The following is a 115,343-nucleotide window of genomic DNA, read 5'->3' as shown; positions in this document are numbered from 1 at the left end:
TCCCCCTGCCCACCGCGGCAGCACGCGCCGCCACCACCACCGGCGCCGCACTCGCCCTCATCGGCACCTTCCTCGCCTGGACCTACACCGACACCTTCCCCGGCGACCTCACCGTCACCGGATACCCCGGCGGACTCCAGGTCCTCACACTCATCAGCGCAGCACTCACCCTCCTCTTCGTCCTCTCCGGATACGGCATCAAGGGCCTGCGCTGGCTCACCCCCGGCGGCACCAACAGCCCCACCAGGCTCCTCGCCCTCGGCACCCTCCTCACCACCGCCTACACCGTCATCGCCGTCATCGTCACCAAGGACGACAACGGAAACGTCCTCGGACTGATCGAACTCGAACCCGGAGCCTGGGTCAGCCTCGCCGGCGCCATCATCGCCACCGTCGCCGCCCTCGGCCTCCCCCACGACCAGCCCTTCGACGACCCCACACCCAGCGCCCTCAACCGCTTCCTCCACAGCCTCCGCGCACCGGCACCCGCCCGCGCCAAGGCACTCCCCGCCTGGGCCGAAATCCTCATCATCGCCGTCGCCTTCGGCGTCGCCCTCGAAGTCTTCACCTACGGCATCGACACCGAATACGCCGAACTCTTCATCGGCTACGTCATCGCCGTCGGCTTCGGATTCACCGCACTCACCCGATCCGGACTCATCGCCCGCATCACCGCGCTGACCTCCAAGCACCGCAACGTCACCCTGTGCGCCGCACTCGTCGCAGCCTTCTGCTTCCCCTTCACCCAGCAGAACGAGGAATACGCCCTCATCGGCGCCAACATCCTCATCTTCGCGACCGTCGCACTCGGCCTCAACGTCGTCGTCGGCCTCGCCGGCCTCCTCGACCTCGGATACGTCGCCTTCCTCGGCGTCGGCGCCTACGCCGCAGCACTCGTCTCCGGCAGCCCCCTCTCCCCCGTCGGCGTCCAGTTCCCCTTCTGGGCCGCCGTCCTCACCGGAGCCGCGGTCTCACTCATCTTCGGCGTCGTCATCGGCGCCCCGACACTCCGCCTCCGCGGCGACTACCTCGCCATCGTCACCCTCGGATTCGGAGAGATCTTCCGCCTCACCGTCAACGCCCTCAACGGCGTCAGCGGCCCCGACCTCACCAACGGCTCCCAGGGCATCCCCAGCATCCCCGACCTCAACCTCTTCGGCTTCGACTTCGGACTCAGCCACGACGTCGGCGGCTTCACCCTCGGCAGGTCCGCCAACTACTACCTGCTGATGCTCCTCTTCACCGCCGTCGTCGTCCTCGTCTTCCGACGCTCCGGAGAATCCCGCATCGGCCGCGCCTGGGTCGCCATCCGCGAGGACGAAACCGCGGCCACCGCCATGGGCATCAACGCCTTCCGGCTCAAACTGCTCGCCTTCGCCCTCGGCGCCACCCTCGCCGGCCTCGCCGGAACCGTGCAGGCACACGTCTCCTACACGGTCACCCCCGAGCAGTACCAGTTCGCCGGATCCGTCCCCCCCAACTCCGTGTTCCTCCTCGCCGCCGTCGTCCTCGGCGGCATGGGAACCCTCAGCGGACCCCTCGTCGGCGCCGCACTGCTCTACCTCATCCCGGCCAAACTGCAATTCATGCAGGACTACCAGCTCTTCCTCTTCGGACTCGCACTCATCCTCCTGATGCGCTTCCGCCCCGAAGGGCTCGTCGCCGACCGCAGGAAGCAGCTCGAATTCCACGAGACCGGCCAACTCGACGTACCACCGGACACACCACTCACCGACACAGCCGCCGGCACCACGAAGGCGGGGGCGTGACCACCATGACCAAGACAGACGCACCCACCGGCACCACCGTCCTCGACGCCAGCGGCGTCACCATGCGCTTCGGCGGCCTCACCGCCGTACGAGGCGTCGACCTCACCGTCAACACAGGTGAGATCGTCGGACTCATCGGACCCAACGGCGCCGGCAAGACCACCTTCTTCAACTGCCTCACCGGCCTCTACGTCCCCACCGAGGGCAAGGTCAGCTACAAGGGCACCGTCCTGCCGCCCAAGCCCCACCTCGTCACCCAGGCAGGCATCGCCCGCACCTTCCAGAACATCCGCCTCTTCGCCAACATGACCGTCCTGGAAAACGTCCTCGTCGGACGCCACACCAGGACCAACGAAGGCCTCTGGTCCGCCCTCCTGCGCCTCCCCGGCTACAAGAAGGCCGAGAACGCCAGCCGCGAACGCTGCATGGAACTCCTCGAGTTCATCGGCCTCGCCGACAAGGCCGACCACCTCGCGCGCAACCTCCCCTACGGAGACCAGCGCAAGCTGGAAATCGCCCGCGCCCTCGCCAGCGACCCCGGCCTCCTCCTCCTGGACGAGCCCACCGCCGGCATGAACCCCCAGGAAACCCGGGTCACCGAAGAACTCATCTTCGCCATCCGGGACCAGGGCATCGCCGTACTCGTCATCGAGCACGACATGCGGTTCATCTTCAACCTCTGCGACCGCGTCGCCGTCCTCGTCCAGGGCGAAAAACTCGTCGAGGGCACCGCCCCCGTCGTCCAGGGCGACGAACGCGTCGTCGCCGCCTACCTCGGCACCCCCTTCGAAGGCGCCCCCGGCGCCGAAGAAGCCGCCGAGGTCGCCGCCGCCGAAGCCACGGCAGCCGGCACAGCCAAGCCCGCCACCACCACCGAGGAGGAGGACACCCGATGACCGCACTGCTCGAGGTCGAAGACCTCCGCGTCGCCTACGGCAAGATCGAAGCCGTCAAGGGGATCTCCTTCACCGTCGAAGCCGGCCAGGTCGTCACCCTCATCGGCACCAACGGCGCGGGCAAGACCACCACCCTGCGCACCCTCTCCGGACTCCTCAAGCCCTCCGGCGGCCGCATCCTCTTCGAGGGCAAGCCCCTGACAGGCGTCCCGGCACACAAGATCGTCTCCCTGGGCATCGCCCACTCCCCCGAGGGACGCCACATCTTCCCCCGGCTGACGATCGCCGAGAACCTCCTCCTCGGCGCCTACCTCCGCAACGACAAGGCAGGCATCGAGAAGGACGTCCAGCGCGCCTACGACCTCTTCCCCATCCTCGGGGAACGACGGAAACAGGCCGCCGGAACACTCTCCGGAGGCGAGCAGCAGATGCTCGCCATGGGACGCGCACTCATGTCCCAGCCCAAACTGCTCATGCTCGACGAACCCTCCATGGGCCTCTCCCCGATCATGATGCAGAAGATCATGGAGACCATCGTCGAACTCAAGGCGTCGGGCACCACGATCCTGCTCGTCGAGCAGAACGCCCAGGCCGCGCTCTCCCTCGCTGACCACGGCCACGTCATGGAGGTCGGCAAGGTCGTCCTCTCCGGCACCGGCGCCGACCTCCTCCACGACGAGTCGGTCCGCAAGGCCTACCTCGGCGAGGATTGAACACCCCCGCACACAGAAAGGGCCCGCCCCCGGATCATCCGGAGGCGGGCCCTTCCCGTTCGTACGTGTACGCCGCTACTCGGCCGACTTCTTCTTCTCCTCGGCGTCCTCGATCAGCGCCTCCGCCAGCTGCTGCATCGACATCCGGCGGTCCATCGACGTCTTCTGGATCCAGCGGAACGCCGCCGGCTCGGAGAGCCCGTAATCCGTCTGCAGAATGCTCTTCGCCCGGTCCACCAGCTTCCGGGTCTCCAGCCGCTGCGAGAGGTCCGCGATCTCGCTCTCCAGCGCCTTCAGCTCCGCGAACCGGGACACGGCCATCTCGATGGCCGGGACCACGTCGCTCTTGCTGAACGGCTTCACCAGATACGCCATCGCACCGGCGTCCCGGGCCCGCTCGACCAGGTCGCGCTGCGAGAACGCCGTCAGCATCAGGACCGGGGCGATGGACTCCTCGGTGATCTTCTCGGCGGCCGAGATCCCGTCGAGGACCGGCATCTTCACATCGAGGATCACGAGGTCCGGGCGGTGCTCCCGGGCCAGCTCGACGGCCTGCTGCCCGTCCCCGGCCTCGCCGACGACCGAGTAGCCCTCTTCCTCCAGCATCTCTTTGAGGTCGAGGCGGATGAGGGCCTCGTCCTCGGCGATGACGACGCGGGTCGTCAGCGGCGGGACGTGCGACTTGTCGTCGTCGACGGCGTCTACGGGCTGGGGCGACTCGGGGGTGGTCACGGGGGCTCCTTGTTCCAGGACAGGACTGCTGCTCCCCGAGCCTACCTAGCTGTAGCAATCAGCAGTGACCCGGTACACTCTGACCAGCATGACCTGCCCGGTTGGAGGAATTGGTCATACTCGCGGTGCTCAAACCACCGTGCCTTCGGGCATGTGGGTTCGAATCCCACACCGGGCACAACAGGAAGCGGATGTTCACCTTCGCGTGAACGTCCGCTTTTTATTGCACGGAGTCGCGAACCGTAACCCATCGTGTTCGTATGAACTTGCACGGACCCGACGTGAGGCAGCAAGCCCTCACTCTCCTCCGGAACGGCGCCAGGAACGCGGATGTTGCTCGGAAACTGAACGTGCCGGCGGGCACGATCAGCTACTGGAAACACACGGACCGCGCCAAGCGCGGCGAATGCCCCGGAGCCCATCGCTCCTTCTGCTCACGGTGCGAGGGAGAACTGGACGGCTCTGCGTACGCCTATCTTCTCGGCCTGTACCTGGGCGATGGGCACATAGTCCAGAACAAGACCATGCGCACGCCCAGCCTTTCTGTCGCCTGCGCGGACTCGTGGCCCGGCCTCATGGCCCTGTGCGAGAGTGCCATGCGTGCTGTGTTTCCTGAGAACTCCGTATGCAGGGTCCGCAGGAAGGGATGTCACCAAGTGAAGGTCTACTCAAAGCACCTTCATTGCCTCTTTCCTCAGCACGGCCCCGGAAAGAAACACGACCGCAAGATCACCCTCGAAGCATGGCAACAACAGATCGTGGACGCCCACCCCTGGGAGTTCATCCGTGGCCTCATCCACTCCGACGGCTGCCGGATCATCAACTGGACCACTCGGCTTGTCGGCGGGGAGCGTAAGCGCTACGAGTACCCCCGGTACTTCTTCAGCAACAAGTCGGACGACATCCGCAAGCTGTTCAGCGACACCCTCACCACCGTAGGCGTCGAGTGGACCACCCTCGCCCGTGGCAGCGACCCGTTCAACATCTCCGTAGCCCGACGGGCGTCCGTCGCCCTCATGGACGCTCACGTCGGGCCGAAGTACTGACGACCGTTACTGCTCCGGGCTGTCGTCCTCGCCGATGTGGTGCACCCGTACCAGGTTCGTGGAGCCCGCGACTCCCGGCGGGGACCCGGCCGTGATGACCACGATGTCGCCCTTCTGGCAGCGGCCGATCCGCAGCAGTTCCTCGTCCACCTGCGCCACCATCGCGTCCGTCGACTCCACGTGCGGCCCGAGGAACGTCTCGACGCCCCACGTCAGGTTCAACTGCGCGCGCGTCGCCTCGTCCGGGGTGAAGGCGAGGAGCGGGATCGGGGAGCGGTAGCGGGAGAGGCGCTTGACCGTGTCGCCGCTCTGCGTGAAGGCCACCAGGAACTTGGCGCCGAGGAAGTCGCCCATCTCTGCTGCCGCGCGGGCGACCGCGCCGCCCTGGGTGCGGGGCTTGTTCCGGTCGGTGAGGGGCGGGAGGCCCTTGGCGAGGATGTCCTCCTCGGCCGCCTCGACGATGCGGGCCATGGTGCGGACGGTCTCGACGGGGTACTTGCCGACGCTGGTCTCGCCGGAGAGCATCACGGCGTCCGTGCCGTCGATGACGGCGTTGGCGACGTCGGAGGCTTCGGCGCGGGTGGGGCGGGAGTTGTCGATCATCGAGTCGAGCATCTGGGTGGCGACGATGACCGGTTTGGCATTGCGCTTGGCGAGTTTGACGGCGCGCTTCTGGACGATCGGGACCTGTTCCAGGGGCATTTCGACGCCGAGGTCGCCGCGGGCGACCATGATGCCGTCGAAGGCGGCGACGATGTCGTCGATGTTGTCGACGGCTTGGGGCTTCTCGACCTTGGCGATGACGGGGAGGCGGCGGTCCTCCTCGTCCATGATGCGGTGGACGTCGTCGATGTCGCGTCCGCTGCGTACGAAGGAGAGGGCGATGACGTCGGCGCCGGTGCGGAGGGCCCAGCGGAGGTCTTCGATGTCCTTTTCGCTGAGTGCGGGGACGGAGACGGCGACGCCGGGGAGGTTGAGTCCCTTGTGGTCGGAGACCATGCCGCCTTCGATGACGGTGGTGTGGACGCGGGGTCCGTCGACTTCGGTGACTTCGAGGGTGACGCGGCCGTCGTCGATGAGGATGCGTTCGCCGGCGGTGACGTCGGAGGCGAGGCCGTCGTAGGTGGTGCCGCAGGTGGTGCGGTCGCCTTCCATGGGTTCGACGGTGATGGTGAAGTCGTCGCCGCGTTCAAGGAGTACGGGGCCTTCGGCGAAGCGGCCGAGGCGGATCTTCGGGCCTTGAAGGTCGGCGAGGATTCCTACGCTGCGGCCGGTTTCTTCGGAGGCTTTGCGTACGTGGTGGTAGCGCTCTTCGTGTTCGGTGTAGCTGCCGTGGCTGAGGTTGAGGCGGGCGATGTCCATTCCCGCTTCGACAAGTGCCTTGATCTGCTCGTATGTGTCGGTTGCTGGTCCCAGGGTGCAAACGATTTTGGCTCGGCGCATGGTTCGAGACTAGACCTTACCTGCGGGTAGGTAATTGTCTCTGCATGACTGTCCAACAGCCTTTCGGTGAAGGGTTATTGACAAGTGTTGAATTGTGCGGCGGGGTGCTCTGATGAGCGTCTGCGGGTGTGTGCCGAGGGGGTGGCGGGCATGGGGGCGGGGTCGCTGGTCACCAGATCGAAACCTGTTGGGGGTGTTGCGGAGCGTGGTGCCTGGGCCAGAATCTACGCGCGTTGTTCGCTCGAACGAGGAGTCAAGGATGCCGTTGAACCGTAGGACGTTTCTGGGCCGTTCGGCTGTCGCCGGTGCGGGTGTGGCGCTGGCGGGAGGGGTCGGCGCGGGGTCTGCGGCGGCCTCGGAGTCGAGGGGGCACGGTCACGGGCGTCCGCCGAAGCGGTACTCGTTCACGGTGATGGGGACGACGGACCTGCACGGGAACGTCTTCAACTGGGACTACTTCACGGACAAGGAGTTCGACGACTCGGCGCACAACGATGTCGGTCTGGCGAAGATCTCGACGTTGGTGGATCAGATCCGTGAGGAGCGGGGCCGTCGGAACACCCTGTTGATCGATGCGGGTGACACGATCCAGGGCACGCAGTTGTCGTACTACTACGCGAAGATCGATCCGATCACGGCGAAGCGTGGTCCGGTGCATCCGATGGCGCAGGCGATGAACAAGATCGGTTATGACGCGGCTGCGCTCGGGAATCATGAGTTCAACTACGGCATTCCGGTGTTGCGGAAGTTCGAGCAGCAGTGTGATTTCCCGCTGTTGGGTGCGAATGCGCTGGATGCGAAGACGTTGCGGCCGGCGTTCGCTCCGTATGTGATCAAGCGGGTGCGTACGCCGCATGGTCGTGATGTGCGGGTGGCGGTTCTGGGGTTGACGAATCCTGGTATCGCGATCTGGGACAAGGCGAATGTGGGCGGGAAGATGGTGTTCCCGGGTCTTGAGGAGCAGGCGGCGAAGTGGGTGCCGAAGCTTCGTTCGATGGGTGCGGACGTGGTGATCGTTTCGGCGCATTCGGGTTCGTCGGGTACGTCGTCGTACGGGGATCAGTTGCCGTATGTGGAGAACGCGGCGGGTCTGGTGGCGGAGCAGGTGCCGGGGATCGATGCGATTCTGGTGGGTCACGCGCACTCGGAGATTCCTGAGTATTTCGTGACGAACAAGGAGACGGGGAAGCAGGTTGTTCTCTCGGAGCCGTTGAAGTGGGGGCAGCGGTTGACGCTGTTCGATTTCGATCTGGTGTGGGAGAAGGGTCGTTGGGTGGTCGAGAAGGTCGGTGCTTCGGTGCTGAACTCGAACACGGTGGAGGAGGATCCGCGGATCACGTCGTTGCTCGGTGATGAGCACACGAAGGTGGTGGCGTATGTGAACCAGGTGATCGGTACGTCGGTGGCGGCGATGTCGACGGCGGAGGCGCCGTGGAAGGACGAGCCGGTCATCGATCTGATCAATCTGGTGCAGGCGGAGACGGTGAAGGGGGCGCTGGCAGGGGGTGAGTACGCGGCGTTGCCGGTGTTGTCGCAGGCGGCGTGCTTCTCGCGTACGGCGTCGATCCCTGCGGGTGAGGTGACGATCAAGGATGCTGCGGGGTTGTATCCGTTCGAGAACACGCTGGAGGCGCGGCTGCTGACGGGTGCGCAGTTGAAGGATTATCTGGAGTTCTCGGCGAGGTATTACGTGCAGACGGCTGCGGGGGCGCCGGTGGACACGTCGAAGCTGACGAATGCGGAGAACATTCCGGATTACAACTACGACGTGGTGTCGGGTGTGACGTACGACGTCGATATCGCGAAGCCGGTGGGTTCGCGGATCGTGGGGTTGTCGTTCGAGGGGGCGCCGGTGGATCCGGCGGCGCAGTTCGTGTTCGCGGTGAACAACTACCGGGCGAGTGGTGGGGGTAATTTCCCGCATGTGCCGGGTGCGAAGCAGTTGTGGGCGAATTCGGATGAGATCCGGAACACGATCATCGGGTGGGTGCAGGCGAAGGGTTCGGTGGATCCGGCGGAGTTCGCGTCGGTGGACTGGCGTCTGACGCGTGATGGTGTGCCGGTGTTCTAGCTGGCGGTGGGTGTGTGGGGCGGCCGTTCTCCTTGGGGAGGGCGGCCGCTTTCGTGTGGTCAGTGGTCCTGGGTGAGGGGGATGAGTGTGGTGCCTTGTCCGGGGACGGTGGGGGCGGGGTGGGGGGCGAGGCCGAAGGTGGTGAAGGCGGTGCGTTGTGGGAGGGGGTAGGGGGTGGTGCCGGTGAGGTTGTTGAGGATGGTGGCGCTGCGCCAGGCGGCGAGTCCGAGGTCGGGGGCGCCGACTCCGTGGGTGTGGCGTTCGGCGTTCTGTACGTAGATGTTGCCGGTGATGGTGGGGTGGAGGTCGAGGCGGAAGTCGGTGTGGATGCGGGGGCGTCCTTGGGTGTCGCGGTGGATGTGGGGGGCGATGCCGGTGAGGAGGGTGTCGAGGGGGCGTTCGCGGTAGCCGGTGGCGAGGACTACGGCGTCGGTGGTGAGGCGGCTCCGGGTGGTTTGTTGGGTGTGTTCGAGGTGGAGTTCGATGCGGTTGCCGCTGCCGGAGAGGCGGCCTGCGGTGCGGACGCTGACGCCGGGGGTGAGGGTGGCGTCGGGCCAGCCGCCGTGGAGGGTGCGGCGGTAGAGCTCGTCGTGGATGGCGGCGATGGTGTCGGTGTCGATGCCTTTGTGGAGTTGCCATTGCTGGGGGACGAGGGCGTCGCGTACGTGTTCGGGGAGTGCGTGGAAGTAGTGGGTGTAGTCGGGGGTGAAGTGTTCGAGGCCGAGTTTTGAGTACTCCATGGGGGCGAAGGCCTGGGTGCGGGCGAGCCAGTGGATCCTTTCGATGCCGCGGGGGCGGGCGCGGAGGAGGTCGAGGAAGATTTCGGCGCCTGACTGGCCTGAGCCGATGACGGTGATGTGGTCGGCGCGGAGGAGTTCTTCGCGGTGGTGGAGGTAGTCGGCGGAGTGGATGACGGGGGTGCCGGGGGCTTCTGCGAGGGGGCGTAGGGGTTCGGGGATGAAGGGGGCGGTGCCGACGCCCAGGGCGATGTGGCGGGTGTGGGTGCGGCCGGGTGCGTGGGCTTCGCCGTCGGGGCCGAGTGGGGTGTAGTCGACGTCGAAGTGGGCGTGGTCGGGGTTCCAGCGGATGGTGTCGACCTGGTGGTTGAAGTGGATGGTGGGGAGTTGTTCGCTGACCCAGCGGCAGTAGGCGTCGTATTCGGCGCGGTGGATGTGGAATTGCTCGGCGAAGTAGAAGGGGTAGAGGCGGTCGCGGGTGCGGAGGTAGTTGAGGAAGGTCCAGGGGCTGGTGGGGTCGGCGAGGGTGGTGAGGTCGGCGAGGAAGGGGACTTGGAGGGTGGCTCCGTCGATGAGGAGGCCGGGGTGCCAGTGGAAGGCGGGGCGTTGTTCGTAGAAGGCGGTGGTGAGGGGGGTGTGGCCGGGGGTGGTGGGGATGCCGTCGGCGAGGGCGGCGAGGGAGAGGTTGAAGGGGCCGAGGCCGATGCCGAGGAGGTCGTAGGCCCGGTCGCCCGCGCGTGTGGTCCGGTCGGTCATCGGGGGGTGCTGCCTTCCGTGGCGGTGCGGGTGTGGGCGTGGGTGACGAGGGTGAGGAGTTGTCGGAGGTCGTCGGGGGTGGTGTGGGGGTTGAGGAGGGTGGCTTTGAGCCAGAGGCGGTCGTCGGTGCGGGCGCGGCCGAGTACGGCGTGGCCTTGGTTGAGGAGGGTGCGGCGGATGGTGGCGACGGTGGTGTCGTCGGTGTGGGTGGGGCGGAAGAGGACGGTGCTGATGGTGGGGCGGGCGTAGAGCTCGAGTGCCGGGTCCTGGTCGATGAGGTCGGCGAGGTGGTGGGCGGTGGCGATGGTGCGGTCGATGAGGTCGGCGAGTCCGTCGCGGCCGAGTGCCTGGAGGGTGACGGCGATTTTGAGGGCGTCGGGCCGGCGGGTGGTGCGCAGGGAGCGGCCGAGGAGGTCGGGGAGGCCTGCGTCGGTGTCGTCGTCCGCGTTGAGGTAGGGGGCGTGGTGGTGGAGGGCGTCCAGGTCGTGGCGGTGGGGGACGGCGAGGATGCCGGCTGATGCGGGTTGCCAGCCGAGTTTGTGCAGGTCGAGGGTGACGCTGTGGGCGCGGTGGAGGCTGCGGAGGGTGTGGCGGTGGGTGGGGCTGAAGAGGAGGGGGCCGCCGTAGGCGGCGTCGATGTGGAGTTCGGCGTTGTGGGTGGTGGTGAGGTCGGCGATGTCGGTGAGGGGGTCGATCTGGCCGGTGTCGGTGGTGCCTGCGGTGGCGGTGACGAGGAGGGGGCCGTCGTTGTGGAGGAGGGCGGCGCGGAGTGCGGTGAGGTCCATGACGCCGTTGGGGGCGGGGATGACGACGGGTTGGGGGAGGCCGAGGAGCCAGGCGGCGCGGGTGATGCTGTGGTGGGCGTTGGCGGCGCAGATGGTCTGTACGGGGCCGTGGCGTTCGCGGGCGAGGAGGAGGGCGAGTTGGTTGGCTTCGGTGCCGCCGGTGGTGACGAGGGCGTCGGGGTCGGGGGTGTGGGGGTAGATCTCGGCGGCGAGTGCGGTGGTGAGGGCGGTTTCGAGGGCGGAGGCGGCGGGGGCCTGGTCCCAGGAGTCCATGGAGGGGTTGAGGGCTGATGCGGCGAGGTCGGCTGCTGCGGCGAGGGCGAGGGGTGGGGTGTGGAGGTGGGCGGCGCAGTGGGGGTGTGCGGGGTCGGCGGCGCCTTCGGTGAGGGCGGTGACGAGGGTGCGGAGGGCGTGGTGGGCGCCGGTGCCGTGGTCGGGGATGAGGGGGCCGGTGGTGTGGTGGAGGTGTGCTGCGACGGTGTCGGGGCCGCCGGCGGGGAGGGGGCCGTTGCGGCGGGTGGCGCCGTCGTGGAGTGCGGTGAGGACGGTGTCGATGAGGGGGCGCAGGTGGTGGGGGCCTGCGGTGCCTCCGGCGAGGGGCGGGGTGGGCATGGGTGGTGTGGTCCTTCGGGTACGCGGGGGCGGTCGTGCCAGCTTGTCCGGATTGCGGAGGAGGCGGCCGAAGAGCCCAACGATCTCAACCCGAAAGGGGTACTGGGGTGCGGTGGGGGGGTGTTGGGGTCCGTTGGACTGGTATAGGCGTTCGTTGTTCGCATGACTGTGCCCGGCTCCTTCGGTGAGGGGCCGGGCACGGTGGTTGGCGGGTGGTGCGCGTGGGGCGTGGGGCGTGGGTCAGTGGGTGTTGCGTACGGCGAGGGCGCGGCGGAGGTCGTCGAGCTGGTCGGTGATCTTGCGGCGGAGTGCGGGGGTGAGTGCGGGGTCGGTGAGGGCCTGGTCGCCGAGGTGGATGCTGTGGGGGTCGACGGCGTAGGCGGGGAAGGCGTGGCGTCCGGCGGCTTCGGCGATGGCGGGGCCGCGGCGGGCGGCGAGTGCGACGGCGTCGGGGTAGTAGCGGGCGGTGTAGGGGTGGGTGAGTTCGTTCTGTTCGGGCTGCCAGAAGCCTTGGGCGGTGGCGGTGAAGAGGTAGTTGGACAGGTTGTCGTCGGTGAACATGGCCTGCCAGGCGGCTGCTTTGGCTTCGGGGGTGGGGAGGGCGGCGCGGCAGCGGGCGGCGCCTTCCTGTCCGGTGGCGCTGGGGTCCTTGGCGAGTTCGTGTGCGATGGCGGTCTCGTCGGTGGCGCCGAGGACGGCGAGGCGGGTGAGGATGCGCCAGCGGAGTTCGGGGTCGAGTTCGGGTCCGCCGGGGACGGTGCCTTCGCGGAGCCAGTCCTGGATGGCGTCGGGCTGGGTGGCGGCGTCGATGAAGTGGCGTACGGCGGTGAGGCGGAGGCCGGGGTCGGGGCTGCCGGGTGTGGTGGTGCCGGGGGTCCGGTCCCAGTCCTTGGCGGTGAGGCCTTCGGTGCGGCGGAGGAGGTCGCGGCAGAGGGAGGTGAGGGTGGCGAGGGCGGTGGGCCGGTCCTCGGGTGCGAGGTAGCGGTCGGCGATGTGGGTGGCGGCGAAGCCGAGGACGCCGTGGACGAGGGCGAGGTCGGTTTCGTAGGGGAGGTGGGTGCGGGCGGCGGTGAGGTGGACGGTGGGGTGGAGTGCGCCGTCGCGGACCATGTCGCGGGCGGTGTTCCAGATGACGGCGCGGGTGAGGGGGTCGGGGATGCCGGAGAGGTGGGTGAGGGCGGTGTTCCAGGAGTCGGGGTCGAGGCGGATCTTGGCGTAGGTGAGGTCGTGGTCGTTGAGGACGACGAGGTCGGGGCGGTGGCCGGGCTGGGTGGTGGGGGTGCCGTCCTGGGGGATGTCGAGTTCGAAGCGGTTGCGCAGGGTGAGCTGGTCGGTGCCGGTCTGGGTGTCGAGGCTGTGGTCGTAGGTGCCGACGGTGATGCGGTGGGGACGGGTGCCGGCCCGGTCGACGGTGAGGTTCCAGCTGTTGCCGGTGGTTTCGGTGTGGGCGGTGAGGGTGTCGATGCCGGTGGTGCGGAGCCAGGTGGCTGCCCAGGCGTGGACGTCGCGGTCGGTGGCGGTGGCGAGGTTGTCGATGAAGTCGGCGAGGGTGGCGTTGGCGAATTTATGGCGGGCGAAGTGGGTGTTGATTCCGGCGAGGAAGTCTTTTTCGCCGAGCCAGGCGACGAGTTGGCGGAGTGCGGAGGCGCCCTTGGCGTAGGAGATGCCGTCGAAGTTGAGGAGGGCGGAGTCGGTGTCGGGGACGGCGTCGGGGTCGGGGGCGACGGGGTGGGTGGTGGGGCGCTGGTCGGCGTCGTAGCCCCAGCCCTTGCGGGAGACACCGAATTCGACCCAGGTGTCGGGGAATGGGGTCTTCCCTGCTCGATCGGAGTTGAGAGCTCGGGGAAGGGTGACTTCGGTGAGGGTCTGGTAGCCCATGTATTCGGCGAAGGACTCGTTGAGCCAGATGTCGTCCCACCAGGTGAGGGTGACGAGGTCGCCGAACCACATGTGGGCCATTTCGTGGGCGATGACCATGGCGCGGGTCTGGCGTTCGGTGTCGGTGACGGCGGAGCGGTAGACGAATTCGTCGCGGAAGGTGACGAGTCCGGGGTTCTCCATGGCGCCGGCGTTGAATTCGGGGACGAAGGCCTGGTCGTAGGAGTCGAAGGGGTAGGGCTCGTCGAACTTCTCGTGGTAGCGGTCGTAGCAGGCGCGGGTGATGTCGAGGATCTCGTCGGCGTCGGCGTCGAGGTGGGGGGCGAGGGAGCGGCGGCAGTGGATGCCGAAGGGGAGGCCGGCGTGGTGGGTGGTGACCGAGTGCCAGGGGCCTGCGGCGACGGCGACGAGGTAGGTGGAGATGGGTGGGGTGGGGGCGATGGTCCAGCGCTCTTCGCCTGCCCGGGTCGCGGTGCCGTTGCCGAGGACGGTCCAGCCGGCGGGTGCGGTGACCGTGAGGTCGAACACGGATTTGAGGTCGGGCTGGTCGAAGGCGGCGAAGACGCGTTGGACGTCTTCCATGAAGAGCTGGGTGTAGACGTAGGTTTCGCCGTCGGCGGGGTCGGTGAAGCGGTGCATGCCTTCGCCGGTGCGGGAGTAGCGCATGGTGGCGTCGACGGTGAGTTCGTGGGGGCCGGCGGTGAGACCGTCCAGGGGGTAGCGGTTCCGGTCGAGGCGCTCGGGGTCCAGGGGCTGTCCGTCGAGGCTGAGTGAGCGCAGGGTTGCCGGCTTGATCTCGACGAAGGTGTCTCCGGCCGTGTGGGCGGTGAACCGGATGGCGGTGCGGGAGCCGAAGGTCTCCTCGCCCGTGGTGAGGTCGAGGTCGACCGTGTACCGGTGTACGTCGAGGAGCTGGGCGCGGGTCTGCGCTTCGTTGCGCGTCAGTGCGGACATGGCGCCCATGCTGCCGTACGGGTGAGGGGCCGCGCAGCGGGGTTCACGCAGGGCTGACGGCGCGTGGTGGTGGGCTCCCGGGAGGCCCGCGCCGGCCTGGGGCGGCGCGGGGCCCGGGTGCGGCGTGGGACCCGGGGGTGGCCTGTGCGGGCCGGCGGTGGGGTCAGGTGGTGGGGCCCGCGGATTCCTCGGCGATGCGCTCGTGGTGGCGGATGACCTCGGCCACGATGAAGTTCAGCAGCTTCTCGGCGAAGGCGGGGTCCAGCCTGGCGCTCTCGGCGAGTTGCCGCAGCCGGGCGATCTGGCGCGCCTCGCGGGCGGGGTCGGCGGGCGGCAGGTGGTGTTCGGCCTTGAGGTGGCCGACCTGCTGGGTGGCCTTGAAGCGCTCGGCGAGCATGTGGACGACCGCGGCGTCGATGTTGTCGATGCTCTCGCGCAGGCGGTTCAGTTCGGTGGTGACGTACTCGTCGGTGTCGCTCGTGGTCATGGTCAGCGAGCTTAGACCGTCCGGCACATGGAGGGCGGCTTCGTGGTGCCGGGCCCGGGGGCTCCCGTCGCGGCGGGTGCCCCCGGGGTGGTGCGTGGCTGCCGGTGTCAGAGGGTCGCGGCGGCTGTGGCGATGGCGGAGGCGAACGTGGAGACCTGGGTGTAGACGCCGGGGTAGCCCGGCCGTGCGCAGCCCTCGCCCCAGCTGACGATGCCGACCTGGGTCCAGGCTCCGGCGTTGTCCTTGCGGAACATGGGGCCGCCGGAGTCGCCCTGGCAGGTGTCGATGCCGCCGGTGCTGACGTATCCGGCGCAGATCTCCTCGCCGGCGACGAGGTCGCTGCCGTAGGCCTGACGGCAGGTGGTGTCGGAGACGTAGGGGACGGTGGCCTTGAGGAGGTAGCGCTGCTGGCCGCCGCCCTCGGTCGCGGCGCCCCAGCCGGCGATGGTGAAGGTGCCGGTGTCGTAGGCGGTGGTGGTGGCGATCTTCAGGGTGGGCTGGTTGATGGGCTTGGCGAGTTTGATCAGTGCCCAGTCCTTGCCGACGCCGTTGTAGCCGGGTGCCTGGAGAACCTTGGTGGAGCGGACCTTGACGGCGGAGGACGACTTGAGGTCGACGGCTCCCGCGGTGGCGGTGATGGAGGTGTTGTTGCCGGATCCGTCGACGCAGTGGGCGGCGGTGAGCACGACGGTCTGGCTGTAGAGGGCGCCGCCGCAGCCCATGGAGAGCCGGACCATGAAGGGGAATTCGCCCTGTGCGGCGCGGGTGCCGCCGACGACGGGTGCGGGGGCGGCGGAGGCGTTCGACGGCTGGAGGCTGATGGTGGCGAGGGCCACCGCGGCTATGACGGAGCATCTCTTGAGGGCGCGCAGGAGCTGTTTCACGGGAGTGCCTGCTTTCGTGTGGGGGGTGACGGTGGGGGGTGCTGGGTGCAGGCGTGCGGGCGTGCGTGTCCTGGTCAGGGGCATGGAACGAGCATTTCTCGACATGCTCGCGACAAGAACGATCCGATTATCGGGAAGCGGTCACCGCTGCCACAAGGCAGGGATTCCGGCCAAGATCATCCGCCGTCCCCGGCCGGTTCCCGTCGGACCGGCCTACAGTGAGGGTGCGTCGAGTGCCGGTGCGCGGGTCCGTCGAGCGCCAGGCGCGGGTCCGTTGGGCGCCATTGATGGGGGTTCGGTCGTGAGCGACGGCAGTATCGGCAGCGGCGGCGGTCCGGTCGTCCACGGGTTCCCGCATCTCGACGCCGTCCGGTCCGCGATCACCGCGCTCTACCGGCGGGTCTCCCCCGACGGTGTTCGCGCCTACGCCACGAGCCTGGCCCCCGCCGACGCCGCCTTCTCCGATGTGGACGACCTGTATCCGGGCGCCCAGCGGGTGGCCGGTGCCCTGGTGCAGCACCTGCGTCTCCCGCAGGCCCGCATCGTCGTCGGCTTCCGGCGGATGGAGCACGCCGCGAGCGTCGAACTCACCGCCGGCCCCGAGTACTTCATCGAGCTCAACGACCGTTTCCGTACGCACCGCAGGGACATCGGGGCCGCACTGGCACACGAGATCACCCATGTGCTGCTGCACCGGCTGGGTCTTGAGCTCCCCGGCACCCGCGACAACGAGATCCTCACGGACACGGTGACGGCCTACCTCGGCGCGGGATGGCTCCTGCTGGACGCCTTCCGCCAGGACGCGGTCTCCAGCCAGAAGCTCGGCTATCTCACGCCCGAGGAGTTCGGGTACGTACTCGCGAAGCGCGCGCTGGCCTTCGACGAGGACCCGTCCGTCTGGTTCACCAGCCCGCAGGCGTACACGGCGTACACCAAGGGGCGGGCCGAGGCCCTGCGCGACCTGCAGCGGCCCCCGCTGGCGGCCGCGGGGTGGGCGGGCAGGCGCCGTTACGCGAAGGACCGCCGGCACGCCGGGGACCACCCGGGAGCCGGCCCCGACCCGTCCGTCCCGTACGCGTTCGAGAACGGCGCGGACGGGCTCCGGGTGTCGTTCGCCTGCCCCACCTGCCACCAGCGGGTCCGGGTCCCGGTCAGGGGCCGGACGCGCGCCCGGTGCGGCCTGTGCCGCACGGTCCTGGAGTGCGACACCTGAGAAACCGCCCAGGTCCGGGGTGGTCGTAGGGTCGGTGTATGACGAATGGTCCGGTTGGGGGTGCCAGCAGCCTCTTCGAGGCGTTGTACGCCGATGAGGACGCCGTCGTACGGGCGCTCCGTGCGGGCGTGTCCGCCGAGTCGTGCGACGAGGAGGGGACGACCGCCCTGTATCTGGCGTCCGTGCAGGACCTGCCCGGCGCGGTCCGGCTGCTCCTGGCGGCGGGCGCGGACCCGAACCGGGCGAGCGGCCCCGACGCCGGAGATCTGCCGCTCTGCGGGGCGGCGTGCGGGGGGCACTCGGAGGTCGTGGCGGCGCTCCTGTCGGCCGGGGCGGAGCCGGACCTGACCGAGGAGTTCGGCTTCACGGCGCTGCGCTGGGCTGCCGGCCTCGGTCACGCCCGGGTCGCTGAGACGCTCCTCGCCCATGGCGCAGACCCGGATCTGCCCGGTCCGCAGGGTGAGACGCCGCTGGTGGTGGCGGCCCGGCGGGGGTCGGCGCACACCGTGCGGACCCTTCTCCGGCACGGCGCCCGCGACCTGTCCCCCGCGCTGGAGGAGGCCAGGAGCATGCTCACCCTGGACGTGGAGCGGGAGCTGCGCGACGCGCTGCGGCGTATGTACGGGGACGAGGCCCACGAGAGCGTGGTGCGCCACACACCGGTGGACGGCGGGGTGACCGTCACGGTCGGACTGCTGCGGGGCGGGGAGTTGTTCGCGTCCCAGGACCTGCAGACGGGGCACGGGGCGATCGCGACGCTCCTGGAGGGCGAGCTGGGCCTGCGGGCCCCGTTCGAGGAGCTCGCCGTCCGGGCGCTGCGGGAGGGTGACCCGGGGCTGGACAACTGGCTGGTGGCCGTAGGGGCGTTGGGGCGGCGCGGCGACGAGGAGACGTTCCAGGTGGCGACGGCGTGGACGGCGAGCGAGGACCCGCTGCGGCAGTTGTTCGGTGTGGACGTACTGGCACGGCTCGGATTCGGTGACGGCGGCAAGCCGTTCGCCGACCGGGCGGTGCCGCTGCTGCGGGGGCTGGCCCGGACAGCGGCCCCGGCTGCGGCCGAGGCGGCGGCGCGGGCGCTCGACGGGTACGAGGGTGGGCCCGGGGAGCTGAGGCCCGGGCGCTGAGGCCGGGCGTTGAGGCCGGGCGCTCGATGGTGCGGGGCGCACCCGGAAGTGAGGGCGCGCGACGGGCGCGGTGGCCGGAGGAACCGGTCACCGCGCCCTGTGATCACGCTGCCCTGCGGCCACGGCCGGGAGCGCTGCCGCGCCCGGTGGAGCCGGCCCGGCCGGCACCGGCGCCGCGCGCGGAACCGCCCGCGCCGCCGGAACCACCACGGGCCGCACCGCCGCCGGAGCCACCACGGGCCGCGCCACCGCGGGCCGCGCCGCCGGAGCCGCCCTGTGCGGCGCCCGAGGCCGCGCCCGTTCCGCCGCGCCGGCCGCGTCCGCGGCTGCCCGAGCGGAACGATCCGCCGGCCGCCGCGCCCGAACCCGAACCGGAGCCTCGCGTACGCGGCTTGGGCTGGGTCGGCTGCGGCACCTCGATGACGATCGCGACGCCGGAGGGCTCACGGGCACCCGTGATCCGGCTGAGCTCGTCGTCGCTGGACTTGATCCGGGTGGTGTGCGGCGCGATGCCCGCGTCCTGCATCAGCCGGGTCATCTCCCGCTTCTCCTCGGGCAGCACGAGCGTGACGACGCTGCCGGACTCCCCGGCACGCGCGGTGCGCCCGCCTCGGTGGAGGTAGTCCTTGTGGTCGGTCGGCGGGTCCACGTTGACGACCAGGTCGAGGTCGTCGATGTGGATGCCACGGGCCGCCACGTTCGTCGCGACGAGCGCGGTGACCTGCCCGTTCTTGAACTGGTCCAGCGTCCGGTTGCGCTGCGGCTGGGACCGGCCGCCGTGCAGGGCCGCGGCCCGCACGCCGCTGGCGAGCAGCCGCTTGGCGAAGCGGTCGGCGGCACGCTTGGTGTCGACGAACATGATCACGCGGCCGTCACGGGCGGCGATCTTCGTCGCGACCGCCTTCTTGTCCGTCTCGTCCAGGACGTGGAGCACGTGGTGCTCCATCGTGGTGACCGCGCCGGCGGACGGGTCCACGGAGTGCACGACCGGGTCGGTGAGGAACATCTTGACCAGCCGGTCGATGTTCTTGTCGAGGGTCGCGGAGAACAGCATCCGCTGGCCGTCCGGCTCGACCTGCTTGAGCAGCGCGACGACCTGCGGCATGAAGCCCATGTCGGCCATCTGGTCGGCCTCGTCGAGGACGGTGATCGCGACCTCGTCGAGCCGGCAGTCGCCACGCTCGATGAGGTCCTTCAGCCGCCCCGGGGTGGCGACGAGCACCTCGGCGCCGCGGCGCAGCGCGCCGGACTGCCGGCTGATCGACATGCCGCCGACGACGGTGGCGACGCGCAGGTTGACGGAGGTGGCGTACGGGGTCAGCGCGTCGGTGACCTGCTGGGCGAGCTCGCGGGTGGGGACGAGGACGAGTGCCAGCGGTGCGTGCGGCTCGGAGCGGCGTCCGGCGGTGCGGGCGAGCAGTGCCAGGCCGAAGGCCAGGGTCTTGCCCGAGCCGGTGCGGCCGCGGCCGAGGATGTCCCGGCCGGCCAGCGAGTTCGGCAGGGTGGCGCCCTGGATCGGGAAGGGGTCGGTCACGCCCTGTGCGGCGAGCGTCTTCAGCAGCGCGGCGGGCATGTCCAGGTCGGCGAAGGCGTCGACGGCCGGCAGCGCGGGGGTCAGCGTCTCCGGCAGGGCGAATTCGCCGCCCTGTGCGGGCGCGGTCCTGCGGCGGGCCGGTGCCTTGCCGGATCCTCGGGTGTTCGCCTGCGGCCGGTCCGTGCCGCGGCCCTTTATCGGGCGGTTGCGGGTGGGTCGGTCCTGGCGTTCGGAGCGGGTCATACGGAATTGCCCTCCTGGGGGATTCCTGGGGTTACTGCCGACTGCTGTGGACTGCTTGATGTGCGCCCCAGGATGCAAGCACAGAGCAGGTGTCCCGGTTGCGGAACCGAACCGGGAAAGGATGAGTCGGAAACAGCACAAACCGGGGCCCGCACCTTCACGGTGCGGGCCCCGGTCGCGAGGTACGCGTCCGGCAATTAGGCCGGGACGATGTTCTCCGCCTGCGGGCCCTTCTGGCCCTGCGTGACGTCGAAGGAGACCTTCTGGCCCTCCTGGAGCTCACGGAAGCCCTGGGTGGCGATGTTCGAGTAGTGGGCGAAGACGTCGGCGCCGCCGCCGTCCTGCTCGATGAAGCCGAAGCCCTTTTCCGAGTTGAACCACTTCACGGTTCCAGTAGCCATGTCATTCTCCTAAAAGAGGTGCAGTGCCGGAAATCCGCACTTTACGAATTCCAAGTCGCCGCATTGAGCCCCATCCGGAGAAAGCCGGAAAACAATAAAGCGCCTGAGGAGGGTTCCCGTCAGGCGCACATAAAGTTCATGGGTACCAAAACTGCAACTCGGCAACCGTAGCACGTTCCGTCGGCGGGCGGCAGATCACTCGGCCCTCGGCGCGCCGGAGGGCGTGCTGACCAGCGGGGTAAGGGTGGCCGTTCATGACCGGTTCCGGAATCGTTCCCGGATGCTTCCCGCCCTGTTCCCCCTAGGGCCGGGCGCCCTACGGCGGGCGGCGGAGGACGACGTTCCGCCGCGCGGTCCATGAGGGCCGGACCTCCCCGTCCTGGAGGCGGATTCACCTGGATGCCGTAGCGGCGCGCTCCCCGGCCACGAGCCGGCCGGCGGTCGAATCCGGGGCCAGGGGTTACGCCGTACAGGTGAGCCGCCCCAGGACCGCCCAGGACCGCCCAGAGCCGCCGCGGAGACGCCCCTGCGTCAGCCTTCCCGTACCGGACTGTCGTCGTTGCCCCTGCGCAGGGTGCGCAGCGGGTGGCCGGGTCGCCAGACCTGTACGACGAGGTCGTCGCCGTCGATCGCCGTGCGGACCACCTCGGTGGGTTCGGCGCGAAAGAGGAGGAAGGGCTCCGGCGGGGCCGCCTCGTCGACGAAACGAGCCAGCACGGCGGTGTCGGTGATCTCCACCGCCCGTCCGGAGACGCGTACGTCCCCGTCGGCCATCTCCGCGTCCGGCCCGGGATTGGCGTGGACGGCGAAGCGCGGGTCACGCCGCAGGTCCAGTGCCTTGCGGGAGCCGGGCATCATGCCCAGCCACAGAGCGTCCATGCGGAAGTCCACCTCCAGGCCGGTGACCCGGGGCGAGCCGTCGGAGCGCAGGGTCGCGAGGACGTGGTGCTTGTACAGCTGGAACCGCTTCCGCACGGTGTCGGCGAAGTCCGGTTCCGCCGTGCGGAAGTCCTGCCAGGAAGCGGGTGTCACGTGCGGTGTCATAGGTGCCATCGAACCCCGTAAACCAGACATCTTCTGTCGTGTTTCTTTCCGTGTCACCGGATCGGACGCCGCCGGGCCCGGCTCAGCGCCCACGGGGCGTTGGTTTCCGGGCGCGGTCCCCCGGCCCCAGGTGTGCTCCGCCTCACCCGCGTTCGCTATCTTGAGCGCCGCCGCCCCCGCGGCCCTCCGTCCACGACTGAAGGAGCCGGCCATGACGGCCGCCGCCACCGCGTGTTATCGCCACCCGTCGTACGAGACGTATGTGCGCTGCACGCGCTGCGACCGGTACATCTGCCCCGACTGCATGCGTGAGGCGTCCGTGGGGCACCACTGCGTGGAGTGCGTGCAGGAGGGGCAGCGCTCGGTCCGGCAGGCCCGCTCGCTGTTCGGCGGCGCGGTGCCGGGCGCCGCCACGCCGGTCGTGACGTACGCGCTGATGGCGCTGAACATCGTGGCGTACGTCGTCGAGGTCGTCCGGGCCGGGACGGTGGACCGGTTCGGGATGCTCGGGGCGGTGCTGGTCGACTCCTCGGGCGAGCAGTACTACTACAAGGGCGAGACCTACCCCGGTTTCGAGCTGAGCGGGGTGGCGGACGGTGAGTGGTACCGGCTGCTGACGGGCACCTTCCTGCATCTGCCGCCGGACGCGTCGTTCGGTGTGATGCACCTCCTCTTCAACATGCTGGCGTTGTGGAACATCGGCAGGGCCGTCGAGGGACAGCTGGGCCGGGCGCGGTATCTGGCGCTGTATCTGCTGTCCGCGGTGGGCGGTTCGGTGCTCGTGTACGTGGTCTCGCCGGAGACGACGGCGGTCGGCGCCTCGGGGGCGGTCTTCGGTCTGGCGGCGTCCTTCTACGTCATCAACCGGCGGCTGGGCCGGGACATGCGGGCGGTCAACCGCTTCATGGCGGGCTTCCTGCTCTGGATGGTGATCTCCGCCGCGTTCACCTCGTGGGAGGGCCACCTGGGCGGGCTGCTGACCGGTGGGCTGGTGACCTACGGGCTCGCGTACGCGCCGGCGAAGCTGCGGACGTCCGCGACGCAGCTGGCGGGCGGGGCGGTCCTGGTGGTGCTGCTGGCGGCGGTGGTCGCCGTCCGGACGGCGGCTCTGACGGGCGCGGTCTGACGGGAACCCGCCGGTCACGGAGGTGAGTCCACTTTCTGGGACCATCGTCCCATGGTGAGAGAGAGGCCGGAGGCAGAGCCCGGTCGTGGGGGTGAGGACGCGGGCGGACGGGTCCGGCGGCTGCACCCGCTCGACCGGCTCGCCGGGGGGCTGCTGGTCCTGGGGCTGCTCGCGGTGGTGACGGGGCTGTTGCCCCCGGGGCCCGCCGCGCAGGAGATGCGGCGCGTCGGGCCGCTGCTGGCGTTCCTGGGCACCGTGATCGTGATGGCCGAGCTGACGGGCCGGGCGCAGGTCTTCGATGTGGTGGCGGCCTGGTTGGCCCGGGCGGGGCGGGGGCGTTATCCGCTGCTCTTCGGGCTGTGTGTGGCGTTCGCCTCGCTCACCACGATCGCGCTGAACCTGGACACCACGGCGGTGCTGCTCACCCCGGTCATGCTGGCGCTGGCCGCCCGGGTGGGGATCGCGCCGGTGCCGCTGGCGATGACGACGGTGTGGCTGGCCAACACGGCGAGTCTGCTGCTGCCGGTCTCGAACCTGACGAATCTGCTGGCGGCGGACCGGGTGGCGCTCTCGGCGTCCGGTCTCGCCGCGGTCATGTGGCTGCCCCAGCTCGCGTCGATCGCCGCGACGGCGGCCTGTCTGTGGATCTTCTACTGGCGGCCCGGCCGGCGCGGCGAGGGCCGGGCCCGGTACACCCCGCCACCGGTGCCGGTGGCCGCGGATCCCGTCCTGCTGCGGATCTGCGCGGTGGCCTGTGGGGGGTTCCTGCTGGCGATCCTGGTGGCGGACGTTCCGCTCTGGTCGGTGTCGCTGACGGGGATGGTGGTCGTCGTGGTGGCGTTCGCCGTACGGCGCAGGCAGGAGCTGCGGCTGTCGCTGGTGCCGTGGCGGCTGCTGGTGCTGGTCCCGGGGATGTTCCTGGTGGTGGAGACGGTCGACGCGCACGGCCTGCACGAGTTGCTGGAGTCGGCGCTGGGTTCCGGCGACGGCCTCCTGGGGTTGCTGCGGTCGGCGGCGGTGGGGGCGGGTCTGTCGAACGTACTGAACAACCTGCCCGCCTATCTGGCGGGTGAGGCGGTCGTCCCGGCGGAGAACCACCAGCAGTTGCTGGCTCTGCTGATCGGGGTCAATGTGGGGCCGCTCGTCACCCCGTGGGCGTCCCTGGCGACGCTGCTGTGGTTCGAGCGGTGCCGCCGGCACGGGACGCGGATCGCCCTGGGCCGTTTCATGGGGACCGGACTGCTGCTGTCGGTGGCGGGCACCCTGGCAGCCGTGTCCGCGCTGGCGCTGGTGAGCTGATCCCGCGGGGTCCCGGACGCGTCGCGGCGCCCGCCCTTGTCCGGTCGGGGACGGGGGCGGGCGCCGCGTTCAGTTCCGTACGCCGTTGTACGGGACGTCTGTGTGCCGTGGTCAGACCGTCAGGGAACGGTCCGTCGGGCGGATCGGGGCGTGCAGGGCACTGGTCCCGGTCAGGAAGCGGTCCACGCCGCGCGCCGCGGAGCGGCCCTCGGCGATGGCCCAGACGATGAGGGACTGGCCGCGGCCCGCGTCACCGGCGACGTAGACGCCGTCGACGTTGGTCGCGTAGTTCTCGTCGCGTGCGATGTTGCCGCGCTCGTCGAGGTCGAGGCCGAACTGCTGGACGAGGCCGTTGGCCTGGTCGGTGCCGGTGAAGCCCATGGCCAGGGTGACGAGCTGGGCGGGGATGACGCGCTCGGTGCCGGCCTTCTGCTCCAGCTTGCCGTCCTTGAACTCCACCTCGATGAGGTGCAGGGACTGGACGTTGCCGTCCTCGTCGCCCTCGAAGTGGGTGGTGGAGACGGAGTAGATCCGCTCGCCGCCCTCCTCGTGCGCGGAGGTGACCTTGTAGAGCATGGGGAAGGTCGGCCAGGGCTGGTTGGCGTTACGCTCCGCACCCGGCTGCGGCATGATCTCCAGCTGGGTGACGGAGGCTGCGCCCTGCCGGTGGGCGGTGCCGACGCAGTCGGCGCCGGTGTCGCCGCCGCCGATGACGACGACGTGCTTGCCCTCGGCGGTGATCGGGGAGACGGTGAGGTCGCCCTCCTGCACCTTGTTGGCGAGCGGGAGGTACTCCATCGCGAAGTGCACGCCGCGCAGGTCGCGGCCCGGGACGGGCAGGTCGCGGGAGACGGTGGCACCGGCGGCGATGACGACCGCGTCGTAGCGGCGGCGGAGCTTCGCGGCGTCGATGTCCTTGCCGATCTCCACCTCCGTGCGGAACTTGGTGCCTTCCGCGCGCATCTGCTCGATGCGGCGGTTGATGTGCGACTTCTCCATCTTGAACTCGGGGATGCCGTAGCGGAGGAGTCCTCCGATGCGGTCCGCGCGCTCGAAGACGGCGACGGTGTGGCCGGCGCGGGTCAGCTGCTGGGCCGCGGCGAGTCCCGCCGGGCCGGAGCCGATGACCGCGACGGTCTTGCCCGAGAGGCGCTCGGGCGGCTGCGGGGTGACGTCGCCGCTGTCCCACGCCTTGTCGATGATGGAGACTTCGACGTTCTTGATGGTGACGGCCGGCTGGTTGATGCCGAGGACGCACGCCGACTCGCACGGGGCGGGGCACAGGCGGCCCGTGAATTCCGGGAAGTTGTTCGTGGCGTGCAGGCGCTCGGACGCCGCCGACCAGTCCTCGCGGTAGGCGTAGTCGTTCCACTCGGGGATGAGGTTTCCGAGCGGACAGCCGTTGTGGCAGAACGGGATGCCGCAGTCCATGCAGCGGCCGGCCTGCTTGCTGATGATCGGGAGCAGCGATCCCGGAACGTAGACCTCGTTCCAGTCCTTGACACGCTCGCCGACGGGGCGGGTCTCGGCGACCTCGCGTCCGGTGGTCAGGAAGCCCTTGGGGTCAGCCATTGGTCGCCGCCTCCATCATCTTCTCGGTGGTCTCCTGCTCGGAGAGACCGGCGAGCTCAGCGGCGTCCTTGGCGGCGAGCACTGCCTTGTAGGTGGACGGGATGATCTTGCTGAAGCGGCTGACCGCGGTGTCCCAGTCGGCCAGCAGCTTCTCGGCGACCGTGGAGCCGGTCTCCTCCTGGTGGCGGCGCACGACGTCGTGCAGCCACTGCTTGTCGGTGTCGTCGAGGAGCTCGACGGCGCCGATGTTGCCGGTGTTGACGTTGTCGAGGTCGAGGTCGATGACGTACGCGATGCCGCCGGACATGCCTGCGGCGAAGTTGCGTCCGGTCTCGCCGAGGACCACGGCGTGGCCGCCGGTCATGTATTCGCAGCCGTGGTCGCCCACGCCTTCCGAGACGACCGTGGCACCCGAGTTGCGGACGCAGAAGCGCTCGCCGGTCCGGCCGCGGAGGAAGAGCTCGCCGCCGGTCGCACCGTAGCCGATGGTGTTGCCGGCGATGGTGGAGTACTCGGCGAGGTGGTCGGCGCCGCGGTCCGGGCGGACGATGACGCGGCCGCCGGAGAGGCCCTTGCCGACGTAGTCGTTGGCGTCGCCCTCCAGGCGCAGCGTCACACCGCGCGGTACGAACGCGCCGAAGGACTGGCCGGCGGACCCGGTGAAGGTGATGTCGATGGTGTCGTCGGGCAGGCCCGCACCGCCGAACTTCTTGGTCACCTCGTGGCCGAGCATGGTGCCGACGGTCCGGTTGATGTTGCGGATCGCGATCTGTGCCCTGACGGGCTGGGCGGCCTCGGCGCTGTCGGCGTCCAGTGCGTCGGCGGCGAGCTTGATCAGCTCGTTGTCGAGGGCCTTGGCCAGTCCGTGGTCCTGCTCGGCGATCTGGTGGCGCACCGCGCCCTCGGGGAGCTCGGGCACGTAGAAGAGGGGCTCGAGGTCGAGGCCCTGTGCCTTCCAGTGGGTGACGGCCCGCTCGGTGTCGAGGAGTTCGGCGTGGCCGACGGCTTCCTCGATCGTGCGGAAGCCGAGCTCGGCGAGGATCTCGCGGACCTCTTCGGCGATGAACTCGAAGAAGTTGACGATGTACTCGGCCTTGCCGGAGAACCGCTCGCGCAGGACGGGGTTCTGGGTCGCGATGCCGACCGGGCAGGTGTCGAGGTGGCAGACGCGCATCATGACGCAGCCGGAGACGACGAGCGGCGCGGTCGCGAAACCGAACTCCTCGGCGCCCAGCAGTGCGGCGATGACGACGTCGCGGCCGGTCTTGAGCTGGCCGTCGGTCTGGACGACGATGCGGTCGCGCAGGCCGTTGAGCAGCAGGGTCTGCTGGGTCTCGGCGAGGCCGAGCTCCCAGGGGCCGCCCGCGTGCTTGAGGGAGGTGAGCGGGGAGGCGCCCGTGCCGCCGTCGTGGCCGGAGATGAGGACGACGTCCGCGTGGGCCTTGGAGACACCCGCGGCGACCGTGCCGACACCGACCTCGGAGACCAGCTTCACGTGGACGCGGGCCGCCGGGTTGGCGTTCTTGAGGTCGTGGATCAGCTGAGCCAGGTCCTCGATGGAGTAGATGTCGTGGTGCGGCGGGGGCGAGATCAGGCCGACGCCCGGGGTGGAGTGCCGGGTCTTGGCGACCCACGGGTAGACCTTGTGGCCGGGCAGCTGGCCGCCCTCGCCGGGCTTGGCGCCCTGCGCCATCTTGATCTGGATGTCGTCCGCGTTGACCAGGTACTCGCTGGTGACACCGAAGCGGCCGGAGGCGACCTGCTTGATGGACGAGCGGCGTGCCGGGTCGTAGAGGCGCTCGGCGTCCTCGCCGCCCTCGCCGGTGTTGGACTTGCCGCCCAGCTGGTTCATGGCGACGGCGAGCGTCTCGTGCGCCTCCTGGGAGATGGAGCCGTACGACATGGCGCCGGTGGAGAAGCGCTTGACGATGTCGGAGGCGGACTCGACCTCGTCGATGGAGATCGGCTCGCGGCCGCTCTTGAAGCCGAAGAGCCCGCGGAGCGTCATGAGGCGCTCGGACTGCTCGTTGACCCGGCCGGTGTACTTCTTGAAGATGTCGTACCGGCGGTTGCGGGTGGCGTGCTGGAGGCGGAAGACCGTCTCCGGGTCGAACAGGTGCGGCTCGCCCTCGCGGCGCCACTGGTACTCGCCGCCGATCTCCAGCGCGCGGTGCGACGCGGAGATGCCGGAGGCGGGGTACGCCTTGGTGTGCCGGGCGGCGACCTCCTTGGCGACGACGTCGAGTCCGGCGCCGCCGATCTTGGTGGCGGTGCCGTTGAAGTACTGGGCGACGAATGCCTCGTCGAGGCCGACGGCCTCGAAGACCTGGGCGCCTCGGTAGGAGGCGACGGTCGAGATGCCCATCTTGGACATGACCTTCAGGACGCCCTTGCCGAGGGCGTAGATCAGGTTGCGGATGGCCAGCTCGGGTTCGATGCCCTCGATGAACGTACCGGCGCGGACGAGGTCCTCGACGGACTCCATCGCGAGGTACGGGTTGACGGCGGCGGCGCCGTAACCGATGAGCAGCGCGACGTGGTGGACCTCGCGGACGTCGCCGGCCTCGACCAGCAGGCCCACCTGGGTGCGCTGCTTGGTGCGGATGAGGTGGTGGTGGACGGCCGAGGTGAGCAGCAGCGAGGGGATCGGTGCGTGCTCGGCGTCGGAGTGCCGGTCGGAGAGGACGATGAGGCGAGCGCCGTCCTCTATGGCGGCGTCGACCTCGGTGGTGATCTGCTCGATCCGGGCGGCGAGTGCCTCGCCGCCGCCGCTGACGCGGTAGAGGCCGGAGAGGGTCGCGGCCTTCATTCCCGGCATGTCGCCGTCGGCGTTGATGTGTATGAGCTTGGCCAGCTCGTCGTTGTCGATCACCGGGAAGGGCAGCGTGACGGCGCGGCAGGCGGCTGCGGTCGGCTCCAGGATGTTGCCCTGGGGGCCGAGCGTGGAGCGCAGCGAGGTGACGAGCTCCTCGCGGATGGCGTCCAGCGGCGGGTTGGTGACCTGGGCGAAGAGCTGGGTGAAGTAGTCGAAGAGCAGCCGGGGACGCTCGGAGAGCGCGGCGATCGGCGAGTCGGTGCCCATGGAGCCGAGGGGTTCGCCGGCGGTGCGGGCCATCGGGGCGAGGAGGACGCGGAGCTCCTCCTCGGTGTAGCCGAAGGTCTGCTGGCGGCGGGTGACCGAGGCGTGGGTGTGGACGATGTGCTCGCGCTCGGGGAGGTCCTCGAGCTCGATCTCGCCGGTTTCCAGCCACTCCTCGTACGGGTTCTCGGCGGCCAGGGACGCCTTGATCTCGTCGTCCTCGACGATGCGGTGCTCGGCGGTGTCGACGAGGAACATCCTGCCGGGCTGCAGGCGGCCCTTGCGGACGACCTTGGCCGGGTCGATGTCCAGGACGCCGACCTCGGAGGAGAGGACGACGAGGCCGTCGTCGGTGACCCAGTAGCGGCCGGGGCGCAGGCCGTTGCGGTCGAGGACCGCGCCGACCTGGGTGCCGTCGGTGAAGGTGACGCAGGCCGGGCCGTCCCAGGGCTCCATCATCGTGGAGTGGTACTGGTAGAAGGCGCGGCGGGCCGGGTCCATGGAGGCGTGGTTCTCCCATGCCTCGGGGACCATCATCAGCACCGAGTGGGGCAGGGAGCGGCCGCCGAGGTGGAGCAGCTCCAGGACCTCGTCGAAGGAGGCGGAGTCGGAGGCGTCCGGGGTGCAGACGGGGAAGATCCGGTCGAGCTTCGCCTCGCCGAAGAGGCTGGAGGCGAGCTGGGACTCGCGGGCCTTCATCCAGTTGCGGTTGCCCTTGACCGTGTTGATCTCGCCGTTGTGGGCGACGAAGCGGTACGGGTGGGCGAGCGGCCAGCTGGGGAAGGTGTTGGTGGAGAAGCGGGAGTGGACCAGCGCGACCGCGGTGGCGAAGCGGCGGTCGGAGAGGTCCGGGAAGAACGGCTCCAGCTGCCCGGTGGTGAGCATGCCCTTGTAGACGATCGTGCGTGCGGAGAGCGAGGGGAAGTACACCCCGGCCTCACGCTCGGCGCGCTTGCGCAGGACGAACGCCTTGCGGTCCAGGACGATGCCGGTGCTCTCGCCGTCGGCGACGACGAGCTGGCGGAATTCGGGCATCGTGGCGCGGGCGCCCTTGCCGAGGATGTCCGGGGTGACCGGGACCTCGCGCCAGCCGAGGACGTCGAGGCCCTCTTCGGCGGCGATCTTCTCGATCTTCTTGACGGAGTCCGTGGAGTCGTCCGCGGGGAGGAACGCGATGCCGACGGCGTAGGAGCCGGCCTCGGGCAGCTCGAACGCCGCCTCTTCGCGGAGGAAGGCGTCCGGGACCTGAAGGAGAATGCCGGCGCCGTCACCCGAGTCGGGTTCGGATCCGGTGGCGCCGCGGTGTTCGAGGTTGCGCAGTACGGTCAGCGCCTGCTCGACCAGCTCATGGCTGGCCACACCGGTCAGAGTGGCCACGAACCCGACACCACAGGCGTCGTGCTCGTTACGGGGGTCGTACATCCCCTGCTGGACAGGGCGACCGTCCATGGGCGACCAGGCGTCGGAACGCATTGGCTCTCCCGTCGTCGTCGTGGCATGTGCTGTGCCGAGGGACGACGCTGGCCCTCTGCGAAATTTCGTGCAGGTTACATGATGGAACGCTTCTCAAAAAGCGAATAGCCCGTTCCAACATGCGGACACCACGGAGCCGTGGTGCCGATGGGTCACGATCGGAAGGATCATGGTGGATCACTGTCCGGGGATACCGCAGAGAGCAGGCGTCGTTGCCCGCAGGTGTCTACGGCTATTGCCCAGCGGTCATGGAATCGAAACCGCCGAGTAACGGCTACTTATGTGTAGCGCTGCATAGTGTCTCATTTTACGGGGCGCTCACCCGATCCGCCCAGTGACGTGCGTCAAGAGGTACGTCACACCGGTGCGACAACGCAAGGGTGCCCGGGAAATCCCGTCCGGCGGGCGGGCTCCCGGGCACTGTCCGGCCACCTCAGCCGACGGCCACACCGAAGAGCGTGCCCAGGCCGTACGTGACCGCAGCGGCGGCCCCGCCGAGCACGAGCTGACGCAGTCCGCTGAACCACCAGGTCCGTGCCGTCACCCTGGCCACGACGGCGCCGCAGCCGAAGAGGCCGGCCAGGGCGAGGAGCACGGCGGGCCACATCTCGGTGGCGCCCAGCAGGAAGGGCAGCACGGGCAGCAGGGCACCCAGGGCGAAGGCACCGAAGGAGGACAGGGCGGCGACGAGGGGCGAGGGCAGGTCACCCGGGTCGATGCCCAGCTCCTCGCGGGCGTGTATCTCGAGCGCCTGCTCCGGGTCCCTGGAGAGCTGGCGCGCGACCTCCTGGGCGAGGGCGGGCTCGACCCCGCGGGACTCGTAGAGCGCGGCGAGCTCCCGCATCTCGTCCTTGGGGTGCTTGCGCAGCTCGCGCCGCTCGACGGCGAGCTCGGCCTCGACGAGTTCGCGCTGCGAGGCGACGGAGGTGTACTCCCCCGCGGCCATCGAGAACGCGCCTGCGGCGAGCCCGGCCAGGCCGGTGATGACGATGGTCTGCTGGGAGACCGCCCCTCCGGCCACGCCCGTCATCAGGGCGAGGTTGGAGACGAGGCCGTCCATGGCGCCGAACACCGCGGGCCGCAGCCAGCCGCCGTTGACGTCACGGTGCGTGTGGTTGTCGCGGTGGGCCTCGTGCAGTACGGCGTCGGTCTCGATGATGGACACAGCTCTCCCCTTCTCCGGGAGCGGTCCCCAAGGTGCTCTTCCCGCTCCACACCGTCGAAAGTACGCACGAAAAAGGCCTCCCGCCAGCAAGGAAGGCCGAACTTACCTGCCTGGCGGGCGTCACCCGGGCGGCCGATTTATACGAAATACGAGCCTCTCTTCGGTCGATCGGGGAAACCTCTCGTATCCGGTTGTTCCGGGCGCGAGTGAAGGGTCGACACGATGGAGCTCATGGCGGACGGTCCGGCGGCGGGCACGGGTGACCGGGCGCGGGGGGCGCTGCTGGGACTCGCGGTGGGGGACGCGCTCGGAGCGCCGGCGGAGAACATGCGCCCGTCCGAGATCCGCCGCCGCTGGGGCCGCATCGAGGGCTTCGTCAGTGACGATCCGGCGGGGACCGACGACACCGAGTACGCGATCTTCTCCGGGCTGCTGCTGGCCAGGCACGGATCGGCGCTCACCGTCTCGCACGTCGAACGGGCCTGGCACCACTGGATCGCGGATCTGGACGAGGGTCCGTTCCGGGGAGCCGGATTCAGCGAGCGCGGGACGCTGGAGAATCTGCGGCGCGGGCTGGCCGCCCCGATCTCCGCGCAGCACCGGCACGCCTGGAGCGACGGTCTGGCGATGCGGGCGGCGCCGTTCGGGGTGTTCGCGGCGGGCCGTCCCGCCGAGGCCGCGCGCCTGGTGGCGGTGGACGGCCGGGTCAGCCATGAAGGGGAGGGCATCTACGGCGGGCAGGCCGTCGCCGCGGGGGTGGCGGCCGCGATGGTGGGGGCGGGGCTGGCCTCGGTGATCGCGGCAGCGCTCTCGGTCGTGCCGATGGACTCCTGGACGGCCCGTTCGCTGCGCCGCGCGGTGACGGCCGCGCAGCGCTCGTACCCGGACCGGCTGGCCGGGGAGCGCGCGGTGCGGTCCGCGGTGGTGATCGGCGGCTATCCGTGGACGGATCTGGCGCCGGAGGCGGTGGGTCTGGCCTTCGGCGCCCTCACGGCGGCGCGCGGTGATTTCCGTACGGCGGTGCTCACGGCGGTGAACATGGGCCGGGACGCCGACACCACGGCCGCCGTGGCGGGCGCGCTGGCCGGCGCCCTGCACGGGGCGTCGGCGATTCCCCGCGACTGGGCGGCGGCGATCGGCCCGGTGCGGGGCAGCTGCCTGCCGTCCATGCGGGGCTACCACGTGCTGGACATCGCGGATCTGCTGACCCCGGACGACGGGGAGGGCCCGCCGGATCCGGACCGGGGGCACGCCGCCACTTCCGTATCCCCGCGGGTACGACCGCCGGGCGCCCCGTGGCACACCCCCGTACGCACCGCCCCGGCCGCTCCGGCCTCGGGTGTCCGGCAGGACGCCCGGTGAGCGCCGCCCGCGGCCCCCGGCGGGACGCCCCCGCCACGCCGGGAGCCGCCCCGCGTGCGGCCGGACGGGACGCGCCTGCCGAACCGGCCGGATCCGCCCCGCACGTGGCCATCACGATCACCCCGGGGCCGGGGGCCGAGGGCGGCGCCAGGGGCCGGGGCTCACCGGACAGACGGGCCAGGATCGAGGGTCTGCTGCTCGGACTGGCCGCCGGCGACGCGGCCGGGTGGCCCGCCGCGCGGCACCGTGCCGCGCGGATGCCGGAGTGGACGAGGCGGCTCACCAGGGAGCTGGACACCTTCGCGGAGCAGAACGCGACGACGACCCTCCCCGTGCCCATCGCCCTCAACCAGCCGCCCGAGCCGCTGCGGCTCGGTCCGTCCGACGACGCCGAGTGGGCCGCGTTCTCCGCGCGGACCGTGCTGGCCGCCGCGGCCGACCACGCGCCGGACCTCTCCCCCGGCCACCGGATGCGGGACGCGGTCGACCGTTCGTGGAACGCGCTGGCGGCGAAGGTGGCCGCCGCGAGCGCCCGGGCGCCCGAGGTCGAGTCGGCCGTCCTTCCGCTGCGGGCGCGGATCTCCGTACGGGCCGGGCTCGGCAATCTGGCCGCCGGGCTGCGTCCGCCCGCCACCGGCCACGACAATCCGCACTACTTCGACGACGCGGCCTGTGTGCGGGCCGCCGTGCTCGCGGTCGTGCACCCCGGCGATCCTGTGGCGGCGGCCGGGCTCGCCGAGTTCGACGCCCGGTACACGCAGGACGGCGACGGGGTGCACGGCGCCCGCGCGATCGCCGCCGCGATCGCCGAGGCCCTGGCCGGGGCGGACGTCGACACGGTGGTGAACGCCGCGCTCGGCCAGCTTCCCGAGGGCACCGAGATCGCGCGCAACGCCGTCCACGCGGTGCGGCTGGCCCGGGAGTTCGCGGGCGAGGCGGCGGGCGCCTTCGCGCTCGTCCCCGTGCTGGAACACCAGATCGTGGACCACGTCTACAGCTACGGCATCGCCGCCGCCGAGACCGTGCCGGTCGCCCTGGCCCTGACGACCGCCGCCCGGGGCGACTTCGCCCAGGCCGTGCCCGCGGCGGCCTGCCTGTCCCGGGTCGCCGATTCGGCGCCGGCGCTGGCCGGGGCCCTGACCGGGGCGCTGGGCGGGACGGCGACCGTGCCGGCGGGCTGGCGGGAGGCCTGCCGGACGCTGGCCGGGTGCGCGCTGCCCCGGCTCGCCGGCACGGACCTCATCGAACTCGCCGGGCTGCTGGCAGCCACAGAACCAGCCACCCCGGGTGGACAATCCCGACATGGCACACAAAACATCCGCACCGCGCGAGGCCGGCACGACCATCACGACACTCACCCTGGATGAACGCGTCACCGGAGCCCTCGTCGGCGCGGCCGTGGGGGACGCGCTCGGCGGACCCGTCGAGGGCTGGACACCCGAGCAGATCGCCGAGCGGCACGGCGGCCGGGTGACCGGCGTCGTCGGGCCCTGGTACGGCGACGACTGGCGCACGGCGCGCCCCATCGCCCCGTACCACAAGGGCGACGGGCACGTCACCGACGACACCCTGATGACCCATGCCCTGGTCCGGGTGTACGAGAGGGTGCGCGGCCACCTCGACGCGTACTCCGTCGCCGACCACCTCGTCCCCGACCTGATGTCCCGGCCCCGCTGGATCCCGGAACTGGAGGCCGAGGCGCTCCCCTTGCAGCGGATCTTCCTCGCCGAGAAGTGGATCGTCACCCGGCTGCACTACGGGCACGCCGACCCCCGCGAGGCGGGCTCCGGGAACATCGTCAACTGCGGGGCGGCGATGTACATGGCCCCGGTCGGCCTGGTGAACGCGGCCGACCCGGAGGCCGCGTACGCGGAGGCGCTGGATGTCGCGGGCGCCCACCAGTCCTCGTACGGCCGAGAGGCGGCCGGGGTCCTGGCCGCGGCCGTCGCCGCCGCGTGCGTCCCCGGCGCGACCCCCGCCTCGGTCGTCGCGACCGCTCTGCGGCTGGCCAAGGACGGCACCCGGTCGGCGATCGAAGCGGTGTGCGAAGTGGCCGCCGGTCACTCGGACTTCGAGTCGGCGCTGGTGCCGCTGCGCGCGGCGGTCGCCCCGTTCGACACGGTGGGGCCGCACTACCGCGACCCCTCGCTGGGCGCCCGGCGGCCCTCCCGGCTGCACTCCGTCGAGGAGCTGCCGATCGCGCTCGGCATGCTGCTCGTCGGCGGCGGCGACTACCGGCGCTCGGTGCTCGGCTCGGTCAACTACGGCCGGGACTGCGACTCGATCGCCACGATGAGCGGCGCGCTCGCGGGTGCGCTCCACGGCGAGCAGGGCATCCCCGCGGCCTGGGTGAAGACGGTCGCCGAGGCCAGCCGCCTCGATCTGCACGCCCCCGCGCGCGCCCTCGCGGAGGTGGCCCGGGAGGTCTTCGCCCGGGACACGGCCAGGCGTCGCGCGCACGAGGCGGCGTTCGCCGTGCTGACGGGCGACGGCCGGTGACCGTACGCCTGACATGGGTCCAGCCCGAGGACCTGGTGGGCCACGAGCTGCGCCAGGCCGCGCAGGACGGCCGGGACGCCGGGGACGTCGAGCGGCGCTGGTATGCGGCGGGCGGTACCCCCGCCCCGGAGCGCGCGGGGGCCTCCGAGCTCGCCGCGCCGCGTCGGCTGCGTGCGCTCGCCGGGGAGCTCCTGGACGAACTCGCCCTGATGGACTGCCCGTCGGCCGAGGACGAGCCGACCGGCCTGGCCGGGATCCGGGCCGCGTGCCCGCGCTGGCCCGCCCCGCGCGCCCGCCCGCTGTCCTTCGGGCCCGACCGTCTGCATGCCGCCTGGCTGGGGCGGGCCGCCGGCTGTCTGCTGGGCAAGCCGGTCGAGAAGCTGCCCCTGGCCGGCATCCGCGCCCTGGCCCGCGCCACCGGCAACTGGCCGCTCACCACCTGGTTCACCGCCCGGGGGCTGCCCGCGGAGCTGGCCGCCGCCCACCCGTGGAACCGCCGCTCCGCACCCACCTCCCTCGCCGAGAACATCGACGGGATGCCGGAGGACGACGACCTCAACTTCCCCTTGCTGACCGTGCTGCTGCTCCAGCGGTACGGTCACGGGTTCAGCACCTCCGACCTGGCCCGGCTGTGGCTGGACGAGCTCCCGGCGGGCCGTGTCTTCACCGCTGAGCGGATCGCGTACCGCAACCTGCTCGACGGGATCGAGCCGCCGGACACCGCACGCCACCGCAACCCGTTCCGGGAGTGGATCGGCGCCCGGATCCGGGCCGATGTGCACGGCTGGACGCATCCCGGGGACCCGGGGGCCGCCGCGGAACAGGCCCACCGGGACGCGATCCTCACCCATACGGCGAACGGGGTGTACGGCGCGATGTTCACCGCCGCCGCCCTCGCCGAGGCCGCCGGCGGCGAGACGGACGTGCACGGCTGCCTGGCGGCCGGGCTGCGGGTGGTGCCGCCCCGGTCCCGGTACGCGCGCGCGGTACGCCTCGGTGTCCGGGCCGCCCGCGACGAACCCGACTTCGACACGGTCGTGGACCGCCTCCACGACGCGTACGGCTCCACCCACCACTGGGTGCACGTCCTGCCCAACGCGGCACTGCTCGCCGCCGCCCTCACCCACGCGGACGGGGACTTCGGCCGCTCGGTCTGCTGTGCGGTCTCCGGCGGCTGGGACACCGACTCGAACGGTGCGACGGCCGGTTCGCTCGCCGGCCTGCTGGCCGGGCGGGCCTCCGCCCTGCCCGACCGGTGGACCGCACCGCTCAAGAACCGTCTCGCCACATCCGTCGCCGGCTTCGGCTCCGTCGGCTTCGACACCCTCGCGGAACTGACCCATCAGGAGGTATGCCGCCCATGACAGCCATCGCTGTGCTCGGCAGCACCAATATGGACCTGGTCGCCTACGTCGCCCGGGCCCCCGGGCGCGGGGAGACCGTCACCGGGCGGGAGTTCCGGACCGTGCCCGGCGGCAAGGGGGCCAACCAGGCCGTCGCCGCGGCCCGCGCGGGGGGCGAGGTGGTGATGATCGGGGCGGTCGGGACCGATGAGTACGGCTCGTCGCTCCGGACGAACCTGGAGCACGCCGGTGTGGACACCGACCTGCTGCACACCGTCGCCGGGCCCAGCGGCACCGCGCACATCGTCGTCGACGACGAGGGGTCCAACGCGATCGTGGTGATCCCCGGTGCGAACGGCACCGTGACCGCGCTGGGCCCCGGGGAGAGAGCCGCCGTCGCGGCGGCCGCCCTGCTCCTCCTCCAGCTGGAACTCCCGCTCTCCGTCGTGGCGGAGGGAGCACGGACCGCGAAGTCCCGGGGTGTACGGACGATCCTCACCCCCTCCCCCGTACAGCCTCTGCCGTCCGGGCTCCTGGACGACGTCGACCTGCTGATCCCCAACGAGCACGAGGCCGCGGCGCTCACCGGGTGCGTGGAACCGCACGCCGCGGCCCAGATCCTGCTGCGACAGGTCCCCGAGGTCGTGATCACGCTCGGGAGGAGGGGGTGCCTGTACGCGGCCCGCGGGGGCGAGCGGGTCCTCTTCCCCGCCCCCGAGGTCACCGCCGTCGACACGACCGGAGCCGGGGACACCTTCGTCGGCACGCTCGCCGTGGCGCTCGGCGAGGGCCGGTCCGTACCGGAGGCGCTGGCCTGGGCGTCCTGTGCCGCCGCGCTCTGTGTGCAGAGACCGGGTGCCTCCACGTCCATGCCGTACAGAAGCGAGATCGATGCCCTGTGAGTACGACGACCGCTCCCCTCTCCGGCCTGCGGGTCCTGGACCTCGCCACCCTCTTCGCCGGGCCCCTGGCGGCCACCATGCTCGGGGACTTCGGGGCCGAGGTCATCAAGGTCGAGCATCCCCGCAAGCCCGATCCCTCACGCGGTCACGGTCCCGCGAAGGACGGGATCGGCCTGTGGTGGAAGCTGCTCGGCCGGAACAAGCGCACGCTGACCCTCGACCTGTCCGCCCCGGGCGGCCGGGACGTGCTGCTGAGGCTGGCCGCGGACACCGACGTGATCGTCGAGAACTTCCGGCCCGGGACCCTGGAGCGCTGGGGTCTGGGCTGGGAGGAGCTCCGTGCCGTCAACCCCCGTCTGGTCCTGGCCAGGGTCACGGGCTTCGGCCAGACCGGCCCGTACGCCCACCGGCCCGGCTTCGGCACGCTCGCCGAGGCGATGAGCGGCTTCGCCGCCGTCACCGGGGAGCCGGACGGGCCGCCGACCCTGCCACCGTTCGGCCTGGCCGATTCGATCGCGGCGATCGCCACGGCGTACGCGGTGATGACGGCGCTGTCCGGGCGCGACCTCACCGGGCGGGGACAGGTGGTGGACATGGCGATCATCGAGCCGATCCTCACCGTGCTGGGACCGCAGCCGCTCTGGTACGACCAGCTCGGGTACGTCCAGCCGCGGACCGGGAACCGCTCCCGCAACAACGCCCCGCGCAACACCTACCGCACCTCCGACGGCCACTGGGTCGCCGTCTCGACCTCGGCCCAGTCGGTCGCGGAACGCGTGATGCGCCTGGTGGGGCGCCCGGAGCTGATCGAGGAACCGTGGTTCTCCGCCGGGACCACCCGTGCCGAGCACGCCGACGAGCTCGACGAGGCGGTGGGCCACTGGATCGCCCGGCGCACCAGGGAGGAGGCGGTGGACGCCTTCGAGAAGGCCGAGGCGGCGATCGCACCGATCCAGGACGTACGGGATGTGATGGAGGACCCCCAGTACCGGGCGCTGGGCACGATCACCGAGGTCGACGACCCCGAGCTGGGGCCGCTGCGGATGCAGAACGTGCTGTTCCGGCTCTCGGAGACGCCGGGGGCGGTCCGCTGGGCCGGCCGGCCGCACGGAGCGGACACGGACGAGATCCTGGCCGAGCTCGGCCTCGGCGCCCCCGAGGTCGCGGCGCTGCGGGACGAGGGGGCGCTGTGAGCTGCGCTGCGGTGGCTCTGACGTGGCTGTACGTTCCCGGGGACCGGCCCGAGGTGGTCCGCAAGGCGCTCGGCTCGGGCGCGGACGTGGTGATCATCGACCTGGAGGACGCCGTCGCGCCGGACCGCAAGGAGTACGCGCGGTCGGCGACGGCGGAACTCCTCTCCGATCCGGTCACGGCGGACCCGATGGCGGTGCCGGTCCATGTCCGGGTCCACGGCGAGGACGACGTTAAGGCGCTGGTGGGGCTGGCGGGGCTCTCCGGGATGCGGCTCCCGAAGATCACCCATGCGGCGTCCGTGCACCATGTCGCGGCCCTGGCCCCGGGTGTGCCGCTGTACCCGCTGCTGGAGTCGGCGCTGGCGATCGAGCACGCGTACTCGATCGCGGGGGCGCATCACTCCGTACGGGGTGTCGCGCTGGGCGAGGCGGATCTCCGGGCGGATCTTGGGGTACGGGACGACGCCGGTCTCGACTGGCCGCGCAGCCGTGTGGTGGTCGCCGCCCGGGCGGCGGGGCTGGACCCGCCCGTGATGTCGGTGTACACGGATGTCCGGGACCTTTCGGGGCTGCGGTCGTCCTGTGCGCACGGGAGGGATCTCGGGCTGCTCGGCCGGGCGGCGATCCATCCCCGGCAGCTGCCGGTGATCGAGCGGGCGTTCCGGCCGACGGCGCGGGAGGTGGAGGCGGCGGAGCAGATCGTGGGGGCCTCCCGGGCCGAGGCGGGGGCGCAGGCCCTGCCGGACGGGCGGTTCGTCGACGCGGCGGTGGTCGCGACCGCGGAACGCACCCTCGCGTTGGCGCGCTCGCACCGATGAGGCCGTACATGGGGAAGGGGCCGCCGGACCGTGGTGGTCCGGCGGCCCCTTCGCACTCGGTGCGGGGCGGGAGCGTCAGCTCCGGTCGGCCTTCTGCGGGGTCCCGTCGGCCTCGGGGGTCTGCGAGCCGGTCTCCTCGGTGGCGCCGGGGGCCGGCGTGCCGGACTCCTCCGCGGCGGTCTCCGGGGCGGTCTCCTCGGAGCCGTTCTCCCCCGGGGCGTCGGCGGCCTTCTCGTCATCCTCGGTCAGGCTCACCGCGGCGGGCTCGACGATCTCCTCGCGGCCGGGGCGCAGCTTCGCCGAGATCACGATGTAGACGACGGCGAGCACGAACACGATGATCGCGGTCCACACGTTGAGCCGCAGGCCCAGCACGTGGTGCGCCTCGTCGACGCGCATGTACTCGATCCATCCGCGGCCCGCGCAGTAGGCCGCGACGTACAGCGCGAAGGCCCGGCCGTGTCCGAGCTTGAAGCGGCGGTCCGCCCAGATGACCAGGAGCGCGACACCGACGCACCACAGGGACTCGTACAGGAACGTCGGGTGGTAGGTGCCCTCGACCCGGTTCGTGCCCTCGCTGATCTTCAGCGCCCAGGGGACGTCGGTCGGCTTGCCGTACAGCTCCTGGTTGAACCAGTTGCCCCAGCGGCCGATCGCCTGGGCGAAGGCGATACCGGGGGCCAGGGCGTCCGCCCAGGCCGGGAGCGGGATCCCGCGGCGGCGGCAGCCGATCCAGGCACCGACCGCGCCGAGCGCGATCGCGCCCCAGATACCGAGGCCGCCCTCCCAGATCTTGAAGGCGTCCACCCAGTTCTCACCGTCGCTGAAGTACAGCTGGTAGTCGGTGATCACGTGGTAGAGCCTGCCGCCGACCAGGCCGAAGGGCACGGCCCAGACGGCGATGTCGGCGACGGTGCCGGCTTTGCCGCCTCTGGCGACCCAGCGCTTGTTGCCGAACCAGACGGCGACGAAGACACCGATGATGATGCAGAACGCGTAGCCGCGGAGCGGGATCGGGCCTAGCTCGATCACGCCGGTCGACGGGCTGGGAATGAAGGCAAGGTTCATGACGGGGTCGACGCTACCTTGCCGGACGGGACCTACGGCAAGCCGTCCGGCAACTTCTGGGTAACGGGGCCCCGGCGGAGCACTCCCGGAGCCCGGCTCAGGGGGTGGCCCCGACCGTGCCCGGCTTCTTGCCCTTGTTGGCCTCGGCGACCCACTTCTTGATGTTGGCGTCGGAGATCTGTTCGTCCCCCTTCTTCGGGAAGATCGACTCGCCGTTGAGCAGGGCGGTGGGGGTGCCCTCGAAGCCGCCTTCGGTGAACGCCTTGTTGGACTTCTCGACCCAGCTGTCGTGCGTGCCGTCCTCCACACAGCTGCGGAAGGCGGGCGTGTCCAGGCCCTTCACCTTGCCGGCCAGCTCGATCAGCTTGCTGTTCTCACCGAAGGCGTCGTCGGTCTCGGCGGGCTGATTGCGGAAGAGGGTGTCGTGGTACGGGGCGAACTTGCCTGCGTCCTGGGCACAGGCGGCCGCGTTGGCCGCGCGCAGCGAACCGCTGCCGCCGAGGTTGCCGTCGATGATCGTGGCCAGGTGGTACTCCACCTTGAGCCGGCCGCTGTCGGTGAGCTCCGTGATCGTGTCGCGGAAGGTGTTCTCGAACTGGGCGCAGACCGGGCAGCGGAAGTCCTCCCAGACCGTGAGCGTGGACGGCGCGTCGTCGGCCCCGACCTGGAGGGCGAGGCCGTCCTTGCCCATCGCCCCGGACGGGGTGACGGCGGGCCCGGCCTCGCTGTCCTTGTCGTTCTTGCCGGCGTTGGCCGCGATCACGCCGATCACGGCTGCCAGCGCCAGCACCCCCACCACGGCGGTCGAGACGATCAGCGTGCGGCGGCGGCGGTCCCGCGCCCGGTCCTGCTCACGCTGCTGGGCCAGCCGGTCGCGTGCGGCTCTTCTACGGTCTTGGTTCTCGCTCACACCGCGCAAACGAACCGGGGAGGCACGTCAGCGCCTCCCCGGTCCCAGGTCCACCCGTACGGATGACGCCCGCTGTCAGCGCTTTCGAACGCCCTCGGCCAGTTCGGCCGCCAGCGCGCGGACCGCGGCGAGACCCGCTGCCTCGTCCGGGGCGTCCAGCATCCGCTTGACGAACGCCGAGCCGACGATCACACCGTCGGCGAAGCCGGCGACCCGCTGGGCGTGCTCGCCGGTGGACACGCCGATACCCACGCAGACGGGCAGGTCCGTGGTGGCACGGGTGCGCCGCACCAGGTCCTGGGCCTGCTCGCCGACCGATTCGCGGGTGCCGGTGACGCCCATCAGCGAGGAGGCGTACACGAATCCGGAGCCCGCGGCCGTGATGGTGGCGAGGCGCTCGTCCTTGCTGCTCGGGGCGACGACGAAGACGGTGGCGAGACCGTGCTTCTCGGCGTGCTCCCGCCACAGCGCGGACTCCTGAACGGGGAGGTCGGGCAGGATGCACCCGGCGCCGCCCGCCTCGGCCAGCTCGGCGGTGAAGCGTTCCACGCCGTAGCGGTCGATCGGGTTCCAGTACGTCATGACGAGGATCGGTGCGCCCGTGGCCTCGTGCGTCTCACGGACGGTACGCATGATGTCGGCGATCTTGAGGCCGCCGCGCAGCGCGATGTCGTCGGCGGTCTGGATGACCGGCCCGTCGAGCACCGGGTCGCTGTGCGGGAGGCCCACCTCGATGATGTCGGCGCCGCCCGCGACGGCGGCCTTGACGGCGGCGATGCCGCCGTCGACGGTCGGGAAGCCGCCGGGCAGGTAGGCGATGAGCGCCGCCCGGTCCTCGGACGCCGCCCCGGCCAGCGTCGATTCGAGAAGCTCTCGGTTGCCGCTCACTTGGTGACCTCTTCCTCTCCGTCGGCCACATCGGCCTCGACGACCGCGTCGGCGCCGTCGTACAGCCCGAAGTACCTCGCTGCCGTGTCCATGTCCTTGTCGCCGCGGCCGGACAGGTTGATCAGGATCAGTCCGTCCGGGCCGAGCTCCCGTCCGACCTCCAGGGCCCCGGCCAGCGCGTGAGCGCTCTCGATGGCCGGGATGATCCCCTCGGTGCGGGAGAGGAGGCGCAGCGCCTGCATGGCGTCGTCGTCGGTGACGGCGCGGTACTCGCCGCGGCCGACGTCCTTGAGGTAGGCGTGCTCGGGGCCGATGCCCGGGTAGTCGAGTCCGGCCGAGATCGAGTAGGGCTCGGTGATCTGCCCTTCCTCGTCCTGGAGGACGTAACTGCGGGAGCCGTGCAGGATGCCGGGCTCGCCTGCGGTCAGGGTCGCCGCGTGCTCGCCGGTCTCCACGCCGTGTCCGGCGGGTTCGCAGCCGATCAGCCGGACACCCGCGTCCGGGATGAAGGCGTGGAAGAGACCGATGGCGTTGGAGCCTCCGCCTACGCAGGCGACCGCGGCGTCCGGCAGCCGGCCGGCGCGCTCCAGGATCTGGCGGCGGGCCTCGACGCCGATGACCCGGTGGAAGTCGCGGACCATGGCCGGGAAGGGGTGCGGTCCGGCGACCGTGCCGAAGAGGTAGTGCGTGCGGTCCACGTTGGCGACCCAGTCGCGGAACGCCTCGTTGATGGCGTCCTTGAGGGTCCTGGAGCCGGACTTCACGGCGACGACCTCGGCGCCGAGCATCCGCATGCGCGCCACGTTCAGCGCCTGCCGCTCGGTGTCGATCTCGCCCATGTAGATGGTGCACTCGAGCCCGAAGAGGGCGCAGGCGGTCGCGGTGGCGACGCCGTGCTGTCCCGCTCCGGTCTCCGCGATGACGCGGGTCTTGCCCATGCGCTTGGTGAGCAGGGCCTGGCCGAGCACGTTGTTGATCTTGTGCGAGCCGGTGTGGTTGAGGTCCTCACGCTTGAGGAAGACGCGGGCGCCGCCGGCGTGCTCCGCGAAGCGGGAGACCTCGGTCAGCGCGCTGGGCCGGCCCGTGTAGTCGACCATGAGCTGGTTGAGCTCGGCCGCGAAGGCGGGGTCCGCCTTGGCCTTGTCGTATTCGACGGCCACCTCGTCCACGGCGGCGACCAGCGCCTCCGGGATGAACTTGCCACCGAACGCGCCGAAGTACCCCTCGGCGCTGGGGATCAGACCCTCGGGGTCCGGGATGAAGAAGTCGGACGACATGCGACGTGCTCCTCGAATCGCAACGGGTGATGTCACCGTATGCGCCGTGGGCGGAGCGCCACGCCGACCGGTCGACGGTCGGTGCGGTGGGGCGTGCGGGTCCCCCTGTACGGGGGGACGGGCGACGGCCGGGGCTCGCTACGGCGCGGACCCCGTGCGCCATCGCATCCCGTTGACCTGGCCCGGCTCGTCACCGATCACGTACCTCACGCGCCGGCCGTGCACGCGCCGGGCGGGGGCGCGGCAGCCGCGGGGCCGGCAGCCGCGCGCCAGGGGCGCGTGCGGGTCCCGGGCGCTCGCGCCGGCGGGGCGCAGGCCCGGCCGGATGCGGGCGACGGGACGGTCGGCGGGCACGGGTGGGTCAGCTCCGTCCGTGCCGGAGCGCCGGGTGGGCGCCTGCGGCGACCAGGTCGGCGACGGCGGCCCGGGGGTCGCGGCCGGTGACCAGGGACTCGCCGACGAGCACCGCGTCCGCGCCGGCGTTGGCGTAGGCGATGAGGTCGTGCGGGCCGCGGACGCCGGACTCGGCGACCTTGACGATGTGGTCGGGGATCTCGGGGGCGACGCGCTCGAAGGTGGAGCGGTCGACCTTGAGGTCCTTGAGGTTGCGCGCGTTGACGCCGATGATCTTCGCTCCGGCGTCCACGGCGCGCTCCGCCTCCTCCTCGTCGTGGGCCTCGACGAGCGGCGTCAGGCCGATCGACTCGGCCCGCTCGATCAGCGAGACGAGGGCCTCCTGGTCGAGTGCGGCGACGATCAGCAGGGCGAGGTCGGCGCCGTGCGCCCGGGCCTCCCACAGCTGGTACGAGGTGACGATGAAGTCCTTGCGCAGGACCGGGATGTCGACCTTGGCGCGGACGGCCTCCAGGTCGGCGAGTGATCCGCCGAAGCGGCGCTCCTCGGTGAGGACCGAGATGACGGACGCGCCGCCGGCCTCGTAGTCCGCTGCGAGCGCGGCCGGGTCGGCGATGGCGGCCAGGGCCCCCTTGGAGGGGCTGGAGCGCTTGACCTCGCAGATGACGGTCACGCCCTCGCCGCGCAGGGCGGCGACTCCGTCCTTGGCCTGGGGAGCGCGCGCGGCGCGTTCCTTGAGCTCGTCGAGGCTGACACGCGCCTGCCGCTCCGCGAGGTCGGCGCGAACGCCGTCAATGATCTCGTCGAGCACACTCACGCGAGCGGCCCCCTTCCGAAGCGGTGATGGGTACAGGATCAGCCATCTCGATGGTATCCGCAGGACGGCTCAGGGCCCGCATCCGGCGGCCTTACGTCCCACTACCTGGTCATTTCAGGGTGCCAGCCCGGAGCCGAAGGGCAGATTCCTGACCACGGAGAACACGAGCAGCACCGCCCCGATGCCCCACCAGTAGCCGGGGGCGAGCCCGATCCGCAGGGCCCGGCCCCGGCTCGCGCGGACCACCCAGACCAGCCAGACCGCGGCGAAGACCGCGTAGCCGACGACGGCCAGGGCGTTGGCGCCGAGGGCGGCGGCCAGGTCTCCGTGGGCGAACGCGTGGGCGCTGCGCAGCCCGCCGCAGCCGGGGCAGAACACGCCGGTGAAGCGGAGCATGGGGCAGACCGGGTAGTGGCCGGGCTCGTTGGGGTCGACGGTGGCGACGTAGGCGAAGGCCCCGACGACGGCGGCCATGGCCCCGGCGGGCATGGCGAGCCGGCGGAGCCGGGAGACCGGGGCGGGGGCGGGCAGGCCGGGGCCCGTCGCCGGGGGCCGGCCGGGGGCGTCGGGTGCGGGAGAGGCTGAGGCGTCCACGGGGCGATTGTCCACGCTCATGACGCGAGGCGCAGCCCGGTCGGGGCTGCGCCTCGCGTCGTGTCGCCGGTGCTCGTGACCGGTCAGGCCGTGATCTGTGCCCGGGCGGCGCGGGCCCTGGCGGCCGCCATCTCGGCGGACTCCTTCGGCATGCCGAGGCCCGCCATCTTCATGGCGAGACCGACGACCCCGCCGAGGAGGGTGACCGCGATACCGGCCCAGAAGCCGAGCGCGTTCGCCGCGACCATGAAGAGGCCGGCGATGCAGAAGCCGATGAAGGAGATGATGACACCGGTCCAGGCGGCCGGGGTGTGTCCGTGGCTGCTGCCCGCCATGAGTTGCTCCTAGTTGGTGTTGCGCTGAAGGTGTCGCGCTTACGAAAGCTTGCTGCCATTGTCCCGTACGTGCCGGTGGACGTGAGGCTGGGGGTCATGCCTCGCGCGTCGGGTCCTCGCCGCGGTCCAGGGCCTTCCACAGTTCCTCGGGCCGGTCGGGGTCCGGGGCGGTGCGGGGGGCCTTGCGGGGGCGGGGGGTGCCGTCCCTTTCGTACCGTCCCGACATGGCCGGCCAGCGGCTGCCGTAGCGCAGGGCGAGCAGTCCGGCGAGCAGGATGAGCAGTCCGCCCGCCGCGGTGACGTAGGGCCAGGCGGTGTGGCTGAGGGCGTCGACGGTGGCCGAGGTGTTGCCCGTGGTCTGCGCGGCCCGCTCGTTCAGTGCCGCGCTGTCCGAGGCTCCGGACCAGGCGCTCAGTCCGGCGCCGAGGCCGCTGAGGGCCAGCAGTCCGGCGACGAGCATCCGGCCGGCGCGGCGTACGGCGAAGACGGCGACGAGGGCGGCCAGGCCGACGACGGCCAGGGCCGCGGGGAGGCCGGTGACGTCCTGGCCGTCGGCGCTGAGCGGAAGGGAGCCGCCGCCGACGGCGGCCTCGCCCTCGGCCCAGGTCTGCCCGGAGGCGAGGAGGACGACGGTGGCGCCGGCCGCCCCGAGGAGCAGGCCGGCGGCCAGGCTCCGGCGGCTTCCCGCGCTGTCGGGCGCGGAGGCGGCTCGGGCACGGGGCTGGGGTACGGGGACAGCACTCACGTACTCCACTATCCCCTACCGGCTCACTCCGCCCCGAGGCGGTTCGCCGTATGCACGGCTCGCAGGACCGCGGCGGCCTTGTTCCGGCACTCCGTGTCCTCGGCGACCGGGTCGGAGTCCGCGACGATGCCCGCGCCCGCCTGGACGTACGCGGTGCCGTCGCGGAGCAGGGCGGTCCGGATGGCGATGGCGGTGTCGGAGTCCCCGGCGAAGTCGAGGTAGCCGACGCAGCCGCCGTACAGGCCCCGGCGGCTGGGTTCGAGCTCCTCGATGATCTGCAGGGCGCGGGGCTTGGGCGCGCCGGAGAGGGTGCCCGCGGGGAAGCACGCGGTCAGGACGTCGAAGGCGCTGCGGCCCTCGGCGACGCGTCCGGTGACGGTGGACACGATGTGCATCACGTGCGAGTACCGCTCGACGGACATGAAGTCGACGACCTCGACGCTGCCGGGTTCGCAGACGCGTCCCAGGTCGTTGCGGCCGAGGTCGACGAGCATCAGGTGCTCGGCGCGTTCCTTCGGGTCGGCGAGGAGCTCGTCGGCGAGCGCCTGGTCCTCCTGCGGGGTGGCGCCGCGGTGCCTGGTACCGGCGATCGGGTGAACCATCGCCCGGCCGTCCTCGACCTTGACGAGCGCCTCGGGGCTGGAGCCGACGACGTCGAAGCCGTCGAAACGGAAGAGGTACATGTAGGGCGACGGGTTGGTGGCGCGCAGGACCCGGTAGACGTCCAGGGCGCTCGCCGTGCACGGCGTCTCGAAGCGCTGGGAGGGGACGACCTGGAAGGCCTCGCCCGCCCTGATGCGCTCCTTGACGTCCTCCACGGCGTCCATGAACGCCTGGCCGCCCCAGAGCGCGGTGTACGGCGGGAGCTCGGAGGGCGGCAGCGCGGCCGGTGTGTTCTCCACGGGCCTGGAGAGGTCGCGCTCCATGGCGTCGAGCCGGGCGACCGCGTCCTGGTAGGCCTCGTCGACCCCGGTGTCCAGGTCGTTGTGGTTGATCGCGTTGGCGATCAGCAGGACGGTGCCGTTCCCGTGGTCGAGCACCGCGAGGTCCGAGGTGAGCAGCATGGTGAGCTCGGGCAGCTTCAGGTCGTCGCCGCCGTGCTCGGTGATCCGCTCCAGCCGGCGTACGACGTCGTAGCCGAGGTAGCCGACCATGCCGCCGGTGAACGGCGGCAGGCCCTCGTCGCCGACCAGGTCGCGGGGGGTGTGCAGGGTCTCGACGGTGGCCCGGAGCGCCTGCAGGGGATCGCCTTCGACGGGTACGCCGACGGGCGGGGTGCCCAGCCAGTGGGCGGCTCCGTCGAGGGAGGTCAGGGTGGCGGCGCTGCGCACCCCGATGAAGGAGTAGCGGGACCAGGTGCGGCCGTTCTCCGCGGATTCGAGGAGGAACGTGCCGGTGCGCTCGGCCGCGAGCTTGCGGTAGAGCCCGACCGGGGTGTCACCGTCCGCGAGGAGCCGGCGGCTGACGGGGATGACGCGCCGGTCGACGGCGAGCTTGCGGAAGGTCTCGAGATCCATGGCGGCTGACCTTATCGGGGCGCGGTGAGCGGAAGGACGTCCTTGTCGAAGCAGGTGCGGTCGCCGGTGTGGCAGGCGGCACCCGTCTGGTCGACCTTCACCAGGACGGTGTCGGCGTCGCAGTCGAGGGCGACGGACCTGACCTGCTGGGTGTGGCCGGAGGTGTCGCCCTTGACCCAGTACTCCTGGCGGCTGCGGGACCAGTAGGTGCAGCGGCCCGTGGTGAGGGTGCGGTGCAGCGCCTCGTCGTCCATCCACCCGAGCATGAGCACCTCGCCGGTGTCGTACTGCTGGGCGATGGCCGGGAACAGTCCGTCGGGGCCGCGCTTGAGGCGGGCGGCGACGGCCGGGTCGAGATTGCTGGCGGGCGTGGAGCCGGGCGTGCTGGTCATGCGCCCATTGTGCCGCGCCGGGCGGGGCCGTCCGGCCGTGCGTCCACTGGGCGGACCGCGGGCGTCGGTCGTACGCTGGCGGGCATGTCGACCCATGCGAAGCGTGAACGTCTTCTGCTCGCCGACCTGTTGGAAGCGGCGGGTCCCGAGGCCCGGACCCTGTGCAACGGCTGGAAGACCCGTGACCTGGCCGCCCATGTCGTGGTTCGTGAACGCCGCGCCGACGCGGCGGGCGGGATCATGCTGGGGGCCCTGAAGAACCGGCTGGAGCGGGTCCAGGCCGAGTTCGCCGCCAAGCCGTACGAGGAGCTGATCCAGCTCATCCGTACGGGGCCGCCGCGCTTCTCGCCCTTCGGTCTGAAGCAGCTGGACGAGGCGGCCAACACCGTCGAGTTCTACATCCATGCGGAGGACGTGCGCAGGGCCCAGCCGGACTGGTCGCAGCGGGACCTCGACCCGGTCTTCGCCGATGTGCTGTGGTCGCGTACGGAGAAGACGGCACGGATGCTGGGCCGCCGTGCCCCCGTGGGGCTGGTGCTGCGCCGCCCGGACGGCCAGACGGCGGTGGCCCACAAGGGCACTCCGGTGGTGACGGTCACCGGGGAGCCGGGCGAGCTGCTGCTGTTCGCCGCCGGGCGGCAGGACGCGGCGCGGGTGGAGCTGGAGGGCGACAAGGACGCGCTGGCCCGGCTGCACACGGCCGAGCTCGGCCTGTAGCCCCTTGACGGGGACGCGCTCAGGCGCCGCCCCGGGCGCGGGCGGGTGCCCGGGGGGTCCGGTGGCGGTGCCGCTCGTCGGGCGCTGTGCCGGGTTCCTGTCCGGATCCCAGCAGGCCGAGGAGGAATCCCGCCGGGATCGTGACCAGGCCCGGGGTCTGGAGCGGGAAGACGTCGAAGTCCCACTCCGGGAAGAGCGCGATCGGTGTGCCCGAGAACGCCGGTGACAGGACCATCAGGACGCCGATCAGCGGAAGCGTCCCGTACACGGTCCACCGCACCCCGCGGGCGTTGAAGCGCGGCCGGAACAGGGCGTACAGCAGGACGGGCGGCAGGACCGAGGCCGCCGCCGCGAACGACAGGGAGAGCAGCACCTGGGGGTTGCGGTCGTGGGTGTACGCCGAGAGGAGGACGGCGAGCGCCCCGATGCCGACGACGGCCAAGCGGGCGCGCCGGATCTCCCTGGCGGACGCCTTGCCCTCGCCCTGCGCGCCCGACTTCGCCCTGAAGTCGCGGGCCAGGGACGAGGCGGCGGCCAGGGTGATCCCGGCGACGGCGGCGAGGGTGGTGGCGAACGCGGCGCAGGCCACGAGCGCGAACAGGGGGCTGTCGCGTGGTCCGGCCGCCCCCGGGTCGAGGGCGCTGGTCACCATCAGCAGGGAGGTGCCGCCGGCCGGGTCGGCGGCGTGCAGCAGTTCCCGGCCCACCAGCGCGGAGGCTCCGAGCCCGACGATGACGATGCCGACGCAGAGCAGGGCGACGGGGCTGACGGCCCAGATGCCGGCCCGGCGGGCGGTCCGGGCGTCGCGGACGGGGTGGAGCCGCATCATGATGTGCGGCATGCAGGCGGCGCCGAGCAGGAGGGTGATCTGGAAGCCGACCAGGTCGAGCCCGCCCGCGAGTCCGTGGCCGAACTGCAGGCCGGGGCGCGCGTAGTCGCCGCCCGCCCCGCTGCCCGCCCGGGCGGCGTCGAAGAGGGCGAAGGGGGACCAGTCGAAGCGCGCGAGGACGAGGCCCGCGAGCAGGGTGACCGCTCCCAGGACGACGGCCACCTTGAGGATCTGGATGTAGCCGGTGCCCCGCATCCCGCCGAACGCCGAGTAACAGACCATCAGCGCGCCGCTGGCGACGGTGCAGCCGGTGAGGGCGCCGTCGGGCAGCCCGAACATGGAGGTCATGACGCGGCCGGCGGTGGTGAGCTGTACGAGCAGCAGCGGGGCCAGCACGACGAGGGTGGCCACGCCGAGCGCACGGCGTACGGACCCGTCACCGAGCCGGTCGGCGAGGAAGTCGCCCATGGTGAACACGCCTCTGCGCCGCAGGCGTTCGGCGAAGAGGCGCATGACGAGGGCCAGCGAGGCGACCGTCGCCAGGGCGAACAGCAGGCCGTCGAATCCGGCGAGCGCGACGGATCCGGTGGTGGAGAGCAGCGTGGCGGCGGAGACGTAGTCCCCGGCGATGGCGAGTCCGGCGCCGACGGGACCGAGGGTGGCGCCGCCCGCGTAGAAGTGCTCCGGGTCGTCCTGGTCGGCGGCGGCGAGTCCGCACAGCAGCAGGGACACGGCGACGAAGGCGAGGAAGATCACCACGGCGAGGGACCGGGCGTCGATCGCGCCGCTCACCGGGTCCGCTCCGCCGGTACGGCTGTGCAAGGGGCAGCTGAAGACATGCGCGTCATGGCATCAGCCGGGGCGGGTGCGGCACAGGGGGCCGGGACGGGGCGCGGCGGGGGTACAGCCCGCCGGGGGAAGGACTGTGCCGCCGCACAGTCGGCGAGGGCCCCGGTCCGGGAAGGGGCCGCCCCGAAGGCCGGGTTCCCGGAGGCGCCGGCCCCGCGCCCCGTCACCCCCGGGGCCGGGCCGGGCTCCCCCGCGGCCGGGTGTCCCTGCGTCCTCCTGCCCGTCGTGGCAGCCGCCCTCAGCGCGGCGGCAGCAGCCGCCGTGCCGCCAGTGCCAGGGACACCTCGACGGCGTCGGACGGCCGTGTCAGACAGCGGCCCGTCAGCTGCTCGAACCGCCGCAACCGGTTCAGCACCGTGTTGCGGTGGCAGTACAGCTTCGCTCCGGCCCGCTGGGCCGAGCCGTCCGAGTCGAGCCACGCGGTCAGCGTCTCGATGAGCACGTCGCGGTCCGCCGGGTCGAGCCGGTCCAGCGGCCCGAGGACCCGGTCGGCGAGCGCGGTCCCGAGGCCGAGTGAGGAGACGACGAGCGCGGCCGGCAGGTGCTCGTCGAGCAGTACGGTGCCGCCGGAAGCCGGGCAGGTACGCAACGCCGTCTCGGCGAGGCGCCGCGCGTCACCGACGGAGGCGAGCCCGTCGACCACCGAGCTGATGCCGACGCGGGTGCCGGGGGGCACCGTCAGGCCCGCGGCGAGCGCGGCGAGTTCACCGTCGGAGACCGGGACCGAAGCGGGCGCGGCCTCGGCGTCGCCGTCGCCGGCGGGCTCCGGCTCGTCCGCCACCGGCAGCGTCCCCAGCGGCAGGACCGCCAGTTCCACCTCCCCCGCCGTGTGCCAGAGGGAGGGCGTCCCCTCCGCCAGGGTGACCGGCGGGCGCCCGGTGCCGTGCGGAGCGCGGCGGGCCCCGGCGACCGCGAGTACGGCGTAGCGCCCCTGTACCGGGAGGCCCAGCATCGCCGCGGCGTCCGGCAGGTCCGCGATCCGGGCGGTGCCGTCCAGCAGGGCCGCCGTCATCAGGCGCTGCTGGTTCTCGCGGCGCCAGGAGAGCCGACGCTCGGCCTGCCGGTATGCCTCTGCCACCACGCCGCAGTGCTCGTCGACGAAGTTCCAGACGTCCGCGGCGACATGGACCAGCAGCCGGGTGTCCTCGGGGTGGCGCCGGGCCGTGTCGTCGACCAGGTCCTGCCAGACCATCGCCCCGCCCATCCGGAAGGCGTGCATGACCGCGTCGAGCGGTACGCCCTGCTCGGCCCGGGTCTCGCCGATCCACCGGGAGGTGCGGTGGGCGGCCTCGCGGGATTCCCGGGGCTGGATGAGCGAGGCGACGTTGTGCCGCAGCGAGTGGTGGACCTCCTGCCAGATCTCGGCGGGCTCGGTCTCCATCGCGGCGCGGTAGGCGGGCTCCTGCTCCCGCAGCGCCTCGACCAGCCGGTCCGTGAGTTCCGGCAGCGCCTCCAGGAGCCCACGGGCCGCCCGGTGGAGCACCGCTACGGCCTCGCGGTCGGCCAGGGAGCGGAAACGGTGCGGCAACGGCGCTACGGGGGGCGGTCCGTGCAGCGCCCTGATCCGTGAACGTACGACCTGTGGCATGGCGGCCTCCACCGGGAATCGGCCGGCCGAGGTTGGGCCGGCCCCGGTGTGTGCCCGGCCCTGCGTCGGGCGGGCGCACACCGATCGATCCTGACGACCGCAGAATGGCATACCGCCCGGTCGGTACCTAGAGGTCTGCGCGGTTCTTCTCATCACGGTCCTGCAACCTCGCCCCGTCCAGCAGCCTCGCCAGCTCGGTCCGGGACCTGACCCCGAGCGCCGCGAAGACGTTGCGCAGATGGTGGTCGACGGTCCGCGGGCTCACCGAGAGCCGTACCGCCACCTCACGGTTGGTGGCTCCCTCCGCGACACAGCGGGCGATCCGCTGCTGCTGCGGGGTCAGTCCGGCCAGCGGCCCGGGGCCGCTCCGGTCCGGCGCGTCCACCGCTTCCCCCGCCGCCCGCAGCTCCCCGCCCGCCCGTTCGGCCCAGACGCGCGCCGAGCAGCGTTCGAAGGCGACCAGCGCGTCGCGCAGCGGGCCGCGGGCCTCACGGGTGCGGCGCAGCCGGCGCAGCAGCTGGCCGTGGAGCAGCTGAGTGCGGGCGCGTTCGAAGTCGCCGCCCGCGCGGTCGTGGTGGGCCAGCGCCTCCTCGTACCGTGCGGCGCCCTCTTCGGGCGGCGCCAGCAGGGCGCGGCAGCGGGCCAGCTGGGCGGGGACCTGGGGGTCGGTCGTCCGGGCAGTCCACAGCGCGAACTCCTCGACGGCAACGGCGAGTTCACCTGTCGTGTCGTCGGCGCGGCCGGAGAGCGCCATCGCCTCGACGTAGCACGGCACGGCAAGCATCCGGGTGGCGAAGTGCCCTGTCCCCGGCCCCGGCCTGACCAGCGGGCCGAGCCGGGCCGCCGCCTCGCCCGGCCGCCCGGCGGCCAGGTCCGCGCGGGCGACCGCCCAGGTGGCGAGCATCGCGGCCTGCGCCAGTCCGTGCGGCCCCGCACCGGCCAGCGCCGCGTCGGCGTGCGCGGCGCACGCCTCGGCGGGCCCCTCCACCGAGGCGGCGAGCGCGAGCACGGAGTGCAGATGGGTGGCGGAGTTCTGCTGCCCGGTACGTCGCGCCGCGTGCAGCCCTTCCAGCGCGTGGGCCCGGGCCCTGGCGTGCTGCCCGGTGCGCAGTTCGGCGTAGGCGAGCTGCTCCAGGGCGTGCGGCAGCAGGGCTTCGGGCCCCCGGAGGCGTACGACGGCGAGGGCGCGGGCTCCCGCCCGGCAGGCCGCGTCGACCTCACCGAGCACCAGGGCCGAGGCGCCCGCCCGCAGGAGCTCCCCGGCGTCCTCGGCACGGTCCGCGGAGTCGAGGCAGCACCGCAGGAGGGCGTGGCCCCGGTCGGGGTGCCCGGCGAGCACGGCGCACATCCCTGCGCGGTACTGCGCCATGGACCGGTCGGCGGCGGCGACGGGGATGCGGTTCATCGCGTCCAGGTACGCAATGGCGTCCCCCATGTCCCACGCCGCCTCCGCCGCGCCGAACAGGGCGTCCAGGGTGCGGTGTGGATCGTGCGGGGCGAGCAGCTCCGCGGCGGTCAGAAGGGCCTCACGGGCGTCGGCGGCCGGTCCGTCGCGCAGGGCGAGCATGCCGCGTACGTAGGGTGCGGCGCCCCCGGCGGGGTCGGGGCCGACGCGGGCGAGCATGGCGCGGGCCCGGCCGGTGTCGCCGGCCAGCCGCGCCTGCTCGGCGGCGGCGGTGAACCGTGCGGCGCGCAGCCCCTCGTCGGTGGAGAGCGCGGCGGCGCGGGCCAGCGCGGCCGACCGTTCGCCGTGCGGGCGCGGGGCGGTGGCCGCCGCCTCCAGCTGTCTGGCGAGGGAGGCGTCCGGCCCGGGCGCGGCGCAGGCCAGCTGGACGAGCGCGGGCAGCGGGGCCGAGCCGGGCCCGGTGAGCAGCCCGGCGAGCAGTTCGTGCGCGGCCCTGCGGCGGCCGGGCGGCGCCCGGTGCAGGACCGCGCGACGCAGCAGCGGATGGCTGAAGTGCACGCGGCTGCCGGCGCGTTGGAGCGCTCCTGCGGTCCCTGCGGGCGCGAAGAGTACCCGGTCGAGATACGCGGTCGCCAGCCCGGCCCGGGTGCCGGCCCGCAGCAGCAGGGCGGCGTCGGCTCCGGCCCCGTCCGGCTCGTGCTCCTCCGCGGCCGCCGCCAGCAGGAGCAGGGTGCGGGTGTCGGGAGGCAGGCCGCCCAGGTGCTCGGCGTGGGCGTCGAGGACACCCTCCGCGCCGGGGAGCGGGTACGGCAGCGCGGTGCGCCCGGCCAGCTGCCCGGGGGTGAGACGGCCTGCCAGCCCGGCCAGCAGCCGTGGGTTGCCCGCCGCCTCGCGCAGGAGTTCGCTGCGTACGACGGGGTCGACCTCGGCCGTGCCGTCGGTGAGCCGGTCCAGGAGCGCGGTCGCCGCGTCGTCGTCGAGCGGGCCGAGACGCAGCGCGGGCAGCCCGGCGAAGGCGGTCTCGTCGGCCGCGCCGATCACCACCGCGACGCGGCTGCCCGCGCCGAGTCTGCGGGCGGCGAAGCCGAGTGCGGCACGGGAGTCGGGGTCCCAGGCGTGCGCGTCGTCCACGCAGACCAGCAAGGGCTGTTCGGCCCCCAGACCCCGGAGCAGGCCGAGCAGCCCGCCCGGGGTGATCCCGGAGCCGAGGATGGTGTCGGGGGTGACGGGCAGCGGGCCGGGGGCGGAGCAGAGGAGGGCGTGCAGCCCGCTGTAGGGCAGTCGCTGTTCGGTGGGGGCCGCGGCGGCGTACAGCACGGGGCCGCCGTGCCTCCCGAGGTAGTGGGCGGCGGCCTGCCGCAGCAGGGCGGTACGGCCGAGGCCGGGCGGCGAGGTCAGCACGAGCGCTCCGCCGTCCCCTGCCCGCAGCCGTCCCAACAGGGTTTCCAGGATGGCCAGTTCACCGCTGCGGCCGTACAGCCGGAGCGGACTGTGCACGGTCGTCGATGGGGTCACGCTGTCACGTTACTTCCGCGTAAACAGCGTCGGAAGGCTTGCGTCCGCTCCCCGTTCCCGGTCGGCCAGGAGCGGTGCGGGCTCCCAACGGAACGGCGTCCGTGCTGTGCCGGGGCACAGTCCCGGCCCGTTCCGGTGCGGCCGCCCGTAACGTCGGTGCATGACTCATGAATTGCGTACACACGACGGTTTGACCCTGCGTTACCGGTCCTGGTCGCGGAACCCGGACGGCGCCCTGCCTCCGGTGGTCCTGCTGCACGGCTTCGCCGCGAACGCCCGGCTGAACTGGGAGGGCCCCGGCGTCGTCGAGGCGCTCGTGGCGCGCGGCCGGCGGGTGTACGCCCTGGACGCGCGGGGCCACGGCGAGTCGGACCGGCCGCACGACGACACCCGTTACGGCGAGTCGCTGATGGCCCGTGACGTGCGTCTGCTCATCGACCGCATCGGCGCGGACCACGTCCATGTCGCGGGCTACTCCATGGGCGCCGTGGTGGCGGTCCTGGCCGCCGCTGAGGACTCCCGGATCAGCCGCCTGGTGGTGGGCGGGATAGGCGCGGGCGCGGTGGAGGTGGGCGGCCTGGACACCCGGGCGATGCCTCCGGAGCTGGTCTCGGCCGCTCTGACGGCGGACGATGCGGCGGACGTACCCGAGCGGGCCCGTGGTTTCAGGGCGTTGGCCGACGCCTCGGGTGCCGACCGTCACGCACTGGCCGCGCAGATCCGGGCCGTGCACCGGGGCGCACTGCCGCTGGACCGGATCACGATGCCCACACTGGTGCTGGCCGGCGAGAACGACCCGCTGGCCGTACGCCCCCGGGTGCTCTCCGACGCGATCAAGGGTGCGGAGCTGGTCGTGCTGCCCGGGGACCATCTGTCGGCCGTGCGCGATCCCGGATTCGCCGAGGCCGTCGCGGCGTTCCTCGCGCGCGGCTGAGGGGCGGGCGACGCGAAGGGGCCGGACCACGGTACGCGTGGTCCGGCCCCGGTCGCCCCCCGGATCAGTGCGGGCAGTTGCCCCGGTACTCGGCGATCGTCAGGCTGGCCGACGGGATCGGGCAGAGGAACTGCTCGTAGCGGGTGTCGTTGTCGATGAAGCGCTTCAGCCACGAGATGCTGTACTTCGCGATCGTCGTGTTGGACGTGTTCGGAGTGAAGTGGGTGGCACCCCGGAGCTCCAGGTACGCCTTGTCCAGCGAGCTCGGCAGCGAGTTGTAGAACGGCTTCGAATGGGTGGTGACGGAGGCGATCGTGTCACCGTCCGCCCCGACGACCAGGGTCGGGGTCTTCACCTCCGGCCAGGTCTTGTCGAGGTTCCAGCCGGTCAGCGGGATCGCCGCCTTCAGCGAGGGACGGTCCTTGGCGGCCTCCAAGGTGCCTCCGCCGCCCATGGAGTGGCCCATCACGCCGAGCCGGGAGGAGTCGACCCGGCCGCGCACCGAGCTGTCCTCGGTCAGGTAGTCCAGAGCGGCGAGCAGCTGGTCACCGCGGCTGGCCGGCTGGTCGAGCGTGGTGTTGGTGTCGATGGTGAACACCACGAAGCCCTGTGACGCCAGACGCGGACCCAGCCACGCGATGCTCGACTCGTAGGCGGTGAAGCCGGGCGAGATGACGACCGCGCCGAACGTCCCGTCCGAGGTTGACGTCGGGTAGTAGATCGTCCCGCCGCCGAAGCCCCTGACGCTCAGCGACGACACGGACGTCTGGGACGTGGAGTAGGAACCGCGGATCGCCTCGATGCTCGCGTTGCTCGGCGCCGGACCGCGCTCGTACGGGTTGTCGGCGGCCTGGGCTCCGCCGGGGACGAGCGCGGTGAGCAGACCGGCGGTCGCCGCCGCTGCCGCCAGGGCGCCCTTGACGGTGCGGGAGCGGCTCTTCGACATCGGGTGGCGGCGCGGGGAGATGTCGCCGGAGGGGAGGTGCTGCTGCACGGGGATTCCTCTCGGTTGTGGCGGAACCGCACCGGGGCCGCCGGTCGCCCCGTCGTCCGGGGGCTTCGGGTGTGCACCGCGTCGGTAGCGCCGTCCTTCATTGGCCTGCCGCCACTTTCGCGGTGGCTCCCCCGGGCGGACATCGGCGAGATCGCCGGTCTTCGCTCCGGATCACACGGCCGGGCAGCAGCACGAAGGGCCGGACCGCGCGCGCGGTCCGGCCCCTGGTCCTGTCGGTCAGGAGGTGTGCGGGCAGTTGCCCTTGTACTCGGCGATCGTCAGGCTCGTCGACGGCAGCGGGCAGAGGAACTGCTCGTAGCGGGTGTCGTTGTCGATGAAGCGCTTCAGCCACGAGATGCTGTACTTCGCAATCGTCGTGTTGGACGTGTTCGGGGTGAAGTGGGTGGCACCCCGCAGTTCCAGATACGCCTTGTCCAGCGAGCTCGGCAGCGAGTTGTAGAACGGCTCCGAGTGCGAGGCGACGGAGGCGATCGTGTCACCGTCCGCCCCGACGACCAGGGTCGGGGTCTTCACCTCGGGCCAGGACTTGTCGAGGTTCCAGCCGGTCAGCGGGATCGCCGCCTGCAACGACGGCCGGTCCTTGGCGGCCTCCAAGGTGCCGCCGCCGCCCATGGAGTGGCCCATCACGCCGAGCCGGGAGGAGTCGACCCGGCCGCGCACCGAGCTGTCCTCGGTCAGGTAGTCCAGAGCGGCGAGCAGCTGGTCACCGCGGCTGGCCGGCTGGTCCGACGTGGTGTTGGTGTCGATGGTGAACACCACGAAGCCCTGCGACGCCAGACGCGGACCCAGCCACGCGATGCTCGACTGGTAGGCGGTGAAGCCGGGCGAGATGACGACCGCGCCGAACGTCCCGTCGGACGTGGACGTCGGATAGTAGATCGTCCCGCCGCCGAAGCCCCTGACGCTCAGCGAGGAGACGGTCGTCTGTGAGGTGGCGTACGAGCCACGGCTCGCCTCGATGCTCGCGTTGCTCGGCGCCGGGCCACGCTCGTACGGATTGTCGGCGGCCTGCGCGCCCGGCATCAGCGCTGTGACCAGACCGGCCGTGGCGGCCGCCGCCGCGACGGCGAACCTGACGGTGCGGGAGCGGTTCTTCGACGTCCGGTGGCTGCGGGGGGAGATGTCGCCGGAGGGGAGGTGCTGCTGCACGAGGGGGGATCCTCTCGGTTGTGGCGAACCACCCCGCGGCAGCCGGCGGCCCCGTCGTCCCGGGGCCTTCGGGGGAGCACCGCGTGGTGGCGCCGTCATGTTGTTGACGGCGCCACTCTGGCGGCGTGCCCTCCGGGCGGACATCGGTGAGATCGCCGGTCTTCGCGACCGGCGATCTCCCTGTCCTGGGTCAGCGAACGGGGTGCCCGGCCTCGCGCAGGGCGCCCTTGACCTCGGAGATTCGCAGGTCACCGAAGTGGAAGACCGATGCGGCGAGGACCGCGTCGGCGCCGGCGCCGACGGCCGGCGGGAAGTCCGCGAGGCGGCCCGCGCCGCCCGATGCGATGACGGGGACCGTGACGTGGGCCCGTACCGCCTTGATCATCTCGGTGTCGTAGCCGTCCTTCGTGCCGTCCGCGTCCATCGAGTTCAGCAGGATCTCGCCCGCCCCGAGCTCGGCCGCCCGGTGCGCCCACTCGACGGCGTCGATGCCGGTGCCCCTGCGTCCACCGTGGGTCGTGACCTCGAAGGTGCCCTCGGGGGTGCGCCGGGCGTCGACGGAGAGCACGAGGACCTGGCGCCCGAAGCGTTCGGCGATCTCGCGGATCAGGTCGGGGCGGGCGATGGCGGCGGTGTTGACCCCGACCTTGTCGGCCCCGGCTCGCAGCAGCTTGTCGACGTCGTCGGGGGTGCGGACGCCGCCGCCGACGGTGAGCGGGATGAAGACCTGCTCGGCGGTGCGGCGCACCACGTCGTACGTCGTCTCGCGGTCACCGCTGGAGGCGGTGATGTCGAGGAAGGTCAGCTCGTCGGCGCCCTCGGCGTCGTACAGCTTGGCCATCTCGACGGGGTCGCCCGCGTCGCGCAGGTTCTGGAAGTTGACGCCCTTGACGACGCGGCCCTTGTCGACGTCCAGGCACGGGATGACCCGTACGGCGAGGGTCATCGCTCACCCGCCCGGTAGGCCTCGACCTCGACCTCGACGACCAGGGAGGGGTCGACGAAGCCCGAGACGATGATCATGGAGGCGGCGGGGCGGACGTCGTCGAAGAGCTCCTTGTGGGCGCGGCCCACCTCGTCGACGTCGCGGGCGTGCGTGATGTACATCCGGGTGCGGACGACGTCCTCGCGGCCGAGTCCGGTCTGCTTCAGGGCGTCGAAAGCGGCCTGGAAGGAGGTGACGGTCTGCTCGTACGGGCTGCCCGCGGAGATCTGGCCGTTGACCACGGAGGTGCAGCCGGAGACGAGGACGAGGCCGTTCGGGAGCTGGACCGCCCTGGAGTAGCCGAACTTCTCCTCCCAGGGTCCGTCCGAGGAGACGCGGCGTACGGAGTCCGTCATCCGGCGACCGCCTTGAGGGCCTCTTCCAGGGTGAACGCCTTGGCGTACAGCGCCTTGCCGACGATGGCTCCCTCGACACCTTCCGGGACGAGCAGGGAGATCGCGCGGAGGTCGGCCAGCGAGGAGACGCCGCCGGAGGCGACGACGGGCTTGTCGGTGGCGGCGCAGACGTCGCGCAGGAGGGCCAGGTTGGGGCCCTGCAGCGTGCCGTCCTTGGCGATGTCGGTCACGACGTAGCGGGCGCAGCCCTCGGAGTCGAGGCGGGCGAGCGTCTCGTAGAGGTCGCCGCCGTCGCGGGTCCAGCCCCGGCCGCGCAGGGTGGTGCCCCGGACGTCGAGGCCGACGGCGATCTTGTCGCCGTGCTCGGCGATGACCTTGGCGACCCACTCGGGGCTCTCCAGGGCCGCGGTGCCGAGGTTGACCCGGCGGCAGCCGGTGGCGAGGGCGGCTTCGAGCGAGGCGTCGTCGCGGATGCCGCCGGAGAGCTCGACCTTGATGTCCATGGCGCCGGCCACCTCGGCGATGAGGGCGCGGTTGTCGCCGGTGCCGAAGGCGGCGTCCAGATCGACGAGGTGCAGCCACTCGGCGCCGGAGCTCTGCCAGGCGAGGGCCGCCTCGAGCGGGGAGCCGTAGGAGGTCTCGGAGCCGGATTCGCCGTGCACGAGGCGGACGGCCTGTCCGTCGCGGACGTCTACGGCGGGGAGCAGTTCAAGCTTCGGCATTACAGCGTCTCGATCCAGTTGGTCAGCAGCTGGGCGCCGGCGTCGCCGGACTTCTCGGGGTGGAACTGGGTGGCCCACAGCGCGCCGTTCTCCACGGCGGCCACGAACCGCTCTCCGTGCGTGGCCCAGGTGACCTTGGGGGCACGGATCTTGGCGTTGGTCACTTCCAGGGACCAGTCGTGCGCCGCGTAGGAGTGCACGAAGTAGTAGCGGGCCTCGGCGTCCAGGCCCGCGAAGAGCTGGGATCCCTCGGGGGATTCGACGGTGTTCCAGCCCATGTGGGGCACGACGTCGGCCTTCAGCGGTCCGACGGTGCCGGGCCACTCGTCGAGGCCCTCCGTCTCGACGCCGTGCTCGATGCCGCGCTCGAACAGGATCTGCATGCCGACGCAGATGCCCATGACGGGACGGCCGCCGGACAGCCTGCGGCCGATGATCCATTCGCCGCGCGCCTGCTTCAGTCCCGCCATGCAGGCGGAGAAGGCTCCGACGCCGGGGACGAGCAGCCCGTCGGCGTTCATCGCGGTGTCGAAGTCGCGGGTGATCTCCACGTCCGCGCCGACGTGGGCGAGGGCCCGCTCGGCGGAACGGACGTTGCCGAAGCCGTAGTCGAAGACGACGACCTTCTTCTTGTCGCTCACAGTGCCACCTCAGTCCCAGAGTCCCTGGATCCGCATGATGCCCGCCACCAGGCACATCACGGAGCCGATCCCGAGGAGCACGACGACGCCCTTGGGCATGCCCTGCTTCCAGAAGGAGTAGACGCCGCCGGCCAGGAAGAGGCCGACGATGATCAGAACGGTGTTGAGGCCGGTCACAGGGCGCCCTTCGTGGACGGAAGGATGCCGGCCGCGCGCGGGTCGTGCTCGCTGGCGTAGCGCAGGGCGCGGGCGAGCGCCTTGAACTGGCACTCCACGATGTGGTGGGCGTTGCGGCCGTACGGAACGTGGACGTGCAGGGCGATCTGTGCCTGGGCGACGAACGACTCCAGGATGTGCCGGGTCATCGTCGTGTCGTACTCGCCGATCATCGGCGCCATCTTCTCCGGCTCGGTGTGCACCAGGTAGGGGCGGCCGGAGAGGTCGACGGTGACCTGGGCGAGCGACTCGTCCAGCGGGACGGTGCAGTTGCCGAAGCGGTAGATGCCGACCTTGTCGCCGAGCGCCTGCTTGAAGGCGGCGCCGAGCGCGAGGGCGGTGTCCTCGATGGTGTGGTGCGAGTCGATGTGCAGGTCGCCCTCGGTCTTGACCGTGAGGTCGAAGAGGCCGTGGCGGCCGAGCTGGTCGAGCATGTGGTCGTAGAAGCCGACCCCGGTCGCGACATCGACCTTGCCGGTGCCGTCGAGGTTGATCTCGACGAGCACGGAGGTCTCCTTGGTGGTCCGTTCCACCCTGCCTACGCGGCTCATGCGTCGTGCTCCTTCTTCAGTTCGCGCACCGCATCGAGGAACGCGTCGTTCTCTGCCGGGGTTCCCGCGGAGACCCGCAGCCACCCCGGTACGCCGTTGTCCCGGACCAGGACGCCCCGGTCGAGGATCTGCTGCCAGGCGGTGCGGCTGTCGGCGAAGCGGCCGAACTGGACGAAGTTGGCGTCCGAGTCGGTGACGGCGAAGCCGGACTCCCGCAGCGCGTCGACCAGCCGGTCGCGCTCGCTCTTGAGCTGCGCGACGTACCCGAGCAGCGTATCGGTGTGCTCCAGCGCCGCGAGCGCGGTGGCCTGCGTGACGGAGGACAGGTGGTACGGCAGGCGCACCAGCTGGACCGCGTCGACGACGGCCGGGTCGGCCGCGAGGTAGCCGAGGCGCAGACCGGCGGCGCCGAACGCCTTGGACATGGTGCGCGAGAGCACCAGGTGCGGGCGGCCCTCGATCAGCGGGAGGAGCGAGGGGCGGTGGCTGAACTCGCCGTACGCCTCGTCGACGACGACCATCGAGGGCCGGGCGGCCTGGGCCGCGTCGTACAGCGCGACGACGGTCTCCGCGTCCACGGCGGTGCCGGTGGGGTTGTTGGGCGAGGTGATGAAGACCACTTCGGGCCGGTGCTCGGCGATGGCCTTCTTCGCCGACTCCACGTCGATGGTGAAGTCCTCGTTGCGCGGACCGGAGATCCAGCCGGTGCCGGTGCCGCGGGCGATGAGGGCGTGCATGGAGTACGAGGGCTCGAAGCCGATCGCGGTGCGCCCGGGGCCGCCGAACGTCTGCAGCAGCTGCTGGAGGACCTCGTTGGATCCGTTGGCCGCCCAGACGTTGGCGGCCGCGACCTCGTGGCCCGCCGTGCGGGTGAGGTAGCGGGCGAGCTCGGTGCGGAGCTCCACGGCGTCGCGGTCGGGGTAGCGGTTGAGGTCGCGGGCGGCCTCACGGACCCGCTCGGCGATGCGGTCGACGAGCGCGTCGGGCAGGGGGTACGGGTTCTCGTTGGTGTTCAGCCGGACCGGCACGTCGAGCTGGGGCGCCCCGTACGGGGACTGGCCGCGCAGTTCGTCGCGGATCGGGAGCGCGTCCCAGGCGTTGGTGCTGTTCGTCACGCTTGCGGAACCTTCCAGCCGAACCTGGCCTTGAGCGCGGCGCCGTGGGCGGGGAGGTCCTCCGCCTCGGCCAGGGTCACCACGTGGTGGGTGACCTCGGCGAGGGCGTCGCGGGTGTAGTCGACGATGTGGATGCCGCGCAGGAAGGACTGCACGGAGAGGCCCGAGGAGTGGCAGGCGCAGCCGCCGGTCGGCAGGACGTGGTTGGAACCGGCGCAGTAGTCGCCGAGGGAGACGGGCGACCAGGGGCCGACGAAGACCGCGCCGGCGTTGCGGACCCGGTCGGCGACGGCTGCGGCGTTCTCCGTCTGGATCTCCAGGTGCTCGGCGGCGTACGCGTCGACGACCTTGAGGCCGTCCTCGATCGAGGAGACCAGGACGATCGCGGACTGGCGGCCGGCCAGGGCGGGCTCGATCCGGTCCGTGACGTGCTTGGTCGCGGCGATCTGGGGCGTCAGCTCGGCCTCGGTGGCGGCGGCCAGCTCCTCGGAGTCGGTGACGAGGACGGCGGCGGCCATCGGGTCGTGCTCGGCCTGGCTGATCAGGTCGGCGGCGACGTGCACCGGGTCGGCGCTCGCGTCGGCGAGGATCGCGATCTCGGTGGGGCCGGCCTCGGCGTCGATGCCGATGCGGCCCTTGAGGAGCCGCTTGGCGGCGGCGACGTAGATGTTGCCGGGGCCGGTGACGAGGTTCACGGGCAGGCAGTCCTCGGTGCCGTACGCGAACATCGCGATGCCCTGGGCACCGCCGGCGGCGTACACCTCGTCGACGCCGAGGAGGGCGCAGGCGGCGAGGATCGTGGGGTGCGGCAGGCCGCCGAACTCCTTCTGGGGCGGGGAGGAGACGGCGAGGCCCTCGACGCCCGCCTCCTGGGCGGGGACGACGTTCATCACGACGGAGGACGGGTAGACCGCACGTCCGCCCGGGACGTAGAGCCCGACGCGCTCGACGGGTACCCACTTCTCGGTGACGGTGCCGCCGGGGACGACCTGGGTGGTGTGCGTGGTGCGGCGCTGCTCGCGGTGGACGAGGCGGGCGCGGCGGATGGACTCCTCCAGGGCGGCCCGCACGGCGGGGTCGAGCCGCTCCAGCGCCCCGGTGATCGCGTCGGCGGGGACCCGGATCGAGTCGAGCCGGACGCCGTCGAATTTCTCCCCCCACTCGATCACTGCCGCCGAACCACGATGGCGTACGTCCTCGCAGATGGGCCGCACCGTCTCCAGGGCGGCTTCCACGTCGAACTCGGCACGGGGCAGCAGGTCGCGCAGGGCGCCGCCCTCGGGGAGGGCGGTACCGCGCAGATCGATTCGAGAGATCACACCGCAATTCTCTCAGACCGGTTCAGCCGTCCGGTCGCCCGTATCACTGGCTGATACATGTCCCGGCTGTCACTGCTGACCATTAGCGTTCACGTGGTCACACAGAGGGAAGAACGACTGTACGAAGCGCGGGTCGGCCCGCGCAGGCGGAGGTGAGGCAGTGACCGAACCGCACGACGGCGGGATCCCCGACGGGCTCAGCGCCGCGGAGCTGGGTATGTGGCAGTCCTTCCGTAACGGCACGACCTACGATCTTCGTGTCCACGATCCGGTGCGCGACGATCCGTTCGCCCCGCACATCTGGGGCCCCGAGCGCAGTGTCGGCGCGCGCACGGTGGCGCGCCTGCTCCTCGACGGGCCGCCCGCACGGCCGGGGCGGGTGGCCGCGCTGAAGCTCCGGGGCGTGCGGATCACCGGGAAGCTGGACCTGGCGGGCGGCCGGGTGTCTCCGTACGTCGAGCTCACGGGCTGCCGCTTCGAGCAGGAGGTCGTGCTGCCCGAGTGCCACTTCACCACGTTGCGGATGGTGGGGTGCGCGGTGCCGAGGCTGGACGCGGCCCGGCTCCACACGGAGGGCGACCTCCATCTGCCGCGCTGCCGGATCGAGCGTGGCGTCCGGCTGACCGACGCCCAGATCGGCACGGATCTCCTGATCAACCAGATCGCCATCGGCCCGGACCGGCGCGGACGCGCCTTCGTGGGCGACGGGATGTCGGTGGCGCAGGACCTGCAGGCCGAGATGATCGAGACGCGCGGCGAGCTGAGTCTGCGCGGCGCGAAGGTCGGCGGTTCGCTGAGCCTGCGCGGCAGCCGGCTGCGCGCCACGGACGGGCGGCGGGCGCTGAACGCCCCGCAGCTGAGCGTGGAGCGCACGCTGTACATGACGGAGGCGTGGGTGGTCATCGACACGGGCAACCAGGGCACCACTCCCCCCTTCGGTGTCGCGCGCGGCGGTGGTCCGGCGCGCGGGACACGTGCGCAGGTCTTCGAGTGCCGGGGCGCGGTGCGGCTCGACGACGGGCGGTTCGGGGACGCGGTGGACCTGCACAAGGCCCGTTTCGTGCTCGCCGACCGCGAGGAGCTCTCGCTGCGCCGGATCGTCACGCCCGAGCTGCGCTTCAACGCGGAGCGCCCGAGGGAGGGCCGGGTCGTGCTGAACGGCGCGAAGGTGGTCACCCTGATCGACGTGTCGACCAGCTGGCCAGGCCCGGGCGGCCTGGCGATGGGCGGCTTCGTGTACGAGAACCTCGTCCCGTACGGCCATTTCCCGCTCTCCCGGCGCCTGGAGTGGGTGCTGGCCGCGACCCCGGAGTACGTCCCGGAGCCGTACGAGCGTCTCGCGGCGGTGCTCCGCAGCTGCGGGGAGGACGCGGACGCACGCGAGGTGCTGCTGGCCAAACAGCGGCGCCGCCGCGAGACGCTGCCGGCCGCCGGACGGATCTGGGGCTATCTGCAGGACTGGACGGTGGCGTACGGCTACCGGCCGGGGCGGGCCCTGGTCTGGATGGCGGTGCTGTGGGCGGCGGGGGCGGTGGCCTTCTCGCAGTACCGCCCGGAGTCGATCAAGGGGAGCGAGCACCCGCAGTGGAATCCCGCGCTGTACGCGCTGGATCTGCTGGTGCCGGTGATCAATCTCGGGCAGGACGGCTACTGGCTGCTGGAGGGCGGCTGGCAGTGGACGGCGGCGGCTCTCGTGCTGCTGGGTTGGATACTGGCCACGACTGTGGCGGCGGGCGCCTCCCGGCTCCTGCGGCGCGGCTGACCGGAGGCCGGTGCCCCGTCCCGCCGGATCCCTGCCGGCGCAGCGGTCGCGAGGGGCCGGCGCAGCGGTCGAAAGGCCGGCCGAGGTCCGGCAGGGCGGGCGGTCGCCGGCAACCGTACGGTCGGAATCACGCCACTCACTCGCTCTTCCTTTGCCTTTTCTTGACCCCGCTCAGGGCAACCCTTCCACTCGCTACAGAAGCTTCACAGAGGCCCTCTGGCGCAGCCCTCACCAGGGCTTTTCAATGGTCTGCACCATGGCTTTCCTCCGTGCAGTGCTGAACTCCGCGCGCACGTTCCGGTACGGCCCCGGGCTGACCGCCGGGCTGCCGGCGGACGACGCGGTGATGCTCGACGCCCCCGACGAGCGGCTCTCCCCCGCGCTGGTGGCGGCTGCCCTCGGCGACTTCGAGCCCGCGGCCAAGCTCCTCGCCACCACCAGGGACGCCGCCGACTGGGAGACCCGGGACCGCACGCTGGCCCGGCTGGTCGCCTTCGCGCGCAGTCGCGACGGCTGGCTCACCGGCTGGCTGGCCGCCGCGCCGCGCGACCCGGACGCCCTGCTCGTCAAGGCCGCGCTGGCGGTGCGCCGCGCCTGGGAGTCCCCCGCCCACGCGGAGCTGCTGCGCGAGGTGGGGCCGCTGATCACGGCGGCGGCCGAGGCCGATGCCCATGACCCGGTGCCGTGGCGGCTGGCGCTCGACCACGCCCGGGGCACACACGCCTCGCACACGGTCTTCGAGTCGCTGTGGGAGCAGGCCGTCCGACGCTCCCCGCACCACTACGGCAGCCATGTCTCCGCTCTCCGGTATCTCTCGGCCGAGTGGTACGGCTCCCACCGTGAGTGCTTCGACTTCGCCGAGCGGGCGGCCGAGGACGCCGCCGCGGACTCCCTGGTGCAGGCCCTGCCCGTGCGGGCGGCCTTCGCGCTGCTGCGGGACGAGAAGGCGTCCGCGCGGGCGACCTCCGTACAGACGGACCGGATCGACGCCGCCGCCGACCTCGCCATCCGGTTCTCGGCCGGATTCCCCGCGGGTGACCCCTGGCCGGCCGAGGTCCGCAACCTGCTGGCCTACGTCCTGGTCGCCCGGGGCCGCGCGGCCGAGGCGCTGGAGCAGTTCCGGCTGATCGGGCCCTACGCGACCTCGTTCCCGTGGGCCGCCGTGACCGGGGAGGCGCTCGGCGGATTCCTCGACGCGCGGACCGGTGTCCGGCTCCGGGTGGCCTCTTCCACACCCCTGTGCGGGCGGCCGGAACACAGCGGGCGCCGCGGCCATTAGGCTTGGCGGTTGTGACCACCGCTCGCCTGCCCCTCTTCCCGCTGAACGCGGTGCTGTTCCCCGGCCTCGTGCTGCCGCTCAACGTCTTCGAGGAGCGTTATCGCGCCATGATGCGCGACCTGCTCGAGATCGACGAGGACGAACCGCGCCGCTTCGTGGTGGTCGCGATCCGCGACGGCCGCGAGACCGCCCCCACGGCCACCGGCATGCCGGACACGGCCACCACCGCGCCTCCGGCCGAACGGGCTCCGGGTGACGGCTTCGGTCCCGACCCCCTGCAGACCTTCCACCGGGTCGGCTGCGTCGCCGACGCGGCGAAGATCCGTGAGCGCGCCGACGGCAGTTACGAGGTCCTGGCGACCGGCACCACACGGGTCCGGCTGCTCTCCGTCGACGCGAGCGGCCCGTTCCTGACGGCCGAGATCGAGGAGCTGCCCGAGGACCCGGGGGCCGACGAGGGCGAGGACTCGCCCACGGACGAGGCGGGCGCGCTGTCGGAGGGCGTCCTGCGGGCCTTCCGCAGCTACCAGAAGCGGCTGGCCGGGGCGAGCGAGCGTTCCCTGACGACCGGTGCGGACCTGCCGGACGACCCGTCCGTGGTCTCGTATCTCGTGGCCGCCGCCGCAGTGCTCGACGTCCCGACGAAGCAGCGGCTGCTCCAGGCCCCGGACACCGCGACCCGGCTGCGGGAGGAGCTGGCGCTGCTGCGCAGGGAGACGGCCGTCATCCGGCACCTGCCCTCCCTGCCGGCGTCCGACCTGACCCGCGACCCCACGTACCCCAACTGACCCGAGGACCGGCCCCGGTGGCGAAGAAGCCCAGGAAACAGCAGTCCGGCTCCACCCCGGCCACGGTCGCCCTGACCACGGCCGGCACGGTGTTCACGGTGCACGCGTACGACCACGATCCCTCGTCGCCGTCGTACGGGGAAGAGGCGGCCGAGGCCCTCGGCGTCCCGGCCGACCGGGTGTTCAAGACCCTGGTCGCGGACGTCGACGGTGAACTGGTCGTCGCGGTCGTCCCTGTGGCGGGATCCCTGGACCTGAAGGCTCTGGCGACGGCGGTGGGCGGCAAGCGTGCGGCCATGGCCGACCCGTCGGCGGCCGAACGCACCACGGGCTACGTCAGGGGAGGCATCTCCCCGCTGGGCCAGCGCAAGCGTCTGCGTACGGTGCTGGACGCGTCGGCCGGGTCGCACTCCACGATCTGCGTCTCGGCCGGGCGGCGGGGCCTGGAGGTCGAGCTCTCCCCCTCCGACCTGGCCACTCTGACGGACGCCACCCTGGCCCCGGTCGGCCGGTCGTAGCGGAAACCCCTCGGCGCGCGGGCTTCGCGGAATGCGGACCCCCTGTGCGACCGTTTCCGCACAGGTGAACGAATCTTCTTCTGCCGGAGCCGGACCGGGCGGCCTCGCGGCCGCCCGGGAGCGACTGCTCGCGGAACGCCGCTCCACGGAGTCCCGGCTCGCGGCTCTGCGGAGCGATTTCGACGGGATCGTCGAGGCGAACGCCCTGGTGGCGGTGGACGACGAGCACGACCCGGAGGGATCCAGCACCGCCTTCGAGCGGGCCCATGTCGCCTCGCTGCTCGACCGGGCGAGGGACCACCTTGAGGAGGTGGACCGGGCCCTGGAACGGCTGGAGCAAGGCGACTACGGGCGCTGCGAGGCGTGCCGCGACCCGATCCCGCCGGGCCGTCTCGAGGTGCGCCCGGCAGCGAGGACCTGTGTGCGGTGCGCTGCCGGCGCACCCCGCTGACGCCCGGGCGCGACGGGCCGGGAAGCGTGAACCGCCTCGCGGCGGGCCGGGAAGCGTGAACCGCCTCGCGGCGGGCCGGGAAGCGTGAACCGCTTCCGCCGGCACGCGCTCAGCGCTTGAAGGCGTCCTTCGACTTCTCCTTGGTGCCCCGGCCCTTGCCGCGGGCCTCCAGGGCCGCTCCCTTGGCCGCGGTGGTGTCGTCGCCGACCGCGTGGGCCACCTTGCGTACGGCCTTCCCGACGATCTGCTCGGTCTTGGCCTTGCTCTTCTCTCCGGCGCTCATGTCGGTCCTTTCGTAGGTGTTCACCCGGTCGCCTGCCCCTGTCCGTGGGGCGGAAACGGACCTGACGGAAACGACCGGACGCAGACGGAACGGCACCGCGGAGCCGGGCGGCTCCCGCACGGGACCCACGGGAAGCGCTACGGCCGTCCCGGGTCCGGCTTGTCCGCCGGCCGGCCGGCCTCTGCCGCCGGCCACTCGGGGGCGGTCCCGTCCCCCGCCTCGGCCCGGGGCGTCCCGTACGGGCTCTCCCACTCGGGCTCAGGATCCCGCGGCCCGAACAGCGCCGTCAGACCCAGGTGGACGATCATCGCGGCGATGGGCCAGGCGAGGATCGCCGCCCCCACCGCGTGCAGCTCCAGCGGCGCGTCGAAGGTGACCCCCTGGCCGGCCTCCTTGGCATGGGCCACCACATCGGACGTCGGCCCCAGCCAGGTGCCGACCCCCCAGGCGAGCAGGGAACCGAGCAGCCCGCCCAGGGCGAGCCCCACCACCAGCGGAATGCCCCCGCGCCGGCGGAGGAGGAACACGACGGCCGCCGAGACCAGGCCGAAGGCGAGTGCCAGCAGCACGAACGTGCCGTCGGCACCGATGGCCTCCTCGCCCTCGCTGTTCTTGAGGAACACGGCGGTCTCGTCGGAGACGAGCGGCACCCGGGGCGCCAGCCACAGCCAGAGCAGCCCGAGGCCCGCACCGGCCACCGTCAGCACCGCGGCGATCACCCCGGCCTGCCGCAGCTCCGCACGCCGCTCGTCCGGGCCCGGCTGCTCGCCGGACAGGTGCGACCCGGCGGGCGGGGCCTGCCACGGGTCGTTCGGCTGGGGCTGGTGCGGCGGCGTCAACGGTGCGGTCACAGTGCCATCGTGCCAGGCTGACGTGTGCGCCGCCTCACCGGACCGCCGCACGCCGGTACGCCCAGGTGGCCACGGCCAGCGAGAGCACACCGACCGCCGCGCACACCGCGAGGTCGAGAGCGACGACCGCCCAGTCGGGGTGGGCGTCGAAGGACCGGGACAGCGCCTCGACGCCGTAGGTCGACGGGAGCAGGTCGCGCGCCCACCCGATCGGGCCGGGCAGCCGCTCGGCCGGCAGCACGCCCAGCAGCAGTGCCGCCGACATGCCCAGCTGCCCCAGCAGTGTCGCCACCTCCTGCCGCGGCGCCAGCAGCCCGAGCGCGGCTCCCAGTCCGGAGAGCGCGGCCCCGGAGAGGGGGATGACGGCGACGAGCACCCACAGGTGCGTCATGGGGAGCCCGAACAGCGCGCTGCCCGCCACCGCCGTGACGATCGTGCCTGGCACGGTGAACGAGGCGTACGCCCCCGCCGCCCCCAGCACCACCGCGGCCGGCGGCACCGGCAGCGTCGCGTAGTGGTCGAGCCCGCCGCCGGCCCGGAGCTGGCCGAAGTACTGCGCGAGCAGATTGAGCGCGACGAAGGCCACGACCAGCACGCTGGAACCGGCGACGACGGCCCGTGCCTCCGCACCGCCGTCGACGACCCCGCGCATCAGCACCATGATCCCGACGGACTGGAAGGTCGCGACGAACAGCAGCGGAATGCGCGCGACCCTCGCCCGCGACAGCTGCGCCCGGTAGACGGCGGCCAGCGACGGGAGCAGCCTTGCCCTCGGCGCGAGGGCCGCGGGGGCCGTGCGGGCGGGCGGGCCGGTCCGTACGGCGGAGGTGCGCACCTTCGGGCCGGTCACCTTCGCGGACTCCGTGGGAACGATGCTCGTCACCTGGCAGTGCTCCCGTCCGACTCCGACACGTTTCGTGACACGTTCACCGTCCTGCTCACGCCTTCACCAGTCCCTCGGCCCTGGCGGCGTCCCCGCCGAGCGCCAGATAGACGTCCTCCAGGCTGGGCGTGGCCAGCGTGAAGTCGTCGAGCGAGGAGAACGCCGCCCCGCCGGTCACCGCGGCGACCGCGGCCCGCGCCTCGTCGGGTCCGAGCCGCAGCACCCACTTGCGCCCCGACTCCTGCGCGGATTCACGGAGCGCGGCCACCTCCGGGACGTCGAGCGGTGCGCGCTCGCGCCACACCAGCTCGACCCGCACCTCGCCGGCCACCCGTTCCTTGAGCCCGGACGGGGTGTCGCAGGCGATGACCTTGCCGCGCTCCATGACCGCCACGCGGTCCAGGACTGTCTCCGCCTCGATGACGTTGTGGGTCACGAGCAGCACCGTCGCCCCGTGCTCGGCACGCCTGCGGTCGACGGCGGACCAGACGGAGCGCCGGGCGACGGGGTCCATGCCGGTCGTCGGCTCGTCCAGCACCAGGAGGGGACGCTCGCCGACCAGCGCCGCGGCGAAGCAGGCGAGCCGCCGCTGCCCGCCGGACAGCTTCTTCAGCGGGCGTCCGGCGAGGCCGGTGATCCCGAGCTCCTCGAGCACGTCGTCGCGGGCGGCACGCGCCTCCCGTACGGGCAGGCCCCTGAGCCGCCCGGTGGTCTCCGCGGCGAGCGACACGGTCAGTTCGTCGAGGGCGGTGGACTCCTGGCCCAGGTAGCCGATGAGCCGCGAGGCCCGCTCGGGGTGGCGCACCAGGTCGTGTCCCAGCACCTCGACGCTCCCGGAGTCGGGGCGCATCAGTCCGGTGAGCTGGCGCACGAGCGTGGACTTGCCCGCACCGTTGGGTCCGAGCAGTCCGAAGATCTCACCGCGCCGGACATCGAGGCGGACCCCGTCGGTGGCGCGCACCTCGGGAGTGGCGGCGCGGCCTCGCCGGCCACGGACGGCCGGGTAGGTCTTGACCAGGTCACGCACCGCGCACACGGTGCCGGTCTGCGCCTGCGCTGCGCCCGTAGCCTGTGCTGTGCCCGTACTCACGAGGGATGAGCCTACGGGGTCGGATGCCCCGTATCGCGTCCGGGGCCGGGCAGCGCCGCCCCGCTCACTCCCCCGCGGGAGCGTGCTCGGCGGCGGCCCGTACGTCGATCTCGCGCCAGAACCCCGCCCTGATGGCATAGCGGTCGTGCTCGTCGATCTGGTCGTCCTTGTGCGCCAGCAGCCCGAAGCGGGCCGCGTACCTGAGCAGTTCCCCGTCGATGCGGTGCGGGATGCGGGGGTACATGGTGGACAGCTTCTGCAGGTGGACGGTCTCCGGCAGCCGTTCCATCCAGCGCCGGGCGAAGACCTGGCCGACCTCGAAGGGGTCACCGCCGACGGTGGTGATGTCCTCCTCCCGGTCCGCCCAGCGCTGTTCCGCGCTGGTGAGGTGGGCCAGGGTCGGCAGGGACGCGGTCTCGGCCGGTTCGCCGAGCGGTCCGCCGCGCTCGACCCAGCCCTTGTCGGACGACCAGCGCAGTGTCGCGTTGGCGGCCGGGGGCTGGGCGGTGTGCTGCGCGGCCTGGGCGACCGGTGCGCGCAGGCTCGCCAGGTCCTTGGGGGTGGGTACACCCTTGGGCCCGGGCACCGGCTGGGGGTGCGGGACGGCTTCCCTGTCCGCCGAGCCGGTGCCGTTACGGGCCGCGGCGGCCTGGGCCTCGGACGCCCGCTCGGCGGAGGCGGCGAGGGCGGCCTCGGGCAGCGGCGCGGACAGGATCGCGGCGATCTCGGGGCGCGGGACGGGCGGGGGCGCGCAGATGCCGCCGGTCTCCTTGGCGCGTACGGCCTTGGTGATCCAGGCCCGGTCGAGCACCCGCCGCTCGTCGGCCTCGGCGACGAGGTCCTCGGACTGGTTGTAGTCGCCGTCGGCGGCCTGGACGGCCCAGAGGTGGACGGCGACGCCGTGCTCCTTGGCGGACATGAGCCCGGGCAGCAGATCGCCGTCACCGGTCACGAGCACCACGTCGGAGCAGGCGCGGTTCCTGGCCAGCTCGGTCAGCTCGGCGTGCATGGCCGCGTCGACGCCCTTCTGTGCCCACCGTCCGTCACTGCGGGTGAGGGCGCCCAGCCTGACGGTCACCCGTGGCATGACGCGCAGCCTGCGGTGCTCGGGCTGCGGCACGCGGTCGGGGGCGCCGTCGAACCAGTAGATGCGCAGCAGGGGCTGTTCCGTGTCGGCCTCCGCGCGCTCGCGCAGGCCCTGGATCAGGGCCGCGTGGTCGACGGTGATGCGGGAACGGGCGGGCTCTCCTGCCAGCAGACTCGCGGCTGCGCCCAGCAAGTAGCCGGCGTCCACCAGGACGACGCAACGGTCCACGCGTTCCACCCTCTTCCAGTTCGGGAGCGGATCAGCGGCCCCTGACATGGGGGTGCGTCCGCCGGCCCGGGGTTCGCTTACTCAGGGTTTCCTTCGAGTCTGCCCGACGGCGCGGGGGTTAAGGTCCGGAACTCGATCATCGGCGTGGCGGATCCGGGAACGGCGGATGATACCTCGCCTACTACGCTCGGTAATGATCCAACATGCGTCCTTTGTGGTGATATGTGAGTCTGACAGCGGTTCTGGACCCCCCAGAGCTTCCACAGGAGGCATCACGATGGCGAAGAACAAGAACCGCAAGCAGGGCAGCCAGCACGACCGCGCTTCGGCCGCGGAGCGTGGCGCCGAGGAGGCCAAGTCGACGGCGTACGAGTCGCAGACCCAGCCCCAGTCGCAGGCGCAGGGCAGCCCGGCGGACGTCGCGCGCAAGCACCAGAAGCGGTTCGGCCACAACTGACCGGTTCACGGGCCGGCAGGCCGAGAGGGGCGCCCCGCCAGTGGCGGGGCGCCCCTCTCGTGGGTGCGGGGCGGGCCGTCAGCCGGCCAGGCAGGACGGGCCGAGCAGCACCTTCAGGTCGCCGAAGAGTGCGGGGTCCGGCTTGACGCGGTGCCGGTCGAGCCGGAGCACGGTGGTCTTGCGGGGGCCCTGGAGCCTGATGCGCACCTCGGTGTCGCCGCGGTGGTTGCTGAGGACCTCACCGAGCCGGCTGACCATGGGCGGGGTGACCCTGACCGTGGGGATCGTCAGGATGACGGGTGCGTTGGACCCGGCGTTGGAGATGTCGGGGACCTGCATCTCCATGGCGACGAGGCGCGGCACGTCCTCGCGCTTGTCGAGGCGTCCCTTGACGAAGACGACGGTGTCCTCGACGAGCTGGGTGGAGACCAGCTGGTAGGTCGCGGGGAAGAACATGCACTCGATGGAGCCCGCGAGGTCCTCCACGGTCGCGATGGCCCAGGCGTTGCCCTGCTTGGTCATCTTGCGCTGGAGGCCGGAGATGATGCCTCCCACGGTGACGATCGCGCCGTCGGAGTGCTCACCGCCGGTGAGCTGCGAGATCGCCGCGTCCGACTTGTCGGACAGGACGTGCTCCAGACCGAAGAGCGGGTGGTCGGAGACGTACAGTCCGAGCATCTCGCGCTCCTGCGCGAGCAGGTAGGACTTCTCCCACTCGATGTCGGAGAACTCCACGTCGAGTCCGAAGCCGGGTTCGCCGCTGTCCTCCTCGCCGCCGCCGAAGAGGTCGAACTGCCCCTCGGCCTCCTTGCGCTTGACCTGCACCACGTTGTCGATCATCGGCTCGTGGTGGGCGACGAGCCCCTTGCGGGTGTGCCCCATCTCGTCGAAGGCACCGGCCTTGATCAGCGATTCGACGGTGCGCTTGTTGCAGACGACCGCTTCGACCTTGTCGAGGAAGTCGGGGAACGTGGAGTACTTCCCCTTCGCCTTGCGGCATCTGATGATCGAGTCGACCACGTTCTGCCCGACGTTGCGGACGGCGGTCAGCCCGAAGAGGATCACGTCGTCACCCTGGGCGGCGAAGTTCGACTCGGACTCGTTGACGTTCGGCGGGAGCACCTTGATGCCCATGCGCCGGCACTCGTTGAGGTAGACCGCCGACTTGTCCTTGTCGTCCTTGACGGAGGTCAGCAGGGCCGCCATGTACTCGGCGGGGTAGTTCGCCTTGAGGTAGGCGGTCCAGTACGTGACGAGGCCGTACGCGGAGGAGTGCGCCTTGTTGAACGCGTATCCGGCGAAGGGCACCAGGACGTCCCACAGGGCCTTGATCGCCGCGTCGGAGAAGCCGTTCTTCTTGGCGCCCGCCTCGAAGAGGACGAAGTTCTTCGCCAGCTCGTCGGCCTTCTTCTTGCCCATCACACGGCGCAGGATGTCGGCCTCGCCGAGGGAGTACCCGGCGACGATCTGGGCGGCCTTCTGCACCTGCTCCTGGTAGACGATCAGGCCGTAGGTGAGCCCGAGGACCTCCTTGAGGGGCTCCTCCAGCTCCGGGTGGATCGGGGTGATCTCCTGCCGGGCGTTCTTGCGCTCGGCGTAGTTCGTGTGCGAGTTCATTCCCATCGGGCCCGGCCGGTAGAGGGCCGAGACGGCGGAGATGTCCTCGAAGTTGTCGGGCTGCATCTGGCGCAGCAGCGAACGCATGGGGCCGCCGTCGAACTGGAACACCCCGAGCGTGTCACCGCGGCAGAGCAGCTCGTACGTCTTGGGGTCGTCCAGGGGCAGGGAGAGCATCTCCAGGTCGACGCCCTTGTTGGCCTTCACCATCTTGATGGCGTCGTCCATGATCGTCAGGTTGCGCAGCCCGAGGAAGTCCATCTTCAGCAGGCCGAGCGACTCGCACTGGGGGTAGTCCCACTGCGTGATGGTGACGCCGTCGGTGTGCCGCACCCAGACCGGGGCGTGGTCGACGATGGGCTCGCTGGACATGATCACGCCTGCGGCGTGCACGCCCATCTGCCGGACGAGGCCCTCGACGCCCTTGGCGGTGTCGATGACCTTCTGGACGTCCGGTTCGTTCTCGTACATCCCCCGGATCTCGCCCGCCTCGCTGTAGCGCGGGTGCTTCGGGTCCGTGATGCCGCTGAGGTCGATGCCCTTGCCGAGGACGTCGGCGGGCATGGCCTTGGTGAGGCGGTCGCCCATCGCATAGGGGTAGCCGAGGACGCGCGCGGAGTCCTTGATGGCGTTCTTGGCCTTGATCTTGCCGTACGTGCCGATCATGGCGACCTTGTCGGCGCCGTACTTCTCGGTGACGTACCGGATGACCTCGACGCGCCTGCGCTCGTCGAAGTCGATGTCGACGTCGGGCATGGAGACGCGCTCGGGGTTGAGGAAGCGCTCGAAGATCAGCCCGTGGGTGATCGGGTCGAGGTCGGTGATGCCCATGGCGTACGCGACGATCGAACCGGCGGCGGAACCACGGCCGGGGCCGACCGCGATGCCGTTGTTCTTGGCCCACATGATGAAGTCGGCGACGACGAGGAAGTACCCCGGGAACCCCATCTGGATGATGATGTCCATCTCGTACTCGGCCTGCTTCTGCCGGTCCTCGGGGACACCGCCGGGGTAGCGGCGTTCCATGCCGACCCGGACCTCCTCCTGGAACCAGGTGACCTCGGTGAAGCCCTCCGGGATGTCGAACTTCGGCATCAGGTCGCGCTTCTCGAACATGCCGGCGGTGTCGATCTGCTGCGCGACCAGGAGGGTGTTGGCGCAGCCCTCCTGCCAGGCGTCCGAGGAGTCGACGGCGTACATCTCGTCCGTCGTCTTCAGGTAGTAACCCGTGCCGTCGAAGCGGAAGCGGTCCGGGTCGGAGAGGTTCTTGCCGGTCTGGATGCAGAGCAGCGCGTCGTGCGCGGTCGCCTCGTGGGCGTAGGTGTAGTGCGAGTCGTTCGTCACGAGCGGCGGGATGCCGAGCTTCTTGCCGACCCGCAGCAGGTCGTCGCGGACCCGGCGCTCGATGTCGATGCCGTGGTCCATCAGCTCCAGGAAGTACCGGTCCTTGCCGAAGATGTCCTGGTACTCGGAGGCAGCCTTGACCGCCTCGTCGAACTGGCCGAGGCGCAGACGGGTCTGCAGCTCACCCGAGGGGCACCCGGTGGAGGCGATCAGGCCCTCGGACCACTGGGAGATGGTCTCCTTGTCCATGCGCGGCCACTTCTGCAGCCAGCCCTCGGCGTACGCGTCCGAGGAGAGCTTGAAGAGGTTGTGCAGTCCGGTGCTGTTCGCCGCCCAGATCGTCTTGTGGGTGTAACCACCGGAACCCGAGACGTCATCCCGCTTCTGGTGCGGCTGGCCCCACTGGATCTTGCGCTTGTGCTTGCGGGACTCGGGGGCGACGTACGCCTCGATCCCGATGATCGGCGTCACACCCGCCTTCTTGGCCGAGTGGAAGAAGTCGTAGGCGCCGTGGAGGTTGCCGTGGTCGGTCATCGCGATGTGCGACATGCCCATCGTGTTCGCCGCCTCGAACATGTCCTTGAGCCGCGCGGCACCGTCCAGCAGCGAGTACTGGGTGTGGACGTGCAGGTGCGTGAATGGCGGCTTGCTCACGGCGCTGTGCCTCCGGGGAAACTGAGGATGACGGCTGAGGGGGACAGCGTGGAAGTCTACGTCTCCGAGGTGACAAGCGGCGGGCACTCCGGGGTACGGTCGCGCGTTGGAAGACCGGGGACGCCCGTCCCATTTGTCATGAACGCCATGTACCAGGAGGCACCCAGCGATGTCGGACACGCAGACCGGCGCAGAGCAGCGCGGGGAGCAGATCCTCGCAGTTTTCGACACCGCGTTCGGGCAGCTCCTGGCCGCCGACCCCGCAGCCTTCCGGGTCAAGTTCCGCAAGATGGCGGGCTCGGCCTTCGCGTTCTACCGGGGCTCGGCCGGCCTCTTCTACGCCGATCTGGACCGCGAGCAGCACACGGGCGCCTATCTGGACGAGCGCACGAGCAGGGTGTGGATCCACGGCGACCTGCACGCCGAGAACTTCGGCACGTACATGGACGCCAACGGCCGGCTCGTGTTCAACGTCAACGACTTCGACGAGGCCTATGTGGGCCCCTTCACGTGGGACCTCAAGCGCTTCGCCGCCTCGGTCGCCCTGATCGGTTACGCCAAGGCGCTGGGCGACGACCAGATCGGTGAGCTGGTCCGGGTCTACGCCGCCGCCTACCGCGAGCGGATCCACGCCCTGGCGACGGGCGCGAAGAACGACGAGGTGCCGCCCTTCACCCTGGACACCGCCGACGGCCCGCTGCTCGGCGCGCTGCGCGACGCCCGGGCGCTGACCCGGTTCGGTCTGCTGGACTCGATGACGGAGATCCGGGACTTCGAGCGCCGGTTCAGCGCCGACGGCGGCGCGATCGATCTGGACGCGGCGACGCGCTACAAGGTGCTCGCGGCGTTCGACGGCTATCTGGAGACGCTGCCGGAGTCGAGCCTCACGCGCCCCGACTCGTACCGCGTGAAGGACGTCGTCGGCCGCCGGGGCATCGGCATCGGGTCGGCCGGGCTGCCCTCGTACAACATTCTCCTGGAGGGCAACAGCGACGCCCTGGAGAACGATGTGGTGATCTACCTCAAGCAGGCGCAGACCCCGGCCGTGTCCCGGCACATCACGGACGCGGCCGTGCGGGACTACTTCCAGCACGAGGGACACCGCACGGTGATCTCGCAGCGCGCCCTCCAGGCGCACGCCGACCCGTGGCTGGGCTGGACCGAGCTGGACGGCTCCGGGCAGCTGGTCGCCGAGGTCTCGCCGTACGCGGTCGACCTGGACTGGTCCGACATCGACGAGCCGGAGGAGATCGCGGCAGTGGTCGCCGACCTCGGCCGGGCGACGGCGACGATGCACTCGGCGGCGGACGACGAGAGCGGCCACTCGCTGGTGCCGTTCTCCACGGAGCGCGCGATCGACGCGGCCATCGCGGCCGACGAGGAGGGCTTCGCCGAGCTGCTGGTGGACTTCGCGCACAGCTACGGCGCGCGCGCCCGTGCCGACCACCAGATCTTCGTCGACCTCTTCCGCAACGGCCGTATCCCGGGCCTCTAGCCGGCCCCGCAGGTCTTTAGGGCTCCCCTACAGGAACGCATGGCACACTCTCCGGCGATGGACGTATCAGGGACACCGATCAGAGCGGTACGCGCGGCGCTGTTCACCGCGCTCGTCGTCACGCTCTCGTCCGCGTCCCATGTGCTGCTCTCCCGGGTCCCCCTGCCGATGGCCGCCGTGGCCCTGCTGGCCGGGGCCGTCTTCGCCGTGGCGTTCGCGCTGGCGGGCCGGGAGCGGGGCTTCGGGGCGATCGCCGGGCTGCTGGTCCCGCTGGAGCTGGCCGCCGACACGGTGTTCACCACCGGCCAGCACCTCTGTTACGGGGCGGCGGGCGGCCCGATCGCGGGCCCGCTGCGCTCCGTGGGCGTCGACGTGCTCTGCGGCGAGCCGTGGGGCGGCGGCGACGGACTCTCCGGTGTGGCCTCGGTCGGCACCCCGCTGGCCGGGGTGACGGGCGAGGGCGGCCACGCCGCCGCTCTGCTGTCCTCCCCCGGCCCCGCTGTCCCCTGGCTGCTGCTGGCCGCGCACGTGACGGTCGGCCTGCTGGCCGCCGCCTGGCTGCGGCGCGGCGAGTCCGCGCTCGCGGGGCTGCTGTGCGCGGCGGCGGCCGTCGCCTTCCGGCCGTTGCTCACCGCGGTCGCCGTGGTGGGCACGGCGCGGCGCCGCGTGCGTTCCGGCGCCCGGCGCGCCGGGCGCCCGCACCCGCTCGCCCCGGCCCGCTTCCTGGTGCACTCCGTGGGACGGAGGGGCCCGCCGCGTCCGGCTCTCCTCCCTGCCTGAGTACGCGGTAAGTCCCCCGAGCCACCCCACACCTCCACGGAGCACCCCATGAGCAAGCGCAACAGCCAGGCCAACAAGAACGCCGCCCGCGAGCGGCTGCGCGCGGAGCGCGAGCGCCAGGCCAAGAAGGACAAGACCCGCAAGCAGATCGTCGTCGGCGTCTCGGTCGTCGCCGTGCTCGCGATCGCCGGCGGTGTCAGCTACGGCGTGATGCAGCTGAACAAGCCCTCCGCCTGGGAGGCCGCGGCGGACGCGAAGAACGTCACCGCCCCCAAGAACACCTCCGGTGACGACGGCACGACCGTCGTGATCGGCGAGTCGAGCGCCAAGAAGACGCTGGAGCTGTACGAGGACTCGCGCTGCCCGATCTGCGCCACGTTCGAGCAGGCGGTCGGCGAGACCGTGGCCAAGGACGTCGACGCCGGCAAGTACAAGATCAAGTACGTCGGTGCGACCTTCATCGACAACTCGGACAGCGGCGAGGGCTCGAAGAACGCCCTGAGCGCGCTCGGCGCGGCGCTGAACGTGAGCCCCGACGCCTTCATGGAATACAAGGCCGCGCTGTACTCCGCGAAGTACCACCCCGAGGAGACGAACGACAAGTTCGCCAAGGACAGCTACCTGATCGAGGTGGCGGACTCGGTGGACGCTCTGAAGGGCAACGCGGCGTTCAAGAAGGACGTCGAGGACGGCACGTACGACGCCTGGGCGGTCAAGATGTCCAAGGCGTTCGACAAGAGCGGGGTCCAGGGCACGCCGACCCTCAAGATGGACGGCAAGACGCTCACCGCCGAGGGCAGCAAGAACGCCCCCATGACGGTGGCCGACTTCAACGCGGCTGTCACCAAGGCACTGAAGGGCTGACAGGAGAGCCGGCGGCCCGGCGAGGGCCACCGGCGCAGTTCGGGCGTCATCCGGCCGGCAGGCGGGCGAACTTCCTCTGTTCGCCCGCCTGTTCGCGCCACCCGCCGGCCAGGGGCGTGGGAGGTACCCCCCTGGGTACGCGCGGCCCTGCCACGCGGCTACAGCGTGGCGAGGAAGCCGAGCGCCACCTTCCAGGTCAGTTCCGCGGCGTCCTGGTCGAAGTCGGGCAGCTCGGGGTCGGTGTAGAGGTGCCCGGCCCCGGGGTAGCGGTAGATCTCGACGTCGGCCCCGGTCCGCTGCATCTGGAGGTACCAGCTGTTCAGCCAGTCCGGCGACTCGAACACATCGGGGTCGGCGACGTGCAGCTGTACGGGCAGTTCCTCCACCGAGGCGTTCTCGGCGATGTCCGACGTGCCGTGGAGCAGCAGCAGGCCGCGGGCCTTGGCGTCACCGAGCGCGAGGGTCTGCGCCACGGACGCCCCGAACGAGAAACCCGCGTACACGAGGCCCTGGTCGGAGTAGGGCGCCGCAGCCAGGACGGCGCGCTTGAGCAGCTCGTCCTTGCCCACCTGCTCCTTGAAGGCCATTCCCTCCTCGACCGTCTCGAAGGTGTGCCCCTCGAAGAGATCGGGCACGCGCACCTCGTGCCCGGCTGCGCGCAGCCGCTCGGCGGACGCGTGCACGGCCGGCCTCAGACCGTAGGTCGAGTGGAAAAGCATGATGTTCATGCGGTCCATGGTGCCAGGCCTGCCCCGACTCTTGGAGGACGACGGAATGGAGAACATACTGCGGCCGCTGCTCGTGCTGGGCGGGTCGCTGGTGATCACTCTGCTGGTGGGGTGGCTGGTCGACCTGCTGCTGCGCCGTGCCGACGGCCGCCATCACGAGACCCCTCTCTGGGGCCTGCTCCGGCTCTGCCGTCCGCCCATGCAGGTGGTCCTCTGCACGGCGCTGCTGAGGGCCAGCTTCGATCAGCTCCGGGTCGACGTGGTGCGGGACCACCGGGAGACGATCGGCCAGGTCCTGACCCTGGTGCTGATCGCGGCCTCGGCCTGGCTGGTGATCCGCGTGGCCGCCACAATCGTGCAGTCCTCGTACGCCCGTTACGCGACCTCCACCCGTGATCCCGCCCGTGTCCGCCGGGTCCGGACCCAGGTCACGCTGATCCAGCGTGTGGTCACCGCGGTGGTGGCGACGGTCGCGGTCGCCGCGATGCTGCTCACCTTCCCCGCGATGCAGACCGTCGGTACCTCGATGCTGGCCTCGGCCGGTGTGCTCGGCATCGTCGCCGGTGTCGCGGCCCAGTCGACGCTCGGCAACCTCTTCGCCGGGTTCCAGATCGCCTTCGGTGACATGGTCCGGCTCGGTGACACCGTGGTGGTGGACGGGGAGTGGGGCACGGTGGAGGAGATCACCCTGACCTTCCTGACCGTGCGGACCTGGGACGAGCGGCGGTTCACGATGCCTGTGTCCTACTTCACGAGCAATCCGTTCGAGAACTGGTCGCGCGGCGGCCTGCAGATGAGCGGCACCGTCTTCTTCCAGCTCGACCACTCGGCCCCGGTCGCGGCGATGCGTGACCGGCTGCGTGACATCCTCGGCGAGTGCGCCGCCTGGGACGGCCGCGACTGGTCCCTGGCCGTCACGGACACCACCCCGACCACTATGGAGGTGCGGGCGGTGGTCACCGCGAAGGACGCGGACGACATCTGGACGGTGCGCTGCGCGGTGCGGGAGCAGATGATCGGCTGGCTCCGTGACCACCACCCGTACGCGCTGCCCCGTGTCGTGACGTCCCCGGCGGCGCTGCCGCCGGGGGACCACTGGCGGGAGCTGACGGGCGCGGACGCCGACCTGGCGTCATCCAACGGCCATGTGCCCACGCCGGGCAAGGCGCCCCGCACCGGACGCGGCTGAGCGGTCCCCGGGCCGGTGGGCCGGTCAGCGCAGGCTGCGTACGTCCAGGTAGCGCAGCACCCGGTCCACCACCTCGGGGTCCGACCCCGGCTCGCTGCGCGCCGCGAGCACGGCGTGACGGGCGGCGGACATCATCTCGCGCTGGATCCGGGCGACCTCCTTGAAGCGCTCGGCGCGCTGCGCGTACGCCTCGCGCCGTTCCTCGTCGACCATGTCGGGGCTGATCCGCGCCCCGATGTCGTACGCGGCTCGCTGCAGCCGCTCCAGGACCTCCTCGGGGAGTCCCTCGGTGTCCTGGACCTCCTTGAGGCGGGTCTTGGCCGCCTTGGCCGCCCGGATCGCGAGATCGCGCTCCAGTGTCTGCTCGGCCTCGGTGTCCGCCCGGACGCCGAGCTTGCGCACGAGCCACGGCAGGGTCAGGCCCTGGAGGACGAGGGTCACCATGATGACGACGAAGGCGATGAAGACGATCTCGTCCCGGCCGGGGAACGGCTTGCCGTCGTCCGTCTCCAGCGGGATCGCCAGCGCCAGCGCGACGGAGGCGACCCCGCGCATCCCCGCCCACCACATGACGACGGTCTCGCGCACGCCGGTGGGGATCTCCTCGCTGACGTCACGCCGGGTGTGCAGCCGCTTGGCGAGCCAGGCGGCGGGCAGCAGCCACAGGAGCCGGACGCCGATGACGACCGCGGCGACGGCGAGCCCCCAGCCCAGCAGGCGCGGTTCGTGCCCGTCGGCGGTGCCGAAGACGTTGTGGAGTTCCAGGCCGATCAGGCCGAAGGCGACGCCGGTGATGAGGGTGTCGACGATCTCCCAGAAGGACCGGCCGGTGAGCCTCCCGAGGACGTCGTCGGCGTCCGCGGTGTGTTCGGCGAGGAAGAGCGCGGTGGTGAGGACGGCGAGCACGCCCGAGCCCATCAGCTCCTCGGCGAGTACGTAGCTGACGAACGGCACGAGGAGGGTCAGGCCGACCTGGAGGGTGGTGTCTCCCAGGTACCCCATGAGTTTGATGGTGAGCCAGGCGAGCACCAGGCCGACCACCACGGCGACGACGGCGGAGAGGATGAGCAGTCCGAACGCGGCCGGCAGCGAGAAGGTGCCACTGACGGCGGCGGCGATCGCCACGTGGTACAGGACGATGGCCGTCACGTCGTTGAACAGCCCCTCGCCCTCCAGGATCGACACGAGGCGGCGCGGCAGCCCCACCGACCCGGCCACGGCCGTCGCCGCGACCGGGTCGGGCGGGGCGACGAGCGCCCCCAGGGCCACGGCGGCGGCGATCGGCAGACCGGGTACGAGCGCGTTCGCGACGGCCGCGACGGCCGCCGTGGTGACGAAGACGAGGGCGACGGCCAGCAGGAAGATCGGCCGCCGGTTGGCCGCGAACTGCCGCCAGGAGGTGCGCTGCACGGAGGCGTAGAGCAACGGCGGCAGGAGCGCCGGGAGGATGAACTCCGGTGGGATGTCCACGTCGGGCACGAAGCTGGCGAAGGCCATGACGATCCCGGCGAGAGTCATCAGGATCGGTGCCGGGAGCCGCAGGCGCTCCCCGAGCGGCACCGTGACCACCGCTCCGATCAGGAGCAGGAGCAGGAGCGCCATCTGGTCCACGTTGTGCCTTCCGCAGCGCGCGCGGGCCTCCGGGCCCGTGTTGATCAGCCGGTCAGATCTCCCAGCCTGTCACGCGCGCCCCGCTCACCTGCGGCAGCCCCCTGCGGGGCGCGCGGTCAGAGTGCGCGGCGCATGGCCCGGTGCGGGATCCCGGCGTCCGGGAACTCGGGGCCGTACGCCGTGTAGCCGAGCCGTTCGTAGAAGCCGAGCGCGTGCGTCTGGGCGTGCAGGTCCACGGCGGTCAGGCCGAGCGCGCGGGCCTGGTCCTCTATGGCACGGACCAGTGCGGCACCGACGCCCAGCCCGCGGGCCTCTCGGGTCACGGCGAGCCTGCCGAGCGAACCCACGGCCAGGTCGCCGCCGGTCCTGTCCGCCGCGTCCTCGCCGTGCAGGAGCCGTCCCGTGCCGAGCGCGGAGCCGTCCGCGGCCACGGCCACGACGTGCACCGCGGTGGCGTCATGGGCGTCGTACTCGATCTCCTCGGGGACCTGCTGCTCGCCGACAAAGACGTCCTTGCGGACCTGGAAGCACGCCGCGAGGTCGCTCTCGCCGAGGGCCCTGCGGGTGCTGTACGGGGCGGGCCCGGGGTTCATTCGCTCTCCGCGGCGATCGTGTCGAGGGCGTGGCGCAGGTCGTCCGGGTAGCCGCTCTCGAATTCGACCCAGCCGCCGTCGGCCGGGTGCTCGAAGCCGAGCCGGACCGCGTGCAGCCACTGCCGGGTCAGGCCGAGACGCTTGGCCAGCGTGGGGTCGGCGCCGTAGGTGAGGTCGCCGACGCAGGGGTGGCGGTGCGCGGACATGTGCACGCGGATCTGGTGGGTGCGCCCGGTCTCCAGCTTGATGTCGAGCAGGCTGGCCGCGCGGTAGGCCTCGATGAGGTCGTAGTGCGTCACGGAGGGCTTGCCCTCGGCGGTGACGGCCCACTTGTAGTCGTGCTGCGGGTGACGGCCGATGGGGGCGTCGATGGTGCCGCTCATCGGGTCGGGGTGGCCCTGCACGAGGGCGTGGTACTTCTTCTCGACGACCCGGTCGCGGAACTGCGCCTTGAGCAGGGTGTACGCCCGCTCCGACTTGGCCACGACCATCAGGCCGGAGGTGCCGACGTCCAGCCGGTGCACGATGCCCTGGCGCTCGGCGGCGCCCGAGGTCGAGATGCGGTAGCCGGCCGCGGCGAGGCCGCCGATGACGGTGGTGCCGGTCCAGCCGGGGCTGGGGTGGGCGGCGACGCCGACCGGCTTCATGATGACGACTATGTCGTCGTCGTCATGGACGATCTCCATGCCCTCGACGGGTTCGGCGACGACCTGGACCGGAGCGGGTGCCTGCGGCATCTCCACTTCCAGCCAGGCCCCGCCGTGCACCCGCTCGGACTTCCCGGCCACCGCGCCGTCCACCTGGACCTTCCCGGCAGCGGCCAGCTCGGCGGCCTTGGTGCGGGAGAAACCGAACATCCGGGAGATGGCGGCGTCGACACGCTCGCCCTCCAGGCCGTCGGGTACGGGCAGGGTGCGGACCTCGGGATACGTACTCACCAGTCGAGTATGCCTTGCGCCCGCTAGTCCTTGTGCACGGTGCCGTCGGGGTCCAGGCCCTTGAAGGAAAGGATCACGATGAGAATTCCGCCGCAGACGATCGCTGAATCGGCGAGGTTGAAGACGGCGAAGTGCGCGGGGGCGATGAAGTCGACCACCGCGCCCTTGAAGACCCCGGGCGCGCGGAAGATGCGGTCGGTGAGATTGCCGAGCGCTCCGCCGAGCAGCAGCCCCAGGGCGATGGCCCAGGGCAGGCTGTGGAGCTTGCGGGCGAGCCGGACGATCACGATGATCACGACGGCCGCGATGGCGGTGAAGATCACGGTGAACGCCTCGCCGATCCCGAAGGCGGCGCCCGCGTTGCGGATCGCGTCGAACTTCAGCCAGTCGCCGAAGATCTCGATCGGCTCCTCGTGCTCCAGCTTCGCGACCACGATCATCTTGCTGATCAGGTCCAGGAGGTAGGCGAGGACCGCCACGCCGAGGAGTACCAGGATCTTCTTCTTGCCCCGGCCGCTGCCGGGCTCGTCGCTCCCGGCCTGGGTCGAGCCCCCGGCGGGCTGCTGGGGCTCAGCCCCGTCGGCCCCCTCGGCATCAGGGATATCCGGCGTACCGATGATGCGCTCCGCCTCTGCCACGTGAGTCCCTCAACCTAGGTGCCTGACTGAGGACGAGGGTACGACACACCCGGGGGATCAGGGGCGTCAGGACCCGGACCGGCCTCCCGGCTCCCACGGCCCTCACTCCCCGTCCGGCTTCCAGGAGCCGCCGGGCCCTCCGTCCGGATCCGCGGTCGCCGGGGCCCTCCGGCCGGATCGGCCCCGGCCCGGACGGAAGGTGTCCCCTAGCCGCGCCGCTCCTGCTTCTGCTTGTCCTCCACGCAGAGCGTGGCCCGGGGGAAGGCCTGCATCCGCGCCTTGCCGATCGGCTTGCCGCAGACCTCGCAGAGCCCGTAGGTGCCCGCGTCGAGCCTGGCGAGCGCCCGCTCGGTCTGGTCCAGGGTCTCCTGGGCGTGGGCCGCAAGGGAGAGCTCGTGTTCCCTGGTGATGTTCTTCGTGCCGGTGTCCGCGTCGTCGTCCCCCGCTCCGTCCCCCGAGTCGCGCATCAGGCCGGCGAGCGCCGCGCCCGACGCCTCCAGCTCGGTACGCAGCCGCAGGACCTCACCGGCCAGCTCGGTCCGCGCCGCGTCGACCTCCTCCGCGGTCCAGGGGTCCTCCCCCGGCCTGACCGCCAGGTCTCCGGGCGCCGTCGCGGCGGCCCTGGCCGGGGGGACCGCGGTCGCGGTGCCCTCTCCCGCAGCCGTGGTCCGGGCCGCGCTCTTCTTGGCTACCACCGTGTGGACTCCTGTCTGCTCGGCGGCCTGAGCCGCCCCCGTGGCCTTCTTCGACGCCTTCTTGGCTGCGCTCTTCTTGCCCGTGCTCTTCTTGGCCGTGCTCTTCTTCGCCGGCTCGTGGTGCGCCGGGTCCTGGCCGGCCTGTTCCGGTTCCGGCGGATGTGCCGCCGTCCCCTTCCCGGCGGCCTTCTCCTCGGCAGCCGCAGCCGTGGATGTCCCGGACGCCGATCTCGATGCGGCGGTCTTCTTCGCCACCATGGCCGCGGCCCCTTCACATATTGTGATCTTGCACGCGAATCGTGCTGGGACGATAAGTCGACCCCAGCTCCGCGGCAACGGGGCACGCCGCCGGTTCGCCCCCTCCCGCTGCCGGTCGGTGGCGCGCCTGCAACCGTTGTGCCCAGCTCCCCGCCGGGTAATCCGCCTCCGCGCGCTCTCCGGAGACTCCGTCGGCCCCGACTGGCCATTCGGGTGCAAGCGCCTTCCACGCCGCCGTACGCCGAAAACCGGTCGGCCGTCGCCCGCGGGGGCCCGTACACTGGCCGCAGCGAGAGGCATGGACGGGACGAGTAGCGTCGTACGCAGCCAGGAGCGACCCGGGGACGGTGGGAGCCCGGGGGCGAGCGCGCCGTGAAGATCAGCCCGGAGCCGCCGGAAGAAAGCTTTGGACCGTGGGGTTCCGCCCCACGGGCACAAGGTGACTAGACCCGGCATCGCGACCCCAATGAGGGGGCCACGGGCGCGTGCCCGGGGCCAAGGAGGGTGGTACCGCGGGAGCTGACCAGGCTCTCGTCCCTCCGACGGAAGTGGAAGACGTCCGCCGGAGGAAGCCCGCACATGACATCGCCGCAGTACCGCCAGGTACCCGCCCAGGTCGACCTGCCCGCCCTCGAGCACGCCGTGCTCGACTTCTGGCGCGACAGCAAGGTCTTCGACAAGAGCCTCGAACAGTCCGAGGGCCGCCCCGAGTGGGTCTTCTACGAGGGCCCCCCGACGGCCAACGGCATGCCCGGGGCCCACCACATCGAGGCCCGCGTCTTCAAGGACGTCTTCCCGCGCTTCCGCACCATGCAGGGCTACCACGTCGGCCGCAAGGCCGGCTGGGACTGTCACGGCCTGCCGGTCGAGCTCGCGGTGGAGAAGGAGCTGGGCTTCAACGGCAAGAAGGACATCGAGGCGTACGGCATCGCCGAGTTCAACGCGAAGTGCCGTGAGTCCGTGACCCGCCACACCGACGCGTTCAGCGAGCTCACGACCCGCATGGGTTACTGGGTCGACCTGGACGACGCCTACCGCACGATGGACCCCGAGTACGTCGACTCCGTGTGGTGGTCCCTGAAGGAGATCTTCAACAAGGACCTGCTGGTCCAGGACCACCGCGTCGCCCCCTGGTGCCCGCGCTGCGGCACCGGCCTCTCGGACCACGAGCTCGCCCAGGGTTACGAGACGGTCGTCGACCCCTCGGTCTTCGTGCGCTTCCCGCTCACGTCCGGTCCGCTGGCCGGCGAGGCCGCGCTGCTGGTCTGGACGACGACCCCCTGGACCCTCGTCTCCAACACGGCCGTCGCCGCGCACCCCGACGTCGACTACGTGGTCGCGACCGACGGAGCGGAGAAGCTGGTCGTGGCCCGGCCGCTGGTCGAAAAGGCGCTCGGCGAGGGCTGGGAGCTCACCGGCGAGACCTTCACCGGCCGCGAGATGGAGCGCTGGACCTACGAACGCCCGTTCCAGCTCGTCGAGTTCCCGAGCGAGGCGCACTACGTCGTCAACGCCGAGTACGTCACGACCGAGGACGGCACGGGTCTGGTCCACCAGTCCCCCGCCTTCGGCGCCGACGACCTCCTCGTCTGCCGCTCGTACGGCCTGCCGGTCGTCAACCCCGTCCGTCCCGACGGGACCTTCGAGGAGGACCTTCCGCTGGTCGGCGGCGTCTTCTTCAAGAAGGCCGACGAGGCCCTCACCGAGGACCTGGCCGCACGCGGCAAGCTCTTCCGCCACGTCCCGTACGAGCACAGCTACCCGCACTGCTGGCGCTGCCACACGGCTCTGCTCTACTACGCGCAGCCGTCCTGGTACATCCGCACGACGGCGGTCAAGGACCGGCTGCTCCAGGAGAACGAGAAGACCAACTGGTTCCCCGACTCGGTCAAGAACGGCCGCTTCGGCGACTGGCTGACCAACAACGTCGACTGGGCGCTGTCGCGTAACCGCTACTGGGGCACCCCGCTGCCGATCTGGCGCTGCGAGGACGACCACCTGACCTGTGTGGGCTCCCGCGCCGAGCTGTCGGAGCTCACCGGCGCCGACCAGTCGGGGCTGGACCCGCACCGGCCGTTCGTCGACGAGATCACGTTCACGTGCTCGCACGAGAACTGCCAGCTGGAGGCGTACCGCGTCCCGGAGGTCATCGACGCCTGGTACGACTCGGGTTCGATGCCGTTCGCGCAGTGGGGCTACCCGTACAAGAACAAGGAGGTCTTCGAGTCCCGCTATCCGGCGCAGTTCATCTCGGAGGCCATCGACCAGACCCGCGGCTGGTTCTACACGCTGATGGCGGTCGGCACGCTCGTCTTCGACAAGTCCAGTTACGAGAACGTGGTCTGCCTGGGCCACATCCTCGCCGAGGACGGCCGGAAGATGTCCAAGCACCTGGGCAACACCCTCGACCCGATCCCGCTGATGGACCAGCACGGCGCCGACGCGGTCCGCTGGTTCATGGCGGCGGGCGGCTCCCCCTGGGCCGCACGCCGGGTGGGCCACGGCACGATCCAGGAGGTCGTCCGCAAGACGCTCCTCACGTACTGGAACACGGTGGCCTTCCAGGCCCTGTACGCCCGTACGTCGAACTGGGCGCCGTCGGCGGCCGATCCGGCCCCCGCCGACCGCACGGTCCTGGACCGCTGGCTGCTGAGCGAGCTCGGCGCCCTGGTGGACGGGGTCACCAAGGCTCTGGAGGGTTACGACACCCAGCGCGCCGGCAAGCTGCTCTCGGCGTTCGTCGACGACCTGTCCAACTGGTACGTCCGCCGCTCGCGCCGCCGCTTCTGGCAGGGCGACAAGGCGGCGCTGCGCACGCTGCACGAGGTCGTGGAGACGATCACCCGGCTCCTGGCCCCGCTGACGCCGTTCATCACCGAGCGGGTCTGGCAGGACCTGATCGTCCCCGTCACCCCGGACGCCCCTGAGTCGGTCCACCTGTCCGACTGGCCGAAGGCGGACCCGGCGGCGATCGACCCGGCGCTCTCCTCGCAGATGGCGCTGGTGCGCCGCCTGGTGGAGCTCGGCCGCGCCACGCGTGCCGAGTCGGGGGTCAAGACGCGGCAGCCGCTGTCGCGGGCCCTGGTCGCGGCCTCGGGCTTCGAGTCGCTCACACCGGAGCTGCGCGCCCAGATCACGGAGGAGCTGAACGTCTCCTCCCTGGCCTCGCTGTCGGAGGTCGGCGGCTCGCTGGTCGACACCACGGCGAAGGCCAACTTCCGCGCGCTGGGCAAGCGGTTCGGCAAGGGCGTCCAGGCGGTGGCCAAGGCCGTCGCGGACACCGACGCCGCCGCGCTCAGCCTGGCGCTGCGCGAGGGTACGGCCTCGGTGGAGGTCGACGGCGAGCGGATCACCCTCGCCCCCGACGAGGTCATCATCACGGAGACCCCCCGCGAGGGCTGGTCGGTGGCGTCGGACTCGGGCGCGACGGTCGCCCTGGACCTGGAGATCACCCCGGAACTGCGGGCCGCGGGGCTCGCCCGTGACGCGATCCGGTTGATCCAGGAGGCACGCAAGAACAGCGGCCTGGACGTGGCGGACCGGATCGCGGTCCGCTGGACGTCCACGTCCCCGGCGACGGCCGAGGCCCTGACCGCCCACGCGACGCTGATCGCCGACGAGGTCCTGGCCCTGGACTACGCGCAGGGCGACGCGGACGACACGTACGGCGCCCCGTTCGAGGACGAGGGCCTGTCCCTCACGTTCCGCCTCCGCAGGACGGAGCGGTAACCAGCAGCACACAGAGGGCCCGGCCGGACACGTTCCGGCCGGGCCTCTGCTGTTCCCCTACCCGCCCCTTCCCGAACCCGGGGCTGCGTCCCGGCCCCCGCGTCTCGGACGCCGGCGAGGCTGGAACCGCGGCCCTGGGAACCGAACCGAGCGGGGCAGGATCACGCCCCTCCGGCGATTGAGGAGCGGGGGTCCCGGGGCAGAGCCCGCCCATACAAGCCCCTCCGGCCATTGAGGAGCGGGGGCCCGGGGGGCAGAGCTCACGGAAACAGGGCACGCAAAAGGGCCGGGCCCCGGGAAAACCCGGGGCCCGGCCCTCAGCCTGCCGACGGCTACGCGCTCAGCGAGCGCGAGCCGCTCAGTTGTCGTCCTCGTCGATCAGGAACCCGCGCATCGGCGAAGGCGCCTGCTGCATCGGCTGCGGCGCCTGCGGCCGCACCGGTGCCATCGGCTGCGTCATCGCGGGCGACATCTGCTGCTGACCGCCGCCGTACGACGGGCCACCGCCCATCGACTGGTTGCCGCCGCCCATCTGCTGGTTGCCGTGACCACCGTGGTTGCCACCCATGGTGTGCCCCATCGCACCCGCACCGGCCGGAGCCAGCGAAGGCGACGGCGGCAGCGAGGCGGCGGCGGGGGTCCGCGGCGGAGCGAGCGAGTCGTCGGCCTGGGTCTCCAGCTGACGCAGCTGGCTCTCCAGGTAGGACTTCAGACGGGTCCGGTACTCGCGCTCGAAGCCACGCAGATCCTCGACCTTGCGCTCCAGCGTCGCGCGGGCGGACTCCAGCGAGCCCATCGCCACGCGGTGCTTCTCCTGCGCGTCCCGCTCCAGGGCGTCCGCCTTGGCACGGGCGTCACGCTCGAGGCCCTCGGCACGGCTGCGCGCCTCACCGACGATCTTGTTGGCCTCGGAACGGGCCTCCGCGATCGCCTGGTCGGCGGTCTGCTGAGCAAGCGAGAGGACACGGGCGGCGCTGTCGCCACCGGGACCGCCCTGACCGGGCTGCTGCATCTGCTGCTGCTGTTGCATCTGCTGCATCTGCTGCTGCGGTGCGTGACCGCCCATGGGGCCGCCCATCGGGCCACCCATGGGACCGCCCTGCATCGGACCGGGGCCGTGCGGGCCCTGCGGGCCGGGGCCGTGGCCACCCTGGGGGCCATGGCCGCTGGGACCGGCAGGCAGCTGCGGAGCTCCACCGGGCAGCTGGGGGGGACCCATCTGCGGGGGCTGCTGCTGCTGTACCGGCGGACCAGATATGGCGGCGGGCACCGGGGCCCCTGGCCGGTCCTGCTGCTCCGGCGGTTTACGCATTCCCTGCTGCTGCTGGTTCTGCGCGGCGGCACGCGTGGCCGCGGCCAGCTTGGCGCGCAGGTCCTCGTTCTCACGGAGCAGTCGGGTCAGTTCCGATTCGACCTCGTCGAGGAAGGCATCGACCTCGTCCTCGTCATAGCCTTCTCGGAGGCGGACGGTCGTGAACTGCTTGTTCCGCACGTCCTCGGGGGTCAGCGGCATCTCTTCTTCACCTCTACGTAGTCGTCGGCAGTCGGCAAGACCGTATCGTTTACACGCTGCTCGCAAGCTTGCCCACGAGGTTGAGCAGAATGTAGACGATGATCATCAGAACGAAGAAGGACAGGTCAAGTGCCACGCCCCCGAGACGCAACGGCGGTATGAACCGCCGCAGAAGCTTCAGCGGTGGATCCGTGACAGTGTAAGTGCCCTCGAGAACGACCACCATCGCCTTGCCTGGCTGCCATGAACGTGCGAACTGGAAGACATAGTCCATGACCAGCCGGAAGATCAGCACGATGAGGAAACACATCAGCGCGATATAGACCACATCCAGTGCGATGCCCATGTCCCGCGCTTCCCTCTCCCCTGGCTCTCGTAGCCCCGGCCACCCGGCCGGGTTTGTTCCCGGTGTTCTCAGCTCTGGTTGAAGAACCCGCCCTCTGCGATGCGGGCCTTGTCCTCCGCCGTGACATCGACGTTAGCAGGCGACAACAGGAACACCTTCTGCGTCACACGCTCAATGCTGCCATGGAGACCGAAGACAAGTCCCGCGGCAAAGTCGACAAGTCGCTTCGCATCCGTGTCGTCCATCTCCGTGAGATTCATGATCACCGGAGTGCCCTCGCGGAAGTGTTCCCCGATGGTACGGGCCTCGTTGTAGGTCCTGGGGTGCAGCGTGGTGATCCTGTAGGGCTCCCGCTCGGACACGACCTTGGGCATGATCACCGGTGCGTTCTTCTCCATGTTCGGGCGGTCAGGTGTGATAGATGCCACGGGGGCGATTCGGGCGGGTCGTCCGCTTTCCGCCGGGAGCTGAACCGGTTCCCGTGGCGCAGGGGGCTGTACCGATCGCACCGGTTCGTCCCGTTCCCGCTCCACAGGATGCGCGGGCTGATGCCGCCGCCGGTCCCGCTCGGGCTCCGGCTCGGGTTCGAATTCGTCGTCGGGGTCGAACCCCGGACCGTCGTACCCATCGTCCTCCACGAGGCCGAGGTAGACCGCCATCTTGCGCATCGCGCCGGCCATGCTCCGAGTCCTCCGCTCTGTGGTGGATCGGCATTCGTGTCACCAAGTGCCCGAGATCCACTCCGGCCTGCCCGCTTCGAGCGGGAATGACCATATTTTCTGCTGTGGTCCGACTTGCTTCGCGACGTTACCCGAGCCGGGGTCGGACTCCGAGTACCGCCGTACCGACGCGTACATGTGTCGCCCCGGCCGCGACCGCGTCCTCGAGATCCGCGCTCATCCCAGCAGAGACCATGTTCGCAGCCGGATGGTTCCCGCGCAGGCGGGATGAGAATTCCATCAGGCGGTCGAACGCGGCCCGTTGCCGGCCGGCGTAGGGGCCTGCTAGCGGGGCGACGGTCATCAGGCCGTCGAGTCTGAGACCTTCCGCCGCTTCCACCGAGGCCGCCAACTCCTCGATCCGGTCCGGCGCGACCCCGCCCCGCTCCCCTCGCTCGCCGCTCTCGGCGTCGAGGGCGACCTGGATGAGGCAGCCGAGCTCGCGCTCACCCCGGACGGCCGCCGCCGAGAGCGCGGTGACCAGCTTCGCGCGGTCCACCGACTGCACGACATCGGCATAACCGGCCACGGACCGGACCTTGTTGGTCTGCAGCTGTCCGACAAAGTGCCATGTGAGCGACAGATCCGCACAGGCCTCGGCTTTTGGTGCCGCGTCCTGATCGCGGTTCTCCGCGACCTGTCGCACACCGAGTTCGTGCAGAATGCGCACATCGCTCGCCGGGTACGTCTTGGTGACCACGATGAGGGTCACCTCTTCCCGCTTACGGCCGGCCGCGGCACAGGCGGAAGCAATACGTTCCTCCACCTGTGCCAGGTTCGCCGCGAGTTGAGCCCTGCGATCCGTCATGTCCTATCAGTCCAACCAGACATATCCGGCGAGCCGTCCAGTGGTGCGGTCGCGGCGGTACGAGAAATGGTCGCCGGATTCCAGGGTGCAGAACGGCGAGCGGTGGAGGTCCCCGACGCCGAGCTCCGCGAGCTGGGCGTGGACCCCGGCCGTGACGTCCACCGCGGGTGTTCCCCAGGCGGTCTCCGACCACGACGCCGGGACGGCCTCCGCGACCTCCGCGCGCATCTGCTCCGGAACCTCGTAACACCGTCCGCAGACGGCCGGTCCGGTGTGCGCGGTGATCCTGGAGGGTTCCGCCCCGAGTTCGATCATGGCCTCGACCGCGGCCGGTACGACTCCCGCGACCAGACCGGGCCTTCCCGCGTGGGCGGCGGCGACGACACCCGCCGCCGGATCGGCGAGCAGTACGGGCGTGCAGTCGGCGGTGAGCACCGCGAGCGGGAGTCCGCGCCGCGCCGTCACCACCGCGTCCACCGCGGGGATGTCCGCGGTGTCGCCCCAGGGGCCCTCGACCACGGCCACGTCGCGCCCGTGCACCTGGTTCATCCAGACCACCCGGTCCGGGTCGAGCCCGAGGGTGCGGGCCGCGCGGGCGCGGTTCGCGCCGACGGCGGCGGGGTCGTCACCGACCGCACCGCCGAGGTTGAGCTCCTCGTACGGAACGGCGCTCACTCCGCCCCACCTGTCGGTGAAGGCGAAATGGGCGCCGCCCGCCGAAGACTCCGCGGCTTTCACCGCGTGCTGCGGACCTATCACTTCAAGAAGTCCGGTACGTCCAGCTCTTCGGCCTGGCTGTCCTGGTAGGGACGGGCCGTCGGGACGTGCGGCGGGTTGACCGGCGGCAGCGAGGTCTCGTTCGCCGCCGGCGCCGGCTCGGCCGGCGCCTGGGGCTCCTCGCGCGGGGGCACGGAGCCCAGCCCGCCGGTCTGGCGCGCGGGCTCGGCGGTCCGGGCCGGCGGAGCCGACTCCTCTCGCTTGCCGGCACCGGCTCCGAGGACGTTCTCCCGGCGGGCCGGCGGCTGTCCGCCGTCGAAGCCCGCGGCGATGACGGTGACCCGCACCTCGTCGCCCAGCGCGTCGTCGATGACCGCGCCGAAGATGATGTTCGCCTCGGGGTGGGCCGCCTCGCTCACCAGCTGCGCGGCCTCGTTGATCTCGAAGAGACCGAGGTCGCTGCCGCCGGAGATCGAGAGCAGGACGCCGCGGGCGCCGTCGATGGACGCCTCCAGGAGAGGCGAGGAGATCGCCATCTCCGCGGCGGCCACCGCGCGGTCGTCGCCGCGGGCGGAGCCGATACCCATGAGCGCCGATCCGGCCTCGGACATGACCGACTTGACGTCGGCGAAGTCGAGGTTGATCAGGCCCGGGGTGGTGATGAGGTCGGTGATGCCCTGGACACCCGAGAGCAGCACCTGGTCGGCCGACTTGAACGCGTCGAGCACGCTGACCTGGCGGTCCGAGATGGACAGCAGCCGGTCGTTGGGGATGACGATGAGGGTGTCGACCTCTTCGCGGAGTTCGGCGATGCCGTCCTCCGCCTGGTTCGCGCGTCGCCGGCCCTCGAACGTGAACGGGCGGGTGACCACACCGATCGTCAGGGCGCCCAGCGAACGGGCGATGTTGGCGACGACGGGTGCGCCGCCGGTGCCGGTGCCGCCGCCTTCTCCGGCGGTGACGAAGACCATGTCGGCCCCCTTGAGGACCTCCTCGATCTCCTCACGGTGGTCCTCTGCCGCCTTACGACCGACGGCCGGGTTCGCCCCGGCGCCGAGGCCACGGGTGAGTTCACGGCCGACGTCGAGCTTGACGTCGGCGTCGCTCATCAACAGTGCTTGCGCATCGGTGTTGATCGCGATGAACTCGACGCCCTTGAGACCGACCTCGATCATTCGGTTGATGGCATTGACACCACCGCCGCCGACACCGATGACCTTGATGACTGCGAGGTAGTTCTGCGGTGCTGCCACGTCGAAGGCCTCTCGCCTCGAGTTACGTGTCGTCGCTTCGCGGTAGTCCCGCCGCGACGACGGATGCCGATTGGGTCGGTCCGAACGCCGACCCAAACCCTAACCTTGAAGTTTAGGGTTACCAGTGTGTCTGCTTCTTGGACTCTTCCGAACAGGACACTAAGTCGACAAGTGGCGCACGTTCAACGAACACGCCGAACCTCCCGTTTTTCTTTTCACCCTATGTGATCACCCGTAGCGCTGACCAACCAGGGGGCTGGCCTGGCCAAACACGCGTCAACTCTTCGACACCGCAGGGGCGGTGGGAGCGCTCACGTCGAAGTGTCCCGCTTTGGGAGACGCTTTCATGAGAGCGGTGAGAACCCGCGCCTTCACGGGCCCCTCCTCACTGCTGCCCCACATCACGGTCCGTCCCCGGGTCAGTTCGAGGACGGTGGAGTCGTACGAGGTGACCCGTACGGTCTCCGTCTCCCTGGCCACCTGCCCCGGAAGGTCCCCCGCGACACGGACCGCTTCGCGCAGCAGACGGTCAGTGCCGAAGCGGCGCAGGCTCGCCGACTGATCGGGCGTCAATTCGAGCAGCGGTACACGCGGCGGCGCTTTGTCCACGGTTGCGAAACGCACACCCTTTGCGTCCACTTCGATGAACTTCGCGCCCTTTTCGATCAACAGGACCGGTTTCCGTTCGGTCACCTCAAGACTGACACCGTGTGGCCATGACCGTACGACATCCACGGAATCGATACGAGGCAACTTCTGGCGCAACCGGTCCGCGATCGCCTCGGTGTCCACGGAGATCAGCGGGGAGCCGACCGGGGCCGCCGCGGCGGTCTCCACCTCGCTCCGCGTGAGCACGTCCGTGCCGGTGGTCGTGACCCGTTCCAGCCTCAGCCAGGACGAGCCGTAGAGGACCCAGGCCGTGGCCGCGGCGGTCAGCACCAGGCCGACAGCGGCCAGGACGAGCCGCGTACGGCCTGTCAGTCCGCGCCCCTGGGGGCCGATGTGCGGCGGGCGGGCGGGGGTGTCGGCCCGCTCGGCCTCACCGCGCTGGGCGGTCGTCGGTCCGGCCACGCTCGCTCCTTCGCCGGACCCGGGGCGCGCGCCCCGGGTCCGCACCGCCTCACGCCTTGCGGCGTGCGGCAATCGCTTCGTACACCATGCCGACGAGCAGGTCGTCGGCGTCCCGTCGCCCGAACTCCGCGGCGGCACGGGACATCTCGTACAGCCGGTGCGGGTCCGAGAGCACCGGAAGGACGTTGCCCTGCACCCATTCCGGAGTGAGCGCCGCGTCGTCCACCAGCAGACCACCGCCGGAGTTGACCACCGGCTGGGCGTTGAGCCGCTGTTCGCCGTTGCCGATCGGCAACGGGACGTAGGCGGCGGGCAGCCCGACGGCGGAGAGCTCGGCGACGGTCATCGCGCCCGCGCGGCAGAGCATCATGTCGGCCGCGGCGTACGCCAGATCCATCCGGTCCACGTACGGTACCGGGATGTAGGGCGGCATCCCCGGCATGTTGTCGATGCGCGGCATTTCGTTCTTCGGGCCGACCACGTGCAGGATCTGGATCCCGGACCGCTGGAGCAGCGGTGCGATCCGCTGGACCACCTCGTTGAGGTGGCGGGCGCCCTGCGAGCCGCCGGAGACGAGCAGCGTCGGCAGGTTGGGGTCGAGACCGAAGGCGGCACGCGCCTCCGGGCGGACCCGGGCCCGGTCGAGGGTGGCGATGGTGCGGCGCAGCGGGATGCCGATGTAGCGGGCGCCGCGCAGTTTGCTGTCCGGGGTGGAGACGGCGACGCCGTGGGCGTACCGCGAACCGATCTTGTTGGCCAGGCCCGGCCGGGCGTTGGCCTCGTGGACGACGATCGGGACCCCGGCGCGCTTGGCCGCGAGGTAGCCGGGCAGGGCCACGTAACCGCCGAAGCCGACCACGCAGTCCGCCTTGGTGCGCTCCAGGATCTGCTCGGCGGCCTTGATGGTGCCGCGCAGCCGCCCCGGGACGGTGATCAGCTCGGGTGTGGGCTTACGCGGCAGCGGTACGGCAGGGATCAGTGCCAGTTCGTACCCCCGCTCGGGTACGAGCCTGGTCTCGAGTCCGCGCTCCGTGCCGAGGGCAGTGATTCCCACGGTCGGGTCCTGCCTCCGCAGGGCGTCTGCGAGGGCAAGCGCGGGCTCGATGTGCCCGGCGGTCCCCCCGCCGGCGAGTACGACATGCACCGAAATTCACCGCTCTCCGGACGGACGCTTCATGACGCGCCGTCTCATCGTCTTCCATCTGACCCCGGGCCTCCGCATGGCCAGGGCCGCTCTCGCCGCCGGGTCCTCTCGCGCGAAGGCGATCAGGAGTCCGACAGCGAACATGGTCGGCAGCAGGGCGGACCCTCCGTAGGAGAACAGCGGCAGCGGGACACCGGCGATCGGCAACAGGCCGAGCACCGCACCGATGTTGATCACGGCCTGCGCCGTGATCCAGGTGGTCACGCCTCCCGCTGCGTACCTCACGAAGGGGTCCTCCGTGCGTCCGGCCACGCGGATACCCGCATAGCCTAGGGCCGCGAAGAGGGCCAGTACCGACAGCGTCCCCGCCAGGCCCAGTTCCTCCCCGGTGATGGCGAAGATGAAGTCGGTGTGTGGTTCGGGAAGTTGACCCCATTTTTCCACACTCGCACCGAGCCCGGAACCGAACCATCCGCCTGAGGCGAGAGCGTAGATTCCGTGCACCGCCTGCCAGCAGGAGTCGCCGGGGCCGGGCTCGGACGCTCCGATGCAGCCGAGCCGGGACATCCGGTTGGGGCTGGTCTTGATGAGCAGGAAACCGATGAGACACGCGAAGGCGAGCACACCGGCGAAGAGCCTGGTGGGAGCGCCTGCCAGCCAGAGCAGGCCGAACAGGATCGCGGTGAGGATGATCGCGGTCCCCATGTCGCCGCCGAGCATGATCAGTCCGAGCAGCATGAAGGCGACCGGCACGAGCGGCACCAGCATGTGCTTCCACTGGGCCAGCAGCCGCTTGTCCTGTTTGCGGGCGAGCAGGTCCGCGCCCCAGAGGATGAGGGCGAGCTTGCCGAACTCGCTGGGCTGGAGCTGGAAGGGGCCGCCGAGGTAGATCCAGTTCTGGTTGCCGTTGACCGACATCCCTATCCCCGGCACCTGGACCAGGACCATCAGGAAGACGGTGCCCGCGAGCAGCGGGTAGGAGAGCGCCCGGTGGAGTTTGACGGGCATCCTGGAGGCCAGCAGCAGCAGGCCGGCCCCGATCACGGCGGCGAGGAACTGCTTGCGGAAGAAGTAGGTGGCGGGCCGTGACAGCTCCAGCGCCTTGATCATCGAGGCGGAGTAGACCATGACGAGGCCGAGCACGGTGATGAGCAGGCCGGCGCCGAGGATCAGGTAGTACGCGGTCAGAGGCCGGTCCCAGGCCCGTCGTGCCTGCTCGTACGTCCGCCGCATCCGGGCGCCCCGGCGTGGCCGCGGCCCCGGCTGCCCGCCGCCGGACCTCGACGGTCCCTCCCCACGCGGCGTGGGGGGCCTACGGGGGCCGGTGGCGGGCCGGCTCCGCAGGGCGAGCCCGGCCAGCGGTCCGGGGCCCGCGGGCAGCGCTCCGGCGAGCAGGGGCGGGGTGAGCACCCGGCTGATCGCGGTGGTGGCCCGTGAACGGCCGGCTCCGCGCGTGGCTGAGCTCTCGTCGGCCGGCATTGTCGCTGTCCCCTCCACTGCTCGTGCCCGGGGCTGTCGCCCGGGGCCCCGGCCCCGGGCGGTGCTGCTCGTGCCGGGTCCCGGGACCCTCCCGGTCCTCCGGGACAGTACGACGCGGGGGCCGGGCCCGTCAGGCGCTCTCGTCGGCGAGTTGGCGGACCGCGTCCGCGAACGCCTCGCCCCGCTTGTTGTAGTTGACGAACATGTCCATCGAGGCACAGGCCGGGGCCAGCAGGACGGTGTCACCGTGCCGGGCCAGCCGTGCCGCTTCGCGGACCGCTGCGGACATCGCCCCAGTGTCGGTCCGGTCGAGGTCGACCACGGGTACCTCGGGGGCGTGTCGCGCCAGGGCTTCGCGGATCAGCGCCCGGTCGGCGCCCATCAGCACGACACCCCGCAGCCGCTTCGCGGCCCCGCTGACCAGCTCGTCGAAGGTGGCGCCCTTGGCGAGGCCGCCGGCGATCCAGACGATCGGCTCGTATGCCGCGAGGGATGCCTCGGCGGCGTGGGTGTTGGTGGCCTTGGAGTCGTCGATGTAGGTGACTCCGGAGACATCGGCGACGTGTTCGATGCGGTGGGCGTCGGGGCGGAAGGCCCGCAGCCCGTCGCGCACGGCCGCCGGCGGTACGCCGAAGGCGCGGGCGAGGGCCGCCGCCGCCAGGGCGTTGGCGATGTTGTGCGGAGCCGGCGGATTGACGTCGCCGACCTCGGCGAGCTCCTGGGCCTGCTTCTGCCGGTTGGCCACGAAGGCCCGGTCGACGAGGATGCCGTCGACCACCCCGAGCTGCGAGGGGCCCGGCGTACCGAGGGTGAACCCGATGGCCCGGCAGCCCTCCTCGACGTCGGCCTCGCGCACGAGGTCCTCCGTCGCCCCGTCCTGCGCGTTGTAGACGCAGGCGACGCTGTTGCCCTCGTAGATCCGGCCCTTGTCGGCGGCGTAACCGGCCATGGAGCCGTGCCAGTCGAGGTGGTCCGGGGCCAGGTTGAGCACGGCGCCGGAGTGGGCGCGCAGCGAGGGCGCCCAGTGGAGCTGGTAGCTGGAGAGCTCGACGGCGAGCACGTCGTACGTCTCGTCGCCGAGCACGGCGTCCAGCAGGGAGACCCCGATGTTGCCGACCGCGGCCGTGCGCAGGCCTGCGGCCTCCAGGATCGAGGCGAGCATCCGCACGGTCGTGGTCTTGCCGTTGGTGCCGGTGACCGCGAGCCAGGGTGCTGGTTCCTTGCCGTCCCGCCCCCGCAGCCGCCAGGCCAGCTCGACGTCGCCCCAGACGGGGACGCCGGCCTCGTCGGCCGCCCGGAAGAGCGGTTTGCCGGGCTTCCAGCCGGGGGCCGTGACCACGAGCTCGGTGGACTCCGGCAGGGTGTCGCCGTCGCCGAGGCGCACGGTGATCCCGAGCGCCTCCAGCTCGGCGGCCTGGGCGCGGGAGCGCTCGTCGTCGCCGTCGTTGACGACGGTCACGAGGGCTCCCCGCTCGTGCAGGGCGCGGGCGGCGGGGATGCCGCTGACGCCGAGTCCCGCGACCGTGACGTGCTTGCCCTGCCAGTCCACGTCGTTCACTTCTTGGCTGCCCATCCCGCGTAGAAGAGGCCGAGTCCGACGATCACGCACATGCCCTGGATGATCCAGAAGCGGACCACGACAAGGACTTCGGACCACCCCTTGAGTTCGAAGTGGTGCTGGAGCGGCGCCATCCGGAAGACCCGCTTGCCGGTCATCTTGAACGAGCCGACCTGGATGACCACCGACATCGTGATCATCACGAAGAGGCCGCCGAGGATGGCCATCAGGAACTCGGTGCGGGAGCAGATCGCGAGGCCGGCGAGCGCTCCGCCGAGGGCGAGCGAACCGGTGTCACCCATGAAGATCTTGGCGGGCGAGGTGTTCCACCACAGGAAGCCGAAGCAGGCGCCCATCAGTGCCGAGGCGACGACGGCGAGGTCGAGTGGGTCCCGTACCTCGAAACACGCCTCCGGGTTGGTGAGGGTGGTCGCGTTGGCGCAGGACTCCTGGAACTGCCACAGCCCGATGAAGGTGTACGCGCCGAAGACCATCACCGACGCGCCGGTGGCGAGGCCGTCCAGACCGTCCGTCAGGTTCACGCCGTTGGACATGGCGAGAATCATGAACAGGGCCCAGACGACGAACAGCACCGGTCCGATGGACCAGCCGAAGTCCTCGACGAAGGAGAGCCGGGTCGATGCCGGGGTGTTGCCGCGGAGGTCGGCGAACTGGAGCGAGAGCACCGCGAAGGCGATGCCGACGATCAGCTGGCCGGCCATCTTCGCCTTGGCGCGCAGGCCCAGCGAGCGCTGCTTGACGATCTTGATGTAGTCGTCGAGGAAGCCGACGAGGCCCATCCCGGCCATCAGGAAGAGGACGAGGACGCCGGAGAAGCGCATCTCCTCGCCGGTGATCACCTTCGCCAGGACGTACGCGATGATCGTCGCCAGGATGAAGGCGATACCACCCATGGTGGGCGTGCCCTTTTTACTGCCGTGGGTACGCGGGCCGTCGTCCCGGATGAACTGCCCGTAGCCCTTGCGGGCCAGAAGTTTGATCAGCAGCGGAGTGCCGACCAGGGTCAGGAAGAGCCCTATGGCTCCCGCGAAGAGGATCTGCCTCATCGGACGGCGACCTCGCCCTCGGTCGTCTCCAGCAGTGCCAGGGCGACCTTCTCCAGGCCGACCGACCGGGACGCCTTCACCAGCACGACGTCTCCCGGGCGCAGTTCACTGCGCAACAGGTCGACGGCCGCCTGTGCGTCGGACACGTGCACCGACTCCTCACCCCACGAACCCTCGTTATATGCGCCCAGTTGCAGCCAGGAGGCTTCTAGCCCCCCGACAGCGACGAGCTTGCTGACGTTGAGCCGGACGGCGAGCCGTCCGACCGCGTCGTGCTCGGCGAGCGACGCGTCACCGAGCTCGGCCATCTGACCGAGCACCGCCCACGTGCGCCCCCCGGCTGCCTGTCGGGCCTTGCCCATGGCGGCCAGCGCACGGAGTGCGGCCTTCATGGATTCGGGGTTCGCGTTGTAGGCGTCATTGACGACCGTCACACCGTCCGGACGCTCGGTGACCTCCATGCGCCAGCGGGAGAGGGTGCCCGCCCCGGAGAGCGCATCGGCGATCTCGGTCACGGACATGCCCAACTCATGGGCGACGGCGGCCGCGGCGAGCGCGTTCGACACGTGGTGCTCACCGTACAGGCGCAAGGTCACGTCGCTGCACCCGGTCGGGGTGTGGAGCGCGAAAGCGGGGCGGCCGTCGTCCGTGAGCCGTACGTTCTCTCCCCGTACGTCCGCATCCGCGGCCTCTCCGAAGAGGAGCACCCGTGCCTTTGTGCGGGACGCCATGCCCCGCACGAGCGGGTCGTCGGCGTTGAGGATCGCGGCGCCGGCCTCCGGGAGGACCTCCACGAGCTCGCCCTTGGCCTGGGCGATCGCCTCGCGGCTGCCGAACTCCCCGATGTGGGCGCTGCCCACGTTGAGGACCAGGCCGATCTTCGGCGGGGTCAGGTCGGCGAGGTAGTGGATGTGGCCGATGCCCCGTGCGCCCATCTCCAGTACGAGATGGCGGGTTTCCGCCGTCGCGCGCAGCGCGGTGAGCGGCAGACCGATCTCGTTGTTGAGGGAGCCCGGCGTCCAGACCGTGGGCGCCTTGCGCTCCAGGATCTGGGCGATCAGGTCCTTCGTGGACGTCTTGCCGGCCGAGCCGGTCAGCGCGACGACGGTGGTGCCGAGGCGTTCCACGACGGCGCGGGCGAGGGCGCCGAGCGCGGCCACGACGTCGTCCACGACGATCGCCGGGGCACCGACGGGGTGGGCGGCGAGCACGGCCACCGCACCCGCCTCGACGGCGCGCTGCGCGTAGTCGTGGCCGTCGACACGCTCGCCCGCGAACGCGGCGAACAGGGAGCCCTGCCGCACCTCCCGGGAGTCGATGACGACGGGGCCGGTGACGACGGCGGAGCCGTCCGGTACGTCGTGCGGCTGCCCGCCGACGATTCCGGCGATCTCGGCGAGGGAAAGGGCGATCACTTGGTCATCCCTGACTGTTGTTCTCGTGGGTGTGTACGCGGTCCTCGGGGGCGTGCGCGGCGCCCGTGCGCCCCAGGGAGCGTTCGATGGCCTCGCGCAGGACCTTCCGGTCGTCGAAGGGGCGCACCACTCCGTGGATGTCCTGACCCTGCTCATGTCCCTTTCCGGCCACCAGTACGGTGTCGGCGGGCTCGGCCCGGGCGACCGCGGCGGCGATGGCCGCGGCGCGGTCGGCCTCCACGAGCACGTCGCCGCGCTCGTGGACGGGCACCTCGGCCGCGCCGGAGAGCATTGCGGCGAGGATCGCGAGCGGGTCCTCGGAGCGAGGGTTGTCGGAGGTCAGTACGGCGGTGTCGGCGAGCCGTGCCGCGGCCGCGCCCATCGCTCCGCGCTTCGTCGTGTCGCGGTCGCCGCCGCAGCCGAGCACGATGTGCACCCGGCCCTCGGTGACCTTCCGCAGGGAGCGCAGGACGGATTCGACGGCGTCGGTCTTGTGCGCGTAGTCGACGACCGCGAGGTACGGCTGTCCGGCGTCGACGCGTTCCAGCCGGCCGGGTACGCCGGGTACGGCCGCGACCCCGTCGGCCGCGGTCTGCGGGTCGAAGCCCGCGACGGCCAGCGTGACGATCGCGGCGAGGGTGTTGGCGACGTTGAACGGGCCGGGCAGCGGGGCCCTGGCGGTGACGCGCTCGCCCTTGGGGCCGACCACGGTGAAGCTGCTGTCCCGGGGTCCGACCTCGACGTCCTCGGCCCGCCACTCGGCGTCCGGGTGGCCTTCCGCCGAGAAGGTGACGACCGGGACGGACGCCTCCTTGACCAGCCGGCGGCCGTACTCGTCGTCGAAGTTGACGACGCCGAGCTTGCTGCGCTGCGGGGTGAACAGCTGCGCCTTGGCCTGGAAGTAGTCCTCCATGCCGGAGTGGAACTCCATGTGCTCCGGGCTGAGGTTGTTGAACACGGCGACGTCGAAGACGCAGCCGTCGACCCGGCCGAGCACCAGGGCGTGGCTGGAAACCTCCATGGCGACCGCCTCGACCCCGCGCTCCCGCATGACGGCGAAGAGTGCCTGGAGGTCGGTGGCTTCGGGGGTGGTGCGCTCCGACTTGATGCGCTCGTCGCCGATCCGCATCTCGACGGTGCCGATCAGCCCGGTGCTGCGTCCGGCGCCGCGCAGTCCGCCCTCGACGAGGTACGCCGTGGTGGTCTTGCCGGACGTTCCGGTGATGCCGATCTGGAGGAGTCCGACGCCCGGCCGTCCGTAGATCTCGGCCGCGAGGTCGCCCATCCGGCCGCGCGGGTCGTCGGTGACGAGGACCGGGAGGCCGGTTGCGGCGGCGCGCTCGGCGCCCGCCGGGTCGGTGAGGATCGCGGCCGCGCCGAGGCCCGCGGCCTGGGCGGCGAAGTCGGCACCGTGGAAACGGGCACCGGGCAGGGCCGCGTACACGTCCCCGGGGCGCACGGCCCGGGAGTCGTGGGTGATTCCGGTGACCTCACCGGAATCCTGCGGTCCGGCACCGAGCCTGGCGGCCAGCTCTCCGAGGGACGTTGGCCGGAGCCGGTCCGGTCGGGGCGCTCCCGGGTAGGTCACAGGCGCGTCCTTCTGAGTGGTTTGACACTGATCAGCGTGGGGCACGGCGGTGAGCGTACCGGGCGGACCCGGCCTCTCGCGAAGTGAGGGGCCGGGGTCGCGGTACTTCTCGTTCCGGTTCCCGGGATCAGGGGTGATGGTCGTCACTGAGGGTTCCCCCGAGTTACTCGCCGGGCTTGAAGGACACCGGCAGCCGGGCGGGATCGCTGCCGGAGGGAGGGGTCTGGAGGGTCTTCAGGGCGAACTCCATGACCTTTTTGTAGATCGGGCCACAGATCTGGCCGCCGAAGTAGCTGCCCTTGGTGGGGTTCTGGATGGCGCAGTAGACGGTGATCTGCGGGTCGTCTGCGGGGGCGAACCCCGCGAAGGACGCGGTGTAGCCCTTGTAGACGCCGCGTACGGGGTCGACGCGGTTGGCCGTGCCGGTCTTGCCCGCGACCCGGTAGCCCTCGATGTGGGCCTTGGTCCCGGTGCCTTCCTGGTCGTCCACCACGGACTCCAGCATCTTCGCCAGTGTCCTGGCCGTCTTCTCGCTGACCACCCGGGTGCGTTCGGGGGCCTCGGACGCCGTGTAGTGGCCGTCCGCGTCCTTGGTCCCGCGGACCAGGGTCGGCTCGATCCGGACCCCGTCGTTGGCGATGGCCTGGTAGACCGAGGCGGCCTGCATGGCGTTGAGCGAGAGTCCCTGGCCGAACGGGATCGTGTACTGCTGCGAGGTCGACCAGTCCTGGGGCTTGGCGAAGATGCCGGGCGACTCGCCCGGGTAGTCGAGGCCCGTCTTGCTGCCGATGCCGAACTTGCGCAGGTAGGAGTACAGGACCTTGTTGGCCTCGGCCTGGGTCTTCCCCAGCTGTCCGGTGGCCAGGATGGTGCCGATGTTGCTCGACTTGGCGAGCACGCCGTTGAGCGTGAGGTACCAGGTGGGGTGGTCGATGTCGTCCTTGAAGAGCCGGTCGCCGCGGTGCAGCCGGTTGGGCACGGTGACGTGCGTACCGGGCGTCGCCACCCCCTCCTCCAGCACCGCGGCCATGGACATGACCTTGCTGGTGGAGCCGGGTTCGTAGACGTCCTGGAGGGCGGCGTTGCCCAGGGCTGCCGCGTTGCTCTGCGCGAGGTCGTTGGGGTCGTAGCCGGGGGCGTTGGCCATGGCCAGCACCTCGCCGGTCCTCGTGTTCTGGACGACCACGTAGCCCCGGTCCGCCTTGGACTTCTCGACCTGGTCGGCGATGGCGCGCTGGGCCGCCCACTGGATGTCGCGGTCGATCGTCAGCTCGACGTCGGTGCCGGCGACGGCCGGGATCTCCGTGGAGCCGGCGGTGGGCACGGGCCGGCCGCCGGCCTGGGCGTAGCGGATCTTGCCGTCCTCGCCCTGGAGCTGCTTGTTCAGCTGTGCTTCCAGGCCGCCGCCGCCCTTGCCCTCGGCGTTGACGAACCCCAGTATCCCGGCGGCGAGGTCACCATTGGGGTACACGCGCTTGGTGGTGGGCTCCTGGAGGACTCCGGCCAGCACGTTGGCGCCGGGGCCGCCCTTCGCCCTGTCCTCGGCCGCCTTGTCGGCGAAGGCGGACTTGAGGTCCTTGATCTGCTTCCAGACCTGGGGGGTCTGGCGCCGTGCCAGCACTGTGTAGCGGCTCTTGGCGGAGAGCTTCTTCGCCAGGTCCGCCTCGTCCTTGCCGAGGATCGGGGCGAGCAGGGCAGCCGCCTGCTGCGGCGCGTCCGGGGCCTTGCTCTCCTCGGGTGTGAAGAGCTTCGGGTCGGCTGTGATGTCGTGCGCGTCGACGCTGGTGGCCAGGGCGATGCCGCTGCGGTCGGTGATCTCACCGCGTTCGGCGGCGATCGTGTACTCCAGATAGCGGTTCTTCTCGGCCTTGGCGGAGTAGGTGTCGGCGTCGACGGCCTGGACCTGGAGGAGCCGGACGACGAACGCCAGCATGACGAGGGTCAGGCAGAGGCTGATGAGGCGGAGCCGGGGACGCGGGCTGCCCAGCCGGATGGACCGCGCGGAGCCGCCGCGTCGCTTCCTGGCCGCCGGGCTCCGTGGACGCCGGGCGTCAGGACGGGCCGCGGGCCGGGGACGCCCCGGTCCGCCGGCCGCGTTACGGGAGCGCGCGGGGCCGGGGACACGGCGGCGCGGCGGTTCCTTGGACGGCACTGCGTCACCTGCCGGGGCTCGTCGGGGGCGGGGTCGGGGTGTTCGTGGCCGGTGCGGTGGGGACCGTCGTCGGCGTCGCGGGCGACACGGAGGGCGACGCGGAGGCGGGGGGCGTGGCCGGTCCGGCCGCACTCGCCGCCGGCTCCGGGACCTCGGTGGGCGAAGGCTCCGCGGTGGCCCGCTCGGGCTCTCCGCGTACGGTGCCGTCCGGGTCCAGGAAGGCGGGGCTGCCGCCGGGCACCATGCCGAGCTCCCTGGCCCGGCGCTCCAGTGCGTCCGGTTCGGAGTAGCTGTCGACATCCCTCTGGAGGGCCTGCTGCTCGTCGGTGAGCTCGGTGGTCTCCCGCTCCAGCTTGCTCAGCCTGAACGATCCTTCATTGAGCGCGGAGTTCAGCAGCAGGAGCGAGATCAGGCCACCCGCGAGCAGCAGCACGACCAGCAGGACGAAGGGGGTGCGGGCGGCGGTGCTCGGCCCCGACGGCATCAGCCGGGCGAGCCGGCCTGCCCGCCCCTTCATCTGCTCGGCCGTCCTGGTCACCGCGGTGCCACCGTCCTCGTGCGGGTCCGGCCGGCCGGGCGGGATCCGCTCATCGCTCCTCCTCGCGGATCCGCTGGGCGCCGCGCAGCCTGGCGGGGGCGGCGCGCCGGTTCTCGGCGACCTCTTCCTCGGTGGGCAGCTCTGCGCCACGGGTCAGCAGCTTCAGCCGGGGCTGGTAACGCTCGGGGACCACGGGCAGTCCGGGCGGCGCCGTGTTGGCCGCGCCGGCGGCGAAGACCTGCTTGACGAGGCGGTCCTCCAGCGAGTGGTACGAGAGGACGGCGATCCGGCCGCCGACGGCGAGGCTCCCCACCGCCGCCGGAATCGCCCGCTCCAGGACGGTGAGTTCACCGTTCACCTCGATGCGCAGAGCCTGGAAGGTGCGCTTGGCCGGATTACCGCCGGTGCGCTTGGCGGCCTGCGGCAGGGAGTCACGGATCAGCTCGACGAGGCGGGCGCTGTTGCTGAAGGGTTCCTTCTCGCGTTCGCGGACCACGGCGGAGACGATCCGCTTGGCCTGCTTCTCCTCGCCGTACGCCCGCAGGATCCGCACGAGTTCGCCCGGCGGGTAGGTGTTGAGCACCTCGGCCGCACCGATGCCGGTCGTCTGGTCCATGCGCATGTCGAGCGGCGCGTCCTGGGCGTACGCGAAGCCGCGGTCCGCCTCGTCCAGCTGCATGGAGGAGACGCCGAGGTCGAACAGCACGCCCTGCACCTTGGGGATCCCCAGCCGGTCGAGGACCTCGGGGAGTTCGTCGTAGACGGCGTGCACCAGCGTGGCGCGGTCGCCGTACGGGGCGAGGCGCTCGCCCGAGAGCCGCAGCGCTTCCTTGTCCCGGTCGAGGGCGACCAGCCGGACCTCGGGGAAGGCGGCGAGCAGGGCCTCGCTGTGCCCGCCGAGCCCGAGGGTGCAGTCGACGACGACCGGGGGCCGCGGTCCCGTCGCCTCCAGAGCCGGGGCCAACAGGTCCAGGCATCGCTGGAGCATCACCGGGACGTGTCGGGTCTGGCTCAAAGCGCCCTCTCAGGCTATGTCCCGTGTGGCCGCACATACGGCCTGGTCCCCGCCCGCCCGGAAGGGGAGGTCGGCCGGCGCCGGGGAAGGAGGCGTCGGCCGGCCGACGAGCGGGAGAGGGCCGGACCGCATGTACGCCGCACATCACGGGGAACTCGAAACATGTAGAAATATGCAGTATGTGCAGGCGTGTCGGTAACTTCGCGTCACTTTAGAGCATCCGGCAATTGGGGTGCTCTCAGTCCACCCTGCCATTCGATCCATTCCCGATCAACGAACCGCTGGGCGCGTCGCACCGCCGCGACGGACCGGGAACCTCACCCGGCCGGGTGCCTGACGGCGAGGCTTGTGGATTAGCTCACAACAAGCCATGTTGACGTTCTTTGTCCCCTTCCACAGCACGCCAGGCGCGGTCACGAACGCTAACGTCTTAGCCATGTCGACTTCTGCGCAGACTTCCGCCGAGACCGATTCCCCTTCGTCCCCCGCCGCCCGCTCGGGCGGGACGGTCACCGACCGCCTGGTCGAGCTGAACGCCCGCTACGCGGAGGAGTTCAGCGACCCGGGCATGGACGCGCGGCCCGTGCTGAGGGTCGCCGTGGTCGCCTGCATGGACGCCCGCCTCGACCTGCACGCCGCCCTGGGCCTGGAACTGGGCGACTGCCACACCATCCGTAACGCGGGCGGCGTCGTCACCGACGACGTCATCCGGTCGCTGACGATCAGCCAGCGGGCGCTCGGTACCCGCAGCGTCGTGCTCATCCACCACACGAACTGCGGCATGGAATCGATCACCGAGGAGTTCCGCAAGGACCTGGAGTTCGAGGTCGGACAGCGCCCGGCCTGGGCGGTGGAGGCATACACGGACGCCGACCAGGACGTACGGCAGTCGATGCAGCGCGTGCGCACCTCTCCGTTCCTGCTGCACACGGACGACGTCCGCGGTTTCGTCTTCGACGTGACCACGGGCTCGCTGCGCGAGATCCTGCCCGCCTCCTGAACCCCTCGACATACGGACCACATCCGGCATTTCGCCCCCACTTATCCACAGGCGAGTGACACGAAGCGGTAACGGCAACAAGAATGCGGGTGTGACATCTCTCCGGGTCCTCCGGAGAGTGTCCGTATTTCGGGGCGGGCCGTGCAGCTTTGTGCGTCGGCCCGTGCACAAGGGGCCGAGGAGGGCCGGGTGACGACCTATGACGATCGAGCGAGCCTCACAGATCTGACCACGACAGCGGAGCGGGTGCGCAGGTCGGTCGAGGGTGTGATCGAGGGCAAGCCTGAGGTCGTACGGCTTTCTCTGACCGTGCTGCTCGCCGAGGGGCATCTCCTGATCGAGGATGTTCCCGGGGTCGGCAAGACGATGCTGGCCAAGGCGCTGGCGCGGTCCATCGACTGTTCGGTTCGGCGCATCCAGTTCACGCCGGACCTGCTGCCCTCGGACATCACCGGTGTCTCGATCTTCGATCAGCAGCGACGGGACTTCGAGTTCAAGCCGGGCGCGATCTTCGCCCAGATCGTGATCGGCGACGAGATCAACCGCGCGTCGCCCAAGACCCAGTCGGCGCTGCTGGAGTCGATGGAGGAACGCCAGGTCACGATCGACGGGCACACCTACGAGCTGCCCGATCCCTTCATGGTCGTGGCCACCCAGAACCCGGTGGAGATGGAGGGGACCTACCCCCTGCCCGAGGCGCAGCGCGACCGCTTCATGGCCCGGGTGTCCATCGGCTACCCGAGCGCCGAGGCCGAGCTCCAGATGCTCGACGTGCACGGCGGGATCTCCCCGCTGGACGACCTGCAACCGGTCGCCCACGCCCACGACATCGTGAAGCTGATCGACGCGGTGCGCACGGTGCACGTGGCCGAATCCGTCCGGCGCTACGCCGTGCAGCTGGTGGGGGCCACCCGCCAGCACCCGGACCTCAGACTCGGTGCCTCGCCGCGCGCGACCCTGCATCTGCTGCGCGCCGCCAAGGCGTCTGCCGCGCTGAGCGGGCGGGACTACGCCCTGCCGGACGACGTCCAGGCCCTCGCGGTCGCGGTGCTCGCCCACCGGCTGCTGCCGACCGCCCAGGCGCAGCTCAACCGCCGTACGGCCGAGCAGGTCGTGCTGGACATCCTGCAACGCACCCCGGTGCCCACGTCGGGCGGCGCGGCGGCCCCCGCTCAGCCCCAGCACCATCCGGGCACCCCGGTGTACGGCCGGCAGCCCGGCGCACGGCGGCTGTGATGACGTCCGGGGCGCCCGGCCCCGTGGACGACAGCGACGACAAGGGCGGCCTGCGGGCGGCTCTCGGCGGACTCACGACGCGGGGGCGGTCCTTCCTGGCCGCCGGCGTGGCGGCGGCGGTCTGCGCCTATGTGCTGGGCCAGGGCGACCTGCTCCGGGTGGGCCTGCTGCTGGCGGTGCTGCCGCTGGTCTGCGTCACGGTCCTCTACCGCACCCGCTACAGGGTGGCAGGCAGCCGCCGGCTCTCGCCGTCCCGGGTGCCCGCGGGCTCGGAGGCGCGGGTCCATCTGCGCATGGACAACGTCTCGCGCCTGCACACGGGCCTGCTCATGCTCCAGGACCGCGTTCCGTACGTCCTCGGCCCCCGGCCCCGCTTCGTGCTGGACCGGGTGGAGCCCGGCGGCGTACGGGAGGTGTCCTACCGGGTCCGCTCCGACCTGCGCGGGCGCTACCCGCTGGGCCCGCTGCAGCTGCAGCTGAGCGATCCGTTCGGGATGTGCGAGCTGACGCGCTCGTTCAGCGCCTACGACACGCTGGTGGTCATCCCCCGCACCGAGCCGCTTCCCCCGCTCCGGCTGGCCGGAGCGACCTCCGGGTACGGCGACGGCAGGCAGCGTTCACTCGCGCTGGCCGGCGAGGACGACATCATCCCGCGCGGCTACCGCCACGGTGACGACCTGCGCCGGGTGCACTGGCGCTCCACCGCGCGCTACGGGGAGCTGATGGTGCGGCGGGAGGAACAGCCGCAGCGCGCCAGGTGCACGGTGCTGCTGGACACGCGGCGGATCGCCTATCAGGGGGCAGGCCCCGGGTCGGCCTTCGAGTGGGCGGTGTCCGGGGCGGCTTCCGCTCTGGTCCACATGCTCGAGCGGGGCTACGCGGTGCGGCTGCTCACGGACGAGGGGAGCTCCGTGCCGGGCGAGGGCGAGGACGGCTTCGCCGGAACGACCCAGGAGTCCGCGGACGCGGCGGGTCTGATGATGGACGCCCTCGCGGTCGTCGACCACTCCGACGGAGGCGGTCTCTCCCGGGCGTACGACGTGCTGCGCGGGGGCGACGAAGGGCTGCTGGTGGCGTTCTTCGGCGATCTCGACGAGGAGCAGACCGCGGTGGCGGCCAGGATGCGGCAGCGCACCCGGGGGGCCGTCGCGTTCGTGCTGGACGGCGACGACTGGGCGCGCGGCGCGGAAGCGGTGCCGCCGGCGCCGGTCTCCGACAGCTTGCGGCTGCTGCGCGAGGCGGGGTGGACGGCGATGGCGGTGCCACCCGGGGCGGAGCTCGCCCGGCTGTGGCAGCAGGCGGGCCAGGAGGGCTCGGGCGACCGGTCGCCCGCGGCCGGAACGACGACAGGGCTCTCCGGGAGTTGGTCATGAGCGGGCGTACCCGGCTGGCGCTGTGCGCCTTCGCGGCCACGATGCTGGCGGCGGGCTCCCTGCTGCCCCTGGTCGAGGAGTCGAAGTGGATCCTCCGGGCCGCGTTCCTGCTGGCCCTCCAGAGCGGGGTGGGCGTGCTCGCCCGCCGGATGCGTGTGACACGGATCCTGACGGTCTCCCTCCAGGTGCTCGTGACCCTGCTGGCCCTGACCGTGGCGTTCGCCAGGGAGCACGCCCTGTTCGGTGTGGTGCCCGGGCCCCAGGCGGTCCAGCGGCTCGCCGAGCTGCTGACCCTGGGCGCCGACGACGTCAACAGGTACGCCATCCCGGCACCGGCGACGGACGGCATCCGGCTGATGCTGATCGGCGGCGTGCTGCTGATCGGGCTGGCCGTGGACGTCCTCGCGGTGACCCTCCGCGCCGCGGCGCCGGCCGGTCTGCCGCTGCTCGCGCTCTACTCGGTCGCGGCCGGACTCTCCGACGGCGGCGCGGGATGGCTCTGGTTCCTTCTCGCGGCGTGCGGCTATCTGCTTCTGCTGCTTGCCGAGGGCCGGGACCGGCTGTCCCGGTGGGGACGGGTGTTCGGCGGTGTGTCCCGTACGTCGGGCGGTCTGGCGGCCGGCCTGGAGGGGGGCGGACGAGCCGTGGCGTCGGTCCGTACGGGCCGGCGGATCGGGGTGGTGGCGCTGGGCATCGCGCTGGCCGTGCCCGCGGTCCTACCCGCACTCGACGGCGGCCTCCTTGGCGGCACGGGCGGCGGGTCGGGCAGGGGGAGCGGCGGGGGCACGATCTCCGCGGTGAACCCGCTGGTCTCGCTGCAGAACAATCTCAACCAGCCGGAGAACCGCGAGGTGATGTCGTACCGCACCAACGCGGGGAACCCGCAGGACTTCTATCTGCGCATCCTGGCCCTGGACCAGTTCGACGGCAGCGAGTGGCGTCCGTCGACCCGCCGGCTGAGGGATGTCCCGGCCCGGCTGCCGCAGCCTGCCGGCCTGGACGGGGCTGTCTCCGTCACCGAGATCCGGACGAACATCTCGGCGTCGCGCTCGTACCAGCAGACCTATCTGCCGCTCCCCTATCCGGCGAGCGAGGTGGACATCCAGGGACGCTGGCGGTTCGAACCCGAGGGGCGCACCCTCGTCGGCGACGACGGCCAGACGACGCGTGGCGCCCGGTACGAGGTCAGCAGTCTGGTGGTGGAGCCGACGGCCGCGCAGCTCGCCGCGGCGATGGAACCGCGTTCGGACCTGGCCGGTGAGTACACGCGGGTTCCCGCGTCGCTGCCCGAAGTGGTCGAGGAGACCGCCCAGCAGGTGACCGCGGGGGCCGCCAACGACTACGAGCGGGCGGTGAAGCTGCAGGACTGGTTCGCCGCGGAGGGTGGTTTCCGCTACGACACGACGGTGAAGTCGGGTACCGGCACCGCGGCGATCGAGCGCTTCCTGAAGGACAGGGAGGGCTTCTGCGTCCACTTCTCCTTCACCATGGCCGCCATGGCCAGGACCCTGGGCATCCCGGCCCGGGTCGCGGTGGGCTTCACGCCCGGCACGGTACAGGCGGACGGCTCGGTGTCGGTCGGGCTGCGGGACGCGCACGCGTGGCCCGAGCTGTATTTCGAGGGTGTGGGCTGGACCCGCTTCGAGCCGACACCGTCCCGCGGTACCACCCCGGCGTACACCGTGCCGGACGCTCCCTCGCAGGACCCCAGCGATCCGGCGCTGCCGACGGAAGGTGCCTCCACGGCCCCCACGGCCGCCCCTTCCGCCACGGAGTCCTGCCCCGCGCAGATGCGTCAGCAGGGTGAGTGCGGTGCGTCCACGGCCCCCGGCGCTACGGACTCCGCCGACCCGGGGACCCCGGCCGGCACGGTGGCGCTCCGGGTGACCGGGGCCCTGGTGGTGCTCGCCCTCCCGCTGCTGCCGATGCTCTGGCGTGTACGGGCCCGTGGCCGGAGGCTCGGCTCCTCGGGCGGGCGTACGGCCGCTGACGCGACGGCCAGGGTGATGGCCGCCTGGCGGGAGATCACCGATTCGGCCTGGGATCACGGCATTCCGCCGGACGAGTCGCAGACCCCTCGGAAGACGGCGGCGCGCGTCGTGCGGCTGGGGCACCTCGACGGGCAGGCGGCCGCCGCGGTCCACCGGGTGGCGGGAGCGGTGGAGCAGGTGCTGTACGCGCCCGATCCGGGCGGCACCTCCGCCTCGGCCGAGGACGTGCGGGCCGTCAGGGCCGGTCTGTGGGCATCGGCCGGCCGGTGGGCGAAGGTGCGGGCGACGCTCGCGCCCCGTTCGGCCGTCCGGGTGATCTGGGCGCTGTCGGAGCGCCGGACGGAGTTCGGCCGCCGGTGGTCGGACCGCGCGGGGCGCGACCGCTGGGCGGCACGGCTGCGCCGCCCGTCACGGCAGCAGGGCTGAGTCCCTGGAGCGGGGTCCGGCCGACCGCCGGCCCCGCTTCCGGGCCGGGGCCCGGGACCGGCGGCCGGCCCGCGCTTCCGGACCGGCTCCGGGGTGACGCTGGACCTCACACGTGAGGGGCGGGGGGCGGGGGGGGGACCCGCCCCCCCGGGGGGGGGGGCGGGGCGC

The 115,343-nt window shown here is 71.4% G+C and carries 98 protein-coding genes and 1 tRNA gene (1 of these 99 running past the window's edge); 34 read left to right on the top strand and 65 right to left on the bottom strand.

Annotated elements, in window-relative coordinates; translation table 11 throughout:
* The 3 genes in view from AB0P41_RS18530 to AB0P41_RS18520 are tightly spaced (at most 5 nt apart) and all read left to right on the top strand, a layout consistent with a single transcriptional unit that may run on beyond the window.
* Positions 1-1,769 carry the 3' portion of a branched-chain amino acid ABC transporter permease gene (locus AB0P41_RS18530; RefSeq protein ID WP_365932934.1) on the top strand. It extends 22 nt beyond the left edge of the window, so 1,769 of the gene's 1,791 nt are visible here — the last part of the coding sequence; its start codon lies beyond the left edge, outside the window; the stop codon is at positions 1,767-1,769.
* A 5-nt stretch (positions 1,770-1,774) separates the two neighbouring features.
* Positions 1,775-2,665: an ABC transporter ATP-binding protein gene (locus AB0P41_RS18525; protein WP_365932932.1), complete on the top strand. Its 891-nt coding sequence runs from the start codon at positions 1,775-1,777 to the stop codon at positions 2,663-2,665.
* Positions 2,662-3,378 carry an ABC transporter ATP-binding protein gene (locus AB0P41_RS18520; RefSeq protein ID WP_356712235.1) on the top strand — a complete coding sequence of 239 codons (717 nt, stop codon included), beginning with the start codon at positions 2,662-2,664 and terminating at the stop codon, positions 3,376-3,378. The genes AB0P41_RS18525 and AB0P41_RS18520 overlap by 4 nt, the downstream gene beginning before the upstream one ends.
* A 75-nt stretch (positions 3,379-3,453) precedes the next feature.
* Here AB0P41_RS18520 and AB0P41_RS18515 read toward each other — a convergent pair whose 3' ends face one another.
* The gene (locus AB0P41_RS18515; protein ID WP_351280279.1) at positions 3,454-4,110 is read right to left on the bottom strand and encodes a response regulator; all 657 of its coding nucleotides are present in this window, start codon (positions 4,108-4,110) and stop codon (positions 3,454-3,456) included.
* Between the two features lie 95 nt (positions 4,111-4,205).
* On the opposite strand from AB0P41_RS18515, the gene AB0P41_RS18510 reads away from it, so the two are divergent.
* Together AB0P41_RS18510 and AB0P41_RS18505 are read left to right on the top strand one after the other, a co-directional pair.
* Positions 4,206-4,288 (top strand) — tRNA-Leu (locus tag AB0P41_RS18510).
* Positions 4,289-4,370: 82 nt separating this feature from the next.
* Complete coding sequence (locus tag AB0P41_RS18505; RefSeq protein ID WP_356712238.1) at positions 4,371-5,156, top strand: helix-turn-helix domain-containing protein; 786 nt, start codon at positions 4,371-4,373, stop codon at positions 5,154-5,156.
* 6 nt (positions 5,157-5,162) lie between these two features.
* Here the strand turns inward: AB0P41_RS18505 and pyk are convergent, their stop codons facing one another.
* Complete coding sequence (gene pyk, locus AB0P41_RS18500) at positions 5,163-6,599, bottom strand: pyruvate kinase (protein WP_365932930.1); 1,437 nt, start codon at positions 6,597-6,599, stop codon at positions 5,163-5,165.
* A 259-nt stretch (positions 6,600-6,858) separates the two neighbouring features.
* On the opposite strand from pyk, the gene AB0P41_RS18495 reads away from it, so the two are divergent.
* On the top strand, positions 6,859-8,670 hold the full coding sequence (locus tag AB0P41_RS18495; protein WP_356712242.1) for a 5'-nucleotidase C-terminal domain-containing protein: 1,812 nt from the start codon (positions 6,859-6,861) through the stop codon (positions 8,668-8,670).
* Between the two features lie 59 nt (positions 8,671-8,729).
* Here the strand turns inward: AB0P41_RS18495 and AB0P41_RS18490 are convergent, their stop codons facing one another.
* The 5 genes from AB0P41_RS18490 to AB0P41_RS18470 form a co-directional block, all read right to left on the bottom strand.
* Entirely contained in the window at positions 8,730-10,163 is a 1,434-nt protein-coding gene (locus AB0P41_RS18490; RefSeq protein WP_365932929.1) for a SidA/IucD/PvdA family monooxygenase, read from the bottom strand.
* Positions 10,160-11,560, bottom strand: a complete 1,401-nt coding sequence (locus AB0P41_RS18485; protein WP_365932927.1) for an aminotransferase class V-fold PLP-dependent enzyme — start codon at positions 11,558-11,560, stop codon at positions 10,160-10,162. Before AB0P41_RS18485 ends, AB0P41_RS18490 begins: the two co-directional genes overlap by 4 nt.
* Positions 11,561-11,800: 240 nt before the next feature.
* Positions 11,801-14,392, bottom strand: coding sequence for an aminopeptidase N (pepN, locus tag AB0P41_RS18480; RefSeq protein ID WP_365932925.1), 2,592 nt, complete (start codon positions 14,390-14,392; stop codon positions 11,801-11,803).
* Between the two features lie 163 nt (positions 14,393-14,555).
* Complete coding sequence (locus AB0P41_RS18475) at positions 14,556-14,879, bottom strand: chorismate mutase (protein WP_356712250.1); 324 nt, start codon at positions 14,877-14,879, stop codon at positions 14,556-14,558.
* Positions 14,880-14,986: 107 nt separating this feature from the next.
* Positions 14,987-15,763, bottom strand: a complete 777-nt coding sequence (locus AB0P41_RS18470) for a serine protease (RefSeq protein WP_365932923.1) — start codon at positions 15,761-15,763, stop codon at positions 14,987-14,989.
* Positions 15,764-16,064: 301 nt separating this feature from the next.
* On the opposite strand from AB0P41_RS18470, the gene AB0P41_RS18465 reads away from it, so the two are divergent.
* Together AB0P41_RS18465 and AB0P41_RS18460 are read left to right on the top strand one after the other, a co-directional pair.
* Complete coding sequence (locus AB0P41_RS18465; RefSeq protein WP_365932922.1) at positions 16,065-16,976, top strand: hypothetical protein; 912 nt, start codon at positions 16,065-16,067, stop codon at positions 16,974-16,976.
* 38 nt (positions 16,977-17,014) lie between these two features.
* Entirely contained in the window at positions 17,015-18,100 is a 1,086-nt protein-coding gene (locus tag AB0P41_RS18460; protein WP_365932920.1) for an ankyrin repeat domain-containing protein, read from the top strand.
* Between the two features lie 103 nt (positions 18,101-18,203).
* Here the strand turns inward: AB0P41_RS18460 and AB0P41_RS18455 are convergent, their stop codons facing one another.
* The 3 genes from AB0P41_RS18455 to AB0P41_RS18445 form a co-directional block, all read right to left on the bottom strand.
* The gene (locus tag AB0P41_RS18455; RefSeq protein WP_365932918.1) at positions 18,204-19,877 is read right to left on the bottom strand and encodes a DEAD/DEAH box helicase; all 1,674 of its coding nucleotides are present in this window, start codon (positions 19,875-19,877) and stop codon (positions 18,204-18,206) included.
* 197 nt (positions 19,878-20,074) lie between these two features.
* Positions 20,075-20,278 carry a cold-shock protein gene (locus AB0P41_RS18450; RefSeq protein WP_015607926.1) on the bottom strand — a complete coding sequence of 68 codons (204 nt, stop codon included), beginning with the start codon at positions 20,276-20,278 and terminating at the stop codon, positions 20,075-20,077.
* 531 nt (positions 20,279-20,809) lie between these two features.
* Positions 20,810-21,331, bottom strand: a complete 522-nt coding sequence (locus AB0P41_RS18445) for a pyridoxamine 5'-phosphate oxidase family protein (protein ID WP_365932916.1) — start codon at positions 21,329-21,331, stop codon at positions 20,810-20,812.
* Positions 21,332-21,533: 202 nt separating this feature from the next.
* Between AB0P41_RS18445 and AB0P41_RS18440 the strand changes: the two genes are divergently transcribed.
* Both AB0P41_RS18440 and AB0P41_RS18435 read left to right on the top strand, forming a co-directional pair.
* Positions 21,534-22,448 (top strand): rhomboid family intramembrane serine protease, encoded by a 915-nt coding sequence (locus tag AB0P41_RS18440; protein ID WP_365932914.1) that lies wholly within the window; start codon positions 21,534-21,536, stop codon positions 22,446-22,448.
* 51 nt (positions 22,449-22,499) lie between these two features.
* A complete protein-coding gene (locus tag AB0P41_RS18435; protein ID WP_365932912.1) occupies positions 22,500-23,747 on the top strand; it encodes an SLC13 family permease in 1,248 nt (415 codons plus the stop codon).
* A gap of 111 nt (positions 23,748-23,858) precedes the next feature.
* On the opposite strand, the gene AB0P41_RS18430 is transcribed toward AB0P41_RS18435, so the two are convergent.
* The 3 genes from AB0P41_RS18430 to AB0P41_RS18420 all read right to left on the bottom strand — a co-directional run bounded on the left by AB0P41_RS18430 (position 23,859) and on the right by AB0P41_RS18420 (position 31,036).
* Positions 23,859-25,319: a glutamate synthase subunit beta gene (locus tag AB0P41_RS18430; RefSeq protein WP_356712265.1), complete on the bottom strand. Its 1,461-nt coding sequence runs from the start codon at positions 25,317-25,319 to the stop codon at positions 23,859-23,861.
* A complete protein-coding gene (gene gltB / locus AB0P41_RS18425) occupies positions 25,312-29,871 on the bottom strand; it encodes a glutamate synthase large subunit (protein ID WP_365932910.1) in 4,560 nt (1,519 codons plus the stop codon). Before gltB ends, AB0P41_RS18430 begins: the two co-directional genes overlap by 8 nt.
* Before the next feature lie 433 nt (positions 29,872-30,304).
* Positions 30,305-31,036 (bottom strand): VIT1/CCC1 transporter family protein, encoded by a 732-nt coding sequence (locus AB0P41_RS18420; RefSeq protein WP_365932907.1) that lies wholly within the window; start codon positions 31,034-31,036, stop codon positions 30,305-30,307.
* Positions 31,037-31,258: 222 nt separating this feature from the next.
* On the opposite strand from AB0P41_RS18420, the gene AB0P41_RS18415 reads away from it, so the two are divergent.
* The 7 genes from AB0P41_RS18415 to AB0P41_RS18385 all read left to right on the top strand — a co-directional run bounded on the left by AB0P41_RS18415 (position 31,259) and on the right by AB0P41_RS18385 (position 39,153).
* The gene (locus AB0P41_RS18415; RefSeq protein WP_356712271.1) at positions 31,259-32,398 is read left to right on the top strand and encodes an ADP-ribosylglycohydrolase family protein; all 1,140 of its coding nucleotides are present in this window, start codon (positions 31,259-31,261) and stop codon (positions 32,396-32,398) included.
* 110 nt (positions 32,399-32,508) lie between these two features.
* Complete coding sequence (locus AB0P41_RS18410; RefSeq protein WP_356712348.1) at positions 32,509-33,765, top strand: ADP-ribosylglycohydrolase family protein; 1,257 nt, start codon at positions 32,509-32,511, stop codon at positions 33,763-33,765.
* A complete protein-coding gene (locus AB0P41_RS18405) occupies positions 33,701-34,897 on the top strand; it encodes an ADP-ribosylglycohydrolase family protein (protein WP_365932906.1) in 1,197 nt (398 codons plus the stop codon). The genes AB0P41_RS18410 and AB0P41_RS18405 overlap by 65 nt, the downstream gene beginning before the upstream one ends.
* Positions 34,894-36,261, top strand: coding sequence for an ADP-ribosylglycohydrolase family protein (locus AB0P41_RS18400; protein WP_365932904.1), 1,368 nt, complete (start codon positions 34,894-34,896; stop codon positions 36,259-36,261). Before AB0P41_RS18405 ends, AB0P41_RS18400 begins: the two co-directional genes overlap by 4 nt.
* A complete protein-coding gene (gene rbsK, locus AB0P41_RS18395; RefSeq protein ID WP_365932902.1) occupies positions 36,258-37,142 on the top strand; it encodes a ribokinase in 885 nt (294 codons plus the stop codon). Before AB0P41_RS18400 ends, rbsK begins: the two co-directional genes overlap by 4 nt.
* Positions 37,139-38,335 (top strand): CoA transferase, encoded by a 1,197-nt coding sequence (locus AB0P41_RS18390; protein ID WP_365932901.1) that lies wholly within the window; start codon positions 37,139-37,141, stop codon positions 38,333-38,335. The genes rbsK and AB0P41_RS18390 overlap by 4 nt, the downstream gene beginning before the upstream one ends.
* Positions 38,332-39,153, top strand: coding sequence for a CoA ester lyase (locus tag AB0P41_RS18385; protein WP_365932899.1), 822 nt, complete (start codon positions 38,332-38,334; stop codon positions 39,151-39,153). Before AB0P41_RS18390 ends, AB0P41_RS18385 begins: the two co-directional genes overlap by 4 nt.
* Positions 39,154-39,228: 75 nt before the next feature.
* Here the strand turns inward: AB0P41_RS18385 and lgt are convergent, their stop codons facing one another.
* From lgt to hisI, 11 genes are all read right to left on the bottom strand, one after another.
* Positions 39,229-40,221 (bottom strand): prolipoprotein diacylglyceryl transferase, encoded by a 993-nt coding sequence (gene lgt / locus AB0P41_RS18380; protein ID WP_365932898.1) that lies wholly within the window; start codon positions 40,219-40,221, stop codon positions 39,229-39,231.
* 97 nt (positions 40,222-40,318) lie between these two features.
* A complete protein-coding gene (locus AB0P41_RS18375; RefSeq protein ID WP_356712283.1) occupies positions 40,319-41,131 on the bottom strand; it encodes a thioredoxin domain-containing protein in 813 nt (270 codons plus the stop codon).
* Between the two features lie 75 nt (positions 41,132-41,206).
* The gene (gene trpA / locus AB0P41_RS18370; RefSeq protein ID WP_356712285.1) at positions 41,207-42,019 is read right to left on the bottom strand and encodes a tryptophan synthase subunit alpha; all 813 of its coding nucleotides are present in this window, start codon (positions 42,017-42,019) and stop codon (positions 41,207-41,209) included.
* Entirely contained in the window at positions 42,016-43,296 is a 1,281-nt protein-coding gene (trpB, locus tag AB0P41_RS18365; protein WP_356712287.1) for a tryptophan synthase subunit beta, read from the bottom strand. Before trpB ends, trpA begins: the two co-directional genes overlap by 4 nt.
* 138 nt (positions 43,297-43,434) lie before the next feature.
* Entirely contained in the window at positions 43,435-43,623 is a 189-nt protein-coding gene (locus AB0P41_RS18360; protein ID WP_107103173.1) for a tryptophan biosynthesis modulator TrpM, read from the bottom strand.
* Between the two features lie 34 nt (positions 43,624-43,657).
* Positions 43,658-44,467, bottom strand: a complete 810-nt coding sequence (trpC, locus tag AB0P41_RS18355; RefSeq protein ID WP_356712289.1) for an indole-3-glycerol phosphate synthase TrpC — start codon at positions 44,465-44,467, stop codon at positions 43,658-43,660.
* A gap of 114 nt (positions 44,468-44,581) precedes the next feature.
* Positions 44,582-44,956, bottom strand: coding sequence for a DUF2752 domain-containing protein (locus AB0P41_RS18350; protein WP_356712350.1), 375 nt, complete (start codon positions 44,954-44,956; stop codon positions 44,582-44,584).
* 188 nt (positions 44,957-45,144) lie between these two features.
* Positions 45,145-45,396, bottom strand: a complete 252-nt coding sequence (locus tag AB0P41_RS18345) for an HGxxPAAW family protein (protein ID WP_356712291.1) — start codon at positions 45,394-45,396, stop codon at positions 45,145-45,147.
* Positions 45,397-45,490: 94 nt separating this feature from the next.
* Positions 45,491-46,150, bottom strand: a complete 660-nt coding sequence (locus AB0P41_RS18340) for a TIGR02234 family membrane protein (RefSeq protein WP_356712293.1) — start codon at positions 46,148-46,150, stop codon at positions 45,491-45,493.
* A 14-nt stretch (positions 46,151-46,164) separates the two neighbouring features.
* The gene (locus AB0P41_RS18335) at positions 46,165-47,658 is read right to left on the bottom strand and encodes an anthranilate synthase component I (RefSeq protein WP_356712295.1); all 1,494 of its coding nucleotides are present in this window, start codon (positions 47,656-47,658) and stop codon (positions 46,165-46,167) included.
* A gap of 11 nt (positions 47,659-47,669) precedes the next feature.
* Positions 47,670-48,050, bottom strand: coding sequence for a phosphoribosyl-AMP cyclohydrolase (gene hisI / locus AB0P41_RS18330; protein ID WP_356712297.1), 381 nt, complete (start codon positions 48,048-48,050; stop codon positions 47,670-47,672).
* A gap of 84 nt (positions 48,051-48,134) precedes the next feature.
* Between hisI and AB0P41_RS18325 the strand changes: the two genes are divergently transcribed.
* A complete protein-coding gene (locus AB0P41_RS18325; protein ID WP_365932895.1) occupies positions 48,135-48,767 on the top strand; it encodes a TIGR03085 family metal-binding protein in 633 nt (210 codons plus the stop codon).
* A gap of 19 nt (positions 48,768-48,786) precedes the next feature.
* Here AB0P41_RS18325 and AB0P41_RS18320 read toward each other — a convergent pair whose 3' ends face one another.
* The 3 genes from AB0P41_RS18320 to AB0P41_RS18310 form a co-directional block, all read right to left on the bottom strand.
* A complete protein-coding gene (locus AB0P41_RS18320; RefSeq protein ID WP_365932894.1) occupies positions 48,787-50,388 on the bottom strand; it encodes a cation acetate symporter in 1,602 nt (533 codons plus the stop codon).
* 295 nt (positions 50,389-50,683) lie between these two features.
* On the bottom strand, positions 50,684-52,033 hold the full coding sequence (locus AB0P41_RS18315) for a helix-turn-helix domain-containing protein (protein WP_365932892.1): 1,350 nt from the start codon (positions 52,031-52,033) through the stop codon (positions 50,684-50,686).
* Positions 52,034-52,160: 127 nt separating this feature from the next.
* Positions 52,161-54,935, bottom strand: a complete 2,775-nt coding sequence (locus AB0P41_RS18310) for a LuxR family transcriptional regulator (RefSeq protein WP_365933170.1) — start codon at positions 54,933-54,935, stop codon at positions 52,161-52,163.
* A gap of 208 nt (positions 54,936-55,143) precedes the next feature.
* Here AB0P41_RS18310 and AB0P41_RS18305 point away from each other — a divergent pair, with 208 nt between their 5' ends.
* Entirely contained in the window at positions 55,144-55,887 is a 744-nt protein-coding gene (locus AB0P41_RS18305; RefSeq protein WP_365932891.1) for an alpha/beta fold hydrolase, read from the top strand.
* A gap of 64 nt (positions 55,888-55,951) precedes the next feature.
* Here the strand turns inward: AB0P41_RS18305 and AB0P41_RS18300 are convergent, their stop codons facing one another.
* The 10 genes from AB0P41_RS18300 to hisD all read right to left on the bottom strand — a co-directional run bounded on the left by AB0P41_RS18300 (position 55,952) and on the right by hisD (position 63,956).
* Positions 55,952-56,881 carry an alpha/beta hydrolase gene (locus AB0P41_RS18300; protein WP_365932888.1) on the bottom strand — a complete coding sequence of 310 codons (930 nt, stop codon included), beginning with the start codon at positions 56,879-56,881 and terminating at the stop codon, positions 55,952-55,954.
* Positions 56,882-57,118: 237 nt separating this feature from the next.
* On the bottom strand, positions 57,119-58,051 hold the full coding sequence (locus AB0P41_RS18295) for a dienelactone hydrolase family protein (RefSeq protein ID WP_365932886.1): 933 nt from the start codon (positions 58,049-58,051) through the stop codon (positions 57,119-57,121).
* A 190-nt stretch (positions 58,052-58,241) separates the two neighbouring features.
* Positions 58,242-58,997 carry an imidazole glycerol phosphate synthase subunit HisF gene (gene hisF, locus AB0P41_RS18290; protein WP_356712313.1) on the bottom strand — a complete coding sequence of 252 codons (756 nt, stop codon included), beginning with the start codon at positions 58,995-58,997 and terminating at the stop codon, positions 58,242-58,244.
* Positions 58,994-59,392 (bottom strand): RidA family protein, encoded by a 399-nt coding sequence (locus AB0P41_RS18285; RefSeq protein WP_365932884.1) that lies wholly within the window; start codon positions 59,390-59,392, stop codon positions 58,994-58,996. The genes hisF and AB0P41_RS18285 overlap by 4 nt, the downstream gene beginning before the upstream one ends.
* Entirely contained in the window at positions 59,389-60,114 is a 726-nt protein-coding gene (gene priA, locus AB0P41_RS18280; protein WP_356712317.1) for a bifunctional 1-(5-phosphoribosyl)-5-((5-phosphoribosylamino)methylideneamino)imidazole-4-carboxamide isomerase/phosphoribosylanthranilate isomerase PriA, read from the bottom strand. The genes AB0P41_RS18285 and priA overlap by 4 nt, the downstream gene beginning before the upstream one ends.
* A complete protein-coding gene (gene hisH, locus AB0P41_RS18275) occupies positions 60,114-60,755 on the bottom strand; it encodes an imidazole glycerol phosphate synthase subunit HisH (protein ID WP_356712319.1) in 642 nt (213 codons plus the stop codon). Before hisH ends, priA begins: the two co-directional genes overlap by 1 nt.
* Positions 60,756-60,764: 9 nt before the next feature.
* A complete protein-coding gene (locus AB0P41_RS18270; protein WP_164493711.1) occupies positions 60,765-60,932 on the bottom strand; it encodes a hypothetical protein in 168 nt (55 codons plus the stop codon).
* Complete coding sequence (gene hisB / locus AB0P41_RS18265) at positions 60,929-61,522, bottom strand: imidazoleglycerol-phosphate dehydratase HisB (protein ID WP_031098999.1); 594 nt, start codon at positions 61,520-61,522, stop codon at positions 60,929-60,931. The genes AB0P41_RS18270 and hisB overlap by 4 nt, the downstream gene beginning before the upstream one ends.
* Positions 61,519-62,637, bottom strand: coding sequence for a histidinol-phosphate transaminase (locus AB0P41_RS18260; RefSeq protein WP_356712322.1), 1,119 nt, complete (start codon positions 62,635-62,637; stop codon positions 61,519-61,521). The genes hisB and AB0P41_RS18260 overlap by 4 nt, the downstream gene beginning before the upstream one ends.
* Positions 62,634-63,956, bottom strand: a complete 1,323-nt coding sequence (gene hisD, locus AB0P41_RS18255) for a histidinol dehydrogenase (protein ID WP_365932882.1) — start codon at positions 63,954-63,956, stop codon at positions 62,634-62,636. Before hisD ends, AB0P41_RS18260 begins: the two co-directional genes overlap by 4 nt.
* A gap of 160 nt (positions 63,957-64,116) precedes the next feature.
* Between hisD and AB0P41_RS18250 the strand changes: the two genes are divergently transcribed.
* The 5 genes from AB0P41_RS18250 (at position 64,117) to AB0P41_RS18230 (ending at position 68,754) form a co-directional block, all read left to right on the top strand.
* A complete protein-coding gene (locus tag AB0P41_RS18250) occupies positions 64,117-65,718 on the top strand; it encodes an oxidoreductase (protein ID WP_356712326.1) in 1,602 nt (533 codons plus the stop codon).
* A 244-nt stretch (positions 65,719-65,962) separates the two neighbouring features.
* Positions 65,963-66,997: a hypothetical protein gene (locus tag AB0P41_RS18245; RefSeq protein ID WP_365932881.1), complete on the top strand. Its 1,035-nt coding sequence runs from the start codon at positions 65,963-65,965 to the stop codon at positions 66,995-66,997.
* 11 nt (positions 66,998-67,008) lie between these two features.
* On the top strand, positions 67,009-67,785 hold the full coding sequence (locus AB0P41_RS18240) for an LON peptidase substrate-binding domain-containing protein (protein WP_356712330.1): 777 nt from the start codon (positions 67,009-67,011) through the stop codon (positions 67,783-67,785).
* Positions 67,786-67,802: 17 nt separating this feature from the next.
* Entirely contained in the window at positions 67,803-68,303 is a 501-nt protein-coding gene (ybaK, locus tag AB0P41_RS18235; RefSeq protein ID WP_365932879.1) for a Cys-tRNA(Pro) deacylase, read from the top strand.
* Between the two features lie 64 nt (positions 68,304-68,367).
* Complete coding sequence (locus AB0P41_RS18230) at positions 68,368-68,754, top strand: TraR/DksA C4-type zinc finger protein (RefSeq protein ID WP_365932877.1); 387 nt, start codon at positions 68,368-68,370, stop codon at positions 68,752-68,754.
* A gap of 109 nt (positions 68,755-68,863) precedes the next feature.
* Here the strand turns inward: AB0P41_RS18230 and AB0P41_RS18225 are convergent, their stop codons facing one another.
* From AB0P41_RS18225 to AB0P41_RS18205, 5 genes are all read right to left on the bottom strand, one after another.
* Positions 68,864-69,037 (bottom strand): hypothetical protein, encoded by a 174-nt coding sequence (locus AB0P41_RS18225; protein WP_238442104.1) that lies wholly within the window; start codon positions 69,035-69,037, stop codon positions 68,864-68,866.
* A 137-nt stretch (positions 69,038-69,174) separates the two neighbouring features.
* Positions 69,175-69,888, bottom strand: a complete 714-nt coding sequence (locus AB0P41_RS18220; RefSeq protein WP_356712336.1) for an ABC transporter permease — start codon at positions 69,886-69,888, stop codon at positions 69,175-69,177.
* A gap of 34 nt (positions 69,889-69,922) precedes the next feature.
* The gene (locus AB0P41_RS18215; protein ID WP_356712352.1) at positions 69,923-70,723 is read right to left on the bottom strand and encodes an ABC transporter permease; all 801 of its coding nucleotides are present in this window, start codon (positions 70,721-70,723) and stop codon (positions 69,923-69,925) included.
* Between the two features lie 103 nt (positions 70,724-70,826).
* Positions 70,827-71,807 (bottom strand): ABC transporter ATP-binding protein, encoded by a 981-nt coding sequence (locus tag AB0P41_RS18210; protein ID WP_356712354.1) that lies wholly within the window; start codon positions 71,805-71,807, stop codon positions 70,827-70,829.
* Between the two features lie 118 nt (positions 71,808-71,925).
* Entirely contained in the window at positions 71,926-73,185 is a 1,260-nt protein-coding gene (locus AB0P41_RS18205) for an NYN domain-containing protein (protein ID WP_365933168.1), read from the bottom strand.
* Between the two features lie 268 nt (positions 73,186-73,453).
* On the opposite strand from AB0P41_RS18205, the gene AB0P41_RS18200 reads away from it, so the two are divergent.
* A complete protein-coding gene (locus AB0P41_RS18200; RefSeq protein ID WP_104789831.1) occupies positions 73,454-73,633 on the top strand; it encodes a hypothetical protein in 180 nt (59 codons plus the stop codon).
* A gap of 78 nt (positions 73,634-73,711) precedes the next feature.
* Here the strand turns inward: AB0P41_RS18200 and dnaE are convergent, their stop codons facing one another.
* Positions 73,712-77,248 carry a DNA polymerase III subunit alpha gene (dnaE, locus tag AB0P41_RS18195; protein WP_365932875.1) on the bottom strand — a complete coding sequence of 1,179 codons (3,537 nt, stop codon included), beginning with the start codon at positions 77,246-77,248 and terminating at the stop codon, positions 73,712-73,714.
* A 169-nt stretch (positions 77,249-77,417) separates the two neighbouring features.
* Here dnaE and AB0P41_RS18190 point away from each other — a divergent pair, with 169 nt between their 5' ends.
* Genes AB0P41_RS18190 through AB0P41_RS18180 form a run of 3 tightly spaced genes read left to right on the top strand, consistent with a single transcriptional unit; the run spans position 77,418 to position 80,387 of the window.
* Complete coding sequence (locus tag AB0P41_RS18190) at positions 77,418-78,743, top strand: DUF2252 domain-containing protein (RefSeq protein WP_356716609.1); 1,326 nt, start codon at positions 77,418-77,420, stop codon at positions 78,741-78,743.
* A gap of 57 nt (positions 78,744-78,800) precedes the next feature.
* Positions 78,801-79,523 carry a hypothetical protein gene (locus AB0P41_RS18185; protein WP_356716607.1) on the top strand — a complete coding sequence of 241 codons (723 nt, stop codon included), beginning with the start codon at positions 78,801-78,803 and terminating at the stop codon, positions 79,521-79,523.
* Positions 79,524-79,571: 48 nt separating this feature from the next.
* Entirely contained in the window at positions 79,572-80,387 is an 816-nt protein-coding gene (locus AB0P41_RS18180) for a thioredoxin domain-containing protein (protein WP_356716605.1), read from the top strand.
* A 158-nt stretch (positions 80,388-80,545) separates the two neighbouring features.
* On the opposite strand, the gene AB0P41_RS18175 is transcribed toward AB0P41_RS18180, so the two are convergent.
* On the bottom strand, positions 80,546-81,124 hold the full coding sequence (locus AB0P41_RS18175) for a dienelactone hydrolase family protein (RefSeq protein ID WP_356716614.1): 579 nt from the start codon (positions 81,122-81,124) through the stop codon (positions 80,546-80,548).
* A gap of 37 nt (positions 81,125-81,161) precedes the next feature.
* Here AB0P41_RS18175 and AB0P41_RS18170 point away from each other — a divergent pair, with 37 nt between their 5' ends.
* Positions 81,162-82,304 carry a mechanosensitive ion channel domain-containing protein gene (locus AB0P41_RS18170; RefSeq protein WP_365932874.1) on the top strand — a complete coding sequence of 381 codons (1,143 nt, stop codon included), beginning with the start codon at positions 81,162-81,164 and terminating at the stop codon, positions 82,302-82,304.
* A gap of 24 nt (positions 82,305-82,328) precedes the next feature.
* Here AB0P41_RS18170 and AB0P41_RS18165 read toward each other — a convergent pair whose 3' ends face one another.
* From AB0P41_RS18165 to AB0P41_RS18145, 5 genes are all read right to left on the bottom strand, one after another.
* Positions 82,329-83,915: a Na+/H+ antiporter gene (locus AB0P41_RS18165; RefSeq protein WP_365932872.1), complete on the bottom strand. Its 1,587-nt coding sequence runs from the start codon at positions 83,913-83,915 to the stop codon at positions 82,329-82,331.
* Positions 83,916-84,031: 116 nt separating this feature from the next.
* The gene (locus AB0P41_RS18160) at positions 84,032-84,508 is read right to left on the bottom strand and encodes a GNAT family N-acetyltransferase (protein WP_356716601.1); all 477 of its coding nucleotides are present in this window, start codon (positions 84,506-84,508) and stop codon (positions 84,032-84,034) included.
* Positions 84,505-85,446: an RluA family pseudouridine synthase gene (locus AB0P41_RS18155; protein WP_104789821.1), complete on the bottom strand. Its 942-nt coding sequence runs from the start codon at positions 85,444-85,446 to the stop codon at positions 84,505-84,507. Before AB0P41_RS18155 ends, AB0P41_RS18160 begins: the two co-directional genes overlap by 4 nt.
* Before the next feature lie 23 nt (positions 85,447-85,469).
* Positions 85,470-86,084, bottom strand: a complete 615-nt coding sequence (gene lspA / locus AB0P41_RS18150; protein WP_356716600.1) for a signal peptidase II — start codon at positions 86,082-86,084, stop codon at positions 85,470-85,472.
* Between the two features lie 206 nt (positions 86,085-86,290).
* Complete coding sequence (locus AB0P41_RS18145) at positions 86,291-87,037, bottom strand: TraR/DksA C4-type zinc finger protein (RefSeq protein ID WP_356716599.1); 747 nt, start codon at positions 87,035-87,037, stop codon at positions 86,291-86,293.
* Positions 87,038-87,616: 579 nt separating this feature from the next.
* On the opposite strand from AB0P41_RS18145, the gene ileS reads away from it, so the two are divergent.
* Positions 87,617-90,766: an isoleucine--tRNA ligase gene (ileS, locus tag AB0P41_RS18140; protein ID WP_365932869.1), complete on the top strand. Its 3,150-nt coding sequence runs from the start codon at positions 87,617-87,619 to the stop codon at positions 90,764-90,766.
* 358 nt (positions 90,767-91,124) lie between these two features.
* Here ileS and AB0P41_RS18135 read toward each other — a convergent pair whose 3' ends face one another.
* The 16 genes from AB0P41_RS18135 to rsmH all read right to left on the bottom strand — a co-directional run bounded on the left by AB0P41_RS18135 (position 91,125) and on the right by rsmH (position 109,149).
* On the bottom strand, positions 91,125-92,279 hold the full coding sequence (locus tag AB0P41_RS18135) for a DivIVA domain-containing protein (RefSeq protein WP_356716597.1): 1,155 nt from the start codon (positions 92,277-92,279) through the stop codon (positions 91,125-91,127).
* 49 nt (positions 92,280-92,328) lie between these two features.
* Positions 92,329-92,625, bottom strand: a complete 297-nt coding sequence (locus AB0P41_RS18130; RefSeq protein WP_104789816.1) for a YggT family protein — start codon at positions 92,623-92,625, stop codon at positions 92,329-92,331.
* A gap of 68 nt (positions 92,626-92,693) precedes the next feature.
* Complete coding sequence (gene sepF / locus AB0P41_RS18125) at positions 92,694-93,305, bottom strand: cell division protein SepF (RefSeq protein WP_031098945.1); 612 nt, start codon at positions 93,303-93,305, stop codon at positions 92,694-92,696.
* A 127-nt stretch (positions 93,306-93,432) separates the two neighbouring features.
* On the bottom strand, positions 93,433-94,152 hold the full coding sequence (locus AB0P41_RS18120) for a YggS family pyridoxal phosphate-dependent enzyme (protein WP_356716595.1): 720 nt from the start codon (positions 94,150-94,152) through the stop codon (positions 93,433-93,435).
* Between the two features lie 6 nt (positions 94,153-94,158).
* Positions 94,159-94,890 (bottom strand): peptidoglycan editing factor PgeF, encoded by a 732-nt coding sequence (gene pgeF / locus AB0P41_RS18115; RefSeq protein ID WP_365932866.1) that lies wholly within the window; start codon positions 94,888-94,890, stop codon positions 94,159-94,161.
* A 17-nt stretch (positions 94,891-94,907) separates the two neighbouring features.
* Positions 94,908-96,122 carry a cell division protein FtsZ gene (gene ftsZ / locus AB0P41_RS18110; protein ID WP_356716592.1) on the bottom strand — a complete coding sequence of 405 codons (1,215 nt, stop codon included), beginning with the start codon at positions 96,120-96,122 and terminating at the stop codon, positions 94,908-94,910.
* 276 nt (positions 96,123-96,398) lie between these two features.
* On the bottom strand, positions 96,399-97,193 hold the full coding sequence (locus tag AB0P41_RS18105) for an FtsQ-type POTRA domain-containing protein (protein WP_365932864.1): 795 nt from the start codon (positions 97,191-97,193) through the stop codon (positions 96,399-96,401).
* Between the two features lie 49 nt (positions 97,194-97,242).
* Entirely contained in the window at positions 97,243-98,337 is a 1,095-nt protein-coding gene (gene murG, locus AB0P41_RS18100) for an undecaprenyldiphospho-muramoylpentapeptide beta-N-acetylglucosaminyltransferase (protein ID WP_356716588.1), read from the bottom strand.
* Between the two features lie 6 nt (positions 98,338-98,343).
* On the bottom strand, positions 98,344-99,816 hold the full coding sequence (ftsW, locus tag AB0P41_RS18095) for a putative lipid II flippase FtsW (protein WP_365932861.1): 1,473 nt from the start codon (positions 99,814-99,816) through the stop codon (positions 98,344-98,346).
* Between the two features lie 130 nt (positions 99,817-99,946).
* A complete protein-coding gene (murD, locus tag AB0P41_RS18090) occupies positions 99,947-101,389 on the bottom strand; it encodes a UDP-N-acetylmuramoyl-L-alanine--D-glutamate ligase (RefSeq protein ID WP_356716584.1) in 1,443 nt (480 codons plus the stop codon).
* Positions 101,371-102,441: a phospho-N-acetylmuramoyl-pentapeptide-transferase gene (mraY, locus tag AB0P41_RS18085; protein ID WP_104789809.1), complete on the bottom strand. Its 1,071-nt coding sequence runs from the start codon at positions 102,439-102,441 to the stop codon at positions 101,371-101,373. Before mraY ends, murD begins: the two co-directional genes overlap by 19 nt.
* Positions 102,438-103,856, bottom strand: coding sequence for a UDP-N-acetylmuramoyl-tripeptide--D-alanyl-D-alanine ligase (gene murF / locus AB0P41_RS18080; protein ID WP_365932858.1), 1,419 nt, complete (start codon positions 103,854-103,856; stop codon positions 102,438-102,440). Before murF ends, mraY begins: the two co-directional genes overlap by 4 nt.
* A gap of 4 nt (positions 103,857-103,860) precedes the next feature.
* Positions 103,861-105,444: a UDP-N-acetylmuramoyl-L-alanyl-D-glutamate--2,6-diaminopimelate ligase gene (locus tag AB0P41_RS18075; protein WP_356716581.1), complete on the bottom strand. Its 1,584-nt coding sequence runs from the start codon at positions 105,442-105,444 to the stop codon at positions 103,861-103,863.
* A 163-nt stretch (positions 105,445-105,607) separates the two neighbouring features.
* Positions 105,608-107,596, bottom strand: coding sequence for a penicillin-binding transpeptidase domain-containing protein (locus AB0P41_RS18070; RefSeq protein ID WP_356716579.1), 1,989 nt, complete (start codon positions 107,594-107,596; stop codon positions 105,608-105,610).
* Between the two features lie 4 nt (positions 107,597-107,600).
* Positions 107,601-108,134, bottom strand: coding sequence for a septum formation initiator family protein (locus tag AB0P41_RS18065; RefSeq protein WP_356716577.1), 534 nt, complete (start codon positions 108,132-108,134; stop codon positions 107,601-107,603).
* A gap of 49 nt (positions 108,135-108,183) precedes the next feature.
* Positions 108,184-109,149, bottom strand: coding sequence for a 16S rRNA (cytosine(1402)-N(4))-methyltransferase RsmH (gene rsmH, locus AB0P41_RS18060; protein ID WP_356716575.1), 966 nt, complete (start codon positions 109,147-109,149; stop codon positions 108,184-108,186).
* Between the two features lie 436 nt (positions 109,150-109,585).
* On the opposite strand from rsmH, the gene AB0P41_RS18055 reads away from it, so the two are divergent.
* From AB0P41_RS18055 to AB0P41_RS18040, 4 genes are all read left to right on the top strand, one after another.
* Positions 109,586-110,149: a carbonic anhydrase gene (locus AB0P41_RS18055; RefSeq protein ID WP_356716574.1), complete on the top strand. Its 564-nt coding sequence runs from the start codon at positions 109,586-109,588 to the stop codon at positions 110,147-110,149.
* 189 nt (positions 110,150-110,338) lie between these two features.
* A complete protein-coding gene (locus AB0P41_RS18050; protein ID WP_356716572.1) occupies positions 110,339-111,385 on the top strand; it encodes a MoxR family ATPase in 1,047 nt (348 codons plus the stop codon).
* Complete coding sequence (locus AB0P41_RS18045; protein ID WP_365932854.1) at positions 111,385-112,758, top strand: DUF58 domain-containing protein; 1,374 nt, start codon at positions 111,385-111,387, stop codon at positions 112,756-112,758. Before AB0P41_RS18050 ends, AB0P41_RS18045 begins: the two co-directional genes overlap by 1 nt.
* Complete coding sequence (locus AB0P41_RS18040) at positions 112,755-115,175, top strand: transglutaminaseTgpA domain-containing protein (protein ID WP_365932852.1); 2,421 nt, start codon at positions 112,755-112,757, stop codon at positions 115,173-115,175. Before AB0P41_RS18045 ends, AB0P41_RS18040 begins: the two co-directional genes overlap by 4 nt.
* Positions 115,176-115,343 lie beyond the last annotated feature (168 nt).

Source organism: Streptomyces sp. NPDC079167 (genome assembly GCF_040686735.1).
Lineage (GTDB): Bacteria > Actinomycetota > Actinomycetes > Streptomycetales > Streptomycetaceae > Streptomyces.
The sequence above is the reverse complement of the archived record's forward strand: the minus strand, read 5'-3'. Positions and strand labels throughout refer to the sequence as shown.

What these genes read in the sequence shown, in the direction of transcription:
- AB0P41_RS18490 (WP_365932929.1), bottom strand. Translation starts at nt 10,163, where the DNA reads ATGACCGACCGGACCACACGCGCGGGCGACCGGGCCTACGACCTCCTC.
- AB0P41_RS18190 (WP_356716609.1), top strand. Translation starts at nt 77,418, where the DNA reads ATGTCGGACACGCAGACCGGCGCAGAGCAGCGCGGGGAGCAGATCCTC.
- AB0P41_RS18450 (WP_015607926.1), bottom strand. Translation starts at nt 20,278, where the DNA reads ATGGCTACTGGAACCGTGAAGTGGTTCAACTCGGAAAAGGGCTTCGGC.
- AB0P41_RS18485 (WP_365932927.1), bottom strand. Translation starts at nt 11,560, where the DNA reads ATGCCCACCCCGCCCCTCGCCGGAGGCACCGCAGGCCCCCACCACCTG.
- AB0P41_RS18145 (WP_356716599.1), bottom strand. Translation starts at nt 87,037, where the DNA reads ATGGTGGCGAAGAAGACCGCCGCATCGAGATCGGCGTCCGGGACATCC.
- hisI (WP_356712297.1), bottom strand. Translation starts at nt 48,050, where the DNA reads ATGACCAGCACGCCCGGCTCCACGCCCGCCAGCAATCTCGACCCGGCC.
- AB0P41_RS18045 (WP_365932854.1), top strand. Translation starts at nt 111,385, where the DNA reads ATGACGTCCGGGGCGCCCGGCCCCGTGGACGACAGCGACGACAAGGGC.
- AB0P41_RS18225 (WP_238442104.1), bottom strand. Translation starts at nt 69,037, where the DNA reads ATGAGCGCCGGAGAGAAGAGCAAGGCCAAGACCGAGCAGATCGTCGGG.
- AB0P41_RS18185 (WP_356716607.1), top strand. Translation starts at nt 78,801, where the DNA reads ATGGACGTATCAGGGACACCGATCAGAGCGGTACGCGCGGCGCTGTTC.
- AB0P41_RS18315 (WP_365932892.1), bottom strand. Translation starts at nt 52,033, where the DNA reads ATGCCACAGGTCGTACGTTCACGGATCAGGGCGCTGCACGGACCGCCC.
- AB0P41_RS18440 (WP_365932914.1), top strand. Translation starts at nt 21,534, where the DNA reads ATGACGGCCGCCGCCACCGCGTGTTATCGCCACCCGTCGTACGAGACG.
- AB0P41_RS18135 (WP_356716597.1), bottom strand. Translation starts at nt 92,279, where the DNA reads ATGCCGCTGACCCCCGAGGACGTGCGGAACAAGCAGTTCACGACCGTC.
- AB0P41_RS18180 (WP_356716605.1), top strand. Translation starts at nt 79,572, where the DNA reads ATGAGCAAGCGCAACAGCCAGGCCAACAAGAACGCCGCCCGCGAGCGG.
- trpB (WP_356712287.1), bottom strand. Translation starts at nt 43,296, where the DNA reads ATGTCGTCCGACTTCTTCATCCCGGACCCCGAGGGTCTGATCCCCAGC.
- sepF (WP_031098945.1), bottom strand. Translation starts at nt 93,305, where the DNA reads ATGGCCGGCGCGATGCGCAAGATGGCGGTCTACCTCGGCCTCGTGGAG.
- AB0P41_RS18460 (WP_365932920.1), top strand. Translation starts at nt 17,015, where the DNA reads ATGACGAATGGTCCGGTTGGGGGTGCCAGCAGCCTCTTCGAGGCGTTG.
- hisF (WP_356712313.1), bottom strand. Translation starts at nt 58,997, where the DNA reads ATGACCCTCGCCGTACGGGTCATCCCGTGCCTGGACGTCGACAAGGGC.
- AB0P41_RS18325 (WP_365932895.1), top strand. Translation starts at nt 48,135, where the DNA reads ATGTCGACCCATGCGAAGCGTGAACGTCTTCTGCTCGCCGACCTGTTG.
- AB0P41_RS18245 (WP_365932881.1), top strand. Translation starts at nt 65,963, where the DNA reads ATGGTCTGCACCATGGCTTTCCTCCGTGCAGTGCTGAACTCCGCGCGC.
- AB0P41_RS18175 (WP_356716614.1), bottom strand. Translation starts at nt 81,124, where the DNA reads ATGGACCGCATGAACATCATGCTTTTCCACTCGACCTACGGTCTGAGG.
- rbsK (WP_365932902.1), top strand. Translation starts at nt 36,258, where the DNA reads ATGACAGCCATCGCTGTGCTCGGCAGCACCAATATGGACCTGGTCGCC.
- ileS (WP_365932869.1), top strand. Translation starts at nt 87,617, where the DNA reads ATGACATCGCCGCAGTACCGCCAGGTACCCGCCCAGGTCGACCTGCCC.
- AB0P41_RS18405 (WP_365932906.1), top strand. Translation starts at nt 33,701, where the DNA reads ATGGCACACAAAACATCCGCACCGCGCGAGGCCGGCACGACCATCACG.
- mraY (WP_104789809.1), bottom strand. Translation starts at nt 102,441, where the DNA reads ATGAGGCAGATCCTCTTCGCGGGAGCCATAGGGCTCTTCCTGACCCTG.
- AB0P41_RS18455 (WP_365932918.1), bottom strand. Translation starts at nt 19,877, where the DNA reads ATGACCCGCTCCGAACGCCAGGACCGACCCACCCGCAACCGCCCGATA.
- AB0P41_RS18200 (WP_104789831.1), top strand. Translation starts at nt 73,454, where the DNA reads ATGGCGAAGAACAAGAACCGCAAGCAGGGCAGCCAGCACGACCGCGCT.
- AB0P41_RS18435 (WP_365932912.1), top strand. Translation starts at nt 22,500, where the DNA reads ATGGTGAGAGAGAGGCCGGAGGCAGAGCCCGGTCGTGGGGGTGAGGAC.
- priA (WP_356712317.1), bottom strand. Translation starts at nt 60,114, where the DNA reads ATGCCGAAGCTTGAACTGCTCCCCGCCGTAGACGTCCGCGACGGACAG.
- AB0P41_RS18505 (WP_356712238.1), top strand. Translation starts at nt 4,371, where the DNA reads ATGAACTTGCACGGACCCGACGTGAGGCAGCAAGCCCTCACTCTCCTC.
- pepN (WP_365932925.1), bottom strand. Translation starts at nt 14,392, where the DNA reads ATGTCCGCACTGACGCGCAACGAAGCGCAGACCCGCGCCCAGCTCCTC.
- AB0P41_RS18335 (WP_356712295.1), bottom strand. Translation starts at nt 47,658, where the DNA reads ATGGATCTCGAGACCTTCCGCAAGCTCGCCGTCGACCGGCGCGTCATC.
- AB0P41_RS18160 (WP_356716601.1), bottom strand. Translation starts at nt 84,508, where the DNA reads ATGAACCCCGGGCCCGCCCCGTACAGCACCCGCAGGGCCCTCGGCGAG.
- AB0P41_RS18350 (WP_356712350.1), bottom strand. Translation starts at nt 44,956, where the DNA reads ATGCCCGCCGGGGCCATGGCCGCCGTCGTCGGGGCCTTCGCCTACGTC.
- AB0P41_RS18520 (WP_356712235.1), top strand. Translation starts at nt 2,662, where the DNA reads ATGACCGCACTGCTCGAGGTCGAAGACCTCCGCGTCGCCTACGGCAAG.
- murD (WP_356716584.1), bottom strand. Translation starts at nt 101,389, where the DNA reads ATGGGCAGCCAAGAAGTGAACGACGTGGACTGGCAGGGCAAGCACGTC.
- gltB (WP_365932910.1), bottom strand. Translation starts at nt 29,871, where the DNA reads ATGCGTTCCGACGCCTGGTCGCCCATGGACGGTCGCCCTGTCCAGCAG.
- AB0P41_RS18430 (WP_356712265.1), bottom strand. Translation starts at nt 25,319, where the DNA reads ATGGCTGACCCCAAGGGCTTCCTGACCACCGGACGCGAGGTCGCCGAG.
- AB0P41_RS18130 (WP_104789816.1), bottom strand. Translation starts at nt 92,625, where the DNA reads ATGGGCATCGCACTGGATGTGGTCTATATCGCGCTGATGTGTTTCCTC.
- pyk (WP_365932930.1), bottom strand. Translation starts at nt 6,599, where the DNA reads ATGCGCCGAGCCAAAATCGTTTGCACCCTGGGACCAGCAACCGACACA.
- AB0P41_RS18120 (WP_356716595.1), bottom strand. Translation starts at nt 94,152, where the DNA reads ATGACGGATCGCAGGGCTCAACTCGCGGCGAACCTGGCACAGGTGGAG.
- AB0P41_RS18445 (WP_365932916.1), bottom strand. Translation starts at nt 21,331, where the DNA reads ATGGCACCTATGACACCGCACGTGACACCCGCTTCCTGGCAGGACTTC.
- AB0P41_RS18170 (WP_365932874.1), top strand. Translation starts at nt 81,162, where the DNA reads ATGGAGAACATACTGCGGCCGCTGCTCGTGCTGGGCGGGTCGCTGGTG.
- AB0P41_RS18475 (WP_356712250.1), bottom strand. Translation starts at nt 14,879, where the DNA reads ATGACCACGAGCGACACCGACGAGTACGTCACCACCGAACTGAACCGC.
- AB0P41_RS18345 (WP_356712291.1), bottom strand. Translation starts at nt 45,396, where the DNA reads ATGGCGGGCAGCAGCCACGGACACACCCCGGCCGCCTGGACCGGTGTC.
- AB0P41_RS18525 (WP_365932932.1), top strand. Translation starts at nt 1,775, where the DNA reads ATGACCAAGACAGACGCACCCACCGGCACCACCGTCCTCGACGCCAGC.
- hisB (WP_031098999.1), bottom strand. Translation starts at nt 61,522, where the DNA reads ATGAGCCGCGTAGGCAGGGTGGAACGGACCACCAAGGAGACCTCCGTG.
- lgt (WP_365932898.1), bottom strand. Translation starts at nt 40,221, where the DNA reads ATGAACCTTGCCTTCATTCCCAGCCCGTCGACCGGCGTGATCGAGCTA.
- AB0P41_RS18040 (WP_365932852.1), top strand. Translation starts at nt 112,755, where the DNA reads ATGAGCGGGCGTACCCGGCTGGCGCTGTGCGCCTTCGCGGCCACGATG.
- AB0P41_RS18055 (WP_356716574.1), top strand. Translation starts at nt 109,586, where the DNA reads ATGTCGACTTCTGCGCAGACTTCCGCCGAGACCGATTCCCCTTCGTCC.
- ftsW (WP_365932861.1), bottom strand. Translation starts at nt 99,816, where the DNA reads ATGCCGGCCGACGAGAGCTCAGCCACGCGCGGAGCCGGCCGTTCACGG.
- AB0P41_RS18415 (WP_356712271.1), top strand. Translation starts at nt 31,259, where the DNA reads ATGGAGCTCATGGCGGACGGTCCGGCGGCGGGCACGGGTGACCGGGCG.
- AB0P41_RS18285 (WP_365932884.1), bottom strand. Translation starts at nt 59,392, where the DNA reads ATGACGGACTCCGTACGCCGCGTCTCCTCGGACGGACCCTGGGAGGAG.
- AB0P41_RS18495 (WP_356712242.1), top strand. Translation starts at nt 6,859, where the DNA reads ATGCCGTTGAACCGTAGGACGTTTCTGGGCCGTTCGGCTGTCGCCGGT.